110 protein-coding genes, 9 tRNA genes, 1 rRNA gene, 1 pseudogene and 1 riboswitch (1 of these 122 running past the window's edge) are annotated in these 99,285 nt (G+C 60.4%); of the genes and pseudogenes, 38 read left to right on the forward strand and 83 right to left on the reverse strand.

All coding sequences use genetic code 11. The annotated features are described in order from the left end of the window. The 39 genes from ptsP to proS form a co-directional block, all read right to left on the reverse strand. On the reverse strand, positions 1 to 948 hold the 5' portion of the coding sequence (gene ptsP, locus ACTQ33_RS01200) for a phosphoenolpyruvate--protein phosphotransferase (protein ID WP_441461422.1). 753 nt of this gene lie to the left of the window's left edge; only the first 948 of its 1,701 coding nucleotides appear in the window; its start codon is at positions 946 to 948; its stop codon lies off the left edge, out of view. A 22-nt stretch (positions 949 to 970) separates the two neighbouring features. Further along, on the reverse strand, positions 971 to 1,237 hold the full coding sequence (locus ACTQ33_RS01205; protein ID WP_441461424.1) for an HPr family phosphocarrier protein: 267 nt from the start codon (positions 1,235 to 1,237) through the stop codon (positions 971 to 973). Positions 1,238 to 1,331: 94 nt separating this feature from the next. Then, the gene (locus ACTQ33_RS01210) at positions 1,332 to 3,260 is read right to left on the reverse strand and encodes a PTS fructose transporter subunit IIABC (RefSeq protein ID WP_441461426.1); all 1,929 of its coding nucleotides are present in this window, start codon (positions 3,258 to 3,260) and stop codon (positions 1,332 to 1,334) included. A 17-nt stretch (positions 3,261 to 3,277) separates the two neighbouring features. Continuing rightward, on the reverse strand, positions 3,278 to 4,180 hold the full coding sequence (pfkB, locus tag ACTQ33_RS01215) for a 1-phosphofructokinase (protein ID WP_441461428.1): 903 nt from the start codon (positions 4,178 to 4,180) through the stop codon (positions 3,278 to 3,280). After that, on the reverse strand, positions 4,177 to 4,926 hold the full coding sequence (locus ACTQ33_RS01220; protein ID WP_441461430.1) for a DeoR/GlpR family DNA-binding transcription regulator: 750 nt from the start codon (positions 4,924 to 4,926) through the stop codon (positions 4,177 to 4,179). Before ACTQ33_RS01220 ends, pfkB begins: the two co-directional genes overlap by 4 nt. A 213-nt stretch (positions 4,927 to 5,139) precedes the next feature. Then, positions 5,140 to 5,589, reverse strand: a complete 450-nt coding sequence (gene spoVAC / locus ACTQ33_RS01225; protein ID WP_441461432.1) for a stage V sporulation protein AC — start codon at positions 5,587 to 5,589, stop codon at positions 5,140 to 5,142. A gap of 704 nt (positions 5,590 to 6,293) precedes the next feature. After that, complete coding sequence (gene rplQ / locus ACTQ33_RS01230; RefSeq protein ID WP_441461434.1) at positions 6,294 to 6,644, reverse strand: 50S ribosomal protein L17; 351 nt, start codon at positions 6,642 to 6,644, stop codon at positions 6,294 to 6,296. A 27-nt stretch (positions 6,645 to 6,671) separates the two neighbouring features. Next, on the reverse strand, positions 6,672 to 7,634 hold the full coding sequence (locus tag ACTQ33_RS01235) for a DNA-directed RNA polymerase subunit alpha (protein WP_441461436.1): 963 nt from the start codon (positions 7,632 to 7,634) through the stop codon (positions 6,672 to 6,674). An 82-nt stretch (positions 7,635 to 7,716) separates the two neighbouring features. After that, positions 7,717 to 8,313, reverse strand: a complete 597-nt coding sequence (rpsD, locus tag ACTQ33_RS01240; RefSeq protein ID WP_441461438.1) for a 30S ribosomal protein S4 — start codon at positions 8,311 to 8,313, stop codon at positions 7,717 to 7,719. Positions 8,314 to 8,338: 25 nt separating this feature from the next. Next, positions 8,339 to 8,740, reverse strand: a complete 402-nt coding sequence (rpsK, locus tag ACTQ33_RS01245) for a 30S ribosomal protein S11 (RefSeq protein WP_441461439.1) — start codon at positions 8,738 to 8,740, stop codon at positions 8,339 to 8,341. 14 nt (positions 8,741 to 8,754) lie between these two features. Continuing rightward, a complete protein-coding gene (gene rpsM / locus ACTQ33_RS01250) occupies positions 8,755 to 9,123 on the reverse strand; it encodes a 30S ribosomal protein S13 (RefSeq protein ID WP_441461441.1) in 369 nt (122 codons plus the stop codon). Positions 9,124 to 9,141: 18 nt separating this feature from the next. Further along, positions 9,142 to 9,255, reverse strand: coding sequence for a 50S ribosomal protein L36 (gene rpmJ, locus ACTQ33_RS01255; RefSeq protein ID WP_068912571.1), 114 nt, complete (start codon positions 9,253 to 9,255; stop codon positions 9,142 to 9,144). A gap of 28 nt (positions 9,256 to 9,283) precedes the next feature. Next, positions 9,284 to 9,502, reverse strand: a complete 219-nt coding sequence (infA, locus tag ACTQ33_RS01260; RefSeq protein ID WP_441461444.1) for a translation initiation factor IF-1 — start codon at positions 9,500 to 9,502, stop codon at positions 9,284 to 9,286. Positions 9,503 to 9,507: 5 nt separating this feature from the next. Further along, positions 9,508 to 9,795: a KOW domain-containing RNA-binding protein gene (locus tag ACTQ33_RS01265; RefSeq protein WP_441461446.1), complete on the reverse strand. Its 288-nt coding sequence runs from the start codon at positions 9,793 to 9,795 to the stop codon at positions 9,508 to 9,510. A 1-nt stretch (position 9,796) separates the two neighbouring features. Next, positions 9,797 to 10,552, reverse strand: coding sequence for a type I methionyl aminopeptidase (map, locus tag ACTQ33_RS01270; protein ID WP_441461448.1), 756 nt, complete (start codon positions 10,550 to 10,552; stop codon positions 9,797 to 9,799). A gap of 3 nt (positions 10,553 to 10,555) precedes the next feature. Beyond that, positions 10,556 to 11,188, reverse strand: a complete 633-nt coding sequence (locus ACTQ33_RS01275; RefSeq protein ID WP_441461450.1) for an adenylate kinase — start codon at positions 11,186 to 11,188, stop codon at positions 10,556 to 10,558. A gap of 18 nt (positions 11,189 to 11,206) precedes the next feature. Beyond that, the gene (gene secY, locus ACTQ33_RS01280; RefSeq protein WP_441461452.1) at positions 11,207 to 12,478 is read right to left on the reverse strand and encodes a preprotein translocase subunit SecY; all 1,272 of its coding nucleotides are present in this window, start codon (positions 12,476 to 12,478) and stop codon (positions 11,207 to 11,209) included. Position 12,479: 1 nt separating this feature from the next. Beyond that, complete coding sequence (gene rplO, locus ACTQ33_RS01285) at positions 12,480 to 12,920, reverse strand: 50S ribosomal protein L15 (RefSeq protein WP_441461453.1); 441 nt, start codon at positions 12,918 to 12,920, stop codon at positions 12,480 to 12,482. Positions 12,921 to 12,933: 13 nt separating this feature from the next. After that, positions 12,934 to 13,116, reverse strand: coding sequence for a 50S ribosomal protein L30 (gene rpmD / locus ACTQ33_RS01290; RefSeq protein ID WP_441461455.1), 183 nt, complete (start codon positions 13,114 to 13,116; stop codon positions 12,934 to 12,936). Positions 13,117 to 13,131: 15 nt separating this feature from the next. Beyond that, complete coding sequence (rpsE, locus tag ACTQ33_RS01295) at positions 13,132 to 13,653, reverse strand: 30S ribosomal protein S5 (protein WP_441461456.1); 522 nt, start codon at positions 13,651 to 13,653, stop codon at positions 13,132 to 13,134. A 20-nt stretch (positions 13,654 to 13,673) separates the two neighbouring features. After that, positions 13,674 to 14,033 carry a 50S ribosomal protein L18 gene (rplR, locus tag ACTQ33_RS01300; RefSeq protein WP_441461458.1) on the reverse strand — a complete coding sequence of 120 codons (360 nt, stop codon included), beginning with the start codon at positions 14,031 to 14,033 and terminating at the stop codon, positions 13,674 to 13,676. A gap of 17 nt (positions 14,034 to 14,050) precedes the next feature. Then, positions 14,051 to 14,596 (reverse strand): 50S ribosomal protein L6, encoded by a 546-nt coding sequence (rplF, locus tag ACTQ33_RS01305; RefSeq protein ID WP_441461460.1) that lies wholly within the window; start codon positions 14,594 to 14,596, stop codon positions 14,051 to 14,053. Between the two features lie 17 nt (positions 14,597 to 14,613). Beyond that, positions 14,614 to 15,012 carry a 30S ribosomal protein S8 gene (gene rpsH, locus ACTQ33_RS01310; protein ID WP_441461462.1) on the reverse strand — a complete coding sequence of 133 codons (399 nt, stop codon included), beginning with the start codon at positions 15,010 to 15,012 and terminating at the stop codon, positions 14,614 to 14,616. 133 nt (positions 15,013 to 15,145) lie between these two features. Beyond that, on the reverse strand, positions 15,146 to 15,331 hold the full coding sequence (locus ACTQ33_RS01315) for a type Z 30S ribosomal protein S14 (RefSeq protein WP_441461464.1): 186 nt from the start codon (positions 15,329 to 15,331) through the stop codon (positions 15,146 to 15,148). A gap of 14 nt (positions 15,332 to 15,345) precedes the next feature. Next, the gene (gene rplE, locus ACTQ33_RS01320; protein WP_441461465.1) at positions 15,346 to 15,885 is read right to left on the reverse strand and encodes a 50S ribosomal protein L5; all 540 of its coding nucleotides are present in this window, start codon (positions 15,883 to 15,885) and stop codon (positions 15,346 to 15,348) included. Positions 15,886 to 15,901: 16 nt separating this feature from the next. Continuing rightward, entirely contained in the window at positions 15,902 to 16,210 is a 309-nt protein-coding gene (gene rplX, locus ACTQ33_RS01325) for a 50S ribosomal protein L24 (protein WP_441461466.1), read from the reverse strand. 14 nt (positions 16,211 to 16,224) lie between these two features. Then, positions 16,225 to 16,593, reverse strand: a complete 369-nt coding sequence (gene rplN / locus ACTQ33_RS01330) for a 50S ribosomal protein L14 (protein WP_441461467.1) — start codon at positions 16,591 to 16,593, stop codon at positions 16,225 to 16,227. Positions 16,594 to 16,608: 15 nt separating this feature from the next. Continuing rightward, positions 16,609 to 16,869 carry a 30S ribosomal protein S17 gene (rpsQ, locus tag ACTQ33_RS01335; RefSeq protein WP_441461468.1) on the reverse strand — a complete coding sequence of 87 codons (261 nt, stop codon included), beginning with the start codon at positions 16,867 to 16,869 and terminating at the stop codon, positions 16,609 to 16,611. A gap of 14 nt (positions 16,870 to 16,883) precedes the next feature. Then, positions 16,884 to 17,084: a 50S ribosomal protein L29 gene (rpmC, locus tag ACTQ33_RS01340; protein WP_441461619.1), complete on the reverse strand. Its 201-nt coding sequence runs from the start codon at positions 17,082 to 17,084 to the stop codon at positions 16,884 to 16,886. 2 nt (positions 17,085 to 17,086) lie between these two features. Then, positions 17,087 to 17,521, reverse strand: a complete 435-nt coding sequence (rplP, locus tag ACTQ33_RS01345) for a 50S ribosomal protein L16 (protein ID WP_441461470.1) — start codon at positions 17,519 to 17,521, stop codon at positions 17,087 to 17,089. Then, positions 17,521 to 18,303, reverse strand: coding sequence for a 30S ribosomal protein S3 (rpsC, locus tag ACTQ33_RS01350; protein ID WP_441461471.1), 783 nt, complete (start codon positions 18,301 to 18,303; stop codon positions 17,521 to 17,523). Before rpsC ends, rplP begins: the two co-directional genes overlap by 1 nt. A gap of 13 nt (positions 18,304 to 18,316) precedes the next feature. After that, entirely contained in the window at positions 18,317 to 18,652 is a 336-nt protein-coding gene (gene rplV / locus ACTQ33_RS01355; protein ID WP_441461473.1) for a 50S ribosomal protein L22, read from the reverse strand. 14 nt (positions 18,653 to 18,666) lie between these two features. Continuing rightward, positions 18,667 to 18,942, reverse strand: a complete 276-nt coding sequence (gene rpsS / locus ACTQ33_RS01360; protein WP_441461474.1) for a 30S ribosomal protein S19 — start codon at positions 18,940 to 18,942, stop codon at positions 18,667 to 18,669. 12 nt (positions 18,943 to 18,954) lie between these two features. Then, positions 18,955 to 19,791 carry a 50S ribosomal protein L2 gene (gene rplB, locus ACTQ33_RS01365; protein WP_441461476.1) on the reverse strand — a complete coding sequence of 279 codons (837 nt, stop codon included), beginning with the start codon at positions 19,789 to 19,791 and terminating at the stop codon, positions 18,955 to 18,957. 29 nt (positions 19,792 to 19,820) lie between these two features. Next, the gene (gene rplW, locus ACTQ33_RS01370) at positions 19,821 to 20,117 is read right to left on the reverse strand and encodes a 50S ribosomal protein L23 (protein WP_441461478.1); all 297 of its coding nucleotides are present in this window, start codon (positions 20,115 to 20,117) and stop codon (positions 19,821 to 19,823) included. Next, positions 20,117 to 20,740, reverse strand: coding sequence for a 50S ribosomal protein L4 (gene rplD / locus ACTQ33_RS01375; protein ID WP_441461479.1), 624 nt, complete (start codon positions 20,738 to 20,740; stop codon positions 20,117 to 20,119). Before rplD ends, rplW begins: the two co-directional genes overlap by 1 nt. 20 nt (positions 20,741 to 20,760) lie before the next feature. Then, positions 20,761 to 21,480 carry a 50S ribosomal protein L3 gene (rplC, locus tag ACTQ33_RS01380; protein ID WP_441461481.1) on the reverse strand — a complete coding sequence of 240 codons (720 nt, stop codon included), beginning with the start codon at positions 21,478 to 21,480 and terminating at the stop codon, positions 20,761 to 20,763. 123 nt (positions 21,481 to 21,603) lie between these two features. After that, positions 21,604 to 21,915 carry a 30S ribosomal protein S10 gene (rpsJ, locus tag ACTQ33_RS01385; protein WP_441461482.1) on the reverse strand — a complete coding sequence of 104 codons (312 nt, stop codon included), beginning with the start codon at positions 21,913 to 21,915 and terminating at the stop codon, positions 21,604 to 21,606. Positions 21,916 to 22,654: 739 nt separating this feature from the next. Then, positions 22,655 to 24,091, reverse strand: a complete 1,437-nt coding sequence (proS, locus tag ACTQ33_RS01390) for a proline--tRNA ligase (RefSeq protein ID WP_441461484.1) — start codon at positions 24,089 to 24,091, stop codon at positions 22,655 to 22,657. Positions 24,092 to 24,213: 122 nt separating this feature from the next. Here proS and ACTQ33_RS01395 point away from each other — a divergent pair, with 122 nt between their 5' ends. From ACTQ33_RS01395 to ACTQ33_RS01405, 3 genes are read left to right on the forward strand one after another with little or no spacing between them, the layout of a single operon-like run. Then, complete coding sequence (locus ACTQ33_RS01395; protein WP_441461485.1) at positions 24,214 to 24,510, forward strand: carboxypeptidase-like regulatory domain-containing protein; 297 nt, start codon at positions 24,214 to 24,216, stop codon at positions 24,508 to 24,510. A 12-nt stretch (positions 24,511 to 24,522) separates the two neighbouring features. After that, positions 24,523 to 24,690: a hypothetical protein gene (locus tag ACTQ33_RS01400; protein WP_441461487.1), complete on the forward strand. Its 168-nt coding sequence runs from the start codon at positions 24,523 to 24,525 to the stop codon at positions 24,688 to 24,690. Between the two features lie 60 nt (positions 24,691 to 24,750). Beyond that, the gene (locus ACTQ33_RS01405) at positions 24,751 to 25,968 is read left to right on the forward strand and encodes an L-serine ammonia-lyase, iron-sulfur-dependent, subunit alpha (protein ID WP_441461489.1); all 1,218 of its coding nucleotides are present in this window, start codon (positions 24,751 to 24,753) and stop codon (positions 25,966 to 25,968) included. Positions 25,969 to 26,097: 129 nt separating this feature from the next. On the opposite strand, the gene ACTQ33_RS01410 is transcribed toward ACTQ33_RS01405, so the two are convergent. The 3 genes from ACTQ33_RS01410 to ACTQ33_RS01420 all read right to left on the reverse strand — a co-directional run bounded on the left by ACTQ33_RS01410 (position 26,098) and on the right by ACTQ33_RS01420 (position 32,092). Beyond that, positions 26,098 to 27,438 carry a sensor domain-containing diguanylate cyclase gene (locus ACTQ33_RS01410; RefSeq protein WP_441461491.1) on the reverse strand — a complete coding sequence of 447 codons (1,341 nt, stop codon included), beginning with the start codon at positions 27,436 to 27,438 and terminating at the stop codon, positions 26,098 to 26,100. Between the two features lie 195 nt (positions 27,439 to 27,633). Next, a complete protein-coding gene (locus ACTQ33_RS01415; protein WP_441461493.1) occupies positions 27,634 to 29,001 on the reverse strand; it encodes a diguanylate cyclase in 1,368 nt (455 codons plus the stop codon). Continuing rightward, a complete protein-coding gene (locus ACTQ33_RS01420) occupies positions 28,985 to 32,092 on the reverse strand; it encodes an EAL domain-containing protein (protein ID WP_441461495.1) in 3,108 nt (1,035 codons plus the stop codon). The genes ACTQ33_RS01415 and ACTQ33_RS01420 overlap by 17 nt, the downstream gene beginning before the upstream one ends. Positions 32,093 to 32,262: 170 nt before the next feature. On the opposite strand from ACTQ33_RS01420, the gene ACTQ33_RS01425 reads away from it, so the two are divergent. Together ACTQ33_RS01425 and ACTQ33_RS01430 are read left to right on the forward strand one after the other, a co-directional pair. Further along, on the forward strand, positions 32,263 to 32,961 hold the full coding sequence (locus ACTQ33_RS01425) for an AzlC family ABC transporter permease (protein ID WP_441461497.1): 699 nt from the start codon (positions 32,263 to 32,265) through the stop codon (positions 32,959 to 32,961). Beyond that, the gene (locus ACTQ33_RS01430) at positions 32,951 to 33,283 is read left to right on the forward strand and encodes a branched-chain amino acid transporter permease (protein ID WP_441461499.1); all 333 of its coding nucleotides are present in this window, start codon (positions 32,951 to 32,953) and stop codon (positions 33,281 to 33,283) included. The genes ACTQ33_RS01425 and ACTQ33_RS01430 overlap by 11 nt, the downstream gene beginning before the upstream one ends. A 199-nt stretch (positions 33,284 to 33,482) precedes the next feature. Here ACTQ33_RS01430 and ACTQ33_RS01435 read toward each other — a convergent pair whose 3' ends face one another. From ACTQ33_RS01435 to ACTQ33_RS01450, 4 genes are all read right to left on the reverse strand, one after another. Further along, on the reverse strand, positions 33,483 to 33,650 hold the full coding sequence (locus tag ACTQ33_RS01435; RefSeq protein WP_441461501.1) for a hypothetical protein: 168 nt from the start codon (positions 33,648 to 33,650) through the stop codon (positions 33,483 to 33,485). After that, the gene (locus ACTQ33_RS01440) at positions 33,651 to 34,259 is read right to left on the reverse strand and encodes a hypothetical protein (RefSeq protein ID WP_441461503.1); all 609 of its coding nucleotides are present in this window, start codon (positions 34,257 to 34,259) and stop codon (positions 33,651 to 33,653) included. Then, positions 34,256 to 34,753 (reverse strand): flavodoxin family protein, encoded by a 498-nt coding sequence (locus ACTQ33_RS01445; protein WP_441461505.1) that lies wholly within the window; start codon positions 34,751 to 34,753, stop codon positions 34,256 to 34,258. Before ACTQ33_RS01445 ends, ACTQ33_RS01440 begins: the two co-directional genes overlap by 4 nt. A 133-nt stretch (positions 34,754 to 34,886) precedes the next feature. Beyond that, positions 34,887 to 35,024 (reverse strand): hypothetical protein, encoded by a 138-nt coding sequence (locus tag ACTQ33_RS01450; RefSeq protein WP_441461507.1) that lies wholly within the window; start codon positions 35,022 to 35,024, stop codon positions 34,887 to 34,889. A gap of 579 nt (positions 35,025 to 35,603) precedes the next feature. On the opposite strand from ACTQ33_RS01450, the gene ACTQ33_RS01455 reads away from it, so the two are divergent. The 15 genes from ACTQ33_RS01455 (at position 35,604) to ACTQ33_RS01525 (ending at position 47,361) form a co-directional block, all read left to right on the forward strand. Beyond that, positions 35,604 to 36,677 (forward strand): iron-containing alcohol dehydrogenase, encoded by a 1,074-nt coding sequence (locus tag ACTQ33_RS01455; RefSeq protein WP_441461508.1) that lies wholly within the window; start codon positions 35,604 to 35,606, stop codon positions 36,675 to 36,677. Further along, positions 36,678 to 38,084 (forward strand): ethanolamine ammonia-lyase reactivating factor EutA, encoded by a 1,407-nt coding sequence (locus tag ACTQ33_RS01460; RefSeq protein ID WP_441461510.1) that lies wholly within the window; start codon positions 36,678 to 36,680, stop codon positions 38,082 to 38,084. It abuts the gene before it with no gap. A gap of 10 nt (positions 38,085 to 38,094) precedes the next feature. Further along, the gene (locus tag ACTQ33_RS01465; RefSeq protein ID WP_441461512.1) at positions 38,095 to 39,459 is read left to right on the forward strand and encodes an ethanolamine ammonia-lyase subunit EutB; all 1,365 of its coding nucleotides are present in this window, start codon (positions 38,095 to 38,097) and stop codon (positions 39,457 to 39,459) included. Positions 39,460 to 39,470: 11 nt separating this feature from the next. Then, entirely contained in the window at positions 39,471 to 40,352 is an 882-nt protein-coding gene (gene eutC / locus ACTQ33_RS01470; RefSeq protein WP_441461514.1) for an ethanolamine ammonia-lyase subunit EutC, read from the forward strand. Then, the gene (eutL, locus tag ACTQ33_RS01475) at positions 40,349 to 41,008 is read left to right on the forward strand and encodes an ethanolamine utilization microcompartment protein EutL (protein WP_441461516.1); all 660 of its coding nucleotides are present in this window, start codon (positions 40,349 to 40,351) and stop codon (positions 41,006 to 41,008) included. Before eutC ends, eutL begins: the two co-directional genes overlap by 4 nt. 2 nt (positions 41,009 to 41,010) lie before the next feature. Continuing rightward, entirely contained in the window at positions 41,011 to 42,471 is a 1,461-nt protein-coding gene (locus ACTQ33_RS01480; RefSeq protein WP_441461518.1) for an acetaldehyde dehydrogenase (acetylating), read from the forward strand. Positions 42,472 to 42,497: 26 nt separating this feature from the next. Then, positions 42,498 to 42,797, forward strand: coding sequence for a BMC domain-containing protein (locus tag ACTQ33_RS01485; RefSeq protein WP_441461520.1), 300 nt, complete (start codon positions 42,498 to 42,500; stop codon positions 42,795 to 42,797). 3 nt (positions 42,798 to 42,800) lie between these two features. Beyond that, positions 42,801 to 43,517, forward strand: a complete 717-nt coding sequence (locus tag ACTQ33_RS01490) for an ATP-binding protein (protein ID WP_441461522.1) — start codon at positions 42,801 to 42,803, stop codon at positions 43,515 to 43,517. Continuing rightward, entirely contained in the window at positions 43,514 to 44,119 is a 606-nt protein-coding gene (gene pduL / locus ACTQ33_RS01495; protein WP_441461524.1) for a phosphate propanoyltransferase, read from the forward strand. Before ACTQ33_RS01490 ends, pduL begins: the two co-directional genes overlap by 4 nt. Further along, the gene (locus ACTQ33_RS01500) at positions 44,112 to 44,594 is read left to right on the forward strand and encodes a hypothetical protein (protein ID WP_441461525.1); all 483 of its coding nucleotides are present in this window, start codon (positions 44,112 to 44,114) and stop codon (positions 44,592 to 44,594) included. The genes pduL and ACTQ33_RS01500 overlap by 8 nt, the downstream gene beginning before the upstream one ends. Beyond that, positions 44,591 to 44,848, forward strand: a complete 258-nt coding sequence (locus ACTQ33_RS01505; protein ID WP_441461527.1) for a EutN/CcmL family microcompartment protein — start codon at positions 44,591 to 44,593, stop codon at positions 44,846 to 44,848. The genes ACTQ33_RS01500 and ACTQ33_RS01505 overlap by 4 nt, the downstream gene beginning before the upstream one ends. After that, entirely contained in the window at positions 44,835 to 45,920 is a 1,086-nt protein-coding gene (gene eutH, locus ACTQ33_RS01510) for an ethanolamine utilization protein EutH (protein ID WP_441461529.1), read from the forward strand. The genes ACTQ33_RS01505 and eutH overlap by 14 nt, the downstream gene beginning before the upstream one ends. Beyond that, the gene (locus ACTQ33_RS01515; RefSeq protein ID WP_441461531.1) at positions 45,913 to 46,332 is read left to right on the forward strand and encodes a cupin domain-containing protein; all 420 of its coding nucleotides are present in this window, start codon (positions 45,913 to 45,915) and stop codon (positions 46,330 to 46,332) included. The genes eutH and ACTQ33_RS01515 overlap by 8 nt, the downstream gene beginning before the upstream one ends. Positions 46,333 to 46,548: 216 nt before the next feature. Then, positions 46,549 to 47,187 (forward strand): GerMN domain-containing protein, encoded by a 639-nt coding sequence (locus tag ACTQ33_RS01520; RefSeq protein WP_441461533.1) that lies wholly within the window; start codon positions 46,549 to 46,551, stop codon positions 47,185 to 47,187. Between the two features lie 97 nt (positions 47,188 to 47,284). Then, positions 47,285 to 47,361, forward strand: a tRNA-Val gene (locus tag ACTQ33_RS01525). A 42-nt stretch (positions 47,362 to 47,403) separates the two neighbouring features. Here ACTQ33_RS01525 and ACTQ33_RS01530 read toward each other — a convergent pair. The 3 genes from ACTQ33_RS01530 to ACTQ33_RS01540 all read right to left on the reverse strand — a co-directional run bounded on the left by ACTQ33_RS01530 (position 47,404) and on the right by ACTQ33_RS01540 (position 48,226). Further along, a complete protein-coding gene (locus tag ACTQ33_RS01530) occupies positions 47,404 to 47,643 on the reverse strand; it encodes a hypothetical protein (protein WP_441461535.1) in 240 nt (79 codons plus the stop codon). 69 nt (positions 47,644 to 47,712) lie between these two features. Continuing rightward, on the reverse strand, positions 47,713 to 47,952 hold the full coding sequence (locus ACTQ33_RS01535; RefSeq protein ID WP_441461537.1) for a hypothetical protein: 240 nt from the start codon (positions 47,950 to 47,952) through the stop codon (positions 47,713 to 47,715). Between the two features lie 34 nt (positions 47,953 to 47,986). Then, positions 47,987 to 48,226 (reverse strand): hypothetical protein, encoded by a 240-nt coding sequence (locus tag ACTQ33_RS01540; protein WP_441461539.1) that lies wholly within the window; start codon positions 48,224 to 48,226, stop codon positions 47,987 to 47,989. 133 nt (positions 48,227 to 48,359) lie between these two features. Here ACTQ33_RS01540 and ACTQ33_RS01545 point away from each other — a divergent pair. Both ACTQ33_RS01545 and ACTQ33_RS01550 read left to right on the forward strand, forming a co-directional pair. Next, positions 48,360 to 48,989: pseudogene (locus ACTQ33_RS01545) on the forward strand (hypothetical protein); the annotation flags it as partial. A gap of 66 nt (positions 48,990 to 49,055) precedes the next feature. Then, entirely contained in the window at positions 49,056 to 49,400 is a 345-nt protein-coding gene (locus ACTQ33_RS01550; protein WP_441461623.1) for a hypothetical protein, read from the forward strand. Positions 49,401 to 49,437: 37 nt separating this feature from the next. Here the strand turns inward: ACTQ33_RS01550 and ACTQ33_RS01555 are convergent, their stop codons facing one another. The 5 genes from ACTQ33_RS01555 to ACTQ33_RS01575 form a co-directional block, all read right to left on the reverse strand. After that, positions 49,438 to 50,181, reverse strand: coding sequence for an ABC transporter ATP-binding protein (locus tag ACTQ33_RS01555; protein WP_441461541.1), 744 nt, complete (start codon positions 50,179 to 50,181; stop codon positions 49,438 to 49,440). 1 nt (position 50,182) lies between these two features. Beyond that, the gene (locus tag ACTQ33_RS01560; protein ID WP_441461543.1) at positions 50,183 to 51,286 is read right to left on the reverse strand and encodes an ABC transporter substrate-binding protein; all 1,104 of its coding nucleotides are present in this window, start codon (positions 51,284 to 51,286) and stop codon (positions 50,183 to 50,185) included. Beyond that, the gene (locus tag ACTQ33_RS01565) at positions 51,283 to 52,047 is read right to left on the reverse strand and encodes an ABC transporter permease (RefSeq protein WP_441461545.1); all 765 of its coding nucleotides are present in this window, start codon (positions 52,045 to 52,047) and stop codon (positions 51,283 to 51,285) included. The genes ACTQ33_RS01560 and ACTQ33_RS01565 overlap by 4 nt, the downstream gene beginning before the upstream one ends. After that, positions 52,037 to 52,339 (reverse strand): thiamine-binding protein, encoded by a 303-nt coding sequence (locus tag ACTQ33_RS01570; RefSeq protein WP_441461547.1) that lies wholly within the window; start codon positions 52,337 to 52,339, stop codon positions 52,037 to 52,039. Before ACTQ33_RS01570 ends, ACTQ33_RS01565 begins: the two co-directional genes overlap by 11 nt. A gap of 64 nt (positions 52,340 to 52,403) precedes the next feature. Then, positions 52,404 to 52,510: riboswitch (TPP riboswitch) on the reverse strand. Between the two features lie 27 nt (positions 52,511 to 52,537). Continuing rightward, the gene (locus tag ACTQ33_RS01575; RefSeq protein ID WP_441461549.1) at positions 52,538 to 53,542 is read right to left on the reverse strand and encodes an asparaginase; all 1,005 of its coding nucleotides are present in this window, start codon (positions 53,540 to 53,542) and stop codon (positions 52,538 to 52,540) included. Between the two features lie 159 nt (positions 53,543 to 53,701). Here ACTQ33_RS01575 and ACTQ33_RS01580 point away from each other — a divergent pair, with 159 nt between their 5' ends. The 3 genes from ACTQ33_RS01580 (at position 53,702) to ACTQ33_RS01590 (ending at position 58,189) form a co-directional block, all read left to right on the forward strand. Then, entirely contained in the window at positions 53,702 to 54,403 is a 702-nt protein-coding gene (locus ACTQ33_RS01580) for an ABC transporter ATP-binding protein (protein ID WP_441461551.1), read from the forward strand. Beyond that, the gene (locus tag ACTQ33_RS01585) at positions 54,397 to 57,570 is read left to right on the forward strand and encodes an FtsX-like permease family protein (RefSeq protein WP_441461553.1); all 3,174 of its coding nucleotides are present in this window, start codon (positions 54,397 to 54,399) and stop codon (positions 57,568 to 57,570) included. The genes ACTQ33_RS01580 and ACTQ33_RS01585 overlap by 7 nt, the downstream gene beginning before the upstream one ends. Before the next feature lie 457 nt (positions 57,571 to 58,027). After that, positions 58,028 to 58,189 (forward strand): hypothetical protein, encoded by a 162-nt coding sequence (locus tag ACTQ33_RS01590; RefSeq protein ID WP_441461555.1) that lies wholly within the window; start codon positions 58,028 to 58,030, stop codon positions 58,187 to 58,189. Between the two features lie 27 nt (positions 58,190 to 58,216). Here ACTQ33_RS01590 and bcp read toward each other — a convergent pair whose 3' ends face one another. The 16 genes from bcp to murI all read right to left on the reverse strand — a co-directional run bounded on the left by bcp (position 58,217) and on the right by murI (position 78,827). Further along, entirely contained in the window at positions 58,217 to 58,681 is a 465-nt protein-coding gene (bcp, locus tag ACTQ33_RS01595) for a thioredoxin-dependent thiol peroxidase (protein ID WP_441461556.1), read from the reverse strand. A gap of 3 nt (positions 58,682 to 58,684) precedes the next feature. Continuing rightward, positions 58,685 to 59,434, reverse strand: a complete 750-nt coding sequence (gene yaaA, locus ACTQ33_RS01600; protein WP_441461558.1) for a peroxide stress protein YaaA — start codon at positions 59,432 to 59,434, stop codon at positions 58,685 to 58,687. 21 nt (positions 59,435 to 59,455) lie between these two features. After that, entirely contained in the window at positions 59,456 to 60,487 is a 1,032-nt protein-coding gene (locus ACTQ33_RS01605; RefSeq protein WP_441461560.1) for a rod shape-determining protein, read from the reverse strand. Next, entirely contained in the window at positions 60,481 to 61,164 is a 684-nt protein-coding gene (locus tag ACTQ33_RS01610; protein WP_441461561.1) for a ComF family protein, read from the reverse strand. Before ACTQ33_RS01610 ends, ACTQ33_RS01605 begins: the two co-directional genes overlap by 7 nt. Then, on the reverse strand, positions 61,161 to 63,362 hold the full coding sequence (gene recD2 / locus ACTQ33_RS01615; protein ID WP_441461563.1) for an SF1B family DNA helicase RecD2: 2,202 nt from the start codon (positions 63,360 to 63,362) through the stop codon (positions 61,161 to 61,163). The genes ACTQ33_RS01610 and recD2 overlap by 4 nt, the downstream gene beginning before the upstream one ends. Further along, positions 63,322 to 63,702, reverse strand: coding sequence for a hypothetical protein (locus ACTQ33_RS01620; protein WP_441461565.1), 381 nt, complete (start codon positions 63,700 to 63,702; stop codon positions 63,322 to 63,324). Before ACTQ33_RS01620 ends, recD2 begins: the two co-directional genes overlap by 41 nt. Positions 63,703 to 63,888: 186 nt before the next feature. Further along, positions 63,889 to 65,094, reverse strand: coding sequence for an elongation factor Tu (gene tuf, locus ACTQ33_RS01625; protein WP_441461566.1), 1,206 nt, complete (start codon positions 65,092 to 65,094; stop codon positions 63,889 to 63,891). A 102-nt stretch (positions 65,095 to 65,196) separates the two neighbouring features. Next, entirely contained in the window at positions 65,197 to 67,275 is a 2,079-nt protein-coding gene (gene fusA / locus ACTQ33_RS01630) for an elongation factor G (RefSeq protein ID WP_441461568.1), read from the reverse strand. A gap of 12 nt (positions 67,276 to 67,287) precedes the next feature. Further along, positions 67,288 to 67,758 carry a 30S ribosomal protein S7 gene (rpsG, locus tag ACTQ33_RS01635; protein WP_441461570.1) on the reverse strand — a complete coding sequence of 157 codons (471 nt, stop codon included), beginning with the start codon at positions 67,756 to 67,758 and terminating at the stop codon, positions 67,288 to 67,290. 166 nt (positions 67,759 to 67,924) lie between these two features. After that, positions 67,925 to 68,350, reverse strand: coding sequence for a 30S ribosomal protein S12 (rpsL, locus tag ACTQ33_RS01640; protein ID WP_441461572.1), 426 nt, complete (start codon positions 68,348 to 68,350; stop codon positions 67,925 to 67,927). Between the two features lie 98 nt (positions 68,351 to 68,448). After that, positions 68,449 to 68,688 (reverse strand): ribosomal L7Ae/L30e/S12e/Gadd45 family protein, encoded by a 240-nt coding sequence (locus ACTQ33_RS01645; protein ID WP_441461573.1) that lies wholly within the window; start codon positions 68,686 to 68,688, stop codon positions 68,449 to 68,451. Positions 68,689 to 68,875: 187 nt separating this feature from the next. Then, positions 68,876 to 69,784 (reverse strand): patatin-like phospholipase family protein, encoded by a 909-nt coding sequence (locus ACTQ33_RS01650; RefSeq protein WP_441461575.1) that lies wholly within the window; start codon positions 69,782 to 69,784, stop codon positions 68,876 to 68,878. Between the two features lie 138 nt (positions 69,785 to 69,922). Further along, positions 69,923 to 73,483 carry a DNA-directed RNA polymerase subunit beta' gene (gene rpoC, locus ACTQ33_RS01655; protein ID WP_441461577.1) on the reverse strand — a complete coding sequence of 1,187 codons (3,561 nt, stop codon included), beginning with the start codon at positions 73,481 to 73,483 and terminating at the stop codon, positions 69,923 to 69,925. A gap of 14 nt (positions 73,484 to 73,497) precedes the next feature. Further along, positions 73,498 to 77,412, reverse strand: a complete 3,915-nt coding sequence (rpoB, locus tag ACTQ33_RS01660; protein WP_441461621.1) for a DNA-directed RNA polymerase subunit beta — start codon at positions 77,410 to 77,412, stop codon at positions 73,498 to 73,500. A 341-nt stretch (positions 77,413 to 77,753) separates the two neighbouring features. Next, positions 77,754 to 78,002 (reverse strand): hypothetical protein, encoded by a 249-nt coding sequence (locus ACTQ33_RS01665; protein WP_441461579.1) that lies wholly within the window; start codon positions 78,000 to 78,002, stop codon positions 77,754 to 77,756. A 57-nt stretch (positions 78,003 to 78,059) separates the two neighbouring features. After that, on the reverse strand, positions 78,060 to 78,827 hold the full coding sequence (gene murI, locus ACTQ33_RS01670) for a glutamate racemase (RefSeq protein ID WP_441461580.1): 768 nt from the start codon (positions 78,825 to 78,827) through the stop codon (positions 78,060 to 78,062). 182 nt (positions 78,828 to 79,009) lie between these two features. On the opposite strand from murI, the gene ACTQ33_RS01675 reads away from it, so the two are divergent. After that, positions 79,010 to 80,173, forward strand: a complete 1,164-nt coding sequence (locus ACTQ33_RS01675) for an FtsW/RodA/SpoVE family cell cycle protein (protein WP_441461582.1) — start codon at positions 79,010 to 79,012, stop codon at positions 80,171 to 80,173. Between the two features lie 44 nt (positions 80,174 to 80,217). Here ACTQ33_RS01675 and ACTQ33_RS01680 read toward each other — a convergent pair whose 3' ends face one another. From ACTQ33_RS01680 to ACTQ33_RS01690, 3 genes are all read right to left on the reverse strand, one after another. After that, positions 80,218 to 80,871, reverse strand: a complete 654-nt coding sequence (locus tag ACTQ33_RS01680) for a YczE/YyaS/YitT family protein (protein WP_441461584.1) — start codon at positions 80,869 to 80,871, stop codon at positions 80,218 to 80,220. Between the two features lie 168 nt (positions 80,872 to 81,039). Then, complete coding sequence (locus tag ACTQ33_RS01685; RefSeq protein WP_441461586.1) at positions 81,040 to 81,600, reverse strand: hypothetical protein; 561 nt, start codon at positions 81,598 to 81,600, stop codon at positions 81,040 to 81,042. A 196-nt stretch (positions 81,601 to 81,796) separates the two neighbouring features. Further along, a tRNA-Leu gene (locus tag ACTQ33_RS01690) sits at positions 81,797 to 81,881 on the reverse strand. Between the two features lie 167 nt (positions 81,882 to 82,048). On the opposite strand from ACTQ33_RS01690, the gene ACTQ33_RS01695 reads away from it, so the two are divergent. The 8 genes from ACTQ33_RS01695 to ACTQ33_RS01730 all read left to right on the forward strand — a co-directional run bounded on the left by ACTQ33_RS01695 (position 82,049) and on the right by ACTQ33_RS01730 (position 89,966). Continuing rightward, entirely contained in the window at positions 82,049 to 82,783 is a 735-nt protein-coding gene (locus ACTQ33_RS01695) for a 16S rRNA (uracil(1498)-N(3))-methyltransferase (protein ID WP_441461588.1), read from the forward strand. Positions 82,784 to 82,811: 28 nt separating this feature from the next. Further along, complete coding sequence (locus ACTQ33_RS01700) at positions 82,812 to 83,591, forward strand: hypothetical protein (protein ID WP_441461590.1); 780 nt, start codon at positions 82,812 to 82,814, stop codon at positions 83,589 to 83,591. Positions 83,592 to 83,648: 57 nt separating this feature from the next. Further along, entirely contained in the window at positions 83,649 to 85,169 is a 1,521-nt protein-coding gene (locus ACTQ33_RS01705; RefSeq protein ID WP_441461592.1) for an oligosaccharide flippase family protein, read from the forward strand. A 111-nt stretch (positions 85,170 to 85,280) separates the two neighbouring features. Beyond that, positions 85,281 to 86,309, forward strand: coding sequence for a threonine aldolase family protein (locus ACTQ33_RS01710; RefSeq protein WP_441461593.1), 1,029 nt, complete (start codon positions 85,281 to 85,283; stop codon positions 86,307 to 86,309). Next, positions 86,306 to 86,791, forward strand: a complete 486-nt coding sequence (locus ACTQ33_RS01715; protein ID WP_441461595.1) for a DNA-deoxyinosine glycosylase — start codon at positions 86,306 to 86,308, stop codon at positions 86,789 to 86,791. Before ACTQ33_RS01710 ends, ACTQ33_RS01715 begins: the two co-directional genes overlap by 4 nt. 2 nt (positions 86,792 to 86,793) lie before the next feature. Continuing rightward, positions 86,794 to 86,985, forward strand: coding sequence for a hypothetical protein (locus ACTQ33_RS01720; RefSeq protein WP_441461596.1), 192 nt, complete (start codon positions 86,794 to 86,796; stop codon positions 86,983 to 86,985). A gap of 368 nt (positions 86,986 to 87,353) precedes the next feature. Further along, positions 87,354 to 88,736, forward strand: a complete 1,383-nt coding sequence (locus tag ACTQ33_RS01725; protein WP_441461598.1) for a methyl-accepting chemotaxis protein — start codon at positions 87,354 to 87,356, stop codon at positions 88,734 to 88,736. A gap of 225 nt (positions 88,737 to 88,961) precedes the next feature. After that, positions 88,962 to 89,966: a uroporphyrinogen decarboxylase family protein gene (locus ACTQ33_RS01730; RefSeq protein ID WP_441461600.1), complete on the forward strand. Its 1,005-nt coding sequence runs from the start codon at positions 88,962 to 88,964 to the stop codon at positions 89,964 to 89,966. 676 nt (positions 89,967 to 90,642) lie between these two features. On the opposite strand, the gene ACTQ33_RS01735 is transcribed toward ACTQ33_RS01730, so the two are convergent. Together ACTQ33_RS01735 and ACTQ33_RS01740 are read right to left on the reverse strand one after the other, a co-directional pair. Next, entirely contained in the window at positions 90,643 to 91,704 is a 1,062-nt protein-coding gene (locus tag ACTQ33_RS01735; protein WP_441461602.1) for a uroporphyrinogen decarboxylase family protein, read from the reverse strand. A gap of 22 nt (positions 91,705 to 91,726) precedes the next feature. Next, positions 91,727 to 93,136: an MFS transporter gene (locus tag ACTQ33_RS01740; RefSeq protein ID WP_441461603.1), complete on the reverse strand. Its 1,410-nt coding sequence runs from the start codon at positions 93,134 to 93,136 to the stop codon at positions 91,727 to 91,729. A 223-nt stretch (positions 93,137 to 93,359) separates the two neighbouring features. Here ACTQ33_RS01740 and ACTQ33_RS01745 point away from each other — a divergent pair, with 223 nt between their 5' ends. From ACTQ33_RS01745 to ACTQ33_RS01760, 4 genes are all read left to right on the forward strand, one after another. Further along, positions 93,360 to 94,925: a PucR family transcriptional regulator gene (locus ACTQ33_RS01745; RefSeq protein WP_441461605.1), complete on the forward strand. Its 1,566-nt coding sequence runs from the start codon at positions 93,360 to 93,362 to the stop codon at positions 94,923 to 94,925. Positions 94,926 to 95,031: 106 nt separating this feature from the next. Further along, positions 95,032 to 95,496, forward strand: a complete 465-nt coding sequence (locus ACTQ33_RS01750) for an RNA polymerase sigma factor (RefSeq protein WP_441461607.1) — start codon at positions 95,032 to 95,034, stop codon at positions 95,494 to 95,496. 14 nt (positions 95,497 to 95,510) lie between these two features. Then, entirely contained in the window at positions 95,511 to 96,740 is a 1,230-nt protein-coding gene (locus tag ACTQ33_RS01755) for a hypothetical protein (RefSeq protein WP_441461609.1), read from the forward strand. A 496-nt stretch (positions 96,741 to 97,236) separates the two neighbouring features. Beyond that, positions 97,237 to 98,103 (forward strand): S-layer homology domain-containing protein, encoded by an 867-nt coding sequence (locus tag ACTQ33_RS01760; RefSeq protein WP_441461611.1) that lies wholly within the window; start codon positions 97,237 to 97,239, stop codon positions 98,101 to 98,103. Positions 98,104 to 98,220: 117 nt separating this feature from the next. Here ACTQ33_RS01760 and ACTQ33_RS01765 read toward each other — a convergent pair. From ACTQ33_RS01765 to ACTQ33_RS01800, 8 genes are all read right to left on the reverse strand, one after another. Next, positions 98,221 to 98,296 (reverse strand) — tRNA-Thr (locus ACTQ33_RS01765). A gap of 18 nt (positions 98,297 to 98,314) precedes the next feature. Beyond that, positions 98,315 to 98,390: transfer RNA gene (locus ACTQ33_RS01770), tRNA-Thr, on the reverse strand. 43 nt (positions 98,391 to 98,433) lie between these two features. Continuing rightward, positions 98,434 to 98,509 (reverse strand) — tRNA-Trp (locus ACTQ33_RS01775). 28 nt (positions 98,510 to 98,537) lie between these two features. Then, positions 98,538 to 98,614: transfer RNA gene (locus ACTQ33_RS01780), tRNA-Ile, on the reverse strand. 52 nt (positions 98,615 to 98,666) lie between these two features. Beyond that, a tRNA-Asn gene (locus ACTQ33_RS01785) sits at positions 98,667 to 98,742 on the reverse strand. A 6-nt stretch (positions 98,743 to 98,748) separates the two neighbouring features. Then, a 5S ribosomal RNA gene (gene rrf / locus ACTQ33_RS01790) occupies positions 98,749 to 98,864 on the reverse strand. 75 nt (positions 98,865 to 98,939) lie between these two features. Continuing rightward, positions 98,940 to 99,014 (reverse strand) — tRNA-Glu (locus tag ACTQ33_RS01795). A 160-nt stretch (positions 99,015 to 99,174) separates the two neighbouring features. Continuing rightward, positions 99,175 to 99,250: transfer RNA gene (locus tag ACTQ33_RS01800), tRNA-Lys, on the reverse strand. Positions 99,251 to 99,285 lie beyond the last annotated feature (35 nt).

A 99,285-nucleotide genomic window follows, 5' to 3' on the forward strand; every position in this document is an offset into this window, starting at 1 on the left:
GGCGTAGGCCTCGTATTGTTCCTCTTCCGTAGGGGCGGCGGTGCGGTCCATGAACAGGAACTCGGTCCGGAACAGACCGATGCCCTCCGCGCCTGCGTCGGCGGCGGCCTGGGCCTCGGCGGCGGAGCCGATGTTGGCGTACAGGCCGTAGTGGTTGCCGTCGGCGTCCACAGTGGGCCGGTCACGGTAGACGTTCAGCAGCTCCCGCTGGTGCAGATACTCGGCCCGCTTGGCCTCATACTGCTGCCGGGTGGTCTCGTCGAATGCGGTGAGCACCACACCGGCGGCGCCGTCCACAATGATGTCCTGGCCCTCGGCCAGGGTGTCCACCACATTGGCGACGCTCAGGACGGCGGGAACCTCCATGGCACGGGCCAGAATGGCCGGATGGCTGGTGCGGCCGCCCACCTCCGTGACGATGGCCGCCACGTGCTTGCGGTCCATACCAACGGTCATGGAAGGCGTCAGATCGTGGACCACCAGCACCGTATTCTCCGGCAGGCGGCTCAGATCGGTGGCCTCCCGGCCCAGGAGGATGGACAGCATCCGGCTGCGGATGTCGCCGATGTCGGTGGCCCGCTGCCGCATCATCTCATCGTCCACCCCGGCGAACATGGCCATAAAGGACGAGCAGACCTGATCCACAGCGGCTTCGGCACATTGGCCGCCGTCGATGCAGTCGGTCATCTGGGACTGCATAAAGGGGTCGCTGAGCATGACCACCTGGCCCGTGAGGATTTCCGATTCCTTTTCGCCCACGTCGGCGCGGAGGGATTCGGCCATGGCCGTGGTGGTCTCGGTAAACCGGGCGATGGCCGCCGTCAGGCGGCCCCGCTCGATCTCCGGTCCGCCGCTGACGACGGCGGAATAGTCCAGGGAAGCCGGACGGACCGGCAGGACTTTACCCAGTCCGATGCCGTCCGACGCCCCGATGCCCTGCAAGGTCATAGGGTGTTCCTCCTGTGGGCGCTCAGCAGTCGCCAAGGCCGGATTCGATGAGCTCCACGGCGGCGGCCAGAGCGGCCTCCTCCTGCTCACCGCTGCACTGGACCTCGATCTCGCTGCCCTGCTTCATGCAGGCGGCCATCAGGTGCATAATGCTTTTGGCGTTGATGGAAGTACCCTTGAACACGATGGTCACATCGCAGGGGAACGCGCTCATTTTGGTGACGAACAGCTGAGCGGGACGCATATGCATCCCCTGGGGATTGGTGATCTTGACCTGAGCGGAAACCATAGTAATATTCCTACCTTTCTTTTGTTGCGGCAGCACCGCACACTGGAGCGGCGCCACCTGAAAAACACTTGTTCAGACTTTAAAAAACCGGTTGTCAGGATTTCTTTTTCTTGAGCAGGCCCAGCAGGACGGTGCCGACGGCGGTGCCCACCGCCAGGGCGATGAGGTAACCCACCACATTGGTCATGACGGGGAACACGAAAATACCGCCGTGGGGCGCGGGCAGTGCGCAGCCGAAAGCCATGGACAGCGCACCGGCCACGCCGGAGCCTACAATGCAGGCGGGCAGAACGCGGAGGGGGTCCGCAGCGGCAAAGGGAATGGCGCCCTCGGTGATGAAGCACAGTCCCATGATGAAGCTGACGATACCGGATTTGCGCTCCTCCTGGGTGAAGCGGTTGCGGAAGAAGAAGGTGGCGCAGGCGATGGCCAGGGGGGGCACCATGCCGCCCATCATGACGGCGGCCATGACGTCGGAGCCTTCGGAGGCGGACACGGCGGCCAGGGTGGAGGTGCCGAAGACGTACGCGGCCTTGTTGAAGGGACCGCCCATGTCAATGGCCATCATACCGGCCAGGACGATGCCCAGAACGATCTTACTGCCCTCGCCCATGGTCTCCAGACCCGAGTAAATGGCGGTGTTGATCAGGCCCACAATGGGGTTGATGAGGCACATAAAGAGACCGATGAGGGCCAGGCCCACCACGGGGTAAATGAGGATGGGCTTGATGCCCTCCAGGGCGCGGGGCAGCTTGTCGCAGACTTTTCTAAGGCCCAGCATCAGGTAACCGGCGGCAAAACCGGCAATCAGCGCGCCGAGGAAACCGGCGGAAACGGCGGTGCCGGTGGGCGAAGAGAAGGTCGCGCCGGACACGGCGATGGCGCCGCCGGCGAAGCCCACCATCAGGCCGGGCCGGTCGGCGATGGACATGGCGATGAAACCGGCCAGGATGGGCAGCATGAAGTTGAATGCCACATTGCCCATGCTCTTGAGCCAGGCGGCCACGGGGGTGTTCATACCGAAGTTGGCGTAGTCGATGGAGGGGTCGTCCAGCAGGAAGGCCAGGGCCATGAGGATACCGCCGCCGATGACGAAGGGCAGCATGTGGCTGACGCCGTTCATCAGCTGCTTATAGAGCTTGCGGCCGAAGGATTCGTTGGAAACGCTCTCGCTCTTCTCGCCGGTGTGGTGGTAGATGGGGGCGTTGGGGGCCTGATGGATCAGCTCCTCGGGCTTGTGGATGCCCTCGGAAACAGGGACCCGCAGGACCGGCTTGCCGTCGAAGCGGCTCAGTTCCACTTCCTTGTCGGCGGCAATGATGACGCCGTCGCAGTTTGCGATCTCCTGGGCGGTCAGCACGTTTTTCGCGCCGCCGGAGCCCTGGGTCTCCACCTTCACGGGGATGCCCAGCTCCTTGCCCTTCTTTTCCAGCGCCTCGGCGGCCATGTAGGTGTGGGCGATGCCCGTGGGGCAGGCGGTGATGGCTACGATGCGGGGACCGCTCTGGACTTCGGCAGCGGGCGCAGTCTCCTGGGCCGTCGCCGTCTCCTCGGGCGCGCCGAACTTGGCGGTCTCATAGCGGTCGATGACGGCCATAAAGGCTGCGGCGTCATCGGCGCCGCGCAGTTCCGCAGTGAAATTGGGGTCCATCAGCAGCACCATCAGATGGGAGAGAATCTCCAGATGCAGGTCGCCGTCCATGGGGGCGGCAATCATAAAGAACAGGTCCGACGGCTGGCCGTCCATGGCGCCGTAGTCCACACCCTGGGTCAGGGTGCAGGCGGCCAGGCTGGGAGCCTTGACACAGTCGCTTTTGGCGTGGGGCACGGCGATGCCCATCTCAATGGCCGTGGAGGTCTGGGCCTCTCTGGCCAGAATGGCTTTTTTGTACCCGGCCTTATCGGTCAGGCAGCCGCCCTTGTCCTGGAGGTCCACCAGGAAATCGATCATGGCGGCCTTATCGGCCACCGCGGGAGCGTGGAGCGCGATTTTCTCAGCGCTCAGCAAGTCAACAATGCGCATGGGATACTTTCCTCTCTTTAAAAGGCGTCCAACAACGCCAGGATTTCCGTTTGCGTCGCCAGGCCCTCGGTAAAGGCCGTGGCAGAACCGGCGGCAGCGCCCATCCGCTGGGCGTAACCGTAGTCGAGCCGTTCCAGCCAACCGGCCAGGAAACCGGCCACCATGGAATCGCCCGCGCCCACGGAGTTACAGACCGTACCCTTGGGGACGCCCAGGCGATGGCGATTGCCGTGCTCATCCAGCAACAGGGAGCCGTCTCCGGCCATGGACACCAGCACGTTCCGGGCGCCCTGCTCCTGGAGCTTGGCGGCACAGGCGGCGATGGCGTCGTCGGTCACCGGCGTTTCTCCAAAGATCTCGCCCAGTTCCAGATTGTTGGGCTTGATGAGGAAGGGCCGGTACGGCAGGGCGCTCAGCAGCAGTTCCCGGGTGGAATCCACCACAAAGGCAATGTTCCGGTCACTGAGCCGGGCCAGCAGGTTTTTGTACACATCGTGGGACAGTGCGGCGGGTACGGAACCGGAAATGACGAGAAAATCGCCTTCGGTGAGGCCGTCCAGCTTCTGCTGGAGCTGGGCCAATGCCTTGGAATCGATGTCGGGGCCGCGGCCGTTGACCTCCGTCTCCTCCCCTGCCTTCAGCTTGACGTTGATGCGGGTCATGCCCTCGTCGAGCCAGACGAAGTCGGTGCGGATGCCCTGGGCCTGGAGCCCTTCCTCCAGGGCCTTGCCGGTGAATCCGGCCAGAAAGCCCGTGGCCACGGTCTCCACCCCCAGGTTGTGGAGGATGGTGGAGACGTTGATGCCCTTGCCGCCCCACTGGATGACCTCCCGGGCCGAGCGGTTGATGGAACCGGCTGTCAGCCGTTCCAACCAGACCACATAGTCCAGGGCCGGGTTGAATGTGACTGTGTAGATCAATGGGAAACCTCCTTGATGACCGTCTGTTCCAGATAGTCGGGGTCGGGCAGCCGTTCGGTGATGATGGTGGCCTTTTCCAGGGGCAGCACCGTCACCGCCGACACCTTTTCAAACTTGGAGCTGTCGGCCAGAACGTAGGTCAGGTAGGACTGCTCGGCGGCCTTGGCCTTGATGGCAGCTTCCTCCGGGTCCGGGGTGGTGTAGCCCTGGCGGATGGTGATGCCGTTGATGCCCAAAAACGCCTTGGTGAAGTTGTACTTCCCCAGTTCTGCCAGCGCCGTGGGACCGACGACGGCCCAGGTGCCGGGCTTCAAATAGCCGCCGATGATGTAGGCCCGCACGCCCATTTCCAGCATCCGGTGGGCGCAGGCAATGCCGTTGGTGACGAAGGTGGCTTTGCAGCCGCCCAGATAATCGATCATCCGCATGGTGGTGGTACCGGCATCCAAATAGATGACGTCATCATGACTGATGAGGCCGGCGGCATATTTGGCAATGGCGGCCTTTTCGTCCTGGAACAGCTGGGTCTTGGTGGGTACGTCGGGTTCTTCGCCCTGGAACTCACTGGCGGCCAGCACGGCGCCGCCGTGGACCTTGTTGAGCCGTCCCTGCTTGGCCAGGGCCGTCAGGTCCCGGCGGATGGTGGCCTCTGAGGCCCCCGTCAGTTCGCAGAGACGCATGACGCTGGCAGTCCGGGCGTCGCTCAGCTCCTGGAGAATCAGCTCAAAGCGCTTCTCAGCCAGCATGGTCTCCCCTCCTTTCCGGTTGGTCGGTTTTGATCGTTTTTTATCGAACCTCATGATAGCACTAAATTCAATCATAGTCAATCTTTTTCAATCATTTTCCGACAAAAAATTTTCCCCTCCCCCACCCTGGTATTCCGGCAGAAAAAAAGCAGGGCAGGACACGGAAAAACCGGGTCCCGCCCTGGGCGGTGTTTGGGGGAATTGGGGGTGGAATTATCCGATATGTTGGAGAATTACCAGGATAATTCCATAGATCACACTGGCAGAGATACCGAAAACGAGAACTGGTCCGGCGATGGTGAACATCTTGGCAGCGACGCCCATGACGAAGCCCTCGGAGCGGTATTCCATGGCTGGGGACACCATGGCGTTGGAGAAGCCGGTGATTGGGACCAGGGTACCGGCCCCGGCCACCTTGGCGATATCGTCAAAAACGCTCAAACCCGTCAGGAGTGCGCCGAGAAAGATGACGGTGATGGATGTGAGGGTACCGGCCAGTTCCTCATCGAAGCCTGCGGCCATCCAGCCGGTGCGGATGAGCTGGGCCAGGGCGCAGATGGCGCCGCCGATGACATAGGCAAAGAAAATGTTTTTGTAGCTGGGGGACGATGGGGAGAGACGGGAAACGTATTGATTGTATTCCTTTGGGGACATTTGCTGCATGAAAACACCTCCGATACCCCTAGTATTCCCCAGTAAATTAAAAGTTTTACTCGATTTTTTTCAAAAAATCGCAGGGGTCCAGGGGGCAGCGCCCCCGGTCGCCCGTCGCAACGGGCGAAATACCCGCGCCGCGCACGGCGCGAAACCCCCGCCCCGCGCACGGGGCGAAATTCCCGCTGGCCGCAGCCAGCGAAACACTCGCCCGCCGCAGCGGGCGAAATACCCCATCGTCCCAAACCGCCATCCGCAGATGGCGGAATCCCCGGGGCGTCAGCCCCAAAGCCGCCGTCCCCACCCCTCGCGGGGTGGTGGATGGCGGCTTTCCCGTTTCGCTCCGAACCTCCGAACAAACTGCCGTCCCATGAACGTAGGCCAGCTGCCCCACTTCGTTAAGGGCGGGTACGTCATCGAACGCGGTACGACATAAGGCCGCCGTCCACCACCCGCTGACGGGGTGGGGACGGCGGCCTTCGGCTTTGCCGGGAGTTGCGCCATCTGCGGATGGCGCTTTGGACGACTGGGGATTTCGCCCCGTGCGCGGGGCGGGAATTTCGCGCCTTGCGAGGCGCGACCAGAGGCGCTGCCTCTGGACTCCGCGATTTTTTGAAAAAAATCGAGTAAAACTTTTATCGTTTGGTGCTATTAAACCATCTACACGCAAAAAAATCCGCAGGAGTATTCCTGCGGATTTCTGTATCGAAGGATTAGTCCTTCTCCACCAGCTCGATGATGGCCATTTCGGCGGCGTCACCGCGACGGGGGCCGAGGCGGGTCACACGAGTGTAACCGCCGTTCCGCTTGGCGTAAGCGGGGGCGATCTCGTCGAACAGCTTCTTGGCGACGTCTTCCTTGGTGATCCAGGCCAGGGCCTTACGGTAGGCAGCCAGGTCCTTCTTCTTACCCAGGGTGATCATCTTCTCGGCGATGGGCTGAATCTCCTTTGCTCTGTAGAACGTGGTCTCCAGCTTGCCGTTTTCAAACAGATAGGTGGTCATAGCTCTCAGCATGGCCTTCCGCTGATCGGTGGTTCTGCCGAGCTTACGAGTTCCGAACATTGATATTCCCTCCCTTTACAAGGTCACTTAGTTGTTAGAGTTGCTGTTGTCGTCGCTGGCCAGACTAAGACCCATCATTGCCAGCTTGTTCTGCACTTCCTCCAGCGACTTGCGGCCCATGTTACGCACCTTCATCATATCCTCGCCGGTTCTGGAAATCAGGTCCTCGACGTTGTTGATGTTGGCGCGCTTGAGGCAGTTGAAGCTGCGGACGGACAGGTCCAGCTCTTCGATGGTCATTTCAAGCACCTTGTCGCGGTGGGATTCGGCCTTTTCGACCACCGTTGTCTTGCTGGCCACGGCCTCGGAGAGGTCCGTGAACAGGCTCAGGTGATCGGACAGAATCTTGGCGCCAAGGGACACGGCGTCACGGGCCGAAATGGTGCTGTCGGTCCAGACTTCCAGTGTCAGCTTGTCATAGTCGGTCATGTTGCCCACACGGGTGTTCTCCACCGTATAGTTCACCTTATACACGGGGGTATAGATGGAATCGATGGGGATCACGCCAATGACGCTCTGTGCGGGCTTGTTGCGGTCGGCAGGAACGTAACCGCGGCCATGGCTCAGGGTAATCTCCATGTTAAAGGTGGCGTCGGGGCCAAGGGTGCAGATGTGGAGGTCCGGATTGAGGATTTCCACATCGCCGTCCACCTTGATATCGCCGGCACAGACCTCACACTCGCCGGAGGCGTCGATGTAGACGGTCTTGGTGCCCTGGCAGTGCAGCTTGGCGATGATCTTCTTGACGTTCAGCACGATTTCGGTGACGTCTTCCTTGACGCCGGGAATCGTGGAGAACTCGTGCTGGATACCGGCGATCTTGATGGAGGTCGCAGCGGTACCCGGCAGCGAGGAAAGAAGGATCCGACGGAGAGAATTACCCAACGTGATGCCGTAGCCTCTCTCCAGGGGGTCCACGACGTACTTGCCGTAGGAGCTGTCCTCGAGAGAATCGATACACTCGATGCGGGGCTTTTCAATTTCTACCATAATTTAAGATACCCTCCTTGTAACTCCGAAACCAAAAGTTTCGTTGCCATTCTTCAGCTTACCAATTGTTGAGGGCGATGCGTTACTTGGAGTACAACTCGACGATCAGGTGCTCAGCGATCTCGAAGTCAATGTCATCCTTGGTGGGCATGGCAATGACCTTGCCGGAGAGGTTGTTCTTATCTCTATCCAGCCACTTGGGAGCGGCGACGAAAGCGTCGTCCTCCTTCATCTTCTTGAAGCGGTTGTTGGAAGCGCTCTTCTCGCAGACGGCGATGACGTCGTTCAGGCCCACCAGGTAGGAGGGGATATCGACGCGCTTGCCGTTGACGGTGAAGTGGCCGTGGTTCACCAGCTGGCGAGCCTCGCGGCGGGTCGCGGCAAAGCCCAGACGGTACACCACATTGTCCAGACGGCGCTCCACCAGCTGCAGCAGGTTGCTGCCGGTGTTGCCGCCCATGCGCTCGGCCTTCTCGTAGTACATCCGGAACTGCTTCTCCAGGATGCCGTACACGAAACGGACCTTCTGCTTCTCCTGCAGCTGCAGGCCGTACTCGGACTTCTTGGTTCTTCTCTGGCCGCCGGGGTTCTTGTTGGAGCTCTTGGAATAGCCCATGGCGGCAGGAGAAACGCCCAGCGTTCTGCAACGCTTCAGAATGGGTTGCGTATTTTTAGCCATAGTTACGTGATCCTCCTTTTAGCGATTAAACGCGGCGTCTCTTGGGAGGACGGCAGCCATTGTGAGGAATGGGGGTGACGTCCTTGATCATGTTGACCTCGAGACCAGCGGACTGCAAAGCGCGGATAGCGGCTTCACGGCCCTGGCCGGGGCCCTTGACGTACACTTCGACGGTCTTCAGGCCATGCTCCATCGCAGCCTTGGCAGCCGTCTCGGCAGCCATCTGGGCAGCGAAGGGAGTGGACTTTCTGGAACCGCGGAAGCCCAGACCACCGGAGGAAGCCCAGGACAGAGCATTGCCCTGGAGATCGGTGATGGTAACCATGGTGTTGTTGAAGGTGGAGCGGATATGCGCGGCACCCTTCTCTACGTTCTTGCGCTCACGGCGTCTCTTGACGACCTTCTTGTTAGCAGTAGCCTTAGCCATTACATATCCCTCCTTTACTTCTTCTTATTGGCGATGGTCTTCTTGGGACCCTTGCGGGTACGAGCGTTGGTCTTGGTACGCTGACCACGGACAGGCAGGCCTCTTCTGTGACGGGTGCCACGATAGCAGCCGATCTCGGTCAGTCTCTTGATGTTCAGCGCGGTCTCACGGCGCAGGTCGCCCTCGATGGTGTAGTTCTTGGCGATCTCTTCGCGGAGCTGAGCCTCCTGCTCGTCGGTCAGATCCTTCACGCGGGTATCGGGGTTGATACCGGTGGCCTTCAGGATATCGTTTGCGCTCTTTCTGCCAATGCCGAAGATATAAGTGAGTCCGATCTCGATTCTCTTATCTCTGGGCAGGTCAATACCGGAAATACGTGCCATATTACTTCGTGCACCTCCTTAGCCTTGTCTTTGTTTGTGTTTGGGGTTTTCGCAAATAACCATAACACGGCCCTTGCGCTTAATGACTTTGCACTTTTCGCACATGGGCTTGACGGACGGTCTTACCTTCATACTGTAACCTCCATATGAGAAATACGTCTTATTTACTTCTCCAGGTGATTCTGCCCCTTGTCAGGTCGTACGGAGACATCTGTACCGTGACCTTGTCGCCGGGGAGAATCTTGATAAAGTTCATCCGGAGCTTGCCGGAGATATGAGCCAATATCGTGTGTCCGTTGCCGATGTCAACGGAGAACATCGCATTTGGCAGCGCATCCGTTACGATGCCCTCAAGCTCGATTACGTCGTCTTTTGCCAAGTTCTTTACCCTCCTTGGTTATGACTTTGGTTTTGATGGCGAAGTCTCGCCAAATCCCTGCGTAATTCGCTGTCGAGCACCTCTCCCCCGGTGCGCAAGCGCTGGGCGGAGAGGCAGTCGGTCCGTGCGATCAGTCGGACATGCTTCAGCTTTTTCCGTTTGGGATGAAAGAGTTTTCTGCACTTTCCGTCGGCCACGGCGGCGTAGGTTCCGTCGCAGTCCACGACGAAGAACCAGTCTCCCCGGTCGTGACCGGCCAGGGATTCCACCAGGTCTCCCTTGGAAATTTCCATACTAAAGCTCCTCGGTGACTGTGAGGATCTCCGGCTCACCGTCTGTGATAGCCACAGTGTTTTCGTAGTGAGCCGACAGCTTGCCGTCTGTCGTCACCGTGGTCCATTGATCTTTCAGGACGCGCACATCGTATGTGCCCTGGTTTACCATGGGTTCAACAGCGATTGTCATACCGCGGACCAGCCGCGGGCCTCTACCTGGGGCGCCGAAGTTGGGCACCTCCGGCGATTCATGCAGCTTTTCGCCGACGCCGTGGCCGACGAAGCTGCGGACAACGGAGAATCCGTTGGCCTCCACATAGGACTGAACCGCGTGGGAGATATCGGACACCCGATATCCCTGGCGCGCAAACTTCATACCCTCAAAGAAGCTCTGCTTTGTGACAGCGATGAGCTTTTCCGCCTCGGCAGAGATGCTGCCGCAGGCGAAGGTAGCGGCGCAATCACCGTGAAAACCGCCCCAATAGGCACCTACATCCACGCTGACAATGTCGCCCTCACGAAGGACCCGTCCGTCGGGAATTCCGTGGATCACCACATCGTTTACAGAGATGCAAGCGCTAGCGGGGTATCCTGAGTAGTTCAGGAAAGACGGCTTCGCGCCCTGCGACACGATATAATCGTGAACAGCCTTGTCGATCTCCATGGTAGTGACGCCGGGCCGGACCATACTTCCGGCCAGAGCACGGGCTCCGGCAGCAATTCTGCCGGCCCGGCGCATCACCTCGAGCTCACGCTCAGTTTTGACAGATATCATAGATCAGACACCTATCGCTTGAAGGATCGCAGCAGTGATGTCTGCGATGGGCTGATTGCCCTCCACCAGTTTGAGAACGCCCAGCTTCTCATAGAAGCCCTTGAGGGGTTCGGTTTCCTGATGGAACACGCTCAGGCGGTTGCGGACCGTCTCGGGCGCGTCATCCTTGCGGATGGAAAGGGCCTGGCCACAGTGGTCGCAGATGCCTTCGACCTTCGGAGGATTGGCGGTCACGTGGAAGCTGGCGCCGCAGGCCGAGCAGACCCGGCGGCCCGTCATCCGCTGTTCGATGACCGCGTCCTCGATCTCGATGGACACCACACTGTCGAAGTGGATGCCCGCGTCCTCCAGGGCCTGAGCCTGGGGGATGGTGCGGGGCATACCATCGAGGATATAGCCCTTCTGGCAGTCCGGCTGGGCCACGCGCTCCTGGACGATGCCGATGATGACTTCGTCGGGGACCAGTTTGCCCTGGTCCATGAAGCTCTTGGCCTTGAGACCGACCTCGGTGCCGTTTTTGATTGCTTCGCGCAGGATGTTACCGGTGGAGATGGTGGGAATGCCCAGCTGAGCGGCAATGCGCTCGGCCTGGGTACCCTTACCGGCGCCGGGAGCACCCAAAAGAATCAGTTTCATTGAGAATCCCTCTTTCGATTACTCCAGGAAGCCCTTGTAGTGACGCATCATCATCTGGGCTTCCAGTGCGCTCACGGTCTCACGGGCAACGCCCACGACGATGATGACGGAAGTACCGCCGATGGACAGCATATTGTCCACCAGGGCGCCCAGGATAATGGGCACCAGGGCGATGACGGCCAGATACAGGGCGCCGAAGAAGGTGATCTTGTTGATCACTTTGGAGATGAACTCCGCCGTGGGGCGGCCGGGCCGGAAGCCGGGGATAAAGCCGCCGTTCTTCTTCAGGTTGTTGGCGATCTCCACGGGGTTGTACTGCACAGTCGCGTAGAAGAAGCTGAACGCGATGATCAGCAGGAAATAAACCAGGCCATAGAGGAAGCTCCGGTTGCTGAACAGGTTCTCATACAGCCAGCCGCTGGTGTGGCCGGTGAAGGCCGCGATGGTGGCGGGCAGAGAGGCGATGGACTGAGCGAAGATGATGGGCAGAACACCGCTCATGTTGACCTTGATGGGCAGATGGGTGCTCTGGCCGCCGTACATCTTGCGGCCTACCACGCGCTTGGCGTACTGCACGGGGATGCGGCGCTCGGCGTTGGTGATGAACACCACGAAGAGGACCAGCAGCAGGACGCCGATGACGATCAGCAGGGCCAGATACCAGGCCAGGGTACCGCGGGCAACACCGGTGAAGATGTGGCTGATGCCGGCAGGCAGGCGGGAAATGATGTTGGCAAAGAGGATGATGGAAATACCGTTGCCGATACCAAATTCCGTGATCTGCTCACCGAGCCACATGACGAAGCAGGAGCCGGCGGTGAAGCTGAGGACGATGACCAGGCCATAGAGGAAACCCGTGTGGGTCAGCAGGCCGGCATTGTTCAGCATGACGTAGTAGGCAAGGCCCATGAGAAGGCCCAGGCCCACGGTGGTGTAGCGGGTAATCCGTTGGATTTGCCGCTTGCCCTCCTCGCCGCCTTCTTTACTCAGCCGTTCCAGAGCCGGGATGGCGATGGTCAGCAGCTGAATAATGATGGAAGCGTTGATATAGGGCTGGATGGACAGCGCGAAGACCGTAGCCTGCGAGAAGGCCGAACCGGACATGGCGTTGTACAGGCCCAGAATGGTGTCGGAGAGCTGGGAGTTAAAATAGGAGGCCAGGGCGGTGACGTTGACGTAGGGAACGGGAACGGCGTTGCCCAGGCGGAAAATCAGCAGGATGAAGAGTGTAAAGAGGATCTTCTTGCGGAGCTCCGGAATTTTCCAGGCGTTGCGCAGAGTCGTAAACACCTTACACCACCTCTGCCTTTCCACCTGCCTCTTCAATCTTCGCCTTGGCGGACTCGGAGAAGGCGGCGGCCTTGACAGTGACCTTCTTGGTCAGCTTGCCGTTGGCCAGGACCTTCAGGCCGTACTTGCACTCGTGGAGGATGCCCTTTTCGATCAGAGCAGCCGCATCGACCACAGCGCCGTCCTCGAAAGCGTTCAGGGAACCGACATTGATAGCGGTCAGGGGTTTGGCAAAGATGTTGTTGAAGCCGCGCTTGGGGATCCGGCGGACCAGAGGCATCTGGCCGCCCTCGAAGCCAACGCGGACCTTGCCGCCGCTGCGGGCCTTCTGGCCCTTGTGGCCGCGGCCGGCGGTCTTACCGTTACCGGTGCCGGTGCCGCGACCCTTGCGCTTGCCCACATGGGTGGAGCCGGCAACAGGTGCGAGTTCGTGCAGATTCATAGGTTGCGCCTCCTTACTTCTCTTCGGTGACCTGCAGGAGATAACCGATCTTAGCGATCTTGCCGCGGGTCTGCTCGTTGTCGGGCTGCACGGTCTCGTGACCGATGCGGCGCAGGCCCAGGGAGTTCGCGGTTGCAATGTGCTTTTCCAGTCGGCCGCTCAGGCTCTTGACCAGCTTAATCTTCAGATTTGCCATTCTTCAAGCCCTCCTTTAGCCGACGATTTCTTCCACGCTCTTGCCGCGGACGCGGGCCACCTCAGCGGGGCCGCGCAGGGACTTCAGACCCGCCATGGTGGCCTTGACCACGTTCTGGGGGTTGTTGGAGCGCAGGCACTTTGCACGGATGTTGGAGACGCCGACGGCCTCCATGACGGCACGGACGGTGCCGCCGGCGATGATACCGGTACCGAGAGGAGCGGGCTTGAGCAGCACCTCGCCGGCGCCGAACACACCGATGACCTCGTGGGGGATGGTGGTGCCGTCCAGCACGATCTTGGTCATGTTCTTCTTGGCATCGGCGATGCCCTTGAGGATGGCCTCAGAGACTTCGGAAGCCTTGCCCAGGCCGTAGCCCACGGTGCCCTTGCCGTCGCCGACGACGACCAGAGCGGCGAACTTGAAGATACGGCCGCCCTTGACGGTCTTGGAGACACGGTTCAGGTAGACAACCTTCTCGATAAACTCAGGAGCGGAAGTCTCGCCGTTGTTGCGATCATTACGATTATAAGCCATTTTGTTTCTTCCTCCCCCCGTTAAAAGTTCAGTCCGCCCTCGCGAGCGCCCTCAGCCAGGGCGGCGACGCGGCCGTGGTACACATAGCCGCCGCGGTCGAACACGACGGTGTCGATGCCCTTGGCCTTGGCGCGCTCGGCGATCATCTGACCGACCTTCTTGGCGGCCTCGGCGTTGGAGCCGGTACCTTCAAAAGCTTTCTCCAGGGTGGATGCGGCGGCCAGGGTGACGCCGTTGACGTCATCAATGACCTGTGCGTAGATGTTCGCATTGCTGCGGAACACATTCAGGCGGGGTCTCTCGGGTGTGCCGGAGATCTTGCCGCGCACTCTCTTATGGCGCACCAGGCGCTGTGCATTCGTGTTGGGTTTTCTTACCATTGTGGCACACCTCCTAATTATTTCTTACCGCCGGTCTTGCCTTCCTTGCGGCGAATGACCTCGGTAGTATACTTGATGCCCTTGCCCTTATAAGGCTCGGGGGGTCTCTTACCACGGACCTCAGCAGCGAACTGGCCGACAACCTGCTTGTCGATGCCGCTGATGACGATCTTGTTGGGGGTGGGAGCTTCGATGGTGATGCCGTCGATCTCGTCCACAAAGACCTGATGGGAATAGCCCAGGTTCATGACCAGCTGCTTGCCCTGCTTGGCCACACGGTAGCCGACGCCGTTGACGTCCAGCTCCTTGGAGTAGCCCTTGGTAACGCCCTCCACCATGTTGTGGATCAGGGTGCGGGTCAGGCCATGGAGGCTGCGGTGCTGCTTCTCGTCGTCGGGACGGGCCACGGTGAGGACGCCGTCGGCGACAGTGATGATCATATCGGGATGAAATGCTTTCGTCAGAGTACCCTTGGGGCCCTTGACCGTGACAACGTTGTCAGCCTGAACGGTCACTTCCACGCCAGCCGGTACGGTGATAGGCATTTTGCCAATTCTTGACATAATGTTGTTCCTCCTTCTTACCAGACAAATGCGAGGACTTCGCCGCCGACGTGGTTGGCTCTTGCCTTCTTGTCGGTCATGACGCCCTTGGATGTGGAAATGATGGCGATACCCAGGCCCTTGAGGACGCGGGGCAGCTCATCGGCGCCGGCGTAGACACGCAGGCCGGGCTTGGACACGCGGCGCAGGCCGGTGATAACCTTCTCCTTGCCGGGTAGGTACTTCAGAGCGATGCGGATAACGCCCTGGGTGCCGTCCTCGACGATCTGGATGGACTTGATATAGCCCTCATCCAGCAGGATCTGGGCGATGGCCTTCTTCAGGTTGGAAGCGGGCACATCGACGGTTTCGTGCTTGGCCGAGTTCGCATTCCGGATTCTGGTCAGCATATCGGCTACGGGATCAGTGATTTGCATGTGTATACCTCCTGTTAGAAGTTACAGACCGTAGGGTCTGTGAAGACTCCAGGGTATCAGAGGAATGTGAATCGAAAGCGGGCAGCCGCCCCGATTCCATCTTCCCCTGACTTCTGAAGCCTGTTGACGAATGTTACCAGCTGGCCTTCTTGACGCCGGGAATCTGGCCCTTGTAGGCCAGCTCACGGAAGCAGATACGGCAGATGCCGTAGTTGCGAAGGTAAGCGTGGGGTCTGCCGCAGATCTTGCAGCGGTTGTAGCGGCGGGTAGAGAACTTGGGCTCAGCCTGCTGCTTGAGAATCATAGATTTCTTAGCCATTGTCTATCCTCCAATCAAGCGTAGAAGGGAGCGCCCACCAGGGTCAGCAGCTCTTTTGCTTCTTCGTCGGTCTTGGCGGTGGTGCAGATGCAGATATCCATACCACGGATCGCGTCGACCTTGTCGTACTCGATCTCGGGGAAGATCAGCTGCTCCTTGAGGCCCATGGCGTAGTTGCCGCGGCCGTCGAAGGAGTTGGGGTTGATGCCGCGGAAGTCGCGGACACGGGGCAGGGCCACGTTGAACAGGCGGTCCAGGAACTCCCACATACGGTCGCCGCGGAGGGTGACCTTCACGCCGACGACCTGGCCTTCACGCAGCTTGAAGTTTGCCACGGACTTGCGGGCCTTGGTGGCCACAGGCTTCTGGCCGGTGATGGTGGCGATGTCGCGGATGACGTTGTCAACGATCTTGGCGTTGTCCTTGGCCTCGCCGCAGCCGACGTTGACAATCACCTTGTCCAGCTTCGGAATCTGCATGACGCTCTTGTAGCCGAACTTCTTGAGGAGCGCAGGGGCGATCTCCTCATTGTATTTCACTTTCAGTCTAGCCAATGTTGTGCTCCTCCCCTTAAATGGTCTCGCCGCACTTCTTGCAGACGCGGTTCTTGGCGCCATCGGCAGCCAGCTTGTAAGCGGGGCGGGTGGGCTTGCCGCACTTGGGGCAAACGCGCATCACCTTGCAGGCGTACATGGGGATCTCCTTGCGGACGATGCCGCCCTGCTCGCCGGGTCTTCTGGCCTTGTTGTGAACGGTGGCGACGTTGATGCCTTCCACGATCACCTTGCCGCTCTTGGGCATGGTCTCCAGGACCTTGCCCTGCTTGCCCTTGTCCTTGCCGGACAGGACGACGACGGTATCATTCTTCTTAATGTTCATCAGTCGGTACCCCCTTAAATGACTTCGGGAGCCAGAGACAGGATCTTCATGTAATCCTTATCGCGCAGCTCTCTGGCCACGGGCCCAAAGATACGGGTGCCTCTGGGGTTCTTGTCTTCCTTGATCAGAACGGCAGCGTTCTCGTCGAACCGGACATAGGAGCCGTCGGCGCGGCGAACGCCCTTCTGGGTGCGGACGATAACGGCCTTGACGACCTCGCCCTTCTTGACAGTGCCGCCGGGCTGGGCCTTGCGGACGGAAGCAACGATCACATCACCGATGTTGCCGAACTTCCGCTTGGAGCCGCCCAGAACGCGGATGCACTTGATTTCCTTGGCGCCGGTGTTGTCGGCAACCTTCAAATAGCTCTCCTGCTGAATCATGGATTGTCGACCTCCTTACTTCGCCTTCTCGATGATTTCCACGAGTCTCCATCTCTTGTCCTTGGACAGGGGACGGCACTCCATCACCTTGACGGTATCGCCGATGCCGCACTCGTTGTTCTCGTCGTGGGCCTTCAGCTTATACGTTCTCTTCATGATCTTCTTGTACAGCTTGTGCTGCACGCTGTCCTCAATGGCGACCACGATGGTCTTGTTCATCTTGTCAGAGACAACAGTACCGACCCTGGTCTTGCGGAAAGCTCTGATTTCTTCCATGTTCGCTTACCTCCTTAGGCCTCGGGCCGAAGCGCCTTTTCGCGCAGAATAGTTTTGATGCGGGCAATGTCTTTCTTGACGCCGGCGATCTTCACGGGATTGTCCAGCTGGTTGGTAGCATGCTGCATACGCAGGAAAAACAGGTCCTTTTTCAGCTCGGTGAGCTTCGCCTCCAGCTCGGCGGTGGACATATTGCGGATCTCATTTGCCTTCATCATTATTCACCACCATTTCCGGAAACAGTGTCTTCCCGTGCGATGATTCTGCACTTGATGGGAAGTTTGTGCATAGCCAGACGGAGGGCCTCACGGGCCACTTCCTCGGACACGCCGCCGATTTCAAACATGACCTTCTGGGCCTTGACGACGGCGACCCAGTACTCGGGGGCGCCCTTACCGGAACCCATACGAGTACCCAGTGCCTTGCTGGTCACGGGCTTGTCGGGGAAGATTTTGATCCAGACCTTACCACCACGCTTGGTGTAACGGGTCATGGCGATACGGGCAGCCTCGATCTGGTTGCCGGTGATCCAGCCGGGCTCCAGGGCCTGGATGGCGAAGTCGCCGTAGGCGACCTTATTACCGCGGGTAGCCACGCCGGTCATGCGGCCTCTGTGGACTCTGCGGTATTTCACTCTCTTGGGCATCAGCATCAGCGGTTACCTCCTTCGCGGCGACCAGCGTTGCGGCGCTCGCCGTTGTGATTGTTGCCATTGTAGGGTCTGCGGCCGTTGCGGTCCCCTCTGCGGCGGTCGCCGTCGCGGCGCTCGCGGCGGGCGGGCTCGGGGTTCTCGGTGCGCAGGGTGGAGTTCAGGACCTCGCCCTTGTAGATCCACACCTTGACGCCGATGCGGCCATAGGTGGTAGCGGCCTCAGCGAAGCCGTAGTCGATGTCGGCGCGCAGGGTCTGCAGGGGGATGGTGCCCTCGTGGTAGGACTCGCTGCGGGCGATTTCGGCGCCGCCCAGACGGCCGGAGCAGGCAACCTTGATGCCCTTGGCGCCCAGACGGGTGGCGCGCTGCATGGCCTGCTTCATGGCGCGGCGGAAGCTGATACGCTTCTCCAGCTGAGCGGCGATGTTCTCGGCCACCAGCTGCGCGTTCAGGTCGGGGCTGCGGACCTCGACGATGTTCAGAGCCACGCTCTTACCGATCATGCCTTCGACCAGCAGGCGCAGGCGCTCGATCTCGGTGCCGCCCTTGCCGATGACGACGCCGGGACGGGAGCAGTGGATGTTGATCTTGACCTTCTGCTGGTTGCGCTCGATCTCGATCTTGGCGATACCGGCAGCGTACAGGGTCTTCTTCAAATACTTGCGGATGTTGTAATCTTCAACGATCAGGTCGCCGACTTTATCGTCACGGGCGTACCAACGAGAGTCCCAATCCTTGATTACGCCGACGCGCAATCCGTGGGGATTAACTTTCTGTCCCATAGCTACCTCCTGCTCAGTTCTTCTCGCTCACACCGATGGTGATGTGAGTGGTTCTCTTCAGAATGCGATTGAATCTACCCTGTGCTCTGGGCATACCGCGCTTGAGCGTGGGGCCGGGGTTGGCAACGGCGGTGGAGATATACAGGTTGGAGGCATCCATACCATTGTTGTTCTCCGCGTTGGCAACGGCACTCTTGAGGAGCTTCAGAACGGGCTCACAGGCAGCCTTGGGAGTCTGCATCATGTATGCAGTGGCGGTCGCAACGTCCTTGCCGCGGATCATGTCGCAAACGATCTTGACCTTACGGGGGGACATGCGAAGATACTTCAGATGTGCTTTCGCTTCCATTCTAGCGTTCCTCCTTACTTGTTAGTGGTCTTGCTGCCGGCGTGACCCTTGAAGGTTCTGGTGGGCACGAACTCGCCCAGCTTGTGGCCGACCATATCCTCGGTGATATAGACGGGAACATGCTTGCGGCCGTCGTGGACAGCGATGGTGTGACCGACAAAGGAGGGGAAAATCGTGGAGGCGCGGGACCAGGTCTTGAGAACCTTCTTGTCGCCGGCCTTGTTCAGCTCCTCGACGCGCTTGAAGAGCTCAGGCGCAACGAAGGGGCCCTTTTTGATGCTTCTGCTCATTACTGTTCCTCCTTACTTCGCGTTTCTGCGCTTGACAATGAACTTGTCGGTGCGGTTCTTCTTCTTGCGGGTCTTCAGGCCCATGGCGGGCTTGCCCCAAGGAGTGACAGGACCGGGACGACCGACAGGGCTCTTGCCCTCACCACCACCGTGGGGGTGATCGCAGGGGTTCATGACAGAGCCGCGAACGGTGGGACGGATACCCATGTGGCGGGTACGGCCGGCCTTACCGAGGTGGATGTTCTCGTGGTCGATGTTGCCGACCTGGCCGATGCAGGCGGTGCAGTTCATGCGAATGTAGCGAACCTCACCGGAGGGCATTCTGACCTGAGCCAGCTCGCCGTCCTTGGCCATCAGCTGAGCAGCGGTGCCGGCGGCACGAACCAGCTGGGCGCCGCGGCCGGGGTTCAGCTCGATGTTGTGGATGACGGTACCGACGGGGATGTTGGCGATGGGCAGGCAGTTGCCGGGCTTGATGTCAGCGCCGGTGGAAGCCAGGACCTTGTCGCCGGCCTTCAGGCCAACGGGGGCCAGGATATAGCGCAGGGTGCCGTCCTCGTACTTGACCAGTGCGATGAAGGCGCTGCGGTTGGGATCGTACTCCAGGCGCTGGACAGTGGCGGGCATATCCACCTTGTCGCGCTTGAAGTCGATGATGCGGTACTTGCGCTTGTTGCCGCCGCCGCGATGGCGGACGGTGATTCTGCCGTAGCTGTTGCGGCCGGAATGCTTTTTCAGGGTCTCGACCAGGCTGCGCTCGGGCTTCGCCTTCTTGTCAACGCCATCGAAAGCGGAAACGGTCATGTTTCTTCTGGACGGCGTATACGGCTTAAAAGATTTAATCGCCATTTTGCGTTACACTCCTTTTGAGAAATCTCTTAGACCATGCCTTCGAAGAACTCGATGGTCTTGGAATCGGCGGTCAGCTTGACCATAGCCTTCTTCCAGCTGGCGCGGCGGCCCACAGGGTAGGCGCCGGTGCGCTTCTTCTTGCCGTCCATGTTGATGGTGTTGACCTTCTCAACCTTGACGCCGAAGATCTCTTCGACAGCCTTGGCGATCTCGATCTTGTTGGCATCGGGGGCGACCTGGAAAACGTACTTCTTAAAAGCAGTGTCCTCCATGGACTGTTCGGTGATGATGGGCTTGATCACGATATCGTAAGCGGTCTTCATTATGCGAACACCTCCTCAATCTTGGCGAGGGCAGCCTGATCGACCACGAACTTCTTGGCGTTCAGGATGTCGTAAACGTTGATGCAAGAGGCGAAGGTGGTGGAGACGCCGGGAATGTTGCGGGCGCTCTTGATCACCAGCTCGTCGGCCTCGGCGGTGACGACGAGAGCCTTGCAGTCGGCGTCGACGGCCTTCAGGAACTTCTGGAACGCGGCGGTCTTGGGAGCGTCCATCTTGATGGAGTCGATGACCACGATGTTGCCCTCGGCGGCCTTGGCGCTGAGGACGGACTTCATAGCCAGTCTCTTGACCTTCTTGTTCAGGGTGTAGCTGTAATCGCGGGGCTTGGGGGCGAACACGACGCCGCCGTGGGTCCACTGGGGAGCACGGGTGCTGCCCTGACGGGCGCGGCCGGTGCCTTTCTGTCTCCAGGGCTTGATGCCGCCGCCGGAAACCTCGGCGCGGGTGAGGGCGCTCTGGGTGCCCTGACGGCAGTTGGCCAGGTGATTCTTCACAACGTCGTGCACAACGGACTCGTTGGGCTCGATGCCGAAGATGGCGTCACTCAGAGTGACTTCGCCGACCTGGTTGCCGGCCATGTTCAAAACTTTAACGTTAGGCATTTAAAAGCACTCTCCTTTCCTTAGCCTCTGGCGGAAGCCTTCTGCGGGTTACGACCGGAAGCCTTCTGCGGGTTCTTGCTGATGTCGGAGCCGGCCTGCTTGACCTTGTTGTTCTTGACCGTGCTCTTCACATAGACAAGACCGCCCTTGGGGCCGGGGATGGCGCCGCGGACAACGATCATGCCCAGTTCAGCGTCCACCTTGACCACGTCCAGGTTCTGGACGGTGACCTGCTCGACACCCATCTGACCGGCGCCGATGTGGCCCTTGAAGATGCGGGAAGGAGTAGAGGTGGAACCCATGGAACCGGCGTGACGGTGAACAGGGCCGCCGCCGTGGGTGGTGGGAGTGCGCTGTGCGCCGTGGCGCTTGATGGCGCCCTGGTAGCCGTGGCCCTTGGAAACGCCGGTCACGTCGACCTTGTCGCCGGTGGCGAAGGTGTCAGCCTTGATGACGTCGCCGACGTTCAGTTCGGCAGCGTTGTTCAGCTTGAACTCCTTCAGGTGCTTCATCATGGCCAGCTCACCCTTTTTCAGGTGGCCGATTTCGGGCTTGGACAGCTTGGACTCCTTGACTTCTTCGTAGCCCAGCTGGACAGCGACGTAGCCGTCTTTCTCCTCAGTCTTCTTCTGAGCGACGACGCAGGGGCCGGCAGCGATAACGGTAACCGGGATGGCCTTGCCGCTCTCATCGAAGATCTGGGTCATGCCCACTTTTTTGCCGATGATTGCTTTCTGCATTAGTGTTTCCTCCTATTTAAGGTTATTGGTTGATTTCAAAGCCATTGGACTGCCTTGGAACCAACATGACCCGTCCGTCCATTTTGACGGACCGTGGCGGGCAGCTATAATATATAATGTATATTACAGCTTTATCTCAATCTCGACACCGGCCGGCAGATCCAGGCTCATGAGGGCCTCAACGGTCTTCTGGCTGGGATCGAGGATATCGATCAGACGCTTGTGGGTTCTGCGCTCGAACTGCTCACGGCTGTCCTTGTACTTATGCACAGCGCGCAGGATGGTGACAACTTCCTTCTTGGTGGGCAGGGGGATGGGGCCGGAGACAGCGGCGCCGTTGCGCTTGGCGGTCTCGACAATCTTCTCTGCACTGGAGTCGATGAGCTGATGATCGTAAGCCTTGAGGCGAATGCGGATCATTTTCTGGTTTGCCATAATTACTTGTTTCCTCCTTGAAACGTACTCAGTGTTCGTTGAGCCTGGGTACGGACGAGAATCTCTTATACGCTAAGCCGTGCGTATCATTCCGAGCGCATGAAAAAAGCCGACGAACGCCGGCTGCCCATGATCGGCGATATACGCTGTATCATGAGAATCTCAGCCGCCCGATGACCGGACATACTCCGCGGAAGTTACCGTCCAGGACGCAATCTCCCACTTCATCGCATACTGCACCGGCCTTTCGACCGCGTGCCCACTCATAATACACGGTATCACCAACAATGTCAAGAGTTTTTCATAAAAAACTTACAAAATTTTTTCTGTATTTTCGTTGATTTGGCAGTTTACCGCGTTGCACCGCTCCCCTGCCGGTTTGCATCCTATATTATAATGTAGAAAGGCAGAGAAGAATCTCCCCGCCTGCCGCCCCGTGGGGCAGCGGCGGGGAGATTGCGGCATTGCCGCAGGGGTTCCGCGCCGTGCGCGGCGCGGTTTGGGACGATGGGGTGTTTCGCCCCGTGCGCGGGGCGGGTATTTCGCGCCGTGCGCGGCGCGGGTGTTTCGCCCCGTGCGCGGCGCGGGTGTTTCGCCCCGTGCGCGGCGCGGGTGTTTCGCCCCGTGCGCGGCGCGGGTGTTTCGCCCCGTGCGCGGCGCGACCAGAGGCCCTGCCTCTGGACTCCGCGATTTTTTGAAAAAAATCGAGTAAAACTTTTATCTTTGGGTGCGGTGGCGATTAGTAAGCGACGCCCCAATAAATCATCTTATCGGCTTTTTTGCCGCAGCAAACGCAGGTCTCGCCCACCTTTTCCTGATGGAGCGGCATGCAGCGGGACGTGACACCCACTTCTTCCTTCATTTTCAGCTCGCACTCCAGATCACCGCACCACATGGTCCGGGCGAAGCCGCCCTCGTTCTGCATGAACACCTTGACCTCGTCCATGGTCTGGCACGTCTTGGTGTGCTCCTCCAGATTCTTCTTGGCACGGGCATACATGCCGTCGTGGACGGCGTCCAGCAGCTTCTGAACCTGGTCCTCCAGCTCCGTCAGGGGCACAAAGACCTTCTCACCGCTGTCGCGGCGGCAGATGCAGCACTGGCCCTTTTCCATATCCTTGGGACCGATCTCCACGCGCAGCGGCACGCCCTTCATCTCATATTCGGCAGCCTTCCAGCCCATGGACTGCTCGGAATCGTCCATCTTGGCCCGGACACCGGCAGTTTTCAGACGATTCAGCAGGTCTGTGGCGGCATCGAGGACGCCCTCCTTGTGCTGGGCCACGGGAATGACAATGGCCTGAATGGGGGCGATACGGGGCGGCAGAACCAGGCCGTTGTTGTCGCCATGGGTCATGATGATGCCGCCAATCAGACGGGTGGATACGCCCCAGGACGTCTGGAAGGGGTTGTGGAGCTTGTTGTCCTTACCGGTGAAGGTGATATCGAAGGCCTTGGCGAAGCCGTCGCCGAAGAAATGGCTGGTGCCGCCCTGCAAGGCTTTGCGGTCGTGCATCATGCACTCCACGGTGTAGGTGGCTTCGGCGCCGGAGAATTTTTCCTTGTCGGTCTTCTTACCCTTGACCACGGGCATAGCCAGCACATTCTCCATGAAATCGGCGTAGATGTTCAGCATCTGCTCTGTCTCGGCGATGGCCTCCTCGGCGGTGGCGTGCATGGTGTGGCCCTCCTGCCACAGGAACTCCCGGTGCCGCAGGAAGGGGCGGCTAGTCTTCTCCCAGCGGAGCACGCTGCACCACTGGTTGTACAGCTTGGGCAGGTCTCTCCAGGAGTGGATGACGTTGGCATAGTGCTCACAGAACAGCGTTTCGGAGGTGGGACGGATGCAGTACCGCTCCTCCAGCTTGTCGCTGCCGCCGTAGGTGACCCAGGCGCATTCAGGGGCGAAGCCCTCCACGTGGTCCTTCTCCCGCTGGAGCAGGGATTCCGGGATCAGCATGGGCAGATAGACGTTTTCGTGGCCCGTCTCCTTGAAGCGGGCATCGAGACCGTTCTGGATATTCTCCCAGATGGCGTAGCCATAGGGGCGGTAGATGAACATACCCTTGATGGAGGAATAATCAATCAGCTCTGCCTTCTTGCACACGTCGGTGTACCACTGGGCAAAGTCCACCTCCATATCGGTGATCTGTTCGACTTTTTTCTCTTTGGCCATGGTGATAATTCCATCCTTTCGGGGGAAAGACCCCCGGTATTTTTCAAATCAGTGTCTACTATTATAACACGTCTGTCAATCCCTGCATAGGATAAACTACCATTTTCGCAGGAGGTAGCGCCATGGGAAGCGAGCTGCATTTTTACATTCACATGAAGCCCGGAGAGCGGGTGGAGACCGATCTGACCCTGCCGCCGGACAGCGGCGCCATACTCACCGGTGTGGTGAGGCGGGCCGACGGACGGCCGGCCGCCGACGCGGTGGTTCTGGCGTTGGATGGGGAGACGGGAGAGCCCCGCTGCCACTGTGTCACCGGCTGGGATGGGCGGTATGTTCTGGGGCCTCTGTCCCCTGCCCTCTATGAACTGTGTGTCCACGACGGCAGCGCCCCGGTCCGCACCGTGGACCTGTCCCTTTGAAGGGAGGATGCTATGGAGCCATATACCATTGTTCTGGACCCGACGGCGGCGGCCTTTTATGAACAGGTGGCTGTCTGGACGGGCCGCAGCGTGGAGCAGGTCCTGGCCGACGCGCTGTTCAAGCTGGCCGGAGAACTGTCTCTGGAGGCGCTGCACCGGAAAAATACGCCGGGCCGTTGAGTTCCCCCGCGGAATTTGGTATACTATACGGTATAGCCTTATACGAAGGGAACGAGCGATATGAAGTCCATCCGCGATCTCTATAAGATCGGTAAAGGCCCGTCCAGCTCCCATACCATTGGACCGGAGCGGGCGGCCCACCTGTTGAAAGAGCGATATCCCGACGCCGACCGATACACGGTGGTGCTGTACGGTTCTCTGTCCAAGACGGGCCAGGGCCACGGCACCGACCGGGTGCTCCATACGGTCCTGTCCCCCACGCCCACGGAGATTGTCTTTTCCGATGAGCCTCTGGGGCAGACCTATACCCATCCCAACACCATGGACCTGTACGCCTGGCACGGCGAGGAACGTTCTCCCCGTCTGCGGGTGGAGAGCATCGGCGGCGGCGATATCCGGGTGGAGGGCTGCGCGGACATGGAGCCGCCGGAGGTGTACCCGGAAAATTCCTTTGCGGAGATTGCGGACTTCTGCCGTCTGCGGAATCTGACGCTGTGGGAATATGTGGAGATCAACGAGGGACCGGAAATCTGGGATTTTCTGGCCGTCATCTGGCAGACCATGCAGAAGGCCATCGACGCAGGCATTGCCACCGAAGGCGTGCTGCCCGGCGGCCTGGGGGTGGAGCGGAAAGCGAAAACCCTCTATGAAAAGGTCATTGAAAACGAATTCACGGCCCTGCGGGAATGCCGCATTGTCAGCGCTTACGCCTACGCCGTCAGCGAGCAGAACGCCGACTGCGGCACCATCGTCACGGCGCCCACCTGCGGCGCCTGCGGCGTACTGCCGGCAGTGCTGCGGTATCTGAAGGAGCGGCGGCGGCTCACCGATGAAAAGGTGTTGCAGGCGTTGGCGGTGGCGGGCCTGTTCGGCTCTCTCATCAAACGCAACGCGTCCATTTCCGGAGCGGAGTGCGGCTGTCAGGCGGAAATCGGTTCGGCCTGCGCCATGGCGGCGGCGGCGGCCTGTGTCCTGTGCGATCTCAACACGGCCCAGACCCAGTACGCGGCGGAAATCGCGTTGGAGCACCATCTGGGATTGACCTGTGACCCCATCTGCGGCCTGGTGCAGATTCCCTGCATCGAACGCAACGCCGTGGCGGCGTCCCGGGCGTTGAACTGTCTCAATCTGGCCTTTTTCCTGTCGGATTCCCAGCGGATCACCTTTGACATGGTGGTTAAGACCATGTATGAGACGGGCATCCACCTGTCCCAGCAGTACCGGGAAACGGCGGAAGGCGGCCTTGCCAAGCTGTACGACCGCCGCTCCCGCCGGTGAATGGCCCAGCAGCGCCAACGAAGCGGCAGCAAAGCCCCAAAAACAAACGTATGACTGGAGTTTGACACTCTCCAGTCATACGTTTTCTTTTTTGCAATTTGGGTGCTGCCCTGTCCCATGGGGAACCGGTCATTCCCGGCAGATCTGGCCTTTCAGCCGCCGGTAATGCTTGTCGTCGTACATGGCCTGGTCGGCCTGGGACAGCAGGGCGTAAAAACTGTCGCCCACCCGTTCCTTCCAGACGTAGCCCATGGCCATGTCCACGCGGCCCTCCTGATCGCCTACGGCCTGGACAATGGCATTGAAGGTCAACTGGTCCACGTCCTCACAGAGGACCATGAACTCGTCGCCGCCCAGCCGGTACACCGGCCGTCCCTGGCACCGCTCGGTCAGGAATTGGAAGGCCCGGCACAGCAGGGCGTCGCCGTGCTCATGGCCCAGGGTGTCATTGATGTGTTTCAGACCCATAACGTCACAGTAGAGAATGCCCACGCTCTCCTCCGGGTCCATCTGCTCCAGGGTCCGGGCCAGACCGTGGCGGTTCCGCGCGCCGGTGAGCTGATCGTAATAGCTCATGCGCTCCAGCCGTCCCAGCAGGTCCCGCCGGTGGAACATGCACAGGATAAAATTGCTCATGATATCCAGAATGGTGGAGATGTGATACAGGTTGTTGATGGGCGGATTGTCCATGCCGAAGAAGCCCAGAATCCGCTCATGGCTCACGATGGGACAGGCGATCAGGCTGCGGACGCCCTTGGGGTGCAGCATATGGTACAACGCCGGTTCCCGCTCCCGGATGTCCTCCACATCGTAGAGAACCACATGCTCGCCCCGGTGAAACGCCTGGTACCAGCGCTCCACCACCTCCCAGGGCACCGCCTGGAGGTCGGCCAGCTGGGATTTCACGCCCGGCCTGCACCATTCATAGGTGTTTTTCACGCTGCCGCCTTCGGTCCCCTCAAAGATGTACATGCGGTCGCCGCCCAGCTTGCCGCCCATATAGCTGAGGAACGCCTGGACCGGTTCCTCCTCCTCGTCGTAGCAGCTCAACGCCACCCGCAGCGCCTCGTTGAGCAACTGCTCGTTGCTTTCATAGGACCGGATGGTGTTCTTCTGCTGGGCCTCGGTGCTCATGTCGAAGGACAGCTCCACCCGAACCCGCCGGTCCCCCTGGCGCACCATGGTATCCTTGACGGCAAAATGGCGCTGCAAGCCGGGATTATAGTAGACCCACTCATAAAACGCCCCGCATTGGAGCTTGTCGTTGGTGCAGAAGGGACAGGGCGTATCGCGGCCCTGGAGCAGTGCGTAGCACTTCTCCCCTTCCAGCGGCTCGTCCGGCTCCAGGCCGAAGCAGCGGCGGCCCTGCTGATTCATATAACACAGCTCGTATGTGTCCATATCGGCCATATAGACAATCTCATGGAGAGGTTCAAAAAACCTCTTCATCCCTTCCAGTTGCGATTCCATGATACGCCCCCTGACATTCCGTAAGACCGTTCGGTCTTCCGTTCCCCCACCGCGGCAACGCCGCGGAATCTTTATTTCATTATAAACGACAGCGCGGAAAAAAGCAAACCCGGATACATTGTTCCGACGGTCCGTTCCCCGAAAAAACCGCGCCGCACCGGACCGTGGAAACGGCACGGGCGGCGCAGCGGACGGTCAATCCAGGCAGCGGAGGATATGGCGGCCCTTTTGGCTGCGTTTCACCTCGTAGAGGACCTCGTCGGCCATCTGGTACAGCTCGGCAAAGGTCCGGCGGCGGCTGCCGCAGACGCCGCCCACCGACAGGGTGGACCGGGCCGCCGGCCAGTGGCGCAGCATGGTCTGACGGTACTCCTCGATGAGCGCGTCCAGCTTATGCCGCATGGGTTCCTCGTCGCCGCAGCCCGGGGCAAAGACGGCGAATTCATCACCGCCCACCCGGCAGACCACATCACTTTTGCGGAACCGCTCCTGCAGCAGTCGGGCCACGGTGCAGAGGGCCCGGTCGCCCTCCTCATGGCCGTACAGGTCGTTGACCTGCTTGAAGTTATCCAAATCCAGCATCAGAAACAGGTACCGCTCCGCCTGCTGCATCTGCTGCTCCATGCGGAGCCGGCCGCCCTTGCGGTTGTAGATGCCGGTGAGGGGGTCCGTCACAGCCTCGGTCTCCAGCGTGGCCTGGGCCTGCATCTGCCGGGTGATATCGATGATCACGCTGATGACGGCGTCCCGGCCATCGGCGGACAGGGTCCGCCGTCCGATGTCGTGAATCCACAGGTAGGAACCGTCCTTTTTCTGCATCCGGTACTGAATCTCATACTGATCGCCCAGATTGGGGATGGTCGCCATCTCCCGGTTGACGTATTCCCGGTCGTCGGGATGGATGCTGTTGAGGATGCAGCCGTTGATCCCCTGCTCAAATTCCTCGCAGCTGTCGTATCCCATCATGCGCAGCATCCGCTCGTTGGCCACATACAGGGGAAAGCCCTCCTCCATGTATCCGCCGAGGATGCCGCCGGGCATGATCTGCCCGATGATTTCCAGCAGGTCCAGCCGCGTCTCCCGGCTCAGGGATTCCACGCCCCGGGAGAGGAATTTCAGGGGGATGAACTCTCCATCCTCCATATAGAGGCTGGCTTCGGAGGCGTGGAGCGTCTGAATCCGCAGGCCGCCGGTCTGACGGTAGACGGCGGCGGTGACCCGCATGGGATACCGGGCCTGCTGGCCGTCGGGCAGGGTCACGATGGTTTCCATGTTGCAGAAGCAGTCCCAGACGCCCTCCACCCGCTGCCGTTGGGTAAAATTGGTGAGGGAAAAGCGGATGGGCTGTTCCAGGGTGGAAAATTCCTCTTCCAGCAGCTGCCGGAAGGCGGTTTTGTCCAGGGCCACCTCCCCTTCGCCGGAACCGATGCTGATAATCCCCTCGTCCACCAGCTCCAGGGTACCCGCCAGATCACGCCGCGTCAGATAGCGGCGGAAAAACTCCTCCAGCAGGGCCCGTACCGGTTCGGTTCCGGCGGACCGTTCCTCAGATTCCTGCGCCATGGGCGTCGCCCCCTTCTTCGGTCTGCTCGCCGCTGCGGCTGATGAGCCGGTACACGTCGCTGAGCTCCATGGGGCGGTAGTAGTAATAGCCCTGGATCAGGTCGCAGCCCGTATTGCGAATGATCTCGTTTTCATCGGCCCGTTCCACGCCTTCCATACAGACGGTTTTGCCGAACTGGTGGCAGGCGAAGACGATACTGCGGATAAAATTCATCTTGGCTTCCGATTCGGTGACCTCCATCACCAGGGACCGGTCCAGCTTGATGATGCTGGACGGATATTGCAGCAGCATCCGCAAAGACGAGTAGCCGCTGCCGAAGTCGTCCAGCGCGATGCGCATGCCGAGATTCTGGCAGGCGCCCACGAAGTCCAGGAGCTTTTCCGGCTCCTCGTCCAGGCAGCTCTCTGTCAGCTCGGCCACCAGGCCGCTGCCGCACAGGCCGTATTTTTCGAGGATTTTGGCCATTTCCGGCAGCAGCAGCGGGTCCGACAGCTGCTCCAAGCTGACGTTGAAGGTCAAATAGAAGTTGGGGTCATAGGACCGCAGCCGCACGCAGGTGCAGACGGCCTGTTCAAAGACCCAGCGGCCCACCTCATGAATCATTTTTTCCTTTTCAAGGATGGGGATAAAGACGGCGGGCGACACGTCCCGATCTTCGAACCGCCACCGGAGCAGGACCTCGCCGCCCTTGGCTCTTCCGGTCTCGGCGCACACCACCGGCTGCACCACAATGCGGAAGTGCTCCATCTGGTGTTCCACATCCTGCCGCAGCGCCATGGTCATGTTGGACATCTGCCGGATGCGGCGGATGCTCTCCTCCGAGTAGTCCACGTAACACAGATTGGATTCCTGCTTGGCCACGCGAATCAGGGAGATCATGTTTTCCAGCAGGTCCTCGGGCTTCCAGCCGGCGCTGGGGTACTCTATGACGCCGAAGGAGCAGACCTTCTGTCCGGCGACGCCCATGGCCTCGTAGCAGTCCACGGCGACGGTACGAATCTGTTCCACCAGGGCCGCCGCCCCCTCCCCCATGCACAGGGGATTGACGATGGACAGAAACCGCATGCCCTCCAGCCGGTAGAAGGACATCTTCCAGCACAGCCCCTCCATCAGGGAGTCGGTAAACCGCTTGAGGAGCCGGTCGCCGTAGGCCCGGCCCTTGGTGCTGTTGATCTCCGTCATGCCGTTGAGGGAAAAGCCGATGACCAGCGTCCGGGACCCGTCCTTGCGCAGCTCCTCCAGCTGCTGGAGGGCGGCATGCTCCCGGGGAAAGCCGGTGACCGGGTCCACCACAAAGTCGTTGTCCTGATGGGTCACGCGGCCGGAGAAGAACACCGGTTTCGTCCTGTCGGCGTTCCAGGTGAGAATGCCGTAGCAGCGAATCCATTTGCTGTTGCCGTGGGCATCCCGGACCCGATAGCGCAGGTCGTGGACCGAGCGCTTTTCCCGCATCATACTGGACAGGTCCTGCCAGTAGAGGTCCTGAAATTCCGGCGTGCTGATGCGCTTGGCCCACACCGTCAGCAGGTCCTGGACCAAATTGCTCTGGAAGCCGAAGTCGTCGCGCATGTTGTCGGAGATGTAGAACAGCCCTTTCTGCATGTCGCCCATGTAGAAGTAGCTGGAGCTGTTTTCCTGGGCCACCGACTGAACCATGGCCTCCACGTCATAGGCCGCCGTGGCCATAAAGCATTGGAGCGGCGTCTCCGGCGCGGGCTTTTCCGGCGCGGCGTCGGCAAAGTCCGCCTCCCGGACCTTCCGGCGCTCCACGCCGGGCAGACGGCTGTTCCGCCGGTAATAATCCCGTTTGTCCTGGTACATGACCTGATCGGCCTGGGTGATCAGGTCCTCCAGAATCAGCGGCTGGTCCTTGGACCAGGTACAGCCTATGGCCATGTGGTATTCGTCCTGCCGGATGGCGTGGCGCAGCCGCCGCAGGCACCGCTCGAACGCAGCTTCCTCCACATTGGGACACAATGCGATGAACTCGTCGCCGCCGGAGCGGTAGATGAGCTGCGTGTCCACGGACTTGCGGATCAGGTCGTAACAGTGGCGGATCATCCGGTCTCCGGCCTTATGGCCCTGGGTGTCGTTGATGCGCTTGAGGCCGGTGATATCGCAGTAGAGGACGCCGGCGGACTCCATGGACAGCCGGCCGTAGTATTCGGCCAGGGCGTTGCGGTTGAGGGCGCCGGTGAGCTGGTCGTGGTAGCTGAGCTCGTGGAGCCGTTTGAGCAGCTCCCGCCGCTTGAGCAGCGTAGAGGCGAAGTAGCCCACCACCTTCAACAGGGGGGTGATGAGACGCACCATCTCCGGATCGGGATTGTCCACGCCGAGGAAGCCGATGAGCTTGCCGTCCTCCCGGATGGGACCGGCGGTCAGAGAGCGGATGTTCTGGGGCTTGAGAATGGCGTAGGTCTCGGGATACTCCTGCCGAATCTGTTCCAGATCGGAAATCTCAATGATCTGGCTCTTGTCAAAGGATTTATACCACCAGTCCAGTGCCGGGGCCGGGACATTTTGCAGCACTTCCTTCTGGGGCGCCACACCCGGGGCGCACCACTCATAGGTATTGTCGGTGGTCTCCCCGTGAAGCTCAAAGACGTACGTCCGGTCGCAGGAGAAGGTTGTGCCGATGTAGGCCAGGAGCCGCTGTATCGATTCGTTCGGGTCTGTGGACGCGAAGATCTGCTGGAGACACTCGTTGAGGATGGTCTCACTGCGCGCGTAATAATAGGGCGTGCCGCTGGCGGCCTCCGAATCCAGATTGATGGCGATTTCCATGCGGTAGCGACGCCCGCCCGCCTCCAGCAGGCTGTCCTTGATGAGAAAGCGCTGATTGAGGACGGGGTTTATGTGGGTCCAGGAGAGGAACTCGCCGAGACGCAGCTGATCGTTGGTACAGAAGGAGCAGGGTTCGTCGCAGCCTTGCAGCACCTGATAGCACTTGCGGCCACGGTATTCCGCATGGGAGCGGTATTCCAGCGCATTGCGCAGATGGCGGTTCATATAGACCAGTTCGTTGGTCTCCACGTCGGTAACGTAGACCATCTCATCCAGATTTTCAAAAAAATTCCACTTTTCAGGCATACCGTATCCGCTCCTTCTCTCTTCGTATGCGTATGTCTCATTATACCGCAGCCACAGGCTGGAAATCAAGGGTCCATTCCGCCCGATGGGTGCGGCGCGGCGTCAAGAGGCTATTGAGAATTTATTGATGCAGTGTTATAATTGGAGAAATCCCCTCAGGAGGTTCCGTCATGCGGGAGTTACGCTATGGGCTGAAGCAGACCTTCCCCATCTTTTTCACCTATCTGTTTATGGGCGTGGCCTTCGGCGTCATGATGGCCAAGGCCGGATATGGGCCTCTGTGGTCCCTGGCCAGCGCCGTGCTGGTGTACGCCGGGTCCCTGCAATTCGTCATGGTGCCGCTGTTGCAGGCCCATACGCCTCTGCTGACCATGGCGGTCATGGCCTTTTTCATCAATGCCCGCCATATTTTTTACGGCGTGGGCATGATCGACCGGTTCCGCACCATGGGCTGGCGGTTTCCCTATATGGTCTTCTCCCTCACCGATGAGACGTATTCGGTGCTCTGTTCCATCCAGCACCCCAAGGGGCTGGACCGGCAGCGGGCAGACTTTTTCATTGCCCTCTGCGACCATTGCTATTGGATGGCCGGTTGTTTTCTGGGGGGCTGGGCCGGTGCGCTGCTGCCGGTGGATTTGACGGGCATTGACTTTTCCGCCACGGCCTTTTTTGTGGTGGTGGCCGTCAACCAGTGGCGGCAATACCCCACCAAGCTGCCGGCCCTGTCGGGTCTTTGCAGTGCGGTGGTGTTCTACCTGCTGCTGGGTCCCGACTATTTTCTCATTCCGGCCCTGTCGGTGAGTTTGGTGGTACTGATGGTCCGCCGCCGCTCCGTCCAGGCCAAACTGGAGGCGTACTATGGGAAGTAATACCTATGCCGCCGCCGTCATTGCCGTCTGCGCCCTGGTGACGCTGCTGACCCGGGCTCTGCCCTTTCTGCTCTTCGGCAAACGGCCCCTGCCGGGGATGATGCGGTATCTGGGCAACGTGCTGCCCCCGGCCATCATGGTGATTCTGGTGTGCTACTGTCTGCGGAATCTGAACTTTACCGCCTTTCCCTTCGGACTGGCGGAGCTGCTCTCCTGTGCGGCGGTGGCCCTGCTCCAGTGGTTCCGGAAAAACATCTATCTGTCCATTCTGGTGGGGACCGTTCTCTATATGGTTCTCATCCGCACGGTCTTCCCCGCGTAGGCCCCGGGACGTCCCCCGTCTGGGAACGTTTTCCATTCCTATTGTATCATACCACAGACAAGAAGACAATGGAATCAGGGGATGCTGCAAATTGCAGCACCCCCTGAAAAAAACGCCCAACTTCCCCCGAGGAAGTTGGGCGTTTTGTGTCGCCTGCGGGCGGGAACCGGAATGGGTACGGCGGACATGGCCCCTCCGGTCACGGGTTCCGGTACAGATAGACCATGACGGCCATGGCCGCCAGGAGCAGCAGCACCAGCAGAAAGACCAGTCGGTTACCGATTTTTGTGGCGCGTACCATCTTTTCCATCCACTGGTCGTCGCTTTCGTCGTCTTCCCAGGGGTCCCGGTTGGGTTCCTGATCCATTTATGTTCCCCCCTCGATGTCCATGGTGTCCAGCTCCGCCGCCGTCCGGCCGAACCGGCGGCCATAGCGGGTCCAGTAGGTGGTGGAGGCCCGTAAAAACATTCCCTTGGAAATGGGCATGGTACATTGGAGCGACACGGCCTGTCCCCGGGCCATGGCCCCGGCCAGCTGCCGCAGCTTCCGCCCCACCAGGAAGCGGAACGGCGTATCCAGGATGGCCTCGCCGCTGCCGATGGCCAGGACGCTGCCGAAGGGGCAGCCGGTTTTTTTGCAGAACAGCCGTACCATGTCCACGGCTACCCGGTTCTGCTCCGGCTCATAAAAGCCGCAGTTGATGAGCACCGACACCGTGGGCTTTTTTTGACCCATGGACCGCTCCCAGGCCTTCAGGAAGGACAGCAGCACCGTGGGCAGTCCGTCGGCGTACAGGGGGAACACCAATAGGACGTGGTCTGCGGCCCCGGCCTTGGCGCACAGTCCGTCTGTGTCGCCCTTGAGCAGATTGGCCGTCTCGACCGCTCCCTTCCAGTGTTTGCAGAACAGCTCCGCATACCGTTTGGAGTTGGAACGGGGCGCCCGGGGGCTGCCGTTGAGAAGCAGCAGATTCATTTGGACAGCACCTCCTCCACGGTCTTCTCCACGCCGTCTGGGGTGGTGAAGTGAATGCGCACGTCGGCAAAGCTCATGTTCTTGGCGTTGCGCTGCACCAGACGGCGGAACAGGTCCCGTTCCTCCTCGGTGTCGGCGCCGTAGGCCACAATATCGGCCTGTTTCCTGGTCACGGCCCGCTGGACGTGGTGGGTCTCCCCGTCCAGCAGGCGGATAAAGGGCTTCTGGACGGGAATGGCCCGTTCCAGCATGGTTTTCATGGGCACGTCGTAGCCGCCGTAGACCACGGCGCTGACGTAGAGGACCCGGCTGCTTTTGGCGATGCGGGGATAGATGTCCACCGCGTCGTCCCGCAGCACACATCTTCCCGGCGTCTTGGTCCAGCAGCCGAAGCAGCCGAGACAGGGGGCAATGGTCTTTTGGGACAGGTCCGCCATCTCCCAGCCCTCCGGCAGGGAGACGGCCAGCGGGCGGTCGGTGAGCAATAGGTTCATAGGCGCGTCCTTTCCGAATGCAACAGATTTTCTTTATCATATTATACAGATAGGGTTTCGTCAAGTCCGGAATGGACCGTGAGAAAACGAGCTGTTGCCGCGGCAACAGCTCGTTTTTGCATCAAATTGGATATCAGGCCGGGCCACCGACCACGCCGCGCAGCGCCAGCCCCGCCTTGTCGGCAATGGGTGCGCCGCAGTTTCTGCAATATGCCATACCCTCACCTCTCCTTTGGGATGGTTGCTGTGTTGCCGCCGGAAGCGTTTCCATCAATAGGAGGTTCCGACCGTGAGAGCCGCTCCGAGACCCAGTGCAAAAATTGCATCTAAATTATAAAAACCCAAAAAATGGCGCCAATGAGTGCGCCGATACCGCTAACCTTGGCAGACTTAGGCTTTGTCTGCCACCAAACCAAGCAAAGAACTAGGCCCACAATAGGCAGAAAGAACGAGAGCACCCCCCAGCCCAAGCTGCCACTATCCGTCAAGCTACCACTGGAACCGGGCTGTGCCACGCCACAGTGGACACAAATTACTGCCTTGTCGTCGATCTGAGTGCCGCAGTTCCTGCAATATGCCATAGTACTCTCCTCCGTTTGTTTCAAATCATTCTTTCCTCTTGTCCATACAACGCCGCCCCAGTGGTGCGGCCGGTTGTATCGATGCCAGTTTATCATATCCTGTCGAATTTTGCAATCCTTTCCATGCAGCGCCGCCGCGTGGTGCGCCGCGCCTTCTGACGGCACATCGCAGACACCATGTTTGCGGTGTGTCGTGAAAAAAACTCCCTGTAACGACTCATGTTTTTTTCCGCCGCTGGCAATACTACCGGCAGAAAGGCGGTGAAGTATTGCAAACGTTTCATTGTAAACCCCGGATTTTTTACGGCGACGGCGCGCTGGAGCAGCTGGGCCGCTGTCAGGGCCGTTCGGTGCTGGTGGTCACCGACCGGTATTTTGCCCAATCGGGGCTGGCCCAGGCCGTGGGCAGCCGGGTACCGGGCGCGTCGGTGACGGTGTTTTCTGAGGTGACGCCGGACCCGTCGGCGGAGCTGGCGGCCCGGGGCGCGGCCCTCTGCGCCCGCAACGGCCACGACGTGCTCATCGCCCTGGGCGGCGGCAGTCCCATGGACTGCGCCAAGGGCATCGTCTATGTACAGGAGCAGCGGCCCCTGTTTATCGCCATCCCCACCACCTCCGGCACCGGCAGCGAGGTGACCAGTTTTTCGATTCTCTCCCACAACGGCGTCAAGCACCCCATTGTGGACGACGCCCTCTTGCCCGACTGGGCCATTCTGGACCCGTCGCTGTTGCAGCAGCTGCCCCAGCCCCTCATTGCCGACGCGGGTATGGACGTGCTGGCCCACTGTCTGGAAGCCGTGGCATCGAAGAACGCCTCCCCCTTCTCCGACGGCTACGCTTCCATGGCCTTCCGCTGGTGCTATCAGAATCTCCCCCGCTCCTACGACGGGGACGCTTCGGTCCGCGGCGCGGTCCACGCCGCCGCCACCATGGCGGGACTGGCCTTTGACCATGCGGGTCTGGGCGTCAGCCACGCATTGGCCCACGCATTGGGGGGCCGGTTCCATGTGGCCCACGGACGGCTCAACGGGATTTTGCTGCCCGCCGTTCTGGAGTACAACGGTTCCACCTGCCTGGGCCAATATGCGGAGCTGGCCCGGGTGGCGGGCATCGAGGGCGGCACGGAGCGGCTCCTGCTGCGCAATCTCATCACAGCAATCAAGCGTCTGCGCCGCCGCCTGCACCTGCCGGAGACGCTGACGGCGGCGGGCATCGCCCCGGCGGACCTGGACAGCGCCCTGGACGCCCTGGTGACGGCGGCCCTGGCGGACCCCTGCTGCAAGACCAATCCCCGGACCCCCACCCGGCAGGACCTGACGGACCTGCTGCGGCAGGTGCGCTAGATGGAGCGGGCGCTGCTGTCGGTGGGGCTGGATATCGGCACCAGCACCACCCAGATGGTGCTGTCCCGGCTGACGGTGGAAAACAAGGCGTCGGCCTTTGCGGTGCCGGATTTGGCCATCACAGACCGGGAAATCATCTATCGTTCCGCCATCCACTTTACGCCCCTGTTGTCGGACACGGTCATCGACGCCGAAGCCATCCAGGCCATTGTGGACGAGGAGTACCGCAAGGCGGGCATTTCCAAGTCGGACATTGAGACGGGGGCCGTCATCATCACCGGCGAGACGGCCCGCAAGGACAACGCCAAGCAGGTGCTGGCGGCCCTGTCGGGCTACGCCGGGGAATTTGTCGTTGCCACGGCCGGCCCGGACCTGGAGGGCATTCTGGCGGCCCGTGGGGCCGGATGCGACGAGTATTCCCGGGAGCACGACACGGCGGTGCTCAATTTTGACATCGGCGGCGGCACCGCCAACGCCTGTCTCTTTGACCGGGGCCGCTGCGTGGATACGGGATGTTTAAATGTGGGCGGGCGGCTGATAAAATTCGATAAAAACCACCGCGTCACCTATATTTCCCCGGTGCTGGACGGTCTCACGACCCTTTCTGTCGGCCAGACCGTGACGGAAGCGGAGTTGCAGCCCGTGGCGGACCTGCTGACGGAAGCATTGGAGGAGGCCGCCGGACTGCGGCCCCGGACGGAGCTGTCCCAACGGCTCACCACCAACCGTCTCCCCGCCGTTCCGGAAACCGCTCCCATGCTGTCCTTCTCCGGCGGCGTGGCCGATATGATCTACACGGAATCGCCGCCGCCCTGGGACGCCTTTGGCGATATGGGCGTGATTCTGGGCCGGACCATTGCCCGCTCCCCCCTGCTGCAAGGGCCGCATATTCGGCCGAACGAGACCATCCGGGCCACGGTGGTGGGGGCCGGCAGCCACGCCACCACCCTTTCGGGCAGTACCATCGCCTATGAGGGCGTGGACTTTCCTTTAAAGAATCTGCCGGTGCTGTCGCTGACCGCCGAGGAGACGGCGGGCGCTCCACAGGAACTCGCACAGACTGTGGAGAAAAAACTCCGCTGGTTCTGGGACAATGGCGAACCGTCGCCGGTGGTCCTGGCCTTTCCGGGCCAGCACAGCCCCGATTTCCAGACCATTGAACGGCTGGCCGAGGGACTTCTATCTGGGCTTGCCCCCTTGCAGCAGGCGGGCTTGCCCCTGCTGGTGGCGGTGACGGCGGACATGGCGAAAGCATTGGGACAGGCCATGCTGTGCCGGATGGCCCAGCCCCGGCATCTTCTGTGCATGGACGGATTGACCATGGAAACGGGTATGTATCTCGACATCGGCTCCCCCGTGGGCAGCGCATTGCCCGTGGTGGTGAAAACATTACTATTTGATCGGTGAGGTGTAGGAATTGAAACTGCAAACGACGCTCTTTGGCAAGACATACCAGTTCCGCGATTTGCGGGACGTCATGGCCAAGGCCAACGAGGAAAAATCCGGCGACAAGCTGGCGGGCATCGCCGCCGAAGACGCCCAGGAGCGGGTGGCGGCCAAGGCGGTGCTGGCGGAGATCACCCTGCGGGACCTGTACGAAAACCCCGCCGTTCCCTATGAGCAGGACGAGGTGACGCGGCTCATTCTTGACGGCGTCAACCAGACCATTTACCGGGAGATTGCCGGATGGACCGTGTCTCAGCTGCGGGAATGGCTGTTGGATGAACGGACCACCGGCGACAAAATCCGGCGGATTTCCCGGGGCCTGACCGCCGAGATGATCGCCGCCGTAGCCAAGCTCATGAGCAATCTGGATTTGGTGTACGCCGCCGCCAAAATCCGTGTCACGGCCCACTGCAATACCACCATCGGCCTGCCCGGCACCTTGTCGTGCCGTCTCCAGCCCAACCATACCACCGACGACCCCGACGGCATCATGGCGTCTCTGCTGGAGGGTCTCACTTACGGCGCAGGCGATGCGGTGCTGGGGCTGAACCCGGTGGATGACAGTGTGGAGAGCGTGGAGCGGGTCTTGAAACGCTTTGATGAAATCCGCTGCCGCTGGGAGATTCCCACCCAGATCTGTGTGCTGGCCCATGTGACCACCCAGATGGAGGCCGTCCGCAAGGGCGCTCCGTCGGATTTGATCTTCCAGTCCATCGCGGGCAGCCAGAAGGGCAACGAGGCCTTCGGCTTCGCCGCCGCACAGATTGAGGAAGCCCGGCAGCTGATGCTGACCGAGGGTACCTGTGAGGGGCCCAACGTCCTGTACTTTGAGACGGGCCAGGGTTCGGAGCTGTCCTCCGAGGCCCATTACGGCTGGGACCAGGTGACCATGGAGGCCCGGTGTTACGGCTTTGCCCGGCCCTTCCAGCCGTTTCTCGTCAATACGGTGGTGGGCTTCATCGGCCCCGAGTACCTGTACGACGCCCGGCAGGTCATCCGGGCCGGATTGGAAGACCACTTCATGGGCAAGCTGACCGGCGTGCCCATGGGCTGCGACGCCTGTTACACCAACCATATGAAAGCCGACCAGAACGACATTGAAAATCTGGCGCTGCTGCTGACGTCCGCCGGATGCAATTACTTCATGGGCATCCCCCACGGCGACGACATCATGCTCAACTACCAGACCACGGGCTTCCATGAGACGGCGGCATTACGGGAGATCTTCGGCCTGACGGCCATTCCGCCCTTCCAGAAGTGGCTGGAGGACATGGGCTTTGTGGAGAACGGCAAGCTGACGGCCCGGGCCGGTGACGGCTCCATTCTCTTGGCATAGGAGGGGACGAGATGAACAAGGAAGAACTGAAAGCCATGGTGGCCCAAATGCTGCGGGACATGGGCCAACCTACCGGCAGCACCGCGCCCGCCCCGTCGTCCGCCCCGTCCCACAGCGACGGAGCCGTGGACGACCTGTCCAAAATCGACCTGCGCAAGCAGTATCTGGTGGAGAACCCGGCCAACGGTCCGGTCTTTCTGGCCCTGAAGGCCAAGACCCCCGCCCGCATCGGCGTGGGCCGGGCCGGCGCCCGCTATAAAACCGTGACGCTGCTGCGGTTCCGGGCCGACCACGCCGCCGCCCAGGACAGTGTCTTTTCGCAGGTGCCGGAATCCTTTTACAGAAGCAACGATCTGGTCTACGTCAAGACCAGGTGCGAGGACAAGGACGAATACTTGACCCGCCCCGACCTGGGCCGCCGCTTTGACGAAAAGAACCAGGCCATCATCAAAGAAACCTGCGGCCAGCACCCGAAGGTCCTGCTGGTCATCGGCGACGGCCTCAGCTCCGCCGCCATCGAGGCCAACGCCATGGACTGCGCCCGGGCCATCCGCCAGGGCCTATCCGCCTACGGCATCGAGCTGGGCAAGACGCTGTTTGTCCAGTACTGCCGCGTGGGCGCGTCGGACCACATCGGCTCTCTCACCGACGCGGAGCTGGTCTGTATGCTGGTGGGCGAACGGCCCGGTCTGGTCACCGCCGAGTCCATGTCGGCCTATCTCACCTATAACCCCCGCATCGGCGTGCCGGAGTCGGCCCGGACCGTGGTTTCCAACATCCACCGCCAGGGTACCCCCGCCGTGGAAGCGGGCGCACACATCGCGTCTCTGATTCGGCAAATGCTGGAGAAGAAATGCTCCGGCGTGGCCTTTCGCCAGGGGGTGGGCCAATGACCGGCGATACCCTGCCCGTGGAGATTCTGACGCTGCAACTGATTGCCAACGTCTCCCCCGATCTGGCCCGGCAGCTGGGTCTGGATGCCCGCCACAAGTCCATCGGCCTGCTGTCCACCGACTGCGACGATGTGACGTATATGGCCCTGGACGAAGCGACGAAAAAGGCCGCCGTGGACGTGGTCTACGCCCGCAGTCTCTACGCCGGCGCCGCCAACGCCTCCACCCGGCTGGCCGGTGAGGTCATCGGCATTCTGGCCGGGCCGAGCCCGTCGGAGGTGACGGCAGGGCTGCAAAGCGCCGCCGACTTTCTCCGCTCCGGCGTAGGCTTCCGGACGGCCAACGACGCGGGGGACGTGGTGTATCTGGCCCACTGTGTCTCCCGGACCGGGTCCTATCTGTCGAAGCTGGCCGAGATTCCCCAGGGCGAGGCCATTGCCTATCTGATCGCCCCGCCGGTGGAGGCCATGGTGGCGCTGGATGCGGCGCTGAAAGCGTCGGACGTCCGCATGACCGCCTTTTTCGCCCCGCCCAGCGAGACCAACTTCGCCGGTGGTCTGCTCACCGGCACCCAGAGCGCGTGTATCGCCGCCTGTGACGCCTTTGGAGAAGCCGTCCGGGCCGTGGCCGCCGCGCCGCAGAGTTATGGAGGATGAGTATGGAACTGGACAAGGATTTGCGCTCCCGGCAGGAAGCCCGGGAGCTGATTCAAAAGGCCAAGGCCGCTGCGGACGTGCTGGCCGGATTCAATCAGTCCCAGGTGGACCGGATTGCCAAGGCCATCTGTGACGCCGGTATGGCCCACGCGCAGGAACTGGCCGAGCTGGCCTGCCGGGAGACGGGCTTCGGCAACGTCCCCGACAAAACCATTAAGAATCAATTTGCCGCCCAGACGGTCTATGACGCCATCAAAGACGAAAAGACCATCGGCATCATCGCCGAGCACCCGGAGAAAAAACTGCTGGATGTGGGCGTCCCCGTGGGCGTCATCGCGGGCATCGTCCCGTCCACCAACCCCACCTCCACGGTCATCTACAAATCCATGATCGCCTTGAAGGCGGGCAACGCCATTGTCTTCTCCCCCCACCCCAACGCGGCCAAGTGTACGCTGCGGGCCGTGGAGATTGTGGCCCAGGCGGCGAAGCAGGCCGGATGCCCCGACGGGGCCATTTCCGCCCTGCCCACCCCCACCATGGCGGCGGTGGAGGAATTGATGCGCCACGATCTGGTCAAACTGATCTTGGCCACCGGCGGCCCCGGCATGGTCAAGGCCGCCTATTCCTCGGGCCGTCCGGCCATCGGCGTCGGCGCGGGCAACGGCCCGGCCTATATCCAGAAGACCGCCGACGTGCCAAAGGCCGTGGCCGCCATTGTCAAATCGAAAACCTTTGACAACGGCACCGTCTGCGCCTCGGAACAGAGCGTCATCGTGGAGGCGTCCATGGAACAGACGGTCCGGGCCGAGATGCGGCGGCAGGGCTGCCACTTCCTGGACAAACAGCAGGCCGACCGTCTGGCCGGATTCCTGTTCCGGCCCAACGGGGCCATCAACGCGGCGGTGGTGGGCAAGACGGCGGCGGAGATCGCCCAGCTGGCAGGCCTCAGCGGCGTGCCGTCCACGGCGAAAATTCTGGTGGCCGACGCCAGGGAAGCGGGCCACGATCAGCCCTATTCGAGAGAGAAGCTCTGCCCCATTCTGGGCTTCTTCGTGGAGCGGGACGAGGATGCGGTGCTGGAAAAATGCTGTCAGATTCTCCGCAACGAGGGCAGCGGCCACACCTTCTCCATGCACACCAACGATGAATCGGTGGTGCGGCGGTTTGGCGAGAAAATCCCCGTCTCCCGCTTCCTGGTCAACACCCCGGCCACCTTCGGCGGCATCGGCGCGTCCACCAATCTGTTCCCGGCCCTGACTCTGGGCTGCGGCGCCGTAGGCGGCAGCTCGTCTTCCAACAACATCGGTCCTCTGGACCTCATCAACATCCGCCGCATTGCCTGGGGCGTCTCCGACGGTGTCCCCCGCAGCAGCGGCAATACCACCGCCCCCGTGTCCTCCGCCGTCGTCTCCGACGACATGGTGGAAGCACTGGTCAACAAGATTCTGGCAAAACTGCAATAAGTAACGGATAAAGGAGCGTTTACAACATGGCTAACACAAATGCACTGGGTATGATCGAAACGAAGGGTCTCGTCGGGGCCATTGAAGCCGCCGACGCCATGGTCAAGTCCGCCAACGTCCAGCTGGTGGGCCGCGTCCAGGTGGGCGGCGGTCTGGTCACCGTCATGGTCCGGGGCGACGTGGGCGCGGTGAAGTCCGCCACCGAGGCCGGTGCCGCCGCCGCGGAAAAGGTGGGCGAAGTGGTGTCCGTCCATGTGATTCCCCGCCCCCATGCCGAGGTCAACGGCATTCTGCCCTCCGGCAGCGACGGGTCCGGCGAGGCGTAAGCCGTGGCGCTCTTTACAGAGAGCAGCGTCCGGGCCTGTATTCGGGTGAAGGACGGCCGCCGGGTGTTCTATTTAGGCCCCGGCGACCGCCTGACCCCGTCGGCCCGGGAGTGGCTGCGGCAGGAGCGCATTGAGATCGTCCAGGGGGAGCAGCTCAAGCCGAAAACGTATGAGACTCTGTTCGGCGGGACATTGACGGAAAAGCCCGAGCATATGACCCATCTGCGGGGCAACCTTCTGGTATTCAAGGACCATCCCCGCATTGAGTTCCGTGGCCAGATCGACCTCTTGGAAGCGGAGCTGCTGCTGGCCCAGCGGACGGCCATGGCCGATGGCCGGGAGGACATGGCGGACCATCTCCAGGAGATTCTCGATTTTGTCCGCAGTCTCATCCGGGCCGACGTGCTGGACGAGCCGGTGCAGCCTCTGCATCTGCTGGGCCTGACGGTGGAGGAATTGCGGGAGCGGAGCCACGCACCACAAAAATACTACGGCCAAAGCCATTTTATGCCCTCCCGCCACGATTCCCCCACCCTGCTGGCCATCAACAAGGTCCGCACCGTCATCCGCCAGGCGGAGCGGGCGGCCTACCGGGCCTTTCGGGACGAAAACGGGGTGGTAAGCCGGGACGATATCATTCTGGCCCTGAACCGGCTTTCCAGCCTGTGCTGGATTTTGGAGATACAACTGAAAGCGGAACAAAAGGAGGTGGAGCCATGAATCTGGTGGAGCGCGTCACGGACGAGGTCTGCCGCCGTCTGTTTCTGGAGGTGGAGGCGTCTGGCCGTCACGTCCATCTGACGGATGACCAGGCGCAAACGCTGTTCGGCCACGGCCTGACCAATGTGCGGCCCCTGTCCCAGCCGGGCCAGTACGTCTGCGCCGAGCGGGTGACGCTGGTGGGTCCCAAGGGCAAGCTGGAGCGGGTGGCCGTTCTGGGACCGGCCCGGAAGGAGGCCCAGGTGGAGATCTCCCGCACCGACGCCTATACCCTGGGCATCGACGCCCCCGTGCGGCTCAGCGGCCATGTGGAAGGCACGCCGGGCATTACCCTGGTGGGCGACCATGGACAGGTACAGCTGAACCAGGGCGTCATGGTGGCCCAGCGCCACATCCATATGACGCCGGAGGATGCGGCCCTGCACGGCCTGAAAAACGGCGATACCGTCTCTCTGCGGTGCCTGTCGTCCCGGCCGGTGATTTTGCAGGGGGTGTCGGTGCGGGTCAGTCCCCAGTTTGCCACCTTTGCCCACATCGATCTGGACGAGGCCAACGGCTGCGGCCACAAAAAGGGGGACCTGGGGATGATTGTCCATGGTTGAAGAACAAATCATCGAAGAGGTCCTGCGGCGTCTGGAGGTTGCCGGACCCCGTGCGCTGCTGATTGGGCGGCGGCCCGCCGACAGTCTGGGCTATGCGTTCACCGGCCACGCCCCCTATGACGCGGTGCTCATCGGTTCCCTGACGGCGGAACAGCTGCTGCAATTTTCCGACAGCCGGGTATTGGACGCCCTCTTGACGGGGATGCCGGTCTATCTCTACGAGGGCGGTCTCACCTACCGCCGCCACAGCGCCACGGCCAACCGGGCGCTGTGGGGACGGCTGATGGCGGCGGAGCGGACGCTGCGCCAGTGGGGCGTTCGGTTTTACGGCGGGAGAACCGGCGGCAGCGGCGGCCATACGGTCATCACCGCCGCCCGGGCCCGGCAGCTTTTGGCCCAGAAGCAGCGGCCCCCGGCGGGGGCGGTGCTGACGCCCATGGCCCGGGAGCTTTTGGAGGGAGGCGGGTTGTCGTGAAGATCGCCACGGTACTCTGCTCCGTCTGGGCCACCAAAAAGTCCCCCGGCCTGCTGGGCCACCCGCTCCAGCTGGTGTCCACCGAAAGTGGACAGCTGGTGGCCGTGGACCTGGTGGGGGCCGGTGTGGGGGACAAGGTGCTGCTGAGCTTCGGCAGCGCCGCCCGCATGGAAAATCCCCACGCCCCCGCCGACGCGGCCATTGTGGGGATACTCGACCAGTTGGAGGAGTTGGAATCGTATGTCCATCAATGAACTGATTGTTTACCTCATGGTAATTTTCATGGTGCTGGGCGCGCTGGACCGGATTTTCGGCAATCGGTTCGGCCTGGGACCCCAGTTTGAAGAAGGCATTCTGGCCATGGGCTCTCTGGCCCTGGCCATGATCGGCATTATCTCCCTGGCCCCGGTGCTGGCAAATCTGCTGCGGCCGGTGCTTGGTCCCGTGTTTCGGGTCTTCGGCGCGGACCCGGCCATGTTCGCCGGGTCCCTGCTGGCCTGCGACATGGGCGGCGCGCCCCTGGCCATGGAGCTGACGGAAAACCGGGATGCCGCCCTGTTCAGCGGCATCATTGTCGGCTCCATGCTGGGCCCTACCATTGTCTTTACCATTCCCGTGGCGTTGGGCATCCTCAAAAAAGAGGATACCACCTATCTGGCCAAGGGCGTGCTGGCGGGCATCATCACCATTCCCCTGGGCAGCTTTGTGGGCGGCCTGGCGGCGGGTTTTCCCGTGGGCATGGTGGCCGTCAATCTGATTCCCATTGTGATTTTCGCCCTGCTCATCGTTCTGGGCCTCTGGAAATTTGAATCGGCCATGATTAAAGGCTTTTCGATTTTCGGCCGCATTGTCCTGGCGGTTATCACCATCGGCCTGGCCGCCGCCATCATCGAAAAGCTGACGGGGCTGGTGGTCATTCCCGGCATGGCCCCCATTGAGGAGGGCATTACGGTGGTGGGCGATATCGCCATTGTCCTGGCTGGCGCGTTCCCTCTGGTGTACGTCATCACAAAGGTATTCCGGAAACCGCTGATGAAGCTGGGGAACCTGCTGGGGATGAACGATGTGGCCGCCGCCGGACTGGTGGCCAGCCTTGCCAATTCCATTCCCATGTTCGGCATGGTGGAGAAGATGGACCGCCGGGGCAAAATCTTAAATATTGCCTTTGCCGTGTCGGCGTCCTTTGTCTTTGGCGACCATCTGGGCTTCACGGCGGGCTTTGCCCCGGAGATGCTCACCTCGATGATCGTGGGCAAACTGGTGGGCGGTGTGACGGCCATTGCCGTAGCCCTGTTTCTGACGAAAAAGGAGGCGGCCCATGGATAAGGAAACCATACGCAATCTGGTGCTGGAGGTCCTGCGGGAGCAGGACGATTCCCAGCGGGTCCGGTCCATTCCCCTGCCCACCCTGTCGGTCCGGCCGGAGGACCGGCTGGATACGGGCAAGCCGGGGGACCACGTCTATACACGGGACCTGTTCACCCTGAACCAGAGCCCCCGGCTGGGGGCCGGGCTGATGGAGATGAAACAGACCACCTTTGACTGGACGCTGACCTATGACGAGATTGACTACGTCATCGAGGGGCAGCTGTCCATCCACTGTGACGGCCGGACGGAAACGGCCGGTCCCGGCGAAGTCCTGTTGATTCCCAAGGGGAGCAAGATTCAGTTTGCCGCCCCGGACTTCGCCCGCTTCCTCTATGTGACTTACCCGGCCGACTGGCAGAGTTCGAGCTAGTCAAAACGCGGTTTTGACCGGCTCGAGCGCGCCCGCAGCGGTACGTCGCTGCAATCGGTACTGGGTTCGTCTTCATATAGATCGGCCCCGGGCAATCGCCCGGGGCTATTGCGCTTTGGGGATGTGGGACTATGCAAATCTGCAAAAGTATGGTATACTGACGGTGCAACAGGAACTTTTTTCCCAGTTTTCGACAAAACACAAGGAGGGATTTCCATGAAATCCATATGGTTGCGCCTGGTTGCGCTGGTGTTGGCCCTGGGCCTGCTGGCAGGCTGCGGCGCTTCACCCACCGCAGAACCCGACGACGCGCCCACCAAGGACAGCGCGGCGGAGAAAGTGCCCACCGAGTCCACGGAGGACAGCGACGACGTGCAGCAGGAGCTGGCCGAGGACGAGATTCCCGACATTGCCGTGGTGGACGAGACGGAGGTCACCCTGTATCTGCCCAACGACAACGCCGATGGCTTTGATACGGTGACCGAGACAGTGAAAGCCAATCCCCAGGGCATTGTGGACGCCCTGATTGCCCATAAGGCCCTGCCCGAGGGCGTGACGGTCAACGACTTCCGCATGGAGAACAACGGCACCGAGACCACCACGGGCGAGGGCGACGAGGCCACTGTCAGCTATACGCCCGGCGACAGCCAGATTTTCCTGGATGTGTCCCAGGCCTTTGGCGACGCGGCAGCCACCACCGGCACTGCCGGAGAGACCATGCTCCTGGGCAGTCTGGTCAATACCATGCTGACCTATTACAACGCCCAGACGCTGACGCTGACCGTGGACGGGGCCGTGCTGGAAACGGGCCACAATGTCTACGACACCCCCTTTACCATGATGGAAGTGGAATGACGCTTTTTTTGGGGCTCCTGGGAGCCCCAAAAATTTTTTTCAAAAACCTCTTGCATTTTTTGAAATTCGTGCTATAATATCAAAGCAGTCAAGCGACGGAGGCTTAGCTCAGCTGGTTAGAGCGCCTGCTTCACACGCAGGAGGTCGATGGTTCGAGTCCATTAGTCTCCACCAGTTTAAAAAAGACACACCATATGGTGTGTCTTTTTTTGTTGTTTATTCCATTTTGGAGCCGCAATAGGGACAGTATTCCCCGTTGCTGCGGCCCAGATGCCTTTCGCAGTAAGGACAGCGGTAAAACAGCAGATTGAATATGGAACCCCCGCATAACACAACAAACCCCAGTCCAATGAGCAGCGCACGGTTGCGCCACATCCCCAACAGCAGGATCATACAGCCGGTCACGGCAATTCCAGCGACCACTTTTCGGACCGTGCGCGGCGATTCATACCACATGGTCCCACCTCCCGGCACAAATTGAAACAGCGGGAGCAACACCCCGCATGGCGTGTTCCAGATTGTTATTCATTGAATTTTGGCACCGCAGTGGGAACAAAACGCACCAGTGTTTCGGTCCAGAAATTTCCCGCAAACGGGACACCGGTAGTACCGCAGATGAATGACCAAACCCACCAGCAGAATCACCACGCCCACGGCCCAGAGCAGCATGCTTGTGAAGCACACCCCCAGCAGCAGCACACCGCCGCCGGACAGATACAATCGCATCACAATGGTTCGGACGGTGTGCAGAGAATTTTTCCACATGGTCCCACCTCCTGGCACAATTTAAAACAGCAGTTTATTCCATTTTTTTGCCGCAATAGGGACAGTATGCGCCGGTGCTGCGGTCCAAAAATCTGCCGCAGTGGGGGCAGCGGTAGTACATGAAATGGATAAGTACCGCAACGATCAGCAGCAGCACCCCTATCACGGTCAATGCAGTCACTTCCATCATAGCGCCCACCAGAGCCAATACCGCCCCGGACAGCATGAACCATCCGACGACCTTCCGGACGGCACGCGGTGAATCTTTCCACATGGTCCCACCTCCCAATCCCTTTTTTTTAGTATACCACGGTTTTCTCCACCCTGCAATGTGGAATCCCTGTCACCATCTCCCCTGCCGCCGCCTATACTGGAAGGAGCGTATTTTTGAGAAAGCAGGGATTTGTATGATGTTGTATGAGGATGGCAGCCGGTGCCGCTGCCCCTGTCCATGCCGCTGCTGTCCCGGCGGTACCGGGCCGACCGGCCCCACCGGTCCCCAGGGCCCCGTGGGACCAACGGGGGCAACGGGGGCCACCGGGGCGACTGGAACAACCGGTACAACGGGGCCGACGGGCGCGACAGGTCCTACCGGCCCCAGCGGCGCTACGGGCGCGACAGGCCCTGCCGGACCCATGGGGCCAACGGGTCCAACCGGACCCGCCGGAGGCGGCAGCGGCACCGGGCCGACTGGGCCGACCGGTCCCCAGGGAATTCCCGGCCCAACCGGACCGACGGGACCCACCGGTTCCCAAGGTGCCACCGGTCCCACGGGACCGCAAGGCGTCCCCGGACCTACCGGCCCAACGGGGCCGACTGGTCCCCAAGGTGCCACCGGTCCCGCAGGACCGCAAGGCGTCCCCGGCCCTACCGGCCCAACGGGGCCGACCGGGCCCCAAGGTGCCGCCGGTCCCACAGGACCGCAAGGCGTCCCCGGGCCTACCGGACCAACGGGGCCGACTGGTCCCCAAGGTGCCACCGGCCCTACCGGGTCCCAGGGCGTCGCCGGGCCAACCGGTCCGACGGGACCCACCGGGGCAGCGCCGGACGATGCCTTCGCCTCCTATTTCAATTTTCAGTATCCTCTGATCCGCAGCACCCTGTTGGACCTGTTTCCCGATGTCACGGACCCCACGGGCCACATCGTTCAGACCGATTCCCAGCGCATTGCCCTGGCGCCGGGCTATTATCTGGTGTCCTACAAGGTGTCGGCCATTTTCTCGGCCCCCAACTACTTGCAGGTGACGCCGTCGTACAACGGCACGTCCCATCTGGAATACGGCATCTATTTTGCCACCACCGCCGCCGGGTCCAGCGCCTGCGGCTCCGGCTTTTTCATCATCCAGGCGCCGTCGTCCACGGTGCTGACCTTTAATTACAGCGGCTCCGCCGATGCCCGGGACGGCGAGATCAACGTGACCATCCTGAAACTGAATCGCCCCCTGTGACAAAAACGCGGAGATCAACGTGATCTCCGCGTTTTTCCTATGGTCTCTGCAACCGCTCCTGAATCTGCCGCTTGTACTGCAAAAATTCCGGAGACAAATTGAAATCCTGCCGCCGGGGCCGCGGCTCTTCCACGACGATCTCCGATGTGATGCGGCCCGGCTGACCCGTCAGCAGATAGATCCGGTCCGACAGCAGCACCGCCTCGTCCATGTCGTGGGTGATGAACAGGGTGGAAAGGTGAATCCGTTCCATGACGTCCAGATACCACCGGTGGATGGCGCTTTTCGTCAGGGTATCCAGCGCCGAAAAGGGCTCGTCCAGCAGCGCCACATCCTGGGAAAACAGGTACGTCCGCAGCAGTGCCGCCCGCTGGCGCATACCGCCGGACAGCTGGGAGGGCCACAGGGTTTCCGTCCCTCCCAGGCCGAACTCCTCAAAGAGCGCCGACGCCTGTTTCCGGGCCTCCCGCTTTTTTACGCCCCGCAGCAGCAGGGGCAGCGCCACATTGTCCTCGATGGTCCGGTACGGCAGCAGCAAATCCTTTTGCAGCATATAGCTGATATGGCCCGGTTTGCCGGTGATGTCCACCCCGTCCAGAAGTACCTGTCCGGCGTCGGGCTGCAGCAGGCCCGAAATGACGTTGAACAGCGTCGTCTTGCCGCCGCCGCTGACGCCCAGCAGACACACCAGCTCCCCTTTCCGCAGGGTGACGGACACATCCTCCAGCACCTGCCGGCCGTCAAAGGACACGGAGACGTTGCGTACTTCCAGCGTTTCCATCTCAGGCTTCCGGCAGATAGTCGTTGGTAAATCCGGCGTCCACGGTCACTTCTCCATCCAGGAGCTGGTTGTCGTTGAGCCACTGGAAGAATCCGCTCCACCGGGCAGCGTCAAACTCGCCCCAGCGGGCGGCATCGGCCTGGTACTCCCCGGCCAGGAACTCCTGGCTGGCATAGATCAGATCGGCGCTGTCGGCCAGCTCCGGCACGGCCTCCATCAGAATGTCGGCGGCCTCCTTGGGGTTCTCCATGCAGTATTCATAGCCCCGGGTCACGGCCTCCAGGAATGCCTTGGACTCCTCGGGATGCTCGGTGAGATAGTCGTTGTTGGCGATGATGACGGGGGTGTAGAAGTCGAACACCGGGTCAATATCGGCAAAGGCGAAGTAATCGGTCTCCAGACCGGCCACGTCGCAGGCCACACCGGCCCAGCCCTCATAGACCCAGATGGCGTCCACGGACTTGGTCTCCAGCGCCGTCACCTCGTCGGTGACCATGGAGGGAATCAGCTCCACCTTGGAGAAATCGCCGCCATCGGCCTCCATGACCTGCTGGATGGTGGCCTTTTCCACCGGCAGGTCCCAGGTGGCGTACTTGTGGCCCTCAAGCCCCTTGGGGGTGTCCATGCCCTCGCCCTTGCGGGAGATGATGCCGGAGGTGTTGTGCTGGATGATGGCCGCCACCGCCGTAATGGGCAGCTGGGCATCCCCGATGAGGGCCGGGGCGATGTAGTCCTGGAAGGACACGCCGAACTGTGCGCCGCCGCTGCCCACCAGCATCTCCGCGCCGCCGTCGGGGGGCTGCACCACGTTGACCGTCAGTCCAGCCTCTTCAAAATAGCCCAGCTTCTGGGCCACATACACGCCGGTGTGGTTGGTGTTGGGGGTCCAGTCCAGGACGAAGGTAATCTCCGTCAGCTCCGCCGGGTCCTGGTCCTCCGTGGCTTCCGGCTCGCCGGTGGCAGCAGCATCGTCGGCGGTGGTCTCCGGAGTGGTGGCAGGCTCGTCGGTCGTGGCGGTGTCCTGGGCCTTCTGGCCGCAGGCCCCCAGGCCCAGCATCAAAGTCAGGGCCAGCAGCAGCGCCCACAGGCGTTTGGTCAGATTCATTTGGGTTCTTCCTTTCTGTCTTTCAGATAGCGATAGGGCATGCTCTTTCGCTCCAGCAGGCTCACGGCGGCCATGAGGGCCAGGGAGACGGCGGAAATGAGAAAGATCACGGCAAACATTTTGTCAAAGGCAAAGGCGCTTTTGACCCGGGTCATATAGACGCCCAGCCCGGCGAAGCCGCCCAGCCATTCACTGATGACTGCGCCCACCACCGAATAGGCGGCGGCAATGCGCAGTCCCGAGAAGAACTGGGGCATGGCCGAGGGGCATTTGAGATAGCGGAAAATCCGGACCCGCCCGGCCCCCATGGACCGCAGCAGCCCCACGGCGTCCCGGTCCACAGACCGGAAGCCGTCCAGCAGTCCCACGGTGACGGGGAAAAAGGTCACCAGAATGATGAGGATGACCTTGGGCAGCATCTCATATCCAAACCACAGCACCAGCAGCGGCGCGATGGCCACCGTGGGGATGGTCTGGGACAGAATCAAAATGGGATAGACGGCCCGGTACAGGACCTCGAAGGCGTCCATCAGCACGGCAAAGAAAAAGCCGATGGCCACGCCCAGGACCAGACCATACAGCGCTTCCTGCAACGTCACCAACGCGTGTTCGGCCAGCAGCGCCCGGTCGCCCCACAGCGCCTGGAACACCTTTACCGGCGACGGCAGCAGATAGGCCGGGACCAGGCCGCTGACGGAGGCCAGCTGCCAGAGAACCAGCAGCACGGCCACGGCCACCACGGCGGGCAGTTTACTGCGCATGGTGCTTGGTGACCTTTTTCTCGATGGTGAGGATCTCCCCCTCCGGCTCGTAGACCACCTTGATGTAGGCCGAGACCTTGGGGGCGCCGGCGCGGATTGCCACATGCTGGCATTCCTTGACGATGTCCATGAGCTGGTCATAGTCATCGCCCTCGATGGTGGTTTCAAAGGGACCGACGTAGTAGTTGAGGCCCTGGGCCTTGATGTAGTCGATGACCTCGTCGACGATGCGCACCAATTCTTCGTCGTTTTCCGCCTTCGGCAGCGTTTGGATGGCGACACTTGCTTTCATACTTCTGTTCCTCCTATTAACGAAAAAAACTGCCCACGCCGGGTACAGCGCGGGCAGTAATAGCCAAAAAAGCCGTTATGATTCCTACGCCGGCATGACCCGGATCAGGTATATGGGTCACGGCGATTCAGCCGTCTCTCAGCCCGTTCGCGGGCTCCCCGTTGTCATTCGATAGTGTACCGCAGCCGACGCGGTTTGTCAAGTCTCAATGCAATTCAGCAAATCCTGAGCCACCGGCGTGTTGAACTGCCGCCGCAGTTCTTCATCGGGCAGGTCCTGGCCCAGCAGCCACATCAGTTTGGTCACCGCCGCTTCGATGGTCATATCGTGGGCCTGGAGCACGTCATAGGCGGCCATGGCCTTGCGGCCCACCTCGTAGACCTCCAGATCGCTGCCCTCCAGCATGGCCTGGGTGGCAACCACCACATGGCAGCCCCGCTCCTTGAGGGTCTGGAGCTTGTCCAGAAAGTTCCGCTGATGGGCAAAGGGCAGCCCGCCCGCGCCGTAGCTTTCAATGACCAAGGCCCGGTAGTGGTCCCCGATATAGTCGAGGATGGCCGGGTCCATGCCGGGAATCAGCTTGAGCAGAAACACCTCCGGCAGCAGCTTGTGGTAAAACCGCACCGGTTCCGTATGGTGGAAGGTCACATACTGGAAGATACGGCCCTGGTCGATGAGGGCCACCTCCGGATAGTTGATGCTGGAAAAGGCCGCATAGCTTTTGGTTTTCAGCTTTTTGGCCCGGGTACCCAGGATGGCCCGGCCGGAGAAGACGACGAACACGCCGCCGCACCGCTCCTGGCAGGCGAAGCACAGACTGTCCAGCAGATTTTTCTTGGCGTCGGTGATGGGGTCCACAAGGGGCTTCTGGGCGCCGGTGAGGACAATGGGCTTGTTGGACTGCTGAATCAGATACGACAGCGCCGCCGACGTATAGGCCATGGTGTCGGTGCCGTGGGTGATGACAAAACCGTCGTAGTCGTCGTAGTGTTGTTCGATGGTGGCGGCCATGAGCAGCCATTGTTCCGGCTGGACGTTGGTGCTGTCGATGTTGAGCAGCTGCACCGTGTCAATGGTACAGAAGCTCTGTGCCTCCGGAACGCTTTCGTACAGCTCCCGGGAGGTGATGCCGGGGGCCAGACCGTGCTCCGTTTGGGTGGAGGCGATGGTGCCGCCGGTGGCGATGAGAAGAACGCGCTTCAAAGCCGGTACTCCTTTCCTGCAACAGGGAATCGTTTTCTTATTATACCCAGCTTCCCCCGGTTCGTAAAGAAGAAATTGCCCTTGCGGTGTCAAAGGGGATTGCGAATCCTGCCGAAAGGGGTATACTAGAATCAGGAATTGCCGACGGGAGGGACGTATATGCACTACATTTCCTTTGAGAACGTGTGGAAGGAGTACCGCATGGGAGAAGTGGTCATCCGGGCGGTGGACGGTGTGACCTTTTTCATTGAAAAGGGGGAATTTGCCATCATTGTGGGTCCCTCCGGCGCGGGCAAAACGACGGTGCTCAATATGCTGGGGGGCATGGACACGTGCAGCGGCGGCGTGCTGGAGGTGGACGGGGTCCGGGTCAGCGGCATGACCACCCGGCAACTGACGGCCTACCGCCGCAATGACATCGGCTTTGTGTTTCAGTTTTACAATCTGGTGCAGAATCTGACGGCCCTGGAGAATGTGGAATTGGCGGCCCAGATTTGCCGCCACCCTCTGGACGCGGCCCAGACGCTGGAGCATGTGGGCCTGGGCCACCGGCTGGGCAATTTCCCGGCCCAGCTGTCCGGCGGCGAGCAGCAGCGGGTCGCCATTGCGCGGGCCTTGGCCAAGAATCCCAAGCTGCTGCTGTGCGACGAACCCACGGGCGCTTTGGACTATGTGACCGGCAAGGCCATTTTGCAGCTTTTGCAGGACACCTGCCGGAAAAGCGGGATGACCGTGGTGGTCATCACCCACAATTCGGCCTTGACGCCCATGGCCGACCGGGTCATCCGCATTAAAAACGGCAAGGTGTCCGACGTGACGGAGAATCCCCACCCCACCCCTGTGGAGGCGATTGAATGGTGATACGACCCAACCGGCTGCGCACCGACGCGTGGCGGGAGATTCGCCATACCTTCTCCCGCTTTCTGTCGCTGATGATACTGTCGGCCCTGGCGGTGGCCTTTCTGGTGGGTCTGCGGGCCGCGGCCCCCCATATGGAATACACCGCCGACCAATATTACGACGAGACCCACCTGATGGACGGCTATGTGCTGTCCACCATGGGCCTGACCGACGAGGACCTGGAGGCCCTTTCCGCCGCCCCCGGCGTGGCGCAGGTGGAGGGGGGCTGGAATCTGGACGCCATCGCCATTGACAGCGTGGTGACGGTCCGTTCCCTGCCGGAACAGCTGAACCGGCTGACGGTGAAAGAGGGGCGTCTGCCCCGGTCCGAGGACGAGTGCGTTACAGAGACGCTGCTGCTGGAAAGCCTGGGCCTTTCTGTGGGCGACACCCTGGAACTGACCGCCGCCGAGGACGAGGAGGAAGACCTGTCCTGCTGGACCTATACGGTGGTGGGAACCGTCACCTCTCCCCTGTACGTTGGCACCGACCGTGGTACCAGCCGTTTGGGCAACGGCGCGGTGGACGGCTTTGTATACGTTCCGGCGGATAATTTCCAGATGGATGTCTATACAGTGGCCTATTTCACCGGCCAGGGGCTTGCGGAATTGGAAAGCTATTCCGACGATTATGACAACCGGGCGGAAGCGCTGCTGGACAGTCTGGAACCCCTTTCCGAGGAACGGGCGGCCCTGCGGGACGATGTGGTGCGGCAGGAGGCACAGGAGGAACTGGACGACGCCCAGCGGGACCTTGACGACGCCCAGGAGGAATTGGACGATGCCAAGGAGAAGCTGGAACAGGCCCGGGCGGAGCTGGACGCAGGCTGGCAGCAGTATTATGACGGCCTATCCCAACTGACCACGTCCATCACCGACGGACGGGCCCAGCTGGAGGAAACCGCCGCCACCCTGGTAAACGGGTGGCAGGACTATTACGACGGTCAGGCCCAATATGAAGCGGCCCTTTCGGACTATGAAGCCCAGGCCGCCCAGCTGGCGGCGGCGGAGCAGGAATTGGAACAGGGACAGGCCCAGTATGAAGCGGCCCTGGCCCCCTATGCGGGAACGCCCCAATACGCTCTGGTGGAACAGCAGTTAACGCCCCAGAAGGCCCAGCTGGAGGAAACGGCCGCCGTCCTGGCGGAAGCCCGGCAGCAGTTAGACGCGGGCAAAGCCCAGCTGGACGAGACTGCCGCCACCCTGGCGGAAACCCACGACCAGCTGACGGCGGGACAGTCCCAGTATGAAGCAGCGTTGGCGGCGCTGAACCGGCAGCAGTTGGCGGGACAAGCCCAGTTGTCCGGTTCCCTGGCAAAGCTGGACGAGGGCGAAACGGCCTATGCCCGGTCCCTGGGGCAGTATGCCGCCGCTGTGGCCGAAGCGGAACCGGAGCTAAAGGACGCCCGGCAGGAGTTAGAAGACGGCCAACAGGAGTTAGACGAGATGGAGCCGTGTGAATGGTACGTCCTGGGCCGGGACGCCAACGCGGGCATTGTGGGCTATTCCCAGGATGCCCAGCGAGTGGCCAATCTGGCGGCGGTGTTCCCGGTGATCTTCTTTGTGGTGGCGGCCCTGGCCTGTCTCACCACCATGACCCGTATGGTGGAGGAACAGCGGGCCCAAATCGGCGCGCTGAAAGCGCTGGGTTTTTCCCGCATGGCCATTTCCTGGAAGTATTTGGGCTATGCGGCGGCGGCCAGCTGTACCGGCGGCCTGGCGGGGCTGGCCCTGGGGGCCACGTTGATTCCGGCGGTCATCGCCAACGCCTTTGCCATTATGTATACCATGCCGGAGTTGCAATACAAATCGCTGCCGGTCCTCTATTCCCTGTCGGTGCTGCTGGCGGTGGTGTGTACCACCGGCGCGTCCCTGTGGGCCTGTTTTGCCACGCTCATGGACACCCCGGCCAATCTGATGCGGCCCCGGGCTCCCAAACCGGGGCGGCGGGTGTTTTTGGAATACTGTACGCCCCTCTGGCGGCGGCTCAGCTTTACCTGGAAGGTGACCATGCGGAATCTGTTCCGGTATCAGCGGCGGTTCTGGATGACGGTCCTGGGCATCGGCGGCTGTACAGCGCTGATCGTCACGGGTTTTGGTCTCCACGATTCCATCTTTGCCATTCTGGACAACCAGTATGACGAGATCTGTGTCTATGACACGTTGGTGGGCATCGACTCCGACCTGTCGCAGGGCCAGCGGAAAAAGATCACGACGTATCTGGACGGCAGCGACGCGGTGGCGGACTATCTGTTCACGTCCCAGGAATCGCTGGACGTGTCGGCGGGTGGGGTTTCCTATGGAGCCACCCTGTTTGCCGTATCGGATGGCGACGCCTTTTCCCGGTTTATCCGGCTGCGGGACCGGCAGACCGGCGAATCCCTTGCTTTGTCGGACCAGGGCGTGGTGCTGTCGGAGAAGACGGCGGAGCTGCTGGAAGTGGAGCCGGGAGACCGCATCATCCTGGACGGAGAAAAACGGGTGGAGGTCACCGTGACGGCCTTGACGGAAAACTATGTGCAGCATTATGTCTACCTGACGGCGGACCTGTACGAGCAGCTGTTCGGGCAGCCGCCGGAGGAAAACACGATTCTTCTGACCTACGGACCCCAGGTGGATGATGTGGCGTCGGACGATACCACCACAGAGCTGATGACCATGGACGGCGTCACGTCGTGTTCGTATATCGCCACCATGCGGGATTTGTTCACGGATAGCATGTCGGCGGTCAACTATGCGGTGGTCATTATCATTGTGGCGGCGGCGGCGCTGGCCTTTGTGGTGCTGTATAACCTGACGAATATCAATATCACGGAGCGCATCCGGGAGCTGGCGACGTTGAAGGTGCTGGGGTTCTATGACCGGGAAGTGACGGCGTATGTGTACCGGGAAAACGCGTTTTTGACGCTGTTCGGCATCGGGCTGGGGCTGGTGATGGGCCGGTGGCTCCACAGTTGGATGGTGCTGACGGTGGAAATCGATCTGGTCATGTTTGGACGGACCGCGCCGCCGTATGCCTATGGGTTGGCGGCGGTCATGACGGTGGTGTTCTCTCTGGTGGTCAATCTGGCGGCCCATTATAAGCTGAAGACGGTGGATATGGTGGAAAGTCTGAAATCCGTTGAATAACCCCCAATCTACGCACCAAACAATAAAAGTTTTACTCGATTTTTTTCAAAAAATCGCGGAGTCCAGAGGCAGAGCCGCTGGTCGCCCCGCGCACGGGGCGAAACACCCGCTGGCCGCAGCCAGCGAAACACCCGCGCCGCGCACGGCGCGAAATCCCCCAGCGTCCCAAAGCGCCCGTCGCAACGGGCGCAATTCCCGGGGCGTCAGCCCCAAAGCCGCCGTCCCCACCCCTCACGGGGTGGTGGGCGGCGGCTTTTCCGTTTCCCCCGTATTCCATTTCGTGTGGGGTTCCTATCACCGTATGCACCCTGTCGGGGACAAACTGCTCCTTGTGGTCTGTGGGGTGGGTACGTCATCGGACACGGTGCGACATAAGGCCGCCGTCCGCCACCCGCTGACGGGGTGGGGACGGCGGCCTTCGGCTTTGCCGGGAGTGGCGCCATCTGCGGATGGCGCTATGGACGATTGGGTATTTCGCCCGCTGCGGCGGGCGGGTGTTTCGCCCGTTGCGACGGGCGGGTATTTCGCGCCGTGCGCGGCGCGGGAGTTTCGCCCCGTGCGCGGGGCGACCAAAGGCTCTGCCTTTGGAAACCGCGATTTTTTGAAAAAAATCGAGTAAAACTTTTAATTTGGGGTGCGTTGGGCGTTACTGCTTACTACGCAGGTACTCCAGAATCTCCGCCGCATTGGTATCCGGCTTCACCTTGGGCATGACCTTCTCAATCACACCATTCCCATCAATGACAAAGGTGGACCGGACCACGCCCATGGACACCTTTCCATAATTCTTCTTTTCCTGCCACACGCCGAACCCCTCAATGGCCTGCCGCTCCGGGTCCGACAGCAGGATAAACGGCAAATTATATTTCTCCGCAAACTTCACATGGGAGGCCACGGAATCCTTACTGATTCCGATCACCACCACGTCCAGCGCCTTGAATTCCTCATAGGCCCCCGCAAAGGCGCAGGCCTGACGGGTGCAGCCGGGGGTATTATCCCGGGGATAGAAATAGAGCACCACCGTTTTCCCCGCGAAATCCGACAGGGAGACGGCATTGCCGTCCTTATCGCTGAGGGTAAAGTTCGGCGCTTTCATACCGACTTCCAGCATCGTTTATGTTCCTCCTTGCACAAATACGTCATTGTTTTTGGTCGAGCGGTCCGGGTCATAGACAAAGCCCAGCCCGTCAAACCGCCGCAGCTGTTCCACGTCGGTCACCCGGTTTTGGGCCATCCAACGGACCATCTCTCCCCTGGCCATCTTGCACAGGGTCCCCTGCTCCACGGCCTTGCCGTTTTTCAGCACGGCAAAGGTACAGCGGTGGACCGTCACCGCCGGCGGCAGATGGGGCGTCACTGCCCGGCTGTACTCCTTGGACGCTAAATCCACCACCGTGTCCGTCTCCCGGGCCACGGTCCGGGCCAGCGTGTCGCTCCAGAAGCCGTAAAGGTCCTTGGCGCCGTCCACGGACAGTACCGCCTGCATCTCCAGCCGGTAGGGCGTCACGCCGTCAAAGGGCCGCACCATCCCGTAAAAGCCCGACAGAATCCGCAGATACTCCTGTAAATAGTCCAGCTCTGCATCCTCCAGCACGCCGGGGGCCAGATACCGATAGGCGATGCCCTCGTAGGACAGCACCGCCGGCGTCAGTCCCCGCCGCAGGTCCATATGGGCCAGCCGTTCCACGTTTTGGGCGGCAATGGCCTCATTGCACTTCCACAGCGTCCGCAGCTGCTCCGGCGTCCTGGACCGGAGCACATCCAGCAGCCGTTCCGTCCGGTCCAGAAAGTCCGGCAGCCCCATGGGGGCCAGGGTGTCCGTGTCCACCCGCATTTTCTTGGCCGGAGCCAGTAAAATCCGCATACCTGTCTCCTGTCCCCGCCGTTATTCCTGCAACAGCTTTTTGCGGGCCAGATTGATGGTGCCCTCCTGCATCTGCTTGATCCACCGCAGACTCTTGCCGCAGCCCAGGGCCACGCAGGAGTCGGCGTCGTCGGCCTGGGAACAGGGAATGCCGGTCCGCTCCATAATCAGCTGGGCAAAGCCCCACAGCTGACTGCCGCCGCCGGTGAGGGTGATGCCGTTCTGGGAGATATCGGCCACCAGCTCCGGCGAGGTCTGCTCCATCACCGCCAGAATCTCATCCACGATCTGCCGGGCCGGGCGCTTAAAGACCTCGTACAGCTCGGCGGAGCTGACCTCCACTTCTTTGGGCAGGCCCGTTTTCAGGTCCCGGCCCTTGGAGCGCATACTGACGTTCTGCCCCCGCTCGTAGACACAGCCGATGGCGATTTTCAATTCCTCGGCGGCGTTGGGGCCCAGCAGCACATTGAACCGGCGGCGGACGTAACGAATCACCTGCTCGTCAAAGGACTGGCCCGCCACCTTCAGGGACGAGGACACCGCCACATTATTCATGGTCACCACAGCCACGTCGGTGGTACCGCCGCCGATGTCCACCACCAGGTGTCCGCCGGGGTCGTCCAGATTCATCTGGGCGCCCAGGGCGGCGGCGAAGGGTTCCTCGATCAGGTACACCCGCCGGGCGCCGGCCTCCATGGTGGCCTGGATGACGGCCCGTTCCTCCACCTCGCTGATGCCGCTGGGGACCGTGACCACCACACGGGGCTTGACAAAGGCAAACCGCGTGACCTTTTTGATCATCTGTGTCAGCATCTTTTCCGTCATCTCGTAGTCGGAGATGACGCCCTCCCGCAGAGGCCGTAATGCCACCACATTGCCGGGGGTGCGGCCCAGCATGTTATTGGCGGCGGCGCCCACCTGCAACACCTTACCGGTGTTTTTGTCCACGGCAACCACCGACGGCTCCCGGAGCACGATGCCCTTTCCGGCCTCATAGATCAGCACGTTGGCCGTGCCCAGATCGATTCCCAGATCGTGTGATAACTTTAACATGGCTTCACCTGTTCATTTTCCTTAAATTCTCGGCTTCTGGCCAGCGCGGCCATCCAGACGGTGTCGGCCCCTGCCAGCAGCAGCGTCCGGCCCGCCTCTGTAGCCGTGGCGCCGGTGGTCCAGACATCGTCCACCAGCAGCAGCCGTTTTCCGGCCGCCGCGCGGTCCACAGCGGTGTAAACGCCCAGCACATTGGCCCGCCGGGCCTCCGGCGTGGTCAAGGTGGATTGGGGCGGATTGTGTTTTGTCTTGCGGAGCGTGGATACCAGAGGCTTGTCCAACGCCTTGGCCAAAGCCACCGCCAGCAGCTTCGACTGGTCATAGCCCCGCCGCCAACGGCGGCGACGGCTCACCGGTACCCAAGTGACGGCGTCCACATTCTCCAGGGGCAGCCGGACACAGGCCGCGGCCAGCAGGCGGCCGTAACAGCGGCTATAGTGGCTCCGGCCGGAAAACTTGTACCGGAGAATGGACGCCCGAACCGTGCCCTGGTACCACAGGGCCGCCGTGACGCCGTCAAACACGGCGGTACGCTGGAGTTTTTCATCGCACACCGGCAGGGTCTTGCGGCAGCTGTCGCAGAACTCCCGCTGATGCCGCGTCAGCAGCTTTCCGCAGAGGACGCACTTGGGCGGATAGATCAGGTCCAGCAGGACCGTTACGGGATGGAACTTCATGCCTCCGGCTCCCGCTGCTGCAAGCGCAGCTTCAATCCGCTGTACCGGCGCTGCTGGCGGTCATTGGCCGTCATCTGGGCAATGACCGATTCATCGCCCACAATAATCAGCATCTGTCTGGCCCGGGTGATGGCCGTATAGAGGATGCTGCGGCTCAGCAGGTACGGCGAACCGCTCCAGGCCGTCAGAATCACGGCCCGGTATTCGCTGCCCTGACTCTTGTGTACCGTCATGGCGTAGGCCAATTCCAGCTCCGACAGCATATCAAACTCATAGGCGGCGGTCCGGTCGTCGTCAAAAACCACCGTCAGCGTCTCGGTGCTGTGGTTGATGGTGGTGATAACGCCCATATCGCCGTTGAAGACGCCGACGCCGCTGCCCAGGCCGTCGGTGCGCTTCCAGACAATGTCGTAATTGTTGCGAATCTGCATGACCCGGTCCCCCTCCCGGAACACGGTTTCGCCCCGCTGGCGTTCGGCCTTGTTGGGGGTGGGGGGATTGAGCACCGCCTGGAGCCGCTTGTTCAGGTTGACGGTGCCCGTCTCCTGCTTGCGGGTGGGCGACAACACCTGAATTTCCGCCGGAGGAATGCCCATATTTTCCGGCAGCCGCCGGTCGCACAGGTCGCAGATGGTATCCACCACCGCTTCCGCCGTCCGCCGCTTGAGGAAAAAGAAATCCCGGTCCTTAACGGTCAGCTGGGGCAGATGGCCCTGGTTGACGGCGTGGGCATTCATGACGATCAGGCTCTCTCTCGCCTGTCGGAAAATCTCCGTCAGCCGCACCATGGGCAGGACGCCGCTGCGGATGAGATCGGAAAAAACGTTGCCCGGTCCCACCGACGGCAGCTGATCCGGGTCCCCCACCAGCACCAGACGGCACCGGGGCGGCAACGCCCGCAGCAGGGATTGCATCAGCTGCAAATCCACCATGGAGGTCTCGTCCACCACCACGGCCTCCACATCCAAGGGGTCGTCCTCATTGTGGGTAAAGACCATGGCCCCGCTTTCCGGGTCAAACTGGGCCTCCAGCAGCCGGTGAATCGTGGACGCCTCCCGCCTCGTCAAATCGCTGAGCCGTTTGGCGGCCCGGCCCGTGGGGGCGGCCAGCAGGGATTTCAATTTCATCCGGTCGAAAAGATCGAGGATGCCGTCCAGGGTCGTGGTTTTACCGGTGCCGGGGCCGCCGGTGACCAGGACCACCCGGTGCTCGGCGGCGGCGGTGATGGCTTCCAGCTGTTGGCGGGCATAGGCAATTTTCCGGTTGGCCTGGACCTCGCCCAGGAGCCGGGCCAAATCCACCGGCAGCTTGGGGGCGTCGTCCACCATGTCCCGCAGCCGCCGGGCCACATAGACCTCGGCCTCGTACAGCTCCGGCAGATAGCAGATATCCATATCGGCCAGCCGGTCCAGGGCAATTCTCCCCTGCTCCTGGAGCCGCAGAAAGCCCTCGTCGATGGTGGCCCGGTCCAGACCCAGCAATCCCTCCGTGGCGGCGGCCAGCTTGTTGCGCGGAAGAAACACATGGCCGTTGTTGAGGTTGTGGCTCAATTCAAAGCAGATGCCCGCCTCCACCCGCCGCTCGTCGGCGCCGTCCACGCCCAGGGAGATGGCGAAGTGGTCCACCTGTCCAAAGGTGGCGCCGAAAAAGCTGTCGGTCAGCAGATAGGGGTCGTCCCGGATGGCGTCCACAGCCATTTCGCCATAGACCCGGTAGAGCCGCAATGCCAGTTCCGTAGGCAGATTGTGGGCCGACAGAAATTCAATGAGCCGTCGGATGCCCACCTGACGGCGAAAGGAGCGGCTCATCTCCTGGGCCTTTTTTTCCGAAATACCGGGCAGGGTTGCCAGCCGTTCCGGGTCGTTTTCGATGACGTCCAGGGCATGGACGCCGAAGGCCTCCACGATGCGCTTGGCCATGACGGCGCCAATGCCCTTGACGGCGCGGGACGACAGAAACGCCTGGATGCCCGAAGCCGATTCCGGCATAAGCCGTTCCAGAAACTCCGCCTCAAACTGACGGCCGTAGGAAGGATGGCGGCTCCATTTACCGGCCACCACCAGCCGTTCTCCCACGTTGGTCATGGGGATGGTGCCCACTACGGTGATGGTCTCGCCGCTCTCGGTGTCGAACCGCAGCACGGCATAGCCGTTTTCCTCATTCTGATAGACGATGGCCGACACGCTCCCGCGTATCATCTCCTGCTGTACTTCCACCTTCACACCTCACCTGTTCTGTCTGCGTGGGTCCCAACCACCGGATGTACTCATGCCGTCGGGCCAGGGTCTCGGCCCGGCGGCGGGCCGCCGGGGCCATACCGTGGTCCTCGATGACCAGTTCCGTCCGGACCAGCCCCGTGTCGTGGAGCCATTCAAAGCTGTGAACCGTCTGCTCCAGATCGGGGGCATCGTCCCGGCCCCGGTAGACCACAAATACCGTCTCCCCAGCCAGCGGCAGCAGCAGCCGCCCCATCCAGAGCCAAAGGGCCAGCAGCAGCCCGGCCGTGGCCAGAATGGCTACCGCCATCTGTCCCATCATACGTACCCCTCCCCTTACCATGTTGGGCACAGTCCGTGCCGTCTCATTCTATGCCGGAGGGGGGCCGGCGGTGCAGCCGCACCGCGTCCATATCTAAGTTATTTTACACGATATTACCTGTAAATACAATCGTTTGCCAAAAGAAAAAGGGCCGGAAGCAATGCTTCCGGCCCTCAGGGCTACAAATTAGTCCTCGATGATGTCGATAACGACACCGGAACCAACGGTACGGCCGCCCTCGCGGATAGCGAAGCGGAGGCCCTTCTCGATGGCGATGGGGGTGATCAGCTCAACGTTCATGTCGACGTTATCGCCGGGCATGCACATCTCAACGCCCTCGGGCAGGGAGATGATGCCGGTCACGTCGGTGGTACGGAAGTAGAACTGAGGACGATAGTTGTTGAAGAAGGGAGTATGACGGCCGCCTTCTTCCTTGGACAGGACGTAAACCTGGCCAACGAACTTGGTGTGGGGCTTGATGGAGCCGGGCTTGGCCAGAACCTGACCACGCTCGATGCTCTTCTTGTCAACACCACGCAGCAGGGCGCCGATGTTGTCGCCGGCTTCAGCGTAATCCAGCAGCTTGTGGAACATCTCGATGTCGGTGACAACGGTGGACTTGGACTCCTCAGCCAGACCAACGATCTCGACAGTCTCGTTCTTCTTGATGACGCCGCGCTCCACACGACCGGTGGCAACGGTGCCACGGCCGGAGATGGTGAAGACGTCCTCGACGGGCATCAGGAAGGGCATGTCGGCCTTACGGTCGGGAGTGGGGATATAGTTGTCGACAGCGTCCATCAGCTCCTTGATGCAAGCGAACTCGGGAGCGTTGGGATCGTTGGACTCGGAGATCAGAGCGTTCAGAGCGGAACCCTTGATGATCGGGATGTCGTCGCCGGGGAACTCGTAGGAGGACAGGGTCTCGCGGACTTCCATCTCAACCAGCTCCAGCAGCTCCTCGTCGTCGACCTGATCGCACTTGTTCAGGAAGACAACAATGGCAGGCACGCCGACCTGACGGGCCAGCAGGATGTGCTCCTTGGTCTGAGCCATGGGGCCGTCGGTAGCGGCGATAACCAGGATAGCGCCGTCCATCTGAGCAGCACCGGTGATCATGTTCTTGATATAGTCGGCGTGGCCGGGGCAGTCAACGTGAGCATAGTGACGGGCGTCGGTCTCGTACTCAACGTGAGCGGTGTTGATGGTGATGCCGCGCTCCTTCTCTTCGGGAGCCTTATCGATGCTGGCGTAGTCCTCGAACTGAGCCTTGCCCTGCATGGACAGCCACTTGGTGATGGCAGCGGTCAGAGTGGTCTTGCCGTGGTCAACGTGGCCGATGGTGCCAATGTTGACGTGAGGCTTGGTTCTTTCAAATTTCTGCTTAGCCATTGAAAAAATCCTCCTTGTGTTTCGGGTGAATTCTCATTAGAGTATGGGAATAGCATGCATATCTGTATCATACACCATTTTGCGGCGTATGACAAGTATCATTTAAGCCTTGGCGCGCTTCGCAATGAGCTCGTCCTGCAGGGACTTGGGCAGCTCAATATAATGGCTGGGCTCCATGGCGTACTGTCCACGGCCCTGGGTACGGCTGCGGAGGTCCGTAGCGTAACCGAACATGTTGGACAGGGGGATGTTGGCATCGATCTGCTGGGCGTTGCCGCGGGGCAGCATACCCAGAACGTTGCCGCGGCGAGCGGAAACGTCGCCGATGACGTCGCCCATGTAATCGTCGGGGACGATGATGGAGACCTTCATGATGGGCTCCAGGATCACGGGCTGGGCCTTGCGCATGGCCTCCTTGAAGGCCATGGAACCGGCGATCTTAAAGGCCATTTCAGAGGAGTCGACCTCGTGGTAGGAGCCGTCGTACAGGGTGACCTTGACGTCGACCACGGGATAGCCGGCCAGAACACCGGCAGCCATGGCGCCCTGAATACCGGCGTCGACCGCGGGGATATACTCCTTGGGAATGGCGCCGCCGACAACAGCGTTGACGAACTCGTAGCCCTTGCCGGACTCGTTGGGCTCCACACGGATCTTGACGTGACCGTACTGGCCCTTACCGCCGGACTGACGGGCGTACTTGGTATCCTGCTCAACGCTCTTGCGGATGGTCTCCTTGTAGGCGACCTGCGGAGCGCCGACGTTGGCCTCGACCTTGAACTCACGGAGCAGACGGTCGACGATGATCTCCAGATGGAGCTCGCCCATACCGGCGATGATGGTCTGACCGGTCTCTTCGTCGGTGTAGGTGCGGAAGGTGGGGTCTTCTTCGGCCAGCTTGGCCAGAGCGATGCCCATCTTCTCCTGACCGGCCTTGGTCTTGGGCTCGATGGCAACGCGGATAACAGGCTCGGGGAACTCCATGGACTCCAGGATGATGGGATGGGCCTCATCGCACAGGGTATCGCCGGTGGTGGTGTTCTTCAGACCAACGGCGGCGGCGATGTCGCCGGAGTACACCATGTCGATGTCCTCGCGGTGGTTGGCGTGCATCCGCAGGATGCGGCCAATGCGCTCCTTGTTGTTCTTGGTGGAGTTGAGCACGGTGCTGCCGGACTTCAGGGTACCGGAGTACACACGGAAGAAGCACAGCTTACCGACATAGGGGTCCGTGGCGATCTTGAAGGCCAGAGCGGAGAAGGGAGCCTTGTCGTCTGCGACACGGTGATCGTCTTCGCCGGTATCGGGATTGACGCCGTCAATGGGGGGAATATCCAGGGGGGAGGGCATGAAATCGACGATGGCGTCGAGCAGCTCCTGCACACCCTTGTTGCGGTAGGAAGTACCGCAGCACACGGGAACCATCTTGACAGCGATGGTGGCCTTGCGGATGGCGGACTTGATCATGTCCTCGGGGATCTCCTCGCCCTCCAGGAACATCATCATGATGTTCTCGTCCTGGTCGGCCACGGCCTCCAGCAGCTTTTCGCGGTACTCGTTGGCCAGGTCCACCAGTTCCTCGGGGATCTCCTCCTCGCGGACGTCCTTGCCCAGATCATCATAGAAGACGAATGCCTTCATCTTGATCAGGTCCACAACGCCCTTGAAGAACTGCTCTGCACCGATGGGCAGCTGGACAGGCACGGCGTTGCACTTCAGACGCTCGTCCATCATCTTCAGAACGTTGTAGAAGTCGGCGCCCAGGATGTCCATCTTGTTGACGTACACCATACGGGGGACGTGGTACTTGTCAGCCTGTCTCCAGACGGTTTCGGTCTGGGGCTCGACGCCGCCCTTGGCGCACAGGACGGTCACAGAGCCGTCCAGCACACGCAGGGAACGCTCGACCTCAACGGTGAAGTCCACGTGGCCCGGGGTGTCGATGATGTTGATGCGGTTGCCCTTCCAGAAGCAGGTGGTAGCGGCGGAGGTAATGGTGATACCACGCTCCTGCTCCTGCTCCATCCAGTCCATGGTGGCGGTGCCGTCATGGGTCTCGCCGATCTTGTAGTTGACGCCGGTGTAGTACAGAATACGCTCGGTCGTCGTGGTCTTACCGGCATCGATGTGGGCCATGATGCCGATATTTCTCGTTTTTTCCAGGGAGTACTCTCTAGCCATGAACTAGCTCCTTTACCAACGGAAATGGGAGAAGGCCTTGTTGGCCTCGGCCATCTTGTGGGTATCTTCACGCTTCTTCACGGATGCGCCGGTGTTGTTGCTGGCGTCCATGATCTCAGCAGCCAGACGCTCCTTCATGGTCTTTTCGCTGCGGGCGCGGCTGTAATTGGTCAGCCAGCGCAGACCCAGGGTCTGACGTCTCTCAGGCCGCACCTCGATGGGGACCTGATAGGTGGCGCCGCCGACGCGGCGGGACTTGACTTCCAGGGTGGGCATGATATTTTCCATGGCTTCCTGGAACACTTCCAGACCACTCTTGCCACTCTTCTCCTCGATGATGCCGAAGGCGCCGTAAACAACCTTCTGAGCAACACCCTTCTTGCCGTCCAGCATGATGCTGTTGACGAGCTTGGTCACCAGGACAGAGTTGTACATGGGATCCGGAAGAACTTCTCTCTTGGGAACATTACCTCTTCTGGGCACGTCGCTTCCCTCCTTCATAGAATGATTTCATAGGTACTCCGAAAGGGCTTTCCCCTTCCGTAGGTGCCTGCCGAGAGGTTTTTTATATCAATAAAAAACGACTGGCAAGGCATTGCCTCGCGACAAGGCGTTTGGGAATTGCAAAGTTTAGTGGGCGGAAAAAGAATTACTTCTTCTTGCCGGCCTTGGGCTTCTTGGCGCCGTACTTGGAACGGGCCTGCATACGGTTCTGCACACCCTGAGTATCCAGAGTGCCGCGGATGATGTGGTAACGAACGCCGGGCAGGTCCTTGACACGGCCGCCGCGAATCAGGACGACGGAGTGCTCCTGCAGGTTGTGGCCGACGCCGGGGATATAAGCGGAAACCTCATATCCATTGGTGAGCTTCACACGGGCGATCTTACGCAGAGCGGAGTTGGGCTTCTTGGGGGTCGTGGTACGGACGGCGGTGCAGACGCCTCTCTTCTGAGGAGCGGACAGGTCGGTGGACTTGTTCTTCAGGGTGTTCAGACCCTTCTGCAGTGCGGGGGCCGTGGACTTGTAGGAAACTTGCTCTCTGCCCTTGCGGACCAACTGGTTGAACGTAGGCATGATTTTCCTCCTTTCTGAACTTGCTGGCCGGTGGTTCCGGCTAGTATTTTATCCCGAAATATCCTAAGATATTCCGTTGGGACCAAAAAATTGACGGCTCACAGCAGTGCCGCGGCCGCGGCGCCCACGTCGATACCGCAGGCGGTACCCAACTGGGCCATGGTGTCCACCCAAATGCAGGGAACGTCTTTTTCCCGGCAGAGGGCTTCGATGGGTTCGACCAGACGCGGCTCGGCGTTTCTGGCCAGGAACACCTTTTGCACGGTGCCGTCCTTGAGGACCTTGCGCAGCTGCTTGAGGCCCACGACGGTCGAGCCCGTTTTCAGTTCTTCGAGCACTCTCGACACCTCCAAAAACGGCGTGTGGCGCTCATAGACCACACTGTTCGTGATTATAACAGAATCCGAGAAATTCGTCAATGATATTTTTTGAAAAAATCAGAACTTTTTTCATTTTTTGCAGAACCCTTTCCCCCATTCCTCCCGTGGGGACCGGCGCGGCGCGTGGGGCAAGGTCCGGCAGCCCTTATGCCAGATAGGCGCGGAGGGCGTCCAGCCGGCGGCGGGCGTCCTCATAGCCCAGGCGGTAGAGCCGCCCCAGCTTTTCCATGTCCTTTTCCAACCGGCTGATGGTCACCGGTTCGGAGGGGCTGATGACAAAGACTCTCCCCTGCCGCTTCAGCCGTTCCAGCGTGTCGCACTGGCGGTTGTAGTTCCGGTCGCACTCTCCCAGGGCCTTGGCAAAGGCCGGATAGTCCTGATACACCCGCTGGGCCCAGCGGGCCGACCGCTCCCGGATGGGTTTCCGGTAGTCGTCGGGCCGGGTCCGCACCACCACCACCTTCCGGTAGCCACTGCGCAGCGCCCACCCAAAGGGCAGTTTGTCGGTGCAGCCGCCGTCGAGACAGGGCACGCCGTCCACCAGCACTGGCCGGGACACATAGGGCATGGACGCCGACGCCTGGATGGCCTTGCGCAGATCGGTGCAGTTGTCCCGCTCGAAGTACATCGTCTCTCCCGTGCGGCAGTTGGACGCCACGGCCACAAACCGGCGGCCGTTCCGGTCCAGCGCCCCCCAGCTCAGGGGGTCCTGCTTGTCGTACGCGCCAAAGAGGAAATCAAAACCGATGATGCCCCGATTGCCCCGGTAGGCATGGAGCCCCACATACCGCGGGTCCCTGCGGTACCGGAGATTGATCCGGGCGCTGCGGCCGATTTGCCCCGTCACATAGTTGATACCGTTCATGGCCCCGGCGGAAACGCCGATGGTGCATTGGAGATTGATGCCCGCTTCCATGAGGGCGTCCAGGACGCCGGAGGTATAGACGCCTCGGAACGCGCCGCCCTCCAATACCATACATCCATCGGTGATGCCGCCGGCGGCCCGTCCCGACGGGAGCCGGTCCGCCCCCGAATACACAACCAGTTTTTTCACAGGTTACACTCCTTTCGCTCCATTGCCGGACAAGTGTCCAGATGGAGCCATTGTACCACCCCCGCCCGGCGGATGCAACCGATACAAACAATGGGTATCCGGCTTTTCCGGATACCCATTGTGAATGAGAAACTCGTATTACAGCGCCTCGTTGTCGATCATCTCATCGGTGACCTCGGACTCGGGGTGGATGCCCAGCTGGAAGTCCCGGTAGGCGGCCAGACCGGCGCCGGCGGGGATCAGCTTACCGATGATGACGTTCTCCTTCAGGCCCACCAGGTGGTCCACCTTGCCCTTGATGGCGGCTTCGGTGAGGACCTTGGTGGTCTCCTGGAAGGAGGCGGCGGACAGGAAGGACTCGGTGGCCAGGGAGGCCTTGGTGATACCCATGAGGATCAGTTCCTTCTTGGCCAGCTTCAGGTCCGTCTCGCCGGCATCGATGCGGGCCTGGACCTTGGCGTTGGCGTCGTCAAACTCCATGACGTCCACCACGGTGCCGGTGAGCATATCGGTGTCGCCGGGGTCCTCCACGCGGACCTTGCGGAGCATCTGACGGATGATGACTTCAATGTGCTTATCGTTGATGTCAACGCCCTGCTGACGGTACACGGCCTGAACTTCCTGGGTCAGGTAGTCCTGTACGGCCTCCAGACCGGAAATCCGCAGCACATCGTGGGGGCTCAAAGCGCCGTCGGTGATGCGGTCGCCCTTGTTGACATGCTGGCCGTTCTGGACCCGCAGGCCCACGGAATAGGGCACCTGATACTCCTTGACCTCGCCGGTCTCCTCGCTGGTGACGGTGATGCCGCGGAGGGCGGTGCGGTGGCTCTCGTCGATGTCCACACGGCCGGAGATTTCGGAGATGGTGGCCATCTTCTTGGGCTTTCTGGCCTCGAACAGTTCTTCGACTCGAGGCAGACCCTGGGTGATATCGTCACCGGCGACGCCGCCGGTGTGGAACGTACGCATGGTCAGCTGGGTACCGGGCTCACCGATGGACTGGGCGGCGATGATGCCGACGGCTTCGCCCAGGTTGACTTCCTCGGAGGTGGCCAGGTTGACGCCGTAGCAGGTGGCGCAGACGCCGCTGCGGGCCTTGCAGCCCAGGACGGTGCGAATATAGACCTTGTGGATGCCGTGCTTCTCGAAGAGGTCGGCGTCCTCCGGCTGCATGAGCTTCGTCTTGGGATGGAGCAGTTCGCCGGTGACCGGGTCCACAATGTCGTTGACGGGATAGCGGCCGCGGATACGGTTGCCGAAGGTGTCGATGACCTGGCCCTTCTCCACCACTTCGCCCACCCAGATACCGTCGGTGGTGCCGCAGTCCTTCTGGCGGATGATGACATCCTGGGAGACATCGACGAGGCGGCGGGTCAGGTAACCGGAGTCGGCGGTACGCAGAGCCGTATCGGTCATGCCCTTACGGGCGCCTCTGGAGGAGATGAAGTACTCCAGGACAGACAGACCTTCACGGAAGTTGGCCTTGATGGGGATTTCGATGGTACGGCCCGTGGTGTCGGCCATCAGGCCGCGCATACCGGCCAGCTGGCGGATCTGGTTCATACTACCACGCGCACCGGAGTCGGCCATCATAAAGATGGGGTTGTAGCGGTCCAGACCCTCCTGCAGGGCGTCGGTGACGTCCTTGATTGTCTGCTCCCACTGGGAGACCACGAGGCGGTAGCGCTCCTCATTGGTGATAAAGCCGCGCTTGTACTGGCGGTCGATCTTGACGGCCTTTTCCTCGGCGTCGGCAATGAGGGTGTACTTCTTCTCGGGGATGGTCATATCCGCGATGGAAACGGTGATGGCGCCGCGGGTGGAGTATTTGTAACCCAGGGCTTTCAGGTTGTCCAGCGTCTCGGTGGCGATGGTGAAGCCGTGGACCCGGATGCACTTGTCGATGATCTGGCCCAGCTGCTTCTTACCGGTGGTGAAGCCAACCTCCAGGTCAAAGAGCTTGTCGGGGTCCGAACGGTCCACGAAGCCCAGGTCCTGGGGCAGGGGCTCGTTGAAGATCAGACGGCCCACGGTGGCGTCGATGATCTTGTGCTGCTTGACACCGTTGATCTCCTTTTCCACCCGGACCTTGATGGGGGCGTGGATGCCCACGACCTTCTCATTGTAGGCCAGCATGGCCTCGTCGGGCGAGGAGAACACCTTGCCCGCGCCGGGCTCGTCTTCCTTGACGTAGGTCAGGTAGTAGGTACCCAGAATCATATCCTGGGTGGGTACGGTGACGGGCTTGCCGTCCTGGGGACGCAGCAGGTTGTTGGCCGACAGCATCAGCATCCGGGCCTCGGCCTGGGCCTCAGCGGACAGGGGGACGTGAACGGCCATCTGGTCGCCGTCGAAGTCGGCGTTGAAGGCGGTGCAGCACAGGGGGTGCAGCTTGATGGCGCGGCCCTCCACCAGCACCGGTTCAAAGGCCTGGATGCCCAGACGGTGCAGGGTCGGCGCACGGTTCAGCATAACGGGGCGGTCCTTGATGATCTCGGCCAGGGCGTCCCAAACCTCGGTCTGGCCCTTGTCGATCATCTTCTTGGCGGATTTGATGTTGGTGGCGGGACCGTCCTCCACCAGCTTCTTCATGACGAAGGGCCGGAACAGCTCAATGGCCATTTCCTTGGGCAGACCGCACTGGTACAGCTTCAGCTCGGGGCCGACGACGATAACGGAACGGCCGGAATAGTCAACGCGCTTGCCCAGCAGGTTCTGACGGAAGCGGCCCTGCTTACCTTTCAGCATATCGGAAAGGGACTTCAAGGCGCGGTTGTTGGCGCCGGTGACGGCACGACCGCGGCGGCCGTTGTCGATGAGGGCGTCCACGGCCTCCTGGAGCATCCGCTTTTCGTTGCGGATGATGATGTCGGGGGCGTTGAGCTGGATCAGCCGTCTCAGACGGTTGTTCCGGTTGATGACCCGGCGGTACAGGTCGTTGAGGTCGGAGGTGGCGAAGCGGCCGCCGTCCAGCTGCACCATGGGGCGCAGCTCGGGGGGGATGACCGGCAGCACGTCCATAATCATCCAGGACGGCTTGTTGTCGGACATGCGGAAGGATTCCACCACTTCCAGACGCTTGATGATTTTCAGCTTCTTCTGACCGGCGGCGTTTTTCAGCTCGCCCCGCAGCTGCTCGGACAGCTGATCCAGGTCCATTTCCTCCAGCAGTTCCTTGATGGCCTCGGCGCCCATGGCGGCCTTGAAGTCATCCTCGTACTTTTCCCGCATATCGCGGTACTCTTTTTCGCTGAGGATCTGGTACTTGGTCAGGGGGCAGTCGCCGGGATCGGTGACGATATAGGAGGCAAAGTACAGGACCTTCTCCAGAATCCGGGGGCTGATATCCAGCAGCAGACCCATGCGGGAGGGAATGCCCTTGAAATACCAGATATGGGAGCAGGGGGCGGCCAGCTCAATGTGGCCCATGCGCTCGCGGCGCACCTTGCTCTTGGTGACCTCGACGCCGCAGCGGTCGCAGATCTTACCCTTATAGCGGATTTTCTTGTACTTGCCGCAGTGGCATTCCCAGTCCTTGGTGGGGCCAAAGATCTTTTCACAGAACAGGCCGTCCCGCTCGGGCTTGAGGGTCCGGTAGTTGATGGTCTCCGGCTTTCTCACCTCGCCGAAGGACCACTGACGGATCTGTTCCGGTGAAGCAATACCGATTTTAATGGCGTCAAAGGTTGCGTAGCTCATCGTATCACTCCTCCTTACATCTCATCATCCATGCTGTCGAAGGGGATGTCCTCGTCAGCAAACAGGTCGTCGTCGTCCCCGGCCAGGTCGTCTTCCTCCTCGCCGTCGTCGGCGCTGTCGAAGAGACCGGCGGCAGCCTGACCGGCGCCCAGGGCGTCCTCGGCATCGGCGACTTCGTAACCGGCGCCGGTAGCCTCGTTCTCGTCGGCCACATAGGTCTCGTGGCCGCCGTAGCTGATCTCGTCCTCGTCCTCGTCCTTCAGCTCGATCTCGTTGCCCTCCTCGTCCAGAACGCGGATATCCAGGCACAGGGACTGGAGCTCCTTGACCAGAACCTTGAAGGATTCAGGCACACCGGGCTTGGGCACGTTGTGGCCCTTGACGATGGCTTCATACGTCTTGACACGGCCCGTCACGTCGTCGGACTTGACCGTGAGGATTTCCTGCAGCGTGTACGCCGCGCCGTAGGCCTCCAGGGCCCAGACTTCCATCTCGCCGAAGCGCTGGCCGCCGAACTGGGCCTTGCCGCCCAGGGGCTGCTGGGTAACCAGGGAGTAGGGGCCGGTGCTGCGGGCGTGAATCTTATCGTCCACCAGGTGGTGGAGCTTGAGGAAGTAGACGTAACCGACGGTAACGCGGTTGTCGAAGGCGTCGCCGGTGCGTCCATCGTAGAGGACGCTCTTGCCGTCGGCCACGCGGAGCCGTCCCTCCTGCTGCCAGGCTTTCAGCTGGGTCAGGTCGGCCTTTTCCTCGGCGGTCAGGGGACGCAGAGCCTCCTTGGCCAGACCGCCCTCGGGGACCTCGCCCTCGCCGGCCAGATACAGCTCCTTGCCGGTCAGGGTTTCGTCCACGCCCACCTCGCGGGCCAGACCGGCCATCTTGAGGGTCTCGTGGATGTCGTTTTCGGTGGCGCCGGAGAAGATGGGCGTAGCGATCTTCCAGCCCAGGGTCCGGGCGGCGTAGCCCAGATGGACCTCCAGCACCTGACCAATGTTCATACGGGACGGCACGCCCAGGGGGTTCAGCACGATATCCAGGGGGGTGCCGCCGGGCAGGAAGGGCATATCCTCCTCGGGCAGAACGCGGGAGACAACGCCCTTGTTGCCGTGACGGCCGGCCATCTTGTCGCCCACGGAGATCTTACGCTTCTGGGCGATATAGACGCGGACCACCTTGTTGACGCCGGGGGACATTTCATCGCCGTTTTCACGGGTGAAGACCTTCACATCGACAATGATGCCGCTCTCGCCGTGGGGCACCTTCAAGGAGGAGTCGCGGACCTCGCGGGCCTTCTCGCCGAAGATGGCGCGGAGCAGCCGCTCCTCGGCGGTCAGCTCGGTCTCGCCCTTGGGGGTGACCTTACCCACCAGATAGTCGCCGGAGGTGACCTCGGCGCCGATGCGGATGACGCCGTTCTCGTCCAGGTCCTTCAGCGTATCTTCGCCCACATTGGGAATGTCGCGGGTGATCTCTTCGGGGCCCAGCTTGGTGTCGCGGGACTCGGTCTCATACTCCTCGATGTGGATGGAGGTAAAGACGTCCTCGCGGACCAGCCGCTCGTTGAGGAGAATGGCGTCCTCGTAGTTGTAGCCTTCCCAGGTCAGGAAGCCGATGAGGACGTTCTTGCCTAGGGCGATCTCACCCTGGGAGCAGGAGGGACCGTCGGCAATGATCTGTTCGGTATCCACCCGGTCGCCCACAGAGACAATGGGGCGCTGATTGACGCAGGTACCGGCGTTGGACCGGGCGAACTTGGTCAGCCGCTGGGTGGCCACATTGCCGTTGTCGTAGCGGATGGTGATCTCGTCGGCGGACACCTTGGTGACGGTGCCGGGGCCCTTGGCCTTGAGGCACACTTCGGAGTCCACGGCGCACTTGTGCTCGATGCCGGTGGCGACCACGGGGGCCTCGGTGACCAGCAGGGGCACGGCCTGGCGCTGCATATTGGCGCCCATCAGGGCGCGGTTGGCGTCGTCGTTCTGGAGGAACGGGATAAAGGCGGTTGCCACGGAGGTCATCATTCTGGGGGAGACGTCGATATAGTCGATAACCTCCCGGTCTACCGCGGTGATCTCGTCGCGGTGACGGCAGATGATGCGCTTGTTGGCCAGGCAGCCGTTCTCGTCCAGGGGCTCGTTGGCCTGGGCCACATAGAAATCGTCTTCCACGTCGGCGGTCATGTAGTCCACCTCGTCGGTGACGAAGCAGCCGTGTTCGTTCTTGACCACCTTGCGGTAGGGGGCTTCGATGAAGCCGTACTCGTTGATCTTGGCGAAGGAGGCCAGATAGTTGATCAGGCCGATGTTGGGACCTTCAGGCGTCTCGATGGGGCACATACGGCCGTAGTGGCTGTAGTGGATATCGCGGACGTCGAAGGAGGCGCGTTCCCGGCTCAGACCGCCGGGGCCCAGAGCGGACAGACGGCGCTTGTGGGTCAGCTCGGCCAGGGGGTTGTTCTGGTCCATGAACTGGCTCAGGGGGGAGGAGCCAAAGAACTCCTTGATGACCGCCGTCACAGGACGAATATTGATGAGCAGCTGGGGCGTGGTCTTGTCCTGCTCCTGGGTGGTCATACGCTCGCGGATGACGCGCTCCAGGCGGGTGAAGCCCACGCGGAACTGGTTCTGGAGCAGCTCGCCCACGCAGCGCAGGCGGCGGTTGCCCAGGTGGTCGATGTCGTCAGTGGTACCGGCGCCGTAGACCATGCAGTTGAGGTAGTTGATGGAAGCGAGGATGTCGTCCTTAGTGATGTGCTTGGGAATCAGGTCGTCCCGGCGCTCTTCAATGGCGTCCTTCCAGCCGTTGGCGGGGACGGTCTCCAGCATCTCCTTGAGGACGCGGAAGCAGACCTTCTCCCGGATGCCGTACTCGGCGGGATCGAAGTCCACGAAGTTCTTCATGTCCACCATGCCGTTGGAGAAGACCTTGACGATGCGGCCGTCGATGTTCAGCAACGCCTCGTTGACGCCGCGGGCGGAGATCTGCTGGGCCTCCTCCCGGGTCAGGGTCTTGCCGTCCATGAACAGAATCTCACCGGTCATGGGGTCGGCCACAGGCGCGGCCAGGGTCTGACCGGCCAGACGGCTCCAGATGTCCATCTTCTTATTGAACTTGTAGCGGCCCACCTTGGACACGTCGTAGCGGCGGGCGTCGAAGAACAGGGCGTCCATGTAGGACTCGGCGTTCTCCACCGTGGGAGGCTCGCCGGGGCGCAGCTTGCGGTAGATCTCCAGCAGGGACTCCTCCCGGGTGTGGCAGGTGTCCTTCTCCAGGGTGGCGATGATGCGGGGGTCCTCGCCGAACAGCTCCTTGATCTGGCCCTCGCTCTCCACGCCCAGGGCGCGGATCAGGCAGGTGATGGGGATTTTGCGGTTCTTGTCGATGCGGACATAGAACACGTCGTTGGCGTCGGTCTCATACTCCAGCCAGGCGCCGCGGTAGGGAATGACCGTGGCGGTGTAGCTGTGGATATCGGCCTTGTCCACAATATCGCCGTAGTACATACCGGGGCTGCGGACGATCTGGGAGACGATAACGCGTTCGGCGCCATTGATGACAAAGGTGCCGCCGTTGGTCATCAGGGGGAAATCGCCCATGAAGATTTCCTGCTCCTTGATGGTGTTGGCGGCCTTGTTGCGCAGGCGCACCCGGATTTTGATGGGCTTGGCGTAGGTGGCGTCCCGCTCCTTGCACTCCTCCACGGTGTACTTGGGCTTTTCGTCCATGCTGTAGTCCAGGAAGGACAGCTCCAGGTTGCCGGAGTAGTCGGTAATGGTGTCGATGTCCTTGAAGACCTCCCGCAATCCTTCCTTGAGGAACCACTCAAAGGAATCCTTCTGGATCTTCAACAGGTTGGGGATCTCCAGGATGTCCTTGTGCTTGGAGTAGCTCTTACGCAGAGTTTTGCCAAAGTATACGTCCTTGACCATCTCCATTATGAATCATCACAGCCTTTCTCTCGGCCCGCGGGCCGGTGGTAGTTTCCGTCCGTTTTTGATACGCCCGGATGCGTTGTTGAATTTATCCCAACGCGCCTTGATTCCGCCGCCACGCTGTGGTATACTACCCACGCAAAGCAAAAGATTGGGGCACTGGGCATAATCAGGCATTATGGATATCTATTCTAACATGTCTGAAACCGGGTGTCAACAGGATGTGGAGAAAAAACAGGCGCAATCTGCGGCTGTTTTTTGTGTTTTATGGACGAAACAGGCCGCCGTCCGCCACCCTCGCTGGGGTGGAGACGGCGGCCTGTTCCTTTTATGCCATGTTACGGTTCCACAGGGACCGGAGGATTCCCGGGGCTTGCAAAGCCGATCATGCAAACTGCCACAACGATCAGATAGACGGCGGAAATGCAAAGAAGGGCAATCAAAAGTTTCTTCCGCCCGGCAGACAGACGCTTCCGCTCAAACACCATGGTGATCGCGGACCCGGCAAACAGCACCACAAACGCTGCCATGGTGCCATTGTGGAGCAGGACGGACAGCAGCTTGTCCATAACGCTCGTGTGACTCATATCCCATTCCTTCCTTTCCAATCCCTCTCACAATTTTTTCAGACCGCCCCGGACGGTTCAGAGCTCCAGCAGCCGTCTGGACAGTGCCACGGCCTCGGGGCGGCTGTTGGTCAGCTCCACCCGGCCCGGCGTGGTCCGGTCCGTCAGCAGGTCCGCCCGCTCCAGCCGCCGCCGGGTCTCCCGGGCCGTGCCGGGGCCGCCGTCGTAGATGGTGACCGGATGGCCCATGCACCGCTCGATGGCCCCCCGGACAAAGGGAAAATGCGTGCATCCCAGGACCACCGCCGTAATGGGTACCGTCTCATAGGGCCGCAGAATGTCCCGCAGATACGCTTCCAGCTCCGGGCCGTCCACTCTCCCCTGCTCCACGCTCTCCACGATGCCGGGAGCCGGAAGCCGGTAGATCTCCGCCCGGTCCCGATAGGATTCCATCTGCCGGTGGAATTTCTCTTCCCGCAGCGTCATCTCCGTGGCCATGACCAGCACATGGGGGTGGTCGTTTTCCAGCACCGCCGGCTTCAGGGCCGGTTCGATGCCCACCACGGGAATCTGGTCGTACCGCTGCCGCAGCAGATCGATGGCCGCCGCCGTGGCCGTATTGCAGGCCACCACCAGGGCCTTGCACCCGGCGTCCAGCAGCCGCTGGGCGGCGGCCATGGTCAGCTCCTGCACCGATTCCGTGGTCCGCGGACCATAGGGGGCGTTGGCCGAATCTCCAAAATATAAAAAGTCCTCACAGGGCATCCGGCGCACCAGTTCCCGCAGGACGCTGATGCCGCCGTGACCGGAGTCAAATACCCCGATGGGCGCATTCCGTTGCACCATGGTGATCTCCTTCCCGGATTTCCTGGCGGCTATCTCCAGCAGCCGCGTTGTATCTGTTATCATACCACTATTTGACGGACTGTGCAACCACAACAAAAATCCCGGCGGTTTTTGTTTACATCCGCCGGACATACTGATATAATATTGTGATAGCAACCCAAAGAAAGGAGGAGCACTCCGATTTGCGCAAGCTCCTGACCCTCTCCCAGGAATTTTTCCGAAAGGCCGATCTGCTGCTGCTGGGCCTGTGTCTGGCGGCCAGTATCTTCGGCATTGTCATCGTGGCCAGTACCACCGCCTATATGGGTACCACCCGTCTCGTACTGGTGCAGACCCTGGCAATGCTCATCGGCGTCGGTCTCTATGTGATCTTTTCCTTCATCGATGTTGATATTTTGGCCGAGCGACGGGAAATCCTCATGATTTTCAACATTCTGTTTCTCAGTACCCTGTTTATCTGGGGTACCGACGGCGGCACCGGCAACCGCAGCTGGCTGGCGTTCTCCTGGCTGCCCTTCAGCATCCAGCCCGGCGAAATCTGTAAGATTTCCTTTATTATTGTATTGGCGAAAACCATGAGCATCTACCGGAACAAAGTTTCCTCGTTCCGGTCCGTGGGGCAGATGGTGGCCATTCTGGGCATCAATGTGGCGCTGATTCTGGCGGCTTCCAGCGACGCCGGCGTGGCCCTGCCCTATGTCATCGCGTTTATTTTCATGGCCTATGTGGGCGGCGTCAACCTGGGCTGGTTCGCCGCCGCCGGTGCGGGCCTGGCCGTGGCCACCCCCATCATCTGGACCCGCTTTATGCAGGACTATCAGAAAAACCGGATTCTGATGATCTTCGACCCCACCATCGACCCCCAGGGCGCTTCCGTCCGCTGGCACACCCTCAACAGCCTGGCCTCCCTCCAGGGCGGCGGCATGACGGGACAGGGACTGTTCCACGGTTCCCGAACCCAGACCGGCGGTCTTCTCTTCGCCCAGCATACGGACTTTGTCTTCTCCGCCATCGGCGAGGAGCTGGGCATGGTGGGCTGTCTGCTGGTGCTGCTGCTGCTGACCGCCATCGTCCTGCGCTGCATCTATGTGGGCGTCAAATCCGGCAGCTATATGAACCGGCTGATCTGCATCGGCATTGCCGCCACGTTTATGTTTCAGATCATCGTCAACACCGGCATGTGCATGGGCGTCTTCCCCGTCATCGGCCTGACGCTGCCCTTTATCTCCTACGGCGGTTCCTCCCTGGTGACCACCTTCGCCGCCGTGGGCATTGTCTCCGGCATCCGGATGCGCCCGGCCCCCGACTCCTCCGCCCGGTATATCCGCCCGGCCTATACCCTGTAAGCAACAAAAAAAGACGCCCGCCGGGGCGTCTTTTTTTCCGTATTTCAGCCCTGGGCCGGCGCCGTGGCAAAGAGCCGGTTGGGCAGGCCGCTGAGGCGCTTGTTCAGCTGCCGGGCGATGAAACCCACCAGAAGGGCCGCCACCACGGTGCCCTCGCGAACCCCCTCCAGGTGTCCGGCAAACACAAAGGACAGCACAGCGGCGATGACCGCCATGGAGACGTCAAAGGCGATTTTCGTGGCGCCGAATTCCCGATTCCAGGTGGTGCAGACAGCGCGGACAAAGGACTCGCCGGGCAGCATGGCCACATTGGGCAGCACCTCCAGATAGACGCCCACGCCCAGAACCACGCAGCCAAAGAGCAGGAAGCCGAACTGCGCCGGATACGCCGTCAGCCGGAAATCGCCCAGCATGGCGGTGGTCAGGTCGATAAAATATCCAAAGGCCACAGAAATCGGGATTTGCAGCCAATGCTCCAGCTTGAAGTTTTTCCGCAGGATCAACAGCTGCAACGCAATGAGCACCAAACTGAACACGCTGGTGAACTCGCCCAGCGTCAAGGGGAAATTCAAACTCAGCACATAGGGGATGGACGAAATGGGCGACGTGCCCAGGTCCGCCCGGGTGATCAGACTGACTCCCAGGGAGTTGACAAACAATCCCACCAAAAACACCAAATACCGCTTTACTTTCTCCAAACTGGTACATCTCCTTCGCAACTATATAATTATTTACATGTCATATTATTATAGGCAACGATGACGCCGTCTGTCAACAGCAGTTTTCACAAAAAAATAACCGCGCCGGGGCCACAGGCTCCGACGCGGTTGGCAGTTTGGCAGTTCTGTTTTGGAGGGTTTCGGGCGTCAGCCGCCGTCGGCCGACAGGTCGGGAAGGTCCGACGAACGCACCGGCGGGACCGGGTTGCCCACCTCCGTTTGGTCGGCCAGTTCCGCCGGGTCCACCGGCGTTTCCTCCGCTTCCTCGTCGCCCCAGAGGGAATCGTGGTCCTCCCCCTCGGCGTTGCGGTTCATCAGGGCCATGTTTTTGGCGGCCGTGTACATCTCCATGCTGTATTCCATCAGCTTGTTTTCATCCACGGGCGGCACATGGTCCCCCTTGGCAATCCGCCGGAACACCTCCAGAATCTTCATGAGGTTTTCGGCTTCCTCGGCAATGGCCTCGCCCTGCTGCCGGGCGATTTCGGCGTTTTGAATGTTGGTGTTCCAGGCCGACAGCTGTTGCGCGATGGCGCTGGTCTGGTCGTACTCCTCTTCGACGGCAGACAGGGCCTTGGACAGCTCCACCCGGTCAAAGCTGCCGCCGGCGGCGGGTCCATCCTTCAGCAGCTGGGTCAGCTCCTGTTTTCTCTGCCGAAGCCAGTCCAGCTGTGTGCGTGCGATTTTCTGCGCTTGACCCAATTTCATTTGGACAGCCTCCCTTCGGTCCGTTTTTTTGCTGCGCAAAAAGCGCATGATGATTTATGGAGATCAAACGGCAGGGGTTCCTCTACTAATGATTTCGGCCAAAACGGGGAAAACATAATAAGAACGAAGGACGGACGGCGTTTTTTTGCCCAATGGCATTAAAAAACGCCGGAGCAAAGCGAACTTTGCTCCGGCGTGGTGCGAGAGAGGAGACTTGAACTCCCACGACTGTTGTCACACGCACCTCAAACGTGCCTGTCTACCGGTTCCAGCACTCTCGCAGCTGGCATATTGTTTTATGCGTCGATTATTATAACGGCATGCACAGGATTTGTCAACAGAATTTTTTGTCGGCTGTAAAAAATGGACGCTTTTTCGGCTTGCGTATCGGGAATGTTTCTGATATAATGAATTTTGTTGTAAATTGCAGAGATACGGAGGTTTTCCCTTGCCGAGATTTTTTCTTTCGGACGGCGGTCCTGTGGACGGCGCCATTGTCCTGACGGGACAGCAGGCGGCCCATGCCCGCGTGCTGCGGCTGCGTCCCGGCGACGCCGTGGCGGTCTGCGACGGCGCCGGAACCGACTATGACTGCATCGTGGCGGAACTGACATCCGACCGTCTGGTGCTGACCGTTCGGGGCTGCGCCCCCTCTGCTTCGGAACCCCATCTGCGGGCCGCAGTCTACATGGCCTTTGCCAAGTCCGACAAGCTGGAACATGTGATTCAGAAAGCGACGGAGCTGGGCGCCTGGGAGATTGTGGCCTTTCCTTCCGCCCGCTGTGTCTCCCGGCCCGATGACCGAAGTCTGGCCAAAAAGCTGGAGCGCTGGCAGAAAATTGCCGCGTCGGCGGCGGAACAGAGCGGCCGCGGCCGGATTCCCACGGTGCGGGCCGTTCCCTCCTTTGCCGCGGCCGTGGCGGAGGCGGCAGCCTGCGACTGCGCCGCCCTGCTCTACGAGAACGAGCGGGCTGTGACCTTCCGCAGCCGGGTGGAACAGGGACCCTTTTCCACCGCCGCCATTCTCACGGGGCCCGAAGGCGGCTTCGAGCCGTCGGAGGTGGAGGAAGCCGCCGCCGCCGGACTGGCGGTGTGTACCCTGGGTCCGCGAATTCTGCGCTGTGAGACAGCGCCGCTCTGTGCCTTGACGGCACTGCTGTTCGCCTGTGGCGAGCTGGACTGACTCTATCAGAAAAGGAATGTATGATCAAATGGCTATGCGTCAGCGGCCCATGCCGCAAAAGAAATCCAATCACGACGATGACTCCGTCATCTACAAGATCATGGCAGCGCTGGTTATGCTCTGTGTGCTGCTGGTGGGGCTTCAGATCACCAGCCGATATTATTCGGTGGTGGGCACCATGTTTACCACCCAAACCGTTCTGCTGGGCGTGGGCATCGCTTCGTCGGTGCTGTTCCTCGCTTCCGTGGGTCTGTGGTTCTACAGCCGCCGCCTGCGGCCCCTGCTCCACGCGTTCTCCTGGATTCTGGGCATCTTCTTCCTGGTTGTCGCCCTGAGCTGCTGGGTGCTGTACGTCACCTGGGTCAGCTATATTCCCTATCTGTACGCGGTGTATATTGCGGTGACGGTCCTCTATATGATCGCCCTGCTCTATCAGCCGGAGTTCTTCCTGCTGTCCTGCGTCAATGTGGCAGCCGGCGGCGTGTTCTACGCCCTGAGCCGTCTCTACAGCGGCCGTCTCTTTGTCATGGCCCTCTATGCGCTGCTGGTTGTCGTCATTGCCGTGGTGGCCCTGGTGGTCTTCAAAGCCCGCAGAACCGACGACGGCATCCTCAAGCTGGGCAAGCGCTCCATTGCCATCGCCACGGCCAACACCTCTCCCCTGCCCGTCTACCTCAGCTGTGTGGTGTGGGTCCTGTGCCTGGCTGTTGCCGCCTTCCTTGGCTCTGTCTTCGCCTACTACTGCATCTTTGCTGTTGCCGCCTTCGAGCTGGCCGCCGCCGTCTACTACACGGTGAAACTGGCATAAACAATCGGATGTCTAATTTCCGCCCCTGTCCAATATCCTTGGACAGGGGTGATTTTTTTGAAGCGCCATTCTCTTTTTCGCGGCACGCTGCTGCTGACGGCGGCCAATCTGGGCCTGCGGGGCAGCGCCATGTGCTTTCAGGTGTATCTTTCCAACCGCATCGGCGCCGCCGGAATCGGCCTGTTGCAGCTGATTCTGTCGGTGAGCTTTCTGGCCATGACCATCAGCACCGCCGGGGTCCGGGTGGCCGCCATGTATCTGACGGCGGAGGAGTACGGCGCCCGCCGTCCCGGCGGCATGCGCAAGGCCCTGCTGTGCTGCCTGCTCTATGGGCTGATCGCCAGTGTCCTGGGCGGGATGATTCTCCACCGGGCCGCTGATTGGATCGCCGTCTCCTGGATTCGGGACATCCGGGCCGCCTCCAGTCTCCGGGTCCTGGCCTGGGCCATGCCGGTCAACTGCCTCTGGTCTGTCATGGCCGGATATTTCACGGCCTGCGGCCGTCTCAAGCCCCTGGTGTGGGTGGAGCTGCTGGAACAGCTTCTGTCCATCCTTGCCACCGTGGCACTGCTGGGCCTGTGGGCCGGCAGCGATGTGGAACGGGCCTGCATCAGCATCCATCTGGGCAACAGCACCGCCACAGGCATCACCCTGGTGGTGCTGCTGGGCCTGGCCCTGGGCCATCGGACCGGACCCATTCCCGCCGGACTGTCCATGTGGCGGCGGCTCTTCCGCCTGTGTGTTCCCCTGGCGGCCAACGACACCCTGCGTTCGGCCCTGTCCACCACGGAACATCTGCTGATTCCCCGGGGATTGTCCCGCTCCGGCGGCTCCTCAGAACAGGCCATGGCCGACTACGGCACCATCCACGGCATGGTGTTCCCGGTGATGATGTTTCCGGCCATCGTCTTTCTGGCCCTGGCCGATCTGCTGGTGCCGGAGCTGGCCCGCTGCCGGGCGGCGCTGGACCGGCGGCGCATCCACCATCTGACGGACCGGTGCCTTCGCATGGGCCTGTTGTTCTCCGCCGCCGTGGCCGGGCTGTGCTACGCCCTGTCCGGCCCCCTCTGCGATCTGCTGTACCACAGTGAGACGGCGGGGCTGTATCTGCGGCTCTTCTCCCCCCTGGTGGTGGTCCTGTTCATGGACACCCTGGTGGATGGAATGCACAAGGGGCTGGGCGAACAGGTCTACTGCGTCCGGGTCAACACCCTGACCAATCTGTTGGACGTGGTGTTCCTGTTCCTGCTGCTGCCCCGGTTCGGCATCGCCGGGTATTTCTTCACCTTTACCCTGACCCATTTTCTCAACTTCTATCTCAGTCTGGCCCACCTGCTGACGGTCACCGGCTATACGCCCCGGGTTTCCTACATCTGCAAGGTCCTGGGCTGCACCGTGGCCGCGGCCCTGGCCGCCGGTACCGCCGCCGCCCTGTCCCTGCCGTCTCTGGTGGCCTGTCTGCTGGCGGTGGCCGTCTTCGGCGTGGTCTTCGGTGTCCTGCTGCTCTCCACCGCCGCCTGGACGGCCCCCGACACCCGTTGGCTCCGGTCTGTCACCGGCTGCCGAAGTCTCCATTGACGTTCCCCCACGGCAGACGTATAATAACTGCGTATGATTCTTGCGGCAGCACCACATCCTCTGACAAGAAACCTGGTGCGGCGCTGCCCGATAAAAAAGGACGGAATTTTCATGTATTTTTTCCGCAACGACTATTCGGAGGGCGCGCTGCCCCAGGTCATGGAGGCGCTGAACCGTACCAACCTCTGCTCCGCCGTGGGCTATGGGCTGGACCCCTATTGCCGGGAGGCCGCTGAGAAGATTCGCCAGCGGTTCCAATGTCCCGATGCCGATGTGCATTTTCTCGTGGGCGGCACCCAGACCAATCAGACGGTCATCGCCGCGGCCCTGCGGCCCTGGGAAGCAGTCATTGCCGCCGATACGGGCCACATCAACGTCCATGAGACCGGGGCCATTGAGGCCACGGGCCATAAAATCTGCACCGTCCCCCATGTGGACGGCAAACTGACGGCGGACGCCATTCGCACCGTCTTCGCCGCCCATGGCAGCGGCAAAGATGAGCACATGGTCGCCCCCAAGCTGGTATACCTCTCCAACGCCACGGAACTTGGCACGGTCTACACCAAAAAGGAGTTGGAGGACATCTCCCACACCTGCCGGGAGCTGGGTCTCTATCTCTTTTTGGACGGCGCCCGACTGGCCCCGGCGCTGACCAGTCCCGGCAACAAGGTGACGCCGGAGGACCTGGCCGACCTGTGCGACGCCTTCTACATCGGCGGCACCAAGAACGGTTTGCTCTTCGGTGAAGCCCTGGTCATCACCCGGGACAGCCTCAAGGGCGGGTTCCGCCACGCCATCAAGCAGCGGGGCGGCATGCTGGCCAAGGGCCGTCTGCTGGGCCTGCAATTCTCCACCATTCTCGACGACGACCTGTGGCTCCAGGCCGGCGCCCATGCCAACGAGCAGGCCGCCCGACTCAGCGCCGGTCTCAAGGCCCTGGGCTATGAAATGGTGGTGGACTCCCCCACCAATCAACTGTTCCCCATTCTGGAAAACAACCAGATTGCCCGGCTGGAACAGGCGTTCAGCTTTGAGCATTGGGCCCCCGTCAGCGACACCCATACCGCCGTCCGCTTTGTCACCTCCTGGGCCACCAAGCCCGAGGCCGTGGACGCCCTGCTGGCGGCGCTGCAGCGGTGACGGTCCATCATCCCCTGCCGCCGCTGTTCAACGAGCGGTCCAGGGTGCTGATTCTGGGCAGCTTTCCGTCGGTGAAATCCCGGGAGGGGATGTTTTTCTACCATCATCCGCAGAACCGGTTCTGGAAGGTCCTGGCCGCCGTCTTTGGCTGTCCCGTGCCGGAGACCATTGAGGAAAAGCGCCGCCTGATTCTGGACCACGGGCTGGCTCTGTGGGACGTCATCGACCGGTGCGAAATCACCGGTTCCTCCGACGCCTCCATCCGGGACCCGGTCCCCACGGACCTGTCCCGGATTCTGGACCACGCCCCCATCGAAGCGATCTACTGCAACGGCTCCACGGCCTACCGGCTGTACCGGAAGCACCAGCAATCCCGCACGGGCCTGGAAGCCCGTCTCCTGCCCTCCACCAGTCCGGCCAACGCCGTCTGGCAGCTGCCCCGGCTGGTGGAAGCGTGGCAGGTGGTCGGAAAGGAGGCGTAACCATGGAGGAAGAACAGCTGTTCAGCGGCTTCTGCCGCCAACAGGATCAGACCCGACGGGTGTTCTTTTCCTACGAAGTGACGGAAGCGGGCCGCAAACTGTCCGACTGTGACTGTTCCTTTTTCAACTGCCCCTTCACCGACAGCTGTGTGATTGCCCAGGAAGCTGTCGCCCATTGCGGCGTACAGCCGTAAACACCATGGATTCCATCGGATTTCTGGGGATTCCAAAAAAACGGGTGTTTTGGGCGCACGGCCATGACCAGAAACAGCTGCCGGAAATTATAAACCATTCTTTTCCTTAACTTTTTGCGTCGGCCAGCCGATAATATTAAAAAGCGAACGGTCTCCAACGGCAACGCAAGGAAAAAGTACACACCGTGCAACAGGGCATTCCTACAGTTGGCAGATTGTAAGAATGCCCTGTTTGTATCCGACAGCAGCACGTCGCCCGGCTGCGTATGCAGCGCCGTCGTGTAACGGCTCGCTTTTGACACCGCATGATTCCCGAGTAGAAGACGAGATCCGTCTGCCGCTGTACCGACAGAAAGAAGAGGTAGTAGATGATGAGAAATGAGAAAATGCTGCGTTTGATTTCATACATCATAGGAGCCACAGTCGTAGTTTTTTGTGTCCTGTATCTTTTTAAGGGACGCTACACCAACGCGGCGCTCCTGTTTGCTCTGGGCGCGGCGGTGTTTATCCCCTGCCGCTTTCTGGCAACGGAAAAAACTGTAACAGCATTCTCCTGTTACAGTTTGGTGATGATCAATATTTTGGTGTTTGTCGCAACCACTCTGAACGGTACGTTCATTGTGGCCGTTCCGTTATATATCTGCGCAGTGATTATCAGTATCCTGTTTCTATCCGCCACGCTTGTGAAAGCCAGCTTTGCCTGTAGCGTGTGCTGCTACGGTTTGCAGATCATCATCATGAGCTATCAGCAGGGCGCACTGATTGCGGAGCCTGTCATTCTTGTGGAGTTGTGCGTGGCGCTGGTCATCTCGCTGATTCTGACCCTGTCCAGCGTAAAAGCCTGCAATACCTATTTGATGGAAGCGGAGGACGGACGGGCCGCAGTTGAAAAAACAGTTGCGGATTTGGACCAGAAGCAGGCCCAGACAGAACAGATGATGGAAACGCAGCAGGCGCTTCTTCGCCGGATTTTGGAGATCGCGTCGCAGTTGTCCACGCAATCGGATAATCTTGCCGGAAAGTCCGGCACCATGGCCTCCGGCTCGACGGAACAGGCCGCGTCTGTTGAAAATGCTCGGGCGGAGACCGCCGGCCTCAAGGAGAAAGCCCTACAGGTCAAAGAACTGTCCTCGCAGGCCAAAGCGGCTTCCGACGATATGGAGAAACGCATCGCCACAGGAAGCGAACAGATCAAGGGCCTTGTGAACGCTGTCGAAACCATCGGCGACAGCCTGAGCAGAATCTCTGCCATCAGCAAAACCATCAACGACATTGCGTTTCAGACCAATATTCTGGCGTTAAACGCGGCGGTGGAAGCCGCGCGGGCCGGAGCGGCGGGAAAAGGCTTCGCGGTTGTAGCCGGTGAAGTTCGCACTCTGGCGGCCAACAGCGCCAACGCAGCGGCGGAAACGGAGAGCATCGTGGCAGAATGCCAGCGGGTCGTGCGGGCCAGCAACGAGATTGCGGAGGAATCCTCCGTATCGCTGGACAATCTGGTCTGCGGCATTGGCGATTTGGCAAAAAAAATCGAGCGGATTCCTGTGGCTGCTGATGAGCAGGTCGTTCGGACCGAAGCCATCCAGCAGGACATGGAGCAAATTTCCGCTGTGGGACAAGATATGGCGGCCCTGGCAGAAGAGACGGCCGCAATGGTGGAGGAAGTATCCGGGTTGGCGAATCAGCTGAAACGCATGGCGCCCTCCAATGGCATGGACCAGCAGGCCCGACGCACCCCGGCAAAGCGTTCGTAAGGGGCGCATGCAGAAGCGGCCTCGGTCCAATCCGGCAGGCATTTGCGCAAATCCTATACTAAACTATAGGATACCACATCTTTTTTCTGCTGCCCATCCGTCAAACCGTCTGATCTGATGGATGCACCGTAAAACCGTTTGTAGAATTGCCCAATCCAGTGTTTCCATGGTATACTGTTGTTATCAAAAATGCACAATATCATTTGCATTGGAGGACACAGAACCATGATGACACCCAAGGAATTACTGCTGGAGACCCTCAAGCGCGACGGAAAGCCCGACCGGCTGATTCGTCAGTATGAACCCTTTGTCCCCATTATGAATGACCCCCTGCAAAAGTACACCCGCGGCAACCGCAAGCGCGGCGTGACGTCGGTGGACAAATGGGGCACGCAGATTCTGTTCCCCGAGGATGCCCCCGGTCCCATGCCCCATGTGACCGACGAGAACAAGGTCTGTCCCGACATCACCTGCTGGCGGGACACAGTGAAGGTGCCGGATCTGGTGGCCAACTGCTCCGACGGCTGGGAGGAGTGCCAGGCTTTCGCCGCCGCCGTGGACCACGACCAGTATCTGACCATGGGCTTTATGGGTACGGGCATTTTTGAACAGTGCCATTACCTGATGGGCTTTGAAGACACCCTGGTGAATCTGCTGCTGGAGCCCGACGACATGCACGATCTGGTGGACGCCATCGCGGAGTACCGCTTCCAGTATGCCAAGCTGCTGGTGGACAATCTGAAACCCGACGTCATCCTCTCCCACGACGACTGGGGCGCCAAGGACAGCCTGTTTATGAAGCCCGACGTCTGGCGCGAGTATTTCAAGGACCATTACAAGCGCATTTACGGCTATATGAAGGACCATGGCGTGATTGTCATGCACCATGCCGACTCCTTCTGCGAGCCCATTGTGGAGGATATGGTGGACATCGGCGTGGATATCTGGCAGGGCGTATTGCCCCAGAACGATATCCCCAAGATTCAGAAGCAGCTGGACGGCCGGATGGTCCTCATGGGCGGTCTGGAAGCCTCTGTGGTGGACCGGGCCGATTCCACGGAGGAGGAGATTCGCGCCGACGTGCGCCGCGCCTGCGACGCCTACGCCCCCGGCGGCCACTTCATCCCCTGCATCACCTACGGTCTCAAGGGAACCATCTTCCCCCACTCCGACCCCATCATTGATGACGAGATTTCCCGCTACAACAAAGAGCATTACGGAATCGGATAATGTACACAGACGGCGCCGCAGCTGCGGCGCCGTTTTTCTGCACAGCACCACCTCAAAAGGCAAAACAGTTAAAAGTTTTACTCGATTTTTTTCAAAAAATCGCAGGGGTCCAGGGGGCAGCGCCCCCGGTCGCCCCGCGCACGGGGCGAAATTCCCGCCCGTCGCAACGGGCGAAACACCCCAGCGTTCCAAAGCGCCATCCGCAGATGGCGCAATCCCCGGGACCGTCCATGACGGTCCCATGGTTCCCGCCGCCGCCCCTGTGGGGGTGGACGGCGGGGGCCATATACCAACCCACGAACACCGACGCACCAACACAAAGAACGTAGGACTGAATCAATGTGTACCACCGCCCGCAGGGGGTTACTATTGCGCCCCAGTGCGGTGAACAACGGTGCCCGGTACCGCACAAGAAGGCCGCCGTCCGCCACCCGCTAACGGGGTGGGGACGGCGGCCTTACGGCTTTGCCGTGGGGATTGCGCCATCTGCGGATGTCGCTTTGGGACGATTGGGAATTTCGCGCCGTGCGCGGCGCGACCAGAGGCTCTGCCTCTGGACACCGCAATTTTTTCGAGAAAAAATTGAGTAAAAGCTTTCTATTTTTTTCCTGTTACTGCCGCACAGGACAACAAGGGCGCGTTGCAACATTCGTTGCAACGCGCCCTAGCTTTCGTCTTATGCCTTTTCTGCCAACTCCAGATATTTGAGACGGCTGTAGCGATACAGCTCGTCAGCCAGATTCACTTCCCGGTCGGTCTTTTCATCCCGCAGGCGGCAGGCAAAGCGGCCGGTCATCGCCAGCTCATCCACCCGCTTGTGGATGTCCGCAATGGCATCCTCGGTGGACATATCGGCGGGGATGATATACAGGGCCAGCTGTGCCAAATCCTTTCCATACTCCCGCATGATGGCGGCCTTGTCGTTGGCGCTGTCCTGGCCCTCCCAGGCGTCGAAGCCCGCTTCAATAATCAAGGGCATCAGCGTCTTGATGCAGCCGCAGGAGTGCATGGCAATGTACATCCCCAGGTCGTGGGCGGCCTTGGTGACCTTCTGATACTGGGGCAGAAACAGCTCCCGGAACGTGTTGGGCGAGAAGAACGTGCTGATCTGGGTGCCCATGTCGTCATGGAACAGAATCATGTCGGCATTGTAATATTTCTTGGCAATTTTAATGAGCTCAATGTGCCACTCGGCCAGCTTGTCATAGAACGCCGTCAATTCCTCCGGCTCCTCCAGCAGATAGCAGAAGGCGTCTTCAAAGCTGGTCAGGTCCGCCAGCCGCTCAAAAAAGCCGTTGACGATGACGAAGTAGGAAAAGCGGTCCTCAGCAATGCGGCCCTTGTAGTTTTCCTCGTAGTCCTTCTGCCAGTCGATCTTGCTCAGGTCGGGGAACGTCAGTTCCTCCCGCCAGTTGGTCAGGTCGGACAGGGCGCGGGTGCCGGGTTTGACCATGGCCGCCTTGGTCAGGGGCTCATACTCCCACTCGATGCCGAACCAGTCCTTGCCGCCGTGGTTGCGGGCATGGGCGTCGGGCATGATATCGGGCTGAATGGCGTTGTTGTCCAGCGTCTGATTGGGTACCCACAGGGGCATCTCTCCCCGGAGCATCCGCAGCATATTTTCCTTGGGGGTAATGGGGTAATTGTGCTTCGGCACGATGGCGTCCGGCGCGCCGTAGATGCCGGGCATATTGTATTCACCAATGATTTCCAGTTCTTTTTCGTTAAAAACAGCCATGAATGGTACCTCCTAATGGATTTTAAGCGGCGGATTTTCTTGCGGCGATTTCATCCTGATACTGGATGACTTTCTCTTTGGTCAGACGGAAGCCGAAGAGCATCAGCAGAGCAGCCACCACCAGGGCAATGGCGGGGACGATCATAAAGGCCAGGCAGATGGCCTTTTCCAGCTCGGGGGCCACGTTGTTGAGGTCCACGGCGTCGGCCTCGAAGTTGGCCACGGCCAGACAGGCGGGGATGACGATGCCGCGGGCCAGGACGCCCAGCTTCAGGGGCACGTTCTGGAGGCCGGAGATCCAGCCGGTGGCGTTCTTGCCGGTCTTCCACTCGGCGTAGATGATGGTATCGGCATAGAGGGCAGGGGTCAGGGAGTAAGCCACGCCGTAGCCCAGCTGGGCCAGGGACATGAGCACGATGACCACATTGATGCTGCCATACAGGAAGTTGGCGGCCACCAGCACCACAGCCATGATGAAGAACATACTGATGACGGTATTGCGGGAGCTGAACTTCTTGGCCAGCGTCTTGGCGGCGTAGGAACCGACCACACAGAAGATGTTGGAAATCAGAATGTAAAATGCCAGCAGCTTGTCGTCGGTGTCCTTGGCGATGTACAGGAAATAGTAGGCAGCGGAACCGGCCACGACGAAGTTGAACAGGAATTTGGCCAAGTCTGCCAGCATCAGGGCCATCAGGGGGGGATTCTGAACGAGGGCCTTCAGCAGACCGCCCTTCTGCTTCTCCTGCTTTTTGATTTTGGCCTTGGCCGCGTCCACATCCTCCACGATTTCGTATCCGTCGAACATCTTGAAGTGGGCATAGTACAGAGCCGCCATAACGCAGGCCAGGACGAACGCCGTAGCGCCGTACTTGTTGGTCTCACCGACAATGCCGGCAAAGAAGGTGGCCACCACAGGGCAGATGTAGGAGAAAATGACTTTGGAGAAGTTGGCCCAGGCGCCGCGGGTGGAGGCCAGCTGGGCCCGCTCATCCGGCGTCTTACCGGCCACGGAGATCATGGCCACATTGGCCACATAGGGGAAGTTCCAGGCCACGTGGCTGGAGACAAAGGCCAGCACGACGATGACGGCGGCCAGGGGTTCGGGACCGATCTTGATAAACTGGAACGCATACAGGAAGGGGATGATCCAAGGGACCATGACCAGCCAGGAGCGGTAACGGCCCCATTTGCCGGGCTTGACGCTGTTGATGATGGCGCCGTAAATCCAGGACAGGCAGGCATCCACCGTGGTGGTGATGGTGCCGATCAGGGCCGCCGTGGCCGGGCTGAACTTGGCCAGATTGGTCAGGAATATCTGGAAGTAGTAGCTTTCCACGTTGCTCATCAGGGTAAAGCCGCAGTCGCCTACGCCGTAGAACCGCTTTAGAGCCTTGCTGAGTCCATTGCGTTTTTTGGTTGTTGTACTCATGGTGCGCCTCCTCTTTTTTTCCACAGCGAAGCCCTGGCCCCGCTGCAATTCTTGTCTTTTATTATAGAGGGTTCCGCGGCGGTTACAATCCGACAGCCGGGTGAATTCTGACCGTAGAAAACTGTACGGTTTGCTCCGGCGGAATTGGCACAGCCGGACTGTTCATATTGCGATACAGTTGGACCTGTGTTACAATTTACTTACGGTTATCAGGAGGTGTCCTATGCAAAGCGTCTACATTGAGCATCCGTTAAAGCGCTATCTGTTGAACATGCAGGTGTTGGCCGATGAACTGGAGGCCCGCCAGCAGGACCATGTGTTTCACAACCGCAATGAAACTCCCACTCTGACGGGAATTCGGTTTTACCGCCGGAGCCAACGGCCCCAGGAACAGTACGTCTATCTGATTTTGCCGGAGGACATGGACCGGGATTTCCGCAGCTATGAAAACGTCCATTTTATTGTGTTCGGCCGGACGGACCTGCACAATTTTTCCTTTTCGTCCTCCATTCTCTCCATGTCCGAGGACTGTGACCCGCTGGATGTCTACAATGGACTCCAGCAGATTTTCGAGAAATACAACCTTTGGTCCAAGACGCTCCAGTGGGCCCTGCAAAGTCAGACACCCCTGATCAAAATGCTGGAGGTCAGCCGGGATATTTTTGAGAATCCCATGTTCATCCACGATACGGACTTTTATATTCTGGCCTGTCCCCGTTGGGTGGAGGGGATGCTCCACTGGGAAAAGGAGCCCCGCACCGGCCGGGACATGGTGCCTCTGGAGCTGATCAACGAGTTCAAGCTGGACCAGGAATATCTGGGTACTCTGGTGGAGCGCCGCGTGGCCATGTTCTCGGCGGCCATCCGGGGATATCGGATTCTGTACGCCAACCTGTGGAACGGCGACCGGTACGACGGCCGCGTCTGCGTGGACGAGCTGGAACGGCCCCTGCGGAAAAGCGACTATCTCCATCTGACGTACCTCTCGGAGATGCTGGCTCTGAGCCTGTCCCACCAGAAGCTGCTGTGGCGGTCCCTGGACAGCGATCTGGACCGGTTTCTGGTCCAGGCCCTGGACGGCAGCAACATGGACTATCAGGACCAGCAGGCCCATCTGCGGTACCTGTCCTGGAATGTCAACGACACCTACATTGTGCTGAAAATCACGCCGGAGAGCGCCCAGATGGGCAATATCACCCCGGCGGGTCTCTTTGGGTATATCGAAGCCCAGATCACCGAGGGCCGCGCCCTGCTGTACCGTCAGGATATTGCCGTGGTGGTCAACCTGACGGCGGCCCAGACCACCACGGCGGCCATCCTCAGCAGTCTGGCCTATATTCTGCGGGAGGGCCTGTTCCGCATGGGCGTCAGCACGGAACTGACCAACTTTGCCGATCTCCATGACGGCTATACCCAGGCCAGCGTGGCCCTGCAATGCGGCAAATCCAGCGGCAGTATGCTTTGGTATTACCATTTTGAGGACTACGCCCTGGACTATCTGCTGGACTGCGGCCGCCGTCAGATTCAGCCCCGTCTTTTAGGCTCGGAAAAGTTGCGGCGGCTCCAGGCCTACGACGCGGAAAACAATACGGAGCTGTACCACACGCTGGAAGTGTATTTGCAGCTGGAACGGAACGTGGTCCAGACGGCAAAGACGCTGTTTATCCACCGCAGCACCCTCTTTTACCGATTGGACCGCATTCGGAAGCTGGTGGAGCTGGACCTGGAAAAGGAAGCGGAGCGCTTATATCTCCAGCTGTCCTTTCTGCTCAACCGCATGGAACCCTGAAACAGCAGCAGCCCGCCCTGGAACAGCAGGGCGGGCGATTTTTCTTTTTTGTTGCAACACTTTCCTGTTGCCATCCGTTATCTGTTCAGAAAGGAGGCAGGAACCCTTGTGGGAAGCGTTATACGAAGCGTATCAAAAAGAATTGTTGGCTTACGGCGCCCGCATGAGCGGCAGCGAGACTCTGGCGGAAGATTTGGTGCAGGAGACCTTTATCAAGGCCCTGATTCACGCCGATACGGTAACCGATTTGTCGCCCAGTCAGCAGCGGGCATGGCTTTACCGCACCTTCAAAAACCTGTTTTTTGACCGCTGCCGCCGGGCCGTTCTGGAGCAGGAATCGTTGCACAGCATCCAACCCCGGATGACAGAACCCTCTGATATCCATGCGGTTGAAACTGCCATGCTGCTGCAAACCGTTGCCCCACAAGACCGGGTAATCTTTCAGCTCCGCTATTTCGACGGCTACACCGCTCAGGAACTGTCCCAGATGCTGAACATCCCTGCTGGAACCATCCGTTCCCGGCTGTCCCGCTGTCGAGCATACTTGAAGGAGCAACTACAAGAAAAATGATGGAGGAATAGACTATGGCAAAAAAACTAATGGTCAACTGCGCAATCTGTGACGCCAGGACCTTACAGGCGGAAAACTACGCCCACTACGAGACAATTACCATCCACAGCGCCACCCTGCTCACCAGTCCGGATGGAAAAGCGGCCTTGAGCCGGCTGCCCGTTGTCCTGGACTGTGCCAATATGGTGGAGGTGGCGGAGGATGCCGATTTGCGCACCATCAATGGCAGCCTCGAAATCCATAGCCGAGATGCCGTTTCCCCATCCAAATATTATCTGATGGTCAATGGCGTGTTGACCATCCACCCCGGCACCGAGAAGCAGCTGGAGCCGTGCGTGGGCATCGCGGTCAACGGTTCTCTCACCTGTCCGGAAAGCATATATGCAGCGCTCACCAACGTCAGTGTAAACGGTTCTACCACCTGCTATCCCGATGGGGCCATCGTGCTCAAGCGCAATGCAGTGATCGACAAGCTGTTTGCCCTCCGGGCGAAACACAGCCTGTACTGGTCCGCCAAACGGATGATTATGGTGGACCCCCAGTTGGATGGCGCCGCGTTGCGCAGCAAAGGCGCTTCCTTCTGTGCACAGGAAGTGATCCTTGCCCAGTCCAAGGTGGAGGAATTGGTGGACCTGATTGAGGAACAGGCCCAACTCATCATCGTCCCGGACCACACAGCCGTCGTGCTGGATGATATTACCCTGGACGAGACCACCTTGGAGCGCTACGGCAAGAAGCTGTATGTCATTGGAGATGTGACCGTACCCGAACAGGGCGATGCCTGGACCGGGCTGGAATACCTGAACGTTCAGGGAGACATTACGGTGCCGCAGGAGCACAAAGACGCTCTGCTTTCCGTTTTGACCGAGATTTCCGGAGACGTGAAACTTGCACGGCCCAAGGGTGCCGTCCTGAAGGATAAGCCCTATGTCAAGATTACCAAATGGATGTTGGAGCAGCAGCCCGCGGGTCTCCAGGTCAGCGATTGCGCCGTCGTACAGATTGCCGATGACATTCCCAAACAGTGGATTGTGGAGCGGCTGCACATTGCGGACTGCGCCATTGTGAAGTGCAGCGAAGAACTGGAGGATGCTGTGACCATGATCAGTGCGGATGTGGGGCGCATCGGCGGCGTTGGCGGCGAAGAGGACCAAGGGATCGGCAATACCATCAGCGCTGTCCTTGGGGGTATCAAAGGTGTACTGGACACCAAAGTCATCAACGCAATTCAGTATGTGCTGTAATGGTACCCATCCAATATAAGCACGAAACGCAACTGGCATAAACGTGTACAAGGCCCTCCGGCTGTGCCGGAGGGCCTTACTTGCTGCTGGTTTCTGTTTTGGACGCAGCAAAAAGCGCGGCCTGGTACCTACCAAACCGCGAAATACCGCTTGCACTCTGCGACAACATGGGCTAAAATAACAGTAAGGCGAATAATAAGGGCAGGCCATGAGGTGCTGCAACACCCCATGACCCTATGCAGGAGACAAGACCTCCCACACAGCAAGAAAACTTGCGCCACGCTCATTATACCGATTCTCCCGGCGTTTTACAAGGGATTTTCTCTATATGGGTTTGTGTGCTGTTGGGCTGTGCAGGGAATTTCCATACCTGCACGGCCTTTTTGTTCGCCCCGCAGAAGCCCGCGGGGGCTGGAATTTTTCCGCCCCCTGGGCCGTTCTGCCGGGCAGCATCCGCGCACAAACCCGACTTTTTCAGGAAAGAGAGGAATTTGGTATGAAGAACTGCAGAAGAATGGTTGCCGCTCTGTTGGCCACGCTGATGTTGACCAGCATAGCGCCCGCCGCCCATGCGATGGAAGAGGAATGGGGCAAGGTCAACCACGTTTACCATCCAAACACCCCTGCCGAGACCTACACGCATGCCTATACTGACGTCACCCCCGGCGCATGGTATTACGATGCCGTTATGACGCTGACGGAAGGCGGACTGCTTGGGGGCTATGGCGGCGGCAAGTTCGGGCCTGATGACAGTCTGACCCGTGCGCAGGTAACTATCCTCCGCTCCAGACTGTACGGACAGAACGTGCCCAGTGATGATTGGGGCTTTGAATACAAGCCGCTGCAAGACAAAAATACGGCGTCCCGTACCTTCGCCGCCATTACATTTATGTGGCAGATTGACAGACTGGGTGGCACGAAATTCTTGACAGAATATGAAACTGCCCTTGTCAAAGACGCCGGAAACGGACTGTGCTACAGTATCTCTTCCAATGGTAAACTGACTTTGGGTTCCATGTGGGGCACGGTCTATGACAACTGGAGAGCCGCTCTTGCCGCTGGTAAGAACATCGAATACCGTGACTCCATCGATGACTTCCCCGACGCTGACACGATCCACCAGTGGATTGACGAAAATTACCAACTGATGGCGGCTGCGCTGTCCATGTCCGGCACCAAGGAAGAACTCACCGCCCGCTGTGAACAGTTGCTCCTTTATGCCTATAACCTCGGCATGATTGGCGGCGTGGACAACATTGGCACCCTGGACCCCTACGGCAGCTTGACCCGTGCGCAGGTCAGCCAGATGTTGTTCAACATGGGCTGGACGTACACCGGCGCCATTAATTATATGCACAGCTAATCGTCACCCAGCACGCCCCGTCCCGGTCTCCGGGGCGGGGCGTTTTCTGTCCAAAAAGCCTTACTAAAAGCGTAACGCATGAAAAAACCGCTCAAATCCGAAGATTCAAGCGGTTTTTGGAGCTGCTACCCGGATTTGAACCGGGGACCTCATCCTTACCAAGGATGCGCTCTACCGACTGAGCTATAGCAGCATATAAAGTTTTAAAAAGTGGAGCTGCTACCCGGATTTGAACCGGGGACCTCATCCTTACCAAGGATGCGCTCTACCGACTGAGCTATAGCAGCATCAAATTTCCTCGGATAAGCCAGGCAAAAGCCTGGCTATCCATGGCAGGGGCAGAAGGGATCGAACCCTCGGCCTACGGTTTTGGAGACCGCCGCTCTACCAGCTGAGCTATACCCCTATCTATTACAACGCCTTAGCCGTTTCATTGGTGGGCCTTCAGGGACTCGAACCCGGGACCGACCGGTTATGAGCCGGTTGCTCTAACCAACTGAGCTAAAGGCCCATTGTAAACAGAATTGATGCCGCCACCGCCTGGTGACGGCATCAACCTTTTTTGGCTCCCCCTGTTGGGCTCGAACCAACGACCCCATGATTAACAGTCATGTGCTCTACCGACTGAGCTAAGGAGGAATAGAATGTTGGCATTACCTATTTTCCCGTGCAGTCGCCCGCAAAGTATTTTCGGCGCAAACGAGCTTAACTTCTGTGTTCGGAATGGGAACAGGTGGACCCTCGCTGCAATCAACACCAACTATATATCTGTTATCGACTTCAGTCGAGAACATTCTTATTTTATCATTTCTTCTTATCGTTGTCAAGAAGAAATTTGGTGACCCGTACCGGATTCGAACCGATGTTAACGGCGTGAGAGGCCGCTGTCTTAACCACTTGACCAACGGGCCATGTGCGCCTTTAGTCGGAATGTAATGCGACATGCCAGTGGCATGTTGCATCATTCCGAGTCCCTGTCCAAGAAGCCGAGCCGCTAGGCGATGGCTGATTGGATGTTGGAACATCGATGACGCTATCATCAACATTGTACTTTCGTACAACGCTAATTCCTGGTGCACCTTCAGGGACTCGAACCCGGGACCCACTGATTAAGAGTCAGTTGCTCTACCAACTGAGCTAAAGGTGCATTTCCCTTTTTACGGGCTTTTTCAGATACACCCT

Origin of the sequence: Candidatus Avoscillospira sp. LCP25S3_F1, from assembly GCF_052117125.1 — a bacterium.
GTDB lineage: Bacteria > Bacillota > Clostridia > Oscillospirales > Oscillospiraceae > Avoscillospira_A.

Excerpts from the sequence above, each read along its gene's own strand:
- rpsC (WP_441461471.1), bottom strand. The coding sequence starts at position 18,303 with ATGGGACAGAAAGTTAATCCCCACGGATTGCGCGTCGGCGTAATCAAG.
- rplX (WP_441461466.1), bottom strand. The coding sequence starts at position 16,210 with ATGAACATTAAGAAGAATGATACCGTCGTCGTCCTGTCCGGCAAGGAC.
- ACTQ33_RS01205 (WP_441461424.1), bottom strand. The coding sequence starts at position 1,237 with ATGGTTTCCGCTCAGGTCAAGATCACCAATCCCCAGGGGATGCATATG.
- rplV (WP_441461473.1), bottom strand. The coding sequence starts at position 18,652 with ATGGAAGCGAAAGCACATCTGAAGTATCTTCGCATGTCCCCCCGTAAG.
- ACTQ33_RS01520 (WP_441461533.1), top strand. The coding sequence starts at position 46,549 with ATGAAATCCATATGGTTGCGCCTGGTTGCGCTGGTGTTGGCCCTGGGC.
- rplO (WP_441461453.1), bottom strand. The coding sequence starts at position 12,920 with ATGAATCTGCACGAACTCGCACCTGTTGCCGGCTCCACCCATGTGGGC.
- ACTQ33_RS01440 (WP_441461503.1), bottom strand. The coding sequence starts at position 34,259 with ATGAATCTGCTGCTTCTCAACGGCAGCCCCCGGGCGCCCCGTTCCAAC.
- ACTQ33_RS01530 (WP_441461535.1), bottom strand. The coding sequence starts at position 47,643 with ATGTGGTATGAATCGCCGCGCACGGTCCGAAAAGTGGTCGCTGGAATT.
- ACTQ33_RS01315 (WP_441461464.1), bottom strand. The coding sequence starts at position 15,331 with ATGGCTAAGAAATCTATGATTCTCAAGCAGCAGGCTGAGCCCAAGTTC.
- ACTQ33_RS01420 (WP_441461495.1), bottom strand. The coding sequence starts at position 32,092 with ATGCCTGAAAAGTGGAATTTTTTTGAAAATCTGGATGAGATGGTCTAC.
- ACTQ33_RS01605 (WP_441461560.1), bottom strand. The coding sequence starts at position 60,487 with ATGTTAAAGTTATCACACGATCTGGGAATCGATCTGGGCACGGCCAAC.
- rpsD (WP_441461438.1), bottom strand. The coding sequence starts at position 8,313 with ATGGCTAAAAATACGCAACCCATTCTGAAGCGTTGCAGAACGCTGGGC.
- ACTQ33_RS01710 (WP_441461593.1), top strand. The coding sequence starts at position 85,281 with ATGTATTTTTTCCGCAACGACTATTCGGAGGGCGCGCTGCCCCAGGTC.
- rpmD (WP_441461455.1), bottom strand. The coding sequence starts at position 13,116 with ATGGCAAATCTGAAGATTAAGCTGGTCAAGAGCCTGAGCGGCCGACTG.
- ACTQ33_RS01235 (WP_441461436.1), bottom strand. The coding sequence starts at position 7,634 with ATGGTAGAAATTGAAAAGCCCCGCATCGAGTGTATCGATTCTCTCGAG.
- ACTQ33_RS01535 (WP_441461537.1), bottom strand. The coding sequence starts at position 47,952 with ATGTGGAAAAATTCTCTGCACACCGTCCGAACCATTGTGATGCGATTG.
- ACTQ33_RS01745 (WP_441461605.1), top strand. The coding sequence starts at position 93,360 with ATGCAAAGCGTCTACATTGAGCATCCGTTAAAGCGCTATCTGTTGAAC.
- proS (WP_441461484.1), bottom strand. The coding sequence starts at position 24,091 with ATGGCCAAAGAGAAAAAAGTCGAACAGATCACCGATATGGAGGTGGAC.
- ACTQ33_RS01500 (WP_441461525.1), top strand. The coding sequence starts at position 44,112 with ATGGTTGAAGAACAAATCATCGAAGAGGTCCTGCGGCGTCTGGAGGTT.
- rpsE (WP_441461456.1), bottom strand. The coding sequence starts at position 13,653 with ATGGCTTATAATCGTAATGATCGCAACAACGGCGAGACTTCCGCTCCT.
- rplB (WP_441461476.1), bottom strand. The coding sequence starts at position 19,791 with ATGGCGATTAAATCTTTTAAGCCGTATACGCCGTCCAGAAGAAACATG.
- ACTQ33_RS01210 (WP_441461426.1), bottom strand. The coding sequence starts at position 3,260 with ATGCGCATTGTTGACTTGCTGAGCGCTGAGAAAATCGCGCTCCACGCT.
- rpsL (WP_441461572.1), bottom strand. The coding sequence starts at position 68,350 with ATGCCTACGTTCAACCAGTTGGTCCGCAAGGGCAGAGAGCAAGTTTCC.
- ACTQ33_RS01735 (WP_441461602.1), bottom strand. The coding sequence starts at position 91,704 with ATGGCTGTTTTTAACGAAAAAGAACTGGAAATCATTGGTGAATACAAT.
- ACTQ33_RS01445 (WP_441461505.1), bottom strand. The coding sequence starts at position 34,753 with ATGAACCTATTGCTCACCGACCGCCCGCTGGCCGTCTCCCTGCCGGAG.
- rpsJ (WP_441461482.1), bottom strand. The coding sequence starts at position 21,915 with ATGGCAAACCAGAAAATGATCCGCATTCGCCTCAAGGCTTACGATCAT.
- rpmJ (WP_068912571.1), bottom strand. The coding sequence starts at position 9,255 with ATGAAGGTAAGACCGTCCGTCAAGCCCATGTGCGAAAAGTGCAAAGTC.
- murI (WP_441461580.1), bottom strand. The coding sequence starts at position 78,827 with ATGGTGCAACGGAATGCGCCCATCGGGGTATTTGACTCCGGTCACGGC.
- ACTQ33_RS01760 (WP_441461611.1), top strand. The coding sequence starts at position 97,237 with ATGAAGAACTGCAGAAGAATGGTTGCCGCTCTGTTGGCCACGCTGATG.
- ACTQ33_RS01570 (WP_441461547.1), bottom strand. The coding sequence starts at position 52,339 with ATGAAAGCAAGTGTCGCCATCCAAACGCTGCCGAAGGCGGAAAACGAC.
- ACTQ33_RS01415 (WP_441461493.1), bottom strand. The coding sequence starts at position 29,001 with ATGGCGCAGGAATCTGAGGAACGGTCCGCCGGAACCGAACCGGTACGG.
- recD2 (WP_441461563.1), bottom strand. The coding sequence starts at position 63,362 with ATGATACGCGGGAGCGTGTCGGCCATCGTCTATCAGAATGAGGAAAAC.
- ACTQ33_RS01620 (WP_441461565.1), bottom strand. The coding sequence starts at position 63,702 with ATGATGGGACAGATGGCGGTAGCCATTCTGGCCACGGCCGGGCTGCTG.
- fusA (WP_441461568.1), bottom strand. The coding sequence starts at position 67,275 with ATGGCTAGAGAGTACTCCCTGGAAAAAACGAGAAATATCGGCATCATG.
- yaaA (WP_441461558.1), bottom strand. The coding sequence starts at position 59,434 with ATGCGGATTTTACTGGCTCCGGCCAAGAAAATGCGGGTGGACACGGAC.
- ACTQ33_RS01610 (WP_441461561.1), bottom strand. The coding sequence starts at position 61,164 with ATGAAGTTCCATCCCGTAACGGTCCTGCTGGACCTGATCTATCCGCCC.
- ACTQ33_RS01755 (WP_441461609.1), top strand. The coding sequence starts at position 95,511 with ATGGCAAAAAAACTAATGGTCAACTGCGCAATCTGTGACGCCAGGACC.
- ACTQ33_RS01580 (WP_441461551.1), top strand. The coding sequence starts at position 53,702 with ATGCACTACATTTCCTTTGAGAACGTGTGGAAGGAGTACCGCATGGGA.
- ACTQ33_RS01485 (WP_441461520.1), top strand. The coding sequence starts at position 42,498 with ATGGCTAACACAAATGCACTGGGTATGATCGAAACGAAGGGTCTCGTC.
- rplC (WP_441461481.1), bottom strand. The coding sequence starts at position 21,480 with ATGCAGAAAGCAATCATCGGCAAAAAAGTGGGCATGACCCAGATCTTC.
- ACTQ33_RS01590 (WP_441461555.1), top strand. The coding sequence starts at position 58,028 with ATGGACGATTGGGTATTTCGCCCGCTGCGGCGGGCGGGTGTTTCGCCC.
- spoVAC (WP_441461432.1), bottom strand. The coding sequence starts at position 5,589 with ATGCAGCAAATGTCCCCAAAGGAATACAATCAATACGTTTCCCGTCTC.
- ACTQ33_RS01265 (WP_441461446.1), bottom strand. The coding sequence starts at position 9,795 with ATGGAAATTTCCAAGGGAGACCTGGTGGAATCCCTGGCCGGTCACGAC.
- ACTQ33_RS01460 (WP_441461510.1), top strand. The coding sequence starts at position 36,678 with ATGGAGCGGGCGCTGCTGTCGGTGGGGCTGGATATCGGCACCAGCACC.
- ACTQ33_RS01585 (WP_441461553.1), top strand. The coding sequence starts at position 54,397 with ATGGTGATACGACCCAACCGGCTGCGCACCGACGCGTGGCGGGAGATT.
- rplF (WP_441461460.1), bottom strand. The coding sequence starts at position 14,596 with ATGTCAAGAATTGGCAAAATGCCTATCACCGTACCGGCTGGCGTGGAA.
- eutL (WP_441461516.1), top strand. The coding sequence starts at position 40,349 with ATGACCGGCGATACCCTGCCCGTGGAGATTCTGACGCTGCAACTGATT.
- ACTQ33_RS01480 (WP_441461518.1), top strand. The coding sequence starts at position 41,011 with ATGGAACTGGACAAGGATTTGCGCTCCCGGCAGGAAGCCCGGGAGCTG.
- rpsK (WP_441461439.1), bottom strand. The coding sequence starts at position 8,740 with ATGGCTAAGGCTACTGCTAACAAGAAGGTCGTCAAGAGACGCCGTGAG.
- rplD (WP_441461479.1), bottom strand. The coding sequence starts at position 20,740 with ATGCCTAACGTTAAAGTTTTGAACATGGCCGGCAACCAGGTCGGCGAA.
- rpsM (WP_441461441.1), bottom strand. The coding sequence starts at position 9,123 with ATGGCACGTATTTCCGGTATTGACCTGCCCAGAGATAAGAGAATCGAG.
- ACTQ33_RS01410 (WP_441461491.1), bottom strand. The coding sequence starts at position 27,438 with ATGGAATCGCAACTGGAAGGGATGAAGAGGTTTTTTGAACCTCTCCAT.
- bcp (WP_441461556.1), bottom strand. The coding sequence starts at position 58,681 with ATGCTGGAAGTCGGTATGAAAGCGCCGAACTTTACCCTCAGCGATAAG.
- ACTQ33_RS01685 (WP_441461586.1), bottom strand. The coding sequence starts at position 81,600 with ATGAAATTGGGTCAAGCGCAGAAAATCGCACGCACACAGCTGGACTGG.
- ACTQ33_RS01275 (WP_441461450.1), bottom strand. The coding sequence starts at position 11,188 with ATGAAACTGATTCTTTTGGGTGCTCCCGGCGCCGGTAAGGGTACCCAG.
- ACTQ33_RS01395 (WP_441461485.1), top strand. The coding sequence starts at position 24,214 with ATGGGAAGCGAGCTGCATTTTTACATTCACATGAAGCCCGGAGAGCGG.
- ACTQ33_RS01435 (WP_441461501.1), bottom strand. The coding sequence starts at position 33,650 with ATGGATCAGGAACCCAACCGGGACCCCTGGGAAGACGACGAAAGCGAC.
- ACTQ33_RS01740 (WP_441461603.1), bottom strand. The coding sequence starts at position 93,136 with ATGAGTACAACAACCAAAAAACGCAATGGACTCAGCAAGGCTCTAAAG.
- ACTQ33_RS01450 (WP_441461507.1), bottom strand. The coding sequence starts at position 35,024 with ATGGAAACGCTTCCGGCGGCAACACAGCAACCATCCCAAAGGAGAGGT.
- pduL (WP_441461524.1), top strand. The coding sequence starts at position 43,514 with ATGAATCTGGTGGAGCGCGTCACGGACGAGGTCTGCCGCCGTCTGTTT.
- ACTQ33_RS01730 (WP_441461600.1), top strand. The coding sequence starts at position 88,962 with ATGATGACACCCAAGGAATTACTGCTGGAGACCCTCAAGCGCGACGGA.
- rplW (WP_441461478.1), bottom strand. The coding sequence starts at position 20,117 with ATGAAGACCGCTTACGATATCGTGATCAAGCCCATCATCACCGAACAG.
- eutC (WP_441461514.1), top strand. The coding sequence starts at position 39,471 with ATGAACAAGGAAGAACTGAAAGCCATGGTGGCCCAAATGCTGCGGGAC.
- rplP (WP_441461470.1), bottom strand. The coding sequence starts at position 17,521 with ATGCTGATGCCCAAGAGAGTGAAATACCGCAGAGTCCACAGAGGCCGC.
- ACTQ33_RS01515 (WP_441461531.1), top strand. The coding sequence starts at position 45,913 with ATGGATAAGGAAACCATACGCAATCTGGTGCTGGAGGTCCTGCGGGAG.
- rpsQ (WP_441461468.1), bottom strand. The coding sequence starts at position 16,869 with ATGGAAGAAATCAGAGCTTTCCGCAAGACCAGGGTCGGTACTGTTGTC.
- map (WP_441461448.1), bottom strand. The coding sequence starts at position 10,552 with ATGATATCTGTCAAAACTGAGCGTGAGCTCGAGGTGATGCGCCGGGCC.
- rplN (WP_441461467.1), bottom strand. The coding sequence starts at position 16,593 with ATGATTCAGCAGGAGAGCTATTTGAAGGTTGCCGACAACACCGGCGCC.
- rpsH (WP_441461462.1), bottom strand. The coding sequence starts at position 15,012 with ATGCAAATCACTGATCCCGTAGCCGATATGCTGACCAGAATCCGGAAT.
- ACTQ33_RS01405 (WP_441461489.1), top strand. The coding sequence starts at position 24,751 with ATGAAGTCCATCCGCGATCTCTATAAGATCGGTAAAGGCCCGTCCAGC.
- ACTQ33_RS01665 (WP_441461579.1), bottom strand. The coding sequence starts at position 78,002 with ATGAGTCACACGAGCGTTATGGACAAGCTGCTGTCCGTCCTGCTCCAC.
- rplR (WP_441461458.1), bottom strand. The coding sequence starts at position 14,033 with ATGGTAAGAAAACCCAACACGAATGCACAGCGCCTGGTGCGCCATAAG.
- ACTQ33_RS01400 (WP_441461487.1), top strand. The coding sequence starts at position 24,523 with ATGGAGCCATATACCATTGTTCTGGACCCGACGGCGGCGGCCTTTTAT.
- ACTQ33_RS01425 (WP_441461497.1), top strand. The coding sequence starts at position 32,263 with ATGCGGGAGTTACGCTATGGGCTGAAGCAGACCTTCCCCATCTTTTTC.
- ACTQ33_RS01220 (WP_441461430.1), bottom strand. The coding sequence starts at position 4,926 with ATGCTGGCTGAGAAGCGCTTTGAGCTGATTCTCCAGGAGCTGAGCGAC.
- ACTQ33_RS01540 (WP_441461539.1), bottom strand. The coding sequence starts at position 48,226 with ATGTGGAAAGATTCACCGCGTGCCGTCCGGAAGGTCGTCGGATGGTTC.
- rpoB (WP_441461621.1), bottom strand. The coding sequence starts at position 77,412 with ATGGTCAAGGACGTATACTTTGGCAAAACTCTGCGTAAGAGCTACTCC.
- rpsS (WP_441461474.1), bottom strand. The coding sequence starts at position 18,942 with ATGAGCAGAAGCATCAAAAAGGGCCCCTTCGTTGCGCCTGAGCTCTTC.
- ACTQ33_RS01560 (WP_441461543.1), bottom strand. The coding sequence starts at position 51,286 with ATGAATCTGACCAAACGCCTGTGGGCGCTGCTGCTGGCCCTGACTTTG.
- ACTQ33_RS01555 (WP_441461541.1), bottom strand. The coding sequence starts at position 50,181 with ATGGAAACGCTGGAAGTACGCAACGTCTCCGTGTCCTTTGACGGCCGG.
- tuf (WP_441461566.1), bottom strand. The coding sequence starts at position 65,094 with ATGGCTAAGCAGAAATTTGAAAGAACCAAGCCTCACGTCAACATTGGC.
- ACTQ33_RS01700 (WP_441461590.1), top strand. The coding sequence starts at position 82,812 with ATGGCTATGCGTCAGCGGCCCATGCCGCAAAAGAAATCCAATCACGAC.
- rplQ (WP_441461434.1), bottom strand. The coding sequence starts at position 6,644 with ATGTTCGGAACTCGTAAGCTCGGCAGAACCACCGATCAGCGGAAGGCC.
- rpmC (WP_441461619.1), bottom strand. The coding sequence starts at position 17,084 with ATGAAGGCAAATGAGATCCGCAATATGTCCACCGCCGAGCTGGAGGCG.
- ACTQ33_RS01725 (WP_441461598.1), top strand. The coding sequence starts at position 87,354 with ATGATGAGAAATGAGAAAATGCTGCGTTTGATTTCATACATCATAGGA.
- ACTQ33_RS01720 (WP_441461596.1), top strand. The coding sequence starts at position 86,794 with ATGGAGGAAGAACAGCTGTTCAGCGGCTTCTGCCGCCAACAGGATCAG.
- eutH (WP_441461529.1), top strand. The coding sequence starts at position 44,835 with ATGTCCATCAATGAACTGATTGTTTACCTCATGGTAATTTTCATGGTG.
- rpoC (WP_441461577.1), bottom strand. The coding sequence starts at position 73,483 with ATGAGCTACGCAACCTTTGACGCCATTAAAATCGGTATTGCTTCACCG.
- ACTQ33_RS01565 (WP_441461545.1), bottom strand. The coding sequence starts at position 52,047 with ATGCGCAGTAAACTGCCCGCCGTGGTGGCCGTGGCCGTGCTGCTGGTT.
- ACTQ33_RS01430 (WP_441461499.1), top strand. The coding sequence starts at position 32,951 with ATGGGAAGTAATACCTATGCCGCCGCCGTCATTGCCGTCTGCGCCCTG.